The 114,310-nt window shown below is 63.9% G+C and carries 101 protein-coding genes, 3 tRNA genes and 3 pseudogenes (2 of these 107 running past the window's edge); 66 read left to right on the forward strand and 41 right to left on the reverse strand.

The genetic code is table 11. The features are described from left to right. The 7 genes from ACNJYB_RS19780 to ACNJYB_RS19810 all read left to right on the forward strand — a co-directional run. A protein-coding gene (locus ACNJYB_RS19780) for an efflux transporter outer membrane subunit (RefSeq protein ID WP_439375456.1) crosses the window boundary here: on the forward strand, positions 1–420 show its final stretch. The gene continues 1,065 nt to the left of window position 1, outside the view; only the last 420 of its 1,485 coding nucleotides appear in the window; its start codon lies off the left edge, out of view; the stop codon is at positions 418–420. Continuing rightward, positions 410–1,807, forward strand: a complete 1,398-nt coding sequence (locus ACNJYB_RS19785) for an efflux RND transporter periplasmic adaptor subunit (RefSeq protein WP_439375457.1) — start codon at positions 410–412, stop codon at positions 1,805–1,807. The genes ACNJYB_RS19780 and ACNJYB_RS19785 overlap by 11 nt, the downstream gene beginning before the upstream one ends. Before the next feature lie 36 nt (positions 1,808–1,843). Beyond that, complete coding sequence (locus ACNJYB_RS19790) at positions 1,844–4,993, forward strand: efflux RND transporter permease subunit (protein ID WP_439375458.1); 3,150 nt, start codon at positions 1,844–1,846, stop codon at positions 4,991–4,993. Beyond that, a complete protein-coding gene (locus ACNJYB_RS19795; RefSeq protein ID WP_439375459.1) occupies positions 4,993–8,100 on the forward strand; it encodes an efflux RND transporter permease subunit in 3,108 nt (1,035 codons plus the stop codon). The genes ACNJYB_RS19790 and ACNJYB_RS19795 overlap by 1 nt, the downstream gene beginning before the upstream one ends. A gap of 37 nt (positions 8,101–8,137) precedes the next feature. Further along, positions 8,138–8,875: a tRNA-uridine aminocarboxypropyltransferase gene (locus tag ACNJYB_RS19800; RefSeq protein WP_439367959.1), complete on the forward strand. Its 738-nt coding sequence runs from the start codon at positions 8,138–8,140 to the stop codon at positions 8,873–8,875. A 93-nt stretch (positions 8,876–8,968) separates the two neighbouring features. Continuing rightward, positions 8,969–9,042 (forward strand) — tRNA-Cys (locus ACNJYB_RS19805). Positions 9,043–9,241: 199 nt separating this feature from the next. Further along, positions 9,242–9,388, forward strand: coding sequence for a hypothetical protein (locus ACNJYB_RS19810; protein WP_439367960.1), 147 nt, complete (start codon positions 9,242–9,244; stop codon positions 9,386–9,388). Between the two features lie 83 nt (positions 9,389–9,471). Here the strand turns inward: ACNJYB_RS19810 and ACNJYB_RS19815 are convergent, their stop codons facing one another. Then, positions 9,472–9,678 carry a hypothetical protein gene (locus tag ACNJYB_RS19815; RefSeq protein ID WP_439367961.1) on the reverse strand — a complete coding sequence of 69 codons (207 nt, stop codon included), beginning with the start codon at positions 9,676–9,678 and terminating at the stop codon, positions 9,472–9,474. A 258-nt stretch (positions 9,679–9,936) separates the two neighbouring features. Between ACNJYB_RS19815 and ACNJYB_RS19820 the strand changes: the two genes are divergently transcribed. From ACNJYB_RS19820 to ACNJYB_RS19865, 10 genes and pseudogenes are all read left to right on the forward strand, one after another. Further along, positions 9,937–10,200 (forward strand): hypothetical protein, encoded by a 264-nt coding sequence (locus ACNJYB_RS19820; RefSeq protein WP_439367962.1) that lies wholly within the window; start codon positions 9,937–9,939, stop codon positions 10,198–10,200. A gap of 311 nt (positions 10,201–10,511) precedes the next feature. Next, positions 10,512–11,637 (forward strand): annotated as a pseudogene (locus ACNJYB_RS19825) (PspA/IM30 family protein). Positions 11,638–11,647: 10 nt separating this feature from the next. Then, positions 11,648–12,307 carry an OB-fold-containig protein gene (locus ACNJYB_RS19830; RefSeq protein ID WP_439367963.1) on the forward strand — a complete coding sequence of 220 codons (660 nt, stop codon included), beginning with the start codon at positions 11,648–11,650 and terminating at the stop codon, positions 12,305–12,307. Between the two features lie 23 nt (positions 12,308–12,330). Beyond that, on the forward strand, positions 12,331–13,974 hold the full coding sequence (locus ACNJYB_RS19835) for a flotillin family protein (protein ID WP_439367964.1): 1,644 nt from the start codon (positions 12,331–12,333) through the stop codon (positions 13,972–13,974). A gap of 254 nt (positions 13,975–14,228) precedes the next feature. Beyond that, a tRNA-Asn gene (locus ACNJYB_RS19840) sits at positions 14,229–14,303 on the forward strand. 213 nt (positions 14,304–14,516) lie between these two features. Beyond that, the gene (locus tag ACNJYB_RS19845; protein ID WP_439367965.1) at positions 14,517–14,696 is read left to right on the forward strand and encodes a hypothetical protein; all 180 of its coding nucleotides are present in this window, start codon (positions 14,517–14,519) and stop codon (positions 14,694–14,696) included. Between the two features lie 140 nt (positions 14,697–14,836). Beyond that, entirely contained in the window at positions 14,837–15,499 is a 663-nt protein-coding gene (locus tag ACNJYB_RS19850; protein WP_439367966.1) for a protein-L-isoaspartate O-methyltransferase family protein, read from the forward strand. Positions 15,500–15,707: 208 nt separating this feature from the next. Next, on the forward strand, positions 15,708–17,093 hold the full coding sequence (locus ACNJYB_RS19855) for a TolC family outer membrane protein (protein ID WP_439367967.1): 1,386 nt from the start codon (positions 15,708–15,710) through the stop codon (positions 17,091–17,093). Between the two features lie 306 nt (positions 17,094–17,399). Beyond that, entirely contained in the window at positions 17,400–18,176 is a 777-nt protein-coding gene (locus ACNJYB_RS19860; protein WP_439367968.1) for a PopZ family protein, read from the forward strand. A gap of 138 nt (positions 18,177–18,314) precedes the next feature. Next, a complete protein-coding gene (locus ACNJYB_RS19865; RefSeq protein WP_439367970.1) occupies positions 18,315–21,191 on the forward strand; it encodes a valine--tRNA ligase in 2,877 nt (958 codons plus the stop codon). A gap of 1 nt (position 21,192) precedes the next feature. Here ACNJYB_RS19865 and ACNJYB_RS19870 read toward each other — a convergent pair whose 3' ends face one another. Next, entirely contained in the window at positions 21,193–21,795 is a 603-nt protein-coding gene (locus ACNJYB_RS19870) for a DNA-3-methyladenine glycosylase (RefSeq protein WP_439367971.1), read from the reverse strand. A gap of 130 nt (positions 21,796–21,925) precedes the next feature. Here ACNJYB_RS19870 and lipA point away from each other — a divergent pair, with 130 nt between their 5' ends. Then, positions 21,926–22,882 carry a lipoyl synthase gene (lipA, locus tag ACNJYB_RS19875; protein ID WP_439367972.1) on the forward strand — a complete coding sequence of 319 codons (957 nt, stop codon included), beginning with the start codon at positions 21,926–21,928 and terminating at the stop codon, positions 22,880–22,882. Positions 22,883–22,888: 6 nt separating this feature from the next. Further along, positions 22,889–23,359 carry a type II toxin-antitoxin system RatA family toxin gene (locus tag ACNJYB_RS19880; RefSeq protein ID WP_439367973.1) on the forward strand — a complete coding sequence of 157 codons (471 nt, stop codon included), beginning with the start codon at positions 22,889–22,891 and terminating at the stop codon, positions 23,357–23,359. A gap of 142 nt (positions 23,360–23,501) precedes the next feature. On the opposite strand, the gene ACNJYB_RS19885 is transcribed toward ACNJYB_RS19880, so the two are convergent. Both ACNJYB_RS19885 and ACNJYB_RS19890 read right to left on the reverse strand, forming a co-directional pair. Further along, positions 23,502–24,317: a c-type cytochrome gene (locus ACNJYB_RS19885; RefSeq protein ID WP_439367975.1), complete on the reverse strand. Its 816-nt coding sequence runs from the start codon at positions 24,315–24,317 to the stop codon at positions 23,502–23,504. Next, a pseudogene (locus ACNJYB_RS19890) lies at positions 24,317–24,597 on the reverse strand (cytochrome C oxidase subunit I); the annotation flags it as partial. The pseudogene ACNJYB_RS19890 and the gene ACNJYB_RS19885, both read right to left, overlap by 1 nt. An 812-nt stretch (positions 24,598–25,409) precedes the next feature. On the opposite strand from ACNJYB_RS19890, the gene ACNJYB_RS19895 reads away from it, so the two are divergent. Continuing rightward, a complete protein-coding gene (locus ACNJYB_RS19895) occupies positions 25,410–25,589 on the forward strand; it encodes a hypothetical protein (protein WP_439367977.1) in 180 nt (59 codons plus the stop codon). 93 nt (positions 25,590–25,682) lie between these two features. Here the strand turns inward: ACNJYB_RS19895 and ACNJYB_RS19900 are convergent, their stop codons facing one another. Continuing rightward, positions 25,683–26,291, reverse strand: a complete 609-nt coding sequence (locus ACNJYB_RS19900; RefSeq protein ID WP_439367979.1) for a CinA family protein — start codon at positions 26,289–26,291, stop codon at positions 25,683–25,685. Between the two features lie 4 nt (positions 26,292–26,295). Continuing rightward, complete coding sequence (locus ACNJYB_RS19905) at positions 26,296–27,477, reverse strand: bifunctional 2-C-methyl-D-erythritol 4-phosphate cytidylyltransferase/2-C-methyl-D-erythritol 2,4-cyclodiphosphate synthase (protein WP_439367980.1); 1,182 nt, start codon at positions 27,475–27,477, stop codon at positions 26,296–26,298. Positions 27,478–27,754: 277 nt separating this feature from the next. Here ACNJYB_RS19905 and dusB point away from each other — a divergent pair, with 277 nt between their 5' ends. The 3 genes from dusB to ntrC are packed head-to-tail and all read left to right on the forward strand — an operon-like array spanning position 27,755 to position 31,380. Beyond that, positions 27,755–28,756, forward strand: coding sequence for a tRNA dihydrouridine synthase DusB (dusB, locus tag ACNJYB_RS19910; RefSeq protein ID WP_439375597.1), 1,002 nt, complete (start codon positions 27,755–27,757; stop codon positions 28,754–28,756). Further along, a complete protein-coding gene (locus tag ACNJYB_RS19915) occupies positions 28,753–29,928 on the forward strand; it encodes a two-component system sensor histidine kinase NtrB (protein ID WP_439367981.1) in 1,176 nt (391 codons plus the stop codon). The genes dusB and ACNJYB_RS19915 overlap by 4 nt, the downstream gene beginning before the upstream one ends. A gap of 9 nt (positions 29,929–29,937) precedes the next feature. After that, the gene (ntrC, locus tag ACNJYB_RS19920; protein ID WP_018641898.1) at positions 29,938–31,380 is read left to right on the forward strand and encodes a nitrogen regulation protein NR(I); all 1,443 of its coding nucleotides are present in this window, start codon (positions 29,938–29,940) and stop codon (positions 31,378–31,380) included. Between the two features lie 187 nt (positions 31,381–31,567). On the opposite strand, the gene ACNJYB_RS19925 is transcribed toward ntrC, so the two are convergent. Then, complete coding sequence (locus tag ACNJYB_RS19925; protein WP_439367982.1) at positions 31,568–31,714, reverse strand: hypothetical protein; 147 nt, start codon at positions 31,712–31,714, stop codon at positions 31,568–31,570. 265 nt (positions 31,715–31,979) lie between these two features. Here ACNJYB_RS19925 and ACNJYB_RS19930 point away from each other — a divergent pair, with 265 nt between their 5' ends. Both ACNJYB_RS19930 and ACNJYB_RS19935 read left to right on the forward strand, forming a co-directional pair. After that, positions 31,980–33,092, forward strand: a complete 1,113-nt coding sequence (locus ACNJYB_RS19930) for an AI-2E family transporter (RefSeq protein ID WP_439367983.1) — start codon at positions 31,980–31,982, stop codon at positions 33,090–33,092. A 26-nt stretch (positions 33,093–33,118) separates the two neighbouring features. Next, positions 33,119–33,571 (forward strand): potassium channel family protein, encoded by a 453-nt coding sequence (locus tag ACNJYB_RS19935; protein ID WP_439367984.1) that lies wholly within the window; start codon positions 33,119–33,121, stop codon positions 33,569–33,571. A gap of 9 nt (positions 33,572–33,580) precedes the next feature. Here ACNJYB_RS19935 and ACNJYB_RS19940 read toward each other — a convergent pair whose 3' ends face one another. Next, the gene (locus ACNJYB_RS19940; protein WP_439367986.1) at positions 33,581–34,264 is read right to left on the reverse strand and encodes a helix-turn-helix domain-containing protein; all 684 of its coding nucleotides are present in this window, start codon (positions 34,262–34,264) and stop codon (positions 33,581–33,583) included. A 304-nt stretch (positions 34,265–34,568) separates the two neighbouring features. Between ACNJYB_RS19940 and ACNJYB_RS19945 the strand changes: the two genes are divergently transcribed. Further along, the gene (locus ACNJYB_RS19945) at positions 34,569–35,192 is read left to right on the forward strand and encodes a response regulator transcription factor (protein WP_439375598.1); all 624 of its coding nucleotides are present in this window, start codon (positions 34,569–34,571) and stop codon (positions 35,190–35,192) included. 104 nt (positions 35,193–35,296) lie between these two features. Beyond that, complete coding sequence (locus tag ACNJYB_RS19950; protein WP_439367988.1) at positions 35,297–35,710, forward strand: response regulator transcription factor; 414 nt, start codon at positions 35,297–35,299, stop codon at positions 35,708–35,710. A gap of 14 nt (positions 35,711–35,724) precedes the next feature. Here the strand turns inward: ACNJYB_RS19950 and ACNJYB_RS19955 are convergent, their stop codons facing one another. From ACNJYB_RS19955 to ACNJYB_RS19965, 3 genes are read right to left on the reverse strand one after another with little or no spacing between them, the layout of a single operon-like run. Beyond that, positions 35,725–36,309 (reverse strand): invasion associated locus B family protein, encoded by a 585-nt coding sequence (locus ACNJYB_RS19955; RefSeq protein ID WP_439367989.1) that lies wholly within the window; start codon positions 36,307–36,309, stop codon positions 35,725–35,727. A gap of 21 nt (positions 36,310–36,330) precedes the next feature. After that, entirely contained in the window at positions 36,331–37,218 is an 888-nt protein-coding gene (locus ACNJYB_RS19960) for an alpha/beta hydrolase family protein (RefSeq protein ID WP_439367990.1), read from the reverse strand. 10 nt (positions 37,219–37,228) lie between these two features. Then, a complete protein-coding gene (locus ACNJYB_RS19965; RefSeq protein WP_439367992.1) occupies positions 37,229–38,917 on the reverse strand; it encodes an aspartate:alanine exchanger family transporter in 1,689 nt (562 codons plus the stop codon). A gap of 137 nt (positions 38,918–39,054) precedes the next feature. Between ACNJYB_RS19965 and ACNJYB_RS19970 the strand changes: the two genes are divergently transcribed. The 5 genes from ACNJYB_RS19970 to ACNJYB_RS19990 all read left to right on the forward strand — a co-directional run bounded on the left by ACNJYB_RS19970 (position 39,055) and on the right by ACNJYB_RS19990 (position 46,512). Next, complete coding sequence (locus ACNJYB_RS19970; protein WP_439367993.1) at positions 39,055–39,735, forward strand: YoaK family protein; 681 nt, start codon at positions 39,055–39,057, stop codon at positions 39,733–39,735. Next, positions 39,732–41,435, forward strand: coding sequence for a SulP family inorganic anion transporter (locus ACNJYB_RS19975; RefSeq protein WP_439367994.1), 1,704 nt, complete (start codon positions 39,732–39,734; stop codon positions 41,433–41,435). Before ACNJYB_RS19970 ends, ACNJYB_RS19975 begins: the two co-directional genes overlap by 4 nt. A 154-nt stretch (positions 41,436–41,589) precedes the next feature. Further along, positions 41,590–44,343: a decarboxylase gene (locus ACNJYB_RS19980; RefSeq protein ID WP_439367995.1), complete on the forward strand. Its 2,754-nt coding sequence runs from the start codon at positions 41,590–41,592 to the stop codon at positions 44,341–44,343. Positions 44,344–44,361: 18 nt separating this feature from the next. Continuing rightward, entirely contained in the window at positions 44,362–46,062 is a 1,701-nt protein-coding gene (locus tag ACNJYB_RS19985; protein ID WP_439367996.1) for an aspartate:alanine exchanger family transporter, read from the forward strand. A 15-nt stretch (positions 46,063–46,077) separates the two neighbouring features. Next, a complete protein-coding gene (locus tag ACNJYB_RS19990; RefSeq protein WP_439367997.1) occupies positions 46,078–46,512 on the forward strand; it encodes a hypothetical protein in 435 nt (144 codons plus the stop codon). A gap of 69 nt (positions 46,513–46,581) precedes the next feature. On the opposite strand, the gene ppk2 is transcribed toward ACNJYB_RS19990, so the two are convergent. After that, the gene (ppk2, locus tag ACNJYB_RS19995; protein ID WP_439367998.1) at positions 46,582–47,382 is read right to left on the reverse strand and encodes a polyphosphate kinase 2; all 801 of its coding nucleotides are present in this window, start codon (positions 47,380–47,382) and stop codon (positions 46,582–46,584) included. Between the two features lie 25 nt (positions 47,383–47,407). Continuing rightward, on the reverse strand, positions 47,408–47,863 hold the full coding sequence (locus ACNJYB_RS20000; RefSeq protein ID WP_439367999.1) for a hypothetical protein: 456 nt from the start codon (positions 47,861–47,863) through the stop codon (positions 47,408–47,410). Positions 47,864–48,026: 163 nt separating this feature from the next. On the opposite strand from ACNJYB_RS20000, the gene ACNJYB_RS20005 reads away from it, so the two are divergent. From ACNJYB_RS20005 to hflX, 12 genes are all read left to right on the forward strand, one after another. After that, positions 48,027–48,452, forward strand: coding sequence for a hypothetical protein (locus tag ACNJYB_RS20005; RefSeq protein WP_439375599.1), 426 nt, complete (start codon positions 48,027–48,029; stop codon positions 48,450–48,452). Then, positions 48,445–49,677 (forward strand): HlyD family secretion protein, encoded by a 1,233-nt coding sequence (locus ACNJYB_RS20010; RefSeq protein ID WP_439368000.1) that lies wholly within the window; start codon positions 48,445–48,447, stop codon positions 49,675–49,677. The genes ACNJYB_RS20005 and ACNJYB_RS20010 overlap by 8 nt, the downstream gene beginning before the upstream one ends. Positions 49,678–49,700: 23 nt before the next feature. Next, entirely contained in the window at positions 49,701–50,111 is a 411-nt protein-coding gene (locus ACNJYB_RS20015; RefSeq protein ID WP_439368001.1) for a hypothetical protein, read from the forward strand. Between the two features lie 199 nt (positions 50,112–50,310). Beyond that, positions 50,311–52,188, forward strand: a complete 1,878-nt coding sequence (locus tag ACNJYB_RS20020; RefSeq protein WP_439368002.1) for a sensor histidine kinase — start codon at positions 50,311–50,313, stop codon at positions 52,186–52,188. A 107-nt stretch (positions 52,189–52,295) separates the two neighbouring features. Then, on the forward strand, positions 52,296–53,291 hold the full coding sequence (locus tag ACNJYB_RS20025; RefSeq protein ID WP_439368003.1) for an ABC transporter substrate-binding protein: 996 nt from the start codon (positions 52,296–52,298) through the stop codon (positions 53,289–53,291). Positions 53,292–53,405: 114 nt separating this feature from the next. Next, entirely contained in the window at positions 53,406–55,145 is a 1,740-nt protein-coding gene (locus tag ACNJYB_RS20030) for a DUF3300 domain-containing protein (protein ID WP_439368005.1), read from the forward strand. Beyond that, complete coding sequence (locus tag ACNJYB_RS20035; RefSeq protein WP_439368006.1) at positions 55,142–56,062, forward strand: DUF2950 domain-containing protein; 921 nt, start codon at positions 55,142–55,144, stop codon at positions 56,060–56,062. Before ACNJYB_RS20030 ends, ACNJYB_RS20035 begins: the two co-directional genes overlap by 4 nt. Beyond that, positions 56,046–56,510, forward strand: a complete 465-nt coding sequence (locus ACNJYB_RS20040; protein ID WP_439368007.1) for a hypothetical protein — start codon at positions 56,046–56,048, stop codon at positions 56,508–56,510. The genes ACNJYB_RS20035 and ACNJYB_RS20040 overlap by 17 nt, the downstream gene beginning before the upstream one ends. Before the next feature lie 204 nt (positions 56,511–56,714). Continuing rightward, complete coding sequence (locus ACNJYB_RS20045; protein ID WP_439368008.1) at positions 56,715–59,123, forward strand: ATP-binding protein; 2,409 nt, start codon at positions 56,715–56,717, stop codon at positions 59,121–59,123. A gap of 17 nt (positions 59,124–59,140) precedes the next feature. Continuing rightward, entirely contained in the window at positions 59,141–60,511 is a 1,371-nt protein-coding gene (ntrX, locus tag ACNJYB_RS20050; RefSeq protein ID WP_211401803.1) for a nitrogen assimilation response regulator NtrX, read from the forward strand. 300 nt (positions 60,512–60,811) lie between these two features. Further along, entirely contained in the window at positions 60,812–61,060 is a 249-nt protein-coding gene (gene hfq / locus ACNJYB_RS20055) for an RNA chaperone Hfq (RefSeq protein ID WP_007591126.1), read from the forward strand. 11 nt (positions 61,061–61,071) lie between these two features. After that, positions 61,072–62,451, forward strand: coding sequence for a GTPase HflX (gene hflX / locus ACNJYB_RS20060; RefSeq protein ID WP_439368009.1), 1,380 nt, complete (start codon positions 61,072–61,074; stop codon positions 62,449–62,451). A 151-nt stretch (positions 62,452–62,602) separates the two neighbouring features. Here the strand turns inward: hflX and mazG are convergent, their stop codons facing one another. Then, the gene (mazG, locus tag ACNJYB_RS20065; protein ID WP_439368010.1) at positions 62,603–63,463 is read right to left on the reverse strand and encodes a nucleoside triphosphate pyrophosphohydrolase; all 861 of its coding nucleotides are present in this window, start codon (positions 63,461–63,463) and stop codon (positions 62,603–62,605) included. A gap of 125 nt (positions 63,464–63,588) precedes the next feature. Here mazG and queC point away from each other — a divergent pair, with 125 nt between their 5' ends. After that, entirely contained in the window at positions 63,589–64,302 is a 714-nt protein-coding gene (gene queC / locus ACNJYB_RS20070) for a 7-cyano-7-deazaguanine synthase QueC (RefSeq protein WP_439368011.1), read from the forward strand. A gap of 108 nt (positions 64,303–64,410) precedes the next feature. Here queC and ACNJYB_RS20075 read toward each other — a convergent pair whose 3' ends face one another. Genes ACNJYB_RS20075 through nthA form a run of 3 tightly spaced genes read right to left on the reverse strand, consistent with a single transcriptional unit; the run spans position 64,411 to position 66,070 of the window. Next, on the reverse strand, positions 64,411–64,788 hold the full coding sequence (locus ACNJYB_RS20075; RefSeq protein WP_439375600.1) for a nitrile hydratase accessory protein: 378 nt from the start codon (positions 64,786–64,788) through the stop codon (positions 64,411–64,413). Continuing rightward, positions 64,788–65,447, reverse strand: coding sequence for a nitrile hydratase subunit beta (gene nthB / locus ACNJYB_RS20080; RefSeq protein WP_439368013.1), 660 nt, complete (start codon positions 65,445–65,447; stop codon positions 64,788–64,790). The genes ACNJYB_RS20075 and nthB overlap by 1 nt, the downstream gene beginning before the upstream one ends. Further along, a complete protein-coding gene (gene nthA / locus ACNJYB_RS20085; RefSeq protein ID WP_439368015.1) occupies positions 65,444–66,070 on the reverse strand; it encodes a nitrile hydratase subunit alpha in 627 nt (208 codons plus the stop codon). Before nthA ends, nthB begins: the two co-directional genes overlap by 4 nt. A gap of 158 nt (positions 66,071–66,228) precedes the next feature. On the opposite strand from nthA, the gene ACNJYB_RS20090 reads away from it, so the two are divergent. The 5 genes from ACNJYB_RS20090 to ACNJYB_RS20110 all read left to right on the forward strand — a co-directional run bounded on the left by ACNJYB_RS20090 (position 66,229) and on the right by ACNJYB_RS20110 (position 70,928). Beyond that, positions 66,229–66,678, forward strand: a complete 450-nt coding sequence (locus ACNJYB_RS20090) for a hypothetical protein (RefSeq protein WP_439368016.1) — start codon at positions 66,229–66,231, stop codon at positions 66,676–66,678. Continuing rightward, on the forward strand, positions 66,627–68,099 hold the full coding sequence (locus ACNJYB_RS20095; RefSeq protein ID WP_439368017.1) for a DASS family sodium-coupled anion symporter: 1,473 nt from the start codon (positions 66,627–66,629) through the stop codon (positions 68,097–68,099). The genes ACNJYB_RS20090 and ACNJYB_RS20095 overlap by 52 nt, the downstream gene beginning before the upstream one ends. Before the next feature lie 246 nt (positions 68,100–68,345). Further along, entirely contained in the window at positions 68,346–69,470 is a 1,125-nt protein-coding gene (locus ACNJYB_RS20100; protein ID WP_439368018.1) for a methionine ABC transporter ATP-binding protein, read from the forward strand. After that, on the forward strand, positions 69,460–70,125 hold the full coding sequence (locus tag ACNJYB_RS20105) for a methionine ABC transporter permease (protein ID WP_439368019.1): 666 nt from the start codon (positions 69,460–69,462) through the stop codon (positions 70,123–70,125). The genes ACNJYB_RS20100 and ACNJYB_RS20105 overlap by 11 nt, the downstream gene beginning before the upstream one ends. A gap of 29 nt (positions 70,126–70,154) precedes the next feature. Beyond that, the gene (locus ACNJYB_RS20110) at positions 70,155–70,928 is read left to right on the forward strand and encodes a MetQ/NlpA family ABC transporter substrate-binding protein (RefSeq protein WP_439368020.1); all 774 of its coding nucleotides are present in this window, start codon (positions 70,155–70,157) and stop codon (positions 70,926–70,928) included. Between the two features lie 570 nt (positions 70,929–71,498). On the opposite strand, the gene ACNJYB_RS20115 is transcribed toward ACNJYB_RS20110, so the two are convergent. Beyond that, positions 71,499–72,908, reverse strand: coding sequence for an ISNCY family transposase (locus ACNJYB_RS20115; RefSeq protein ID WP_439368021.1), 1,410 nt, complete (start codon positions 72,906–72,908; stop codon positions 71,499–71,501). Positions 72,909–73,322: 414 nt separating this feature from the next. On the opposite strand from ACNJYB_RS20115, the gene ACNJYB_RS20120 reads away from it, so the two are divergent. From ACNJYB_RS20120 to ACNJYB_RS20130, 3 genes are read left to right on the forward strand one after another with little or no spacing between them, the layout of a single operon-like run. Beyond that, the gene (locus ACNJYB_RS20120) at positions 73,323–74,354 is read left to right on the forward strand and encodes a TRAP transporter substrate-binding protein (protein WP_439368022.1); all 1,032 of its coding nucleotides are present in this window, start codon (positions 73,323–73,325) and stop codon (positions 74,352–74,354) included. Positions 74,355–74,369: 15 nt separating this feature from the next. Continuing rightward, the gene (locus tag ACNJYB_RS20125) at positions 74,370–76,259 is read left to right on the forward strand and encodes a TRAP transporter large permease (protein ID WP_439368023.1); all 1,890 of its coding nucleotides are present in this window, start codon (positions 74,370–74,372) and stop codon (positions 76,257–76,259) included. A gap of 20 nt (positions 76,260–76,279) precedes the next feature. Next, positions 76,280–77,929 carry an acyl-CoA synthetase gene (locus ACNJYB_RS20130; RefSeq protein WP_439368024.1) on the forward strand — a complete coding sequence of 550 codons (1,650 nt, stop codon included), beginning with the start codon at positions 76,280–76,282 and terminating at the stop codon, positions 77,927–77,929. Between the two features lie 186 nt (positions 77,930–78,115). Here the strand turns inward: ACNJYB_RS20130 and ACNJYB_RS20135 are convergent, their stop codons facing one another. The 6 genes from ACNJYB_RS20135 to ACNJYB_RS20160 form a co-directional block, all read right to left on the reverse strand. After that, entirely contained in the window at positions 78,116–78,913 is a 798-nt protein-coding gene (locus tag ACNJYB_RS20135) for an MBL fold metallo-hydrolase (RefSeq protein WP_439368025.1), read from the reverse strand. Positions 78,914–78,926: 13 nt separating this feature from the next. Beyond that, the gene (locus ACNJYB_RS20140) at positions 78,927–79,703 is read right to left on the reverse strand and encodes a TatD family hydrolase (protein ID WP_439368026.1); all 777 of its coding nucleotides are present in this window, start codon (positions 79,701–79,703) and stop codon (positions 78,927–78,929) included. A 12-nt stretch (positions 79,704–79,715) separates the two neighbouring features. Then, positions 79,716–81,662 (reverse strand): methionine--tRNA ligase, encoded by a 1,947-nt coding sequence (gene metG / locus ACNJYB_RS20145; RefSeq protein WP_439368027.1) that lies wholly within the window; start codon positions 81,660–81,662, stop codon positions 79,716–79,718. A gap of 108 nt (positions 81,663–81,770) precedes the next feature. After that, positions 81,771–82,817, reverse strand: a complete 1,047-nt coding sequence (locus tag ACNJYB_RS20150) for a DNA polymerase III subunit delta' (protein WP_439368028.1) — start codon at positions 82,815–82,817, stop codon at positions 81,771–81,773. Beyond that, on the reverse strand, positions 82,814–83,500 hold the full coding sequence (tmk, locus tag ACNJYB_RS20155; RefSeq protein WP_439368029.1) for a dTMP kinase: 687 nt from the start codon (positions 83,498–83,500) through the stop codon (positions 82,814–82,816). Before tmk ends, ACNJYB_RS20150 begins: the two co-directional genes overlap by 4 nt. 2 nt (positions 83,501–83,502) lie before the next feature. Continuing rightward, on the reverse strand, positions 83,503–84,765 hold the full coding sequence (locus ACNJYB_RS20160; protein WP_439368030.1) for a D-alanyl-D-alanine carboxypeptidase family protein: 1,263 nt from the start codon (positions 84,763–84,765) through the stop codon (positions 83,503–83,505). Positions 84,766–84,917: 152 nt separating this feature from the next. Between ACNJYB_RS20160 and ACNJYB_RS20165 the strand changes: the two genes are divergently transcribed. Further along, on the forward strand, positions 84,918–85,874 hold the full coding sequence (locus ACNJYB_RS20165) for an alpha/beta fold hydrolase (RefSeq protein WP_439368031.1): 957 nt from the start codon (positions 84,918–84,920) through the stop codon (positions 85,872–85,874). A 233-nt stretch (positions 85,875–86,107) separates the two neighbouring features. Here ACNJYB_RS20165 and ACNJYB_RS20170 read toward each other — a convergent pair whose 3' ends face one another. After that, positions 86,108–87,043, reverse strand: coding sequence for a septal ring lytic transglycosylase RlpA family protein (locus ACNJYB_RS20170; protein ID WP_439368032.1), 936 nt, complete (start codon positions 87,041–87,043; stop codon positions 86,108–86,110). A gap of 804 nt (positions 87,044–87,847) precedes the next feature. Between ACNJYB_RS20170 and ACNJYB_RS20175 the strand changes: the two genes are divergently transcribed. Next, entirely contained in the window at positions 87,848–87,976 is a 129-nt protein-coding gene (locus tag ACNJYB_RS20175; protein ID WP_439368033.1) for a hypothetical protein, read from the forward strand. Positions 87,977–88,004: 28 nt separating this feature from the next. On the opposite strand, the gene ACNJYB_RS20180 is transcribed toward ACNJYB_RS20175, so the two are convergent. Next, a complete protein-coding gene (locus tag ACNJYB_RS20180; protein WP_439375601.1) occupies positions 88,005–88,235 on the reverse strand; it encodes a hypothetical protein in 231 nt (76 codons plus the stop codon). Between the two features lie 216 nt (positions 88,236–88,451). Between ACNJYB_RS20180 and ACNJYB_RS20185 the strand changes: the two genes are divergently transcribed. Both ACNJYB_RS20185 and ACNJYB_RS20190 read left to right on the forward strand, forming a co-directional pair. After that, the gene (locus ACNJYB_RS20185; protein ID WP_439368035.1) at positions 88,452–89,030 is read left to right on the forward strand and encodes a TIGR00645 family protein; all 579 of its coding nucleotides are present in this window, start codon (positions 88,452–88,454) and stop codon (positions 89,028–89,030) included. Positions 89,031–89,070: 40 nt separating this feature from the next. Continuing rightward, entirely contained in the window at positions 89,071–89,541 is a 471-nt protein-coding gene (locus ACNJYB_RS20190; RefSeq protein WP_439368036.1) for a GNAT family N-acetyltransferase, read from the forward strand. Between the two features lie 19 nt (positions 89,542–89,560). On the opposite strand, the gene ACNJYB_RS20195 is transcribed toward ACNJYB_RS20190, so the two are convergent. After that, entirely contained in the window at positions 89,561–89,878 is a 318-nt protein-coding gene (locus ACNJYB_RS20195; RefSeq protein WP_439368038.1) for a DUF1476 domain-containing protein, read from the reverse strand. Between the two features lie 250 nt (positions 89,879–90,128). Here ACNJYB_RS20195 and ACNJYB_RS20200 point away from each other — a divergent pair, with 250 nt between their 5' ends. Further along, positions 90,129–90,311, forward strand: coding sequence for a hypothetical protein (locus ACNJYB_RS20200; protein ID WP_439368040.1), 183 nt, complete (start codon positions 90,129–90,131; stop codon positions 90,309–90,311). Positions 90,312–90,359: 48 nt separating this feature from the next. On the opposite strand, the gene ACNJYB_RS20205 is transcribed toward ACNJYB_RS20200, so the two are convergent. Together ACNJYB_RS20205 and ACNJYB_RS20210 are read right to left on the reverse strand one after the other, a co-directional pair. Beyond that, positions 90,360–90,551 (reverse strand): hypothetical protein, encoded by a 192-nt coding sequence (locus tag ACNJYB_RS20205; RefSeq protein WP_439368041.1) that lies wholly within the window; start codon positions 90,549–90,551, stop codon positions 90,360–90,362. Positions 90,552–91,525: 974 nt separating this feature from the next. After that, positions 91,526–91,918 carry a hypothetical protein gene (locus tag ACNJYB_RS20210; protein ID WP_439368042.1) on the reverse strand — a complete coding sequence of 131 codons (393 nt, stop codon included), beginning with the start codon at positions 91,916–91,918 and terminating at the stop codon, positions 91,526–91,528. Positions 91,919–92,792: 874 nt separating this feature from the next. Between ACNJYB_RS20210 and ACNJYB_RS20215 the strand changes: the two genes are divergently transcribed. From ACNJYB_RS20215 to ACNJYB_RS20225, 3 genes are all read left to right on the forward strand, one after another. Continuing rightward, positions 92,793–92,879 (forward strand) — tRNA-Ser (locus tag ACNJYB_RS20215). Between the two features lie 170 nt (positions 92,880–93,049). Then, positions 93,050–93,583, forward strand: a complete 534-nt coding sequence (locus ACNJYB_RS20220; protein ID WP_439368043.1) for a tyrosine-type recombinase/integrase — start codon at positions 93,050–93,052, stop codon at positions 93,581–93,583. 795 nt (positions 93,584–94,378) lie between these two features. Beyond that, complete coding sequence (locus ACNJYB_RS20225) at positions 94,379–94,690, forward strand: hypothetical protein (protein WP_439368044.1); 312 nt, start codon at positions 94,379–94,381, stop codon at positions 94,688–94,690. A gap of 1,033 nt (positions 94,691–95,723) precedes the next feature. On the opposite strand, the pseudogene ACNJYB_RS20230 reads toward ACNJYB_RS20225, so the two are convergent. Then, positions 95,724–96,817 (reverse strand): annotated as a pseudogene (locus tag ACNJYB_RS20230) (IS3 family transposase); the annotation flags it as partial. A gap of 692 nt (positions 96,818–97,509) precedes the next feature. Here ACNJYB_RS20230 and ACNJYB_RS20235 point away from each other — a divergent pair. Further along, positions 97,510–98,687, forward strand: a protein-coding gene (locus ACNJYB_RS20235) for an IS3 family transposase (RefSeq protein ID WP_439368046.1) whose coding sequence is annotated in 2 segments (ribosomal slippage) — positions 97,510–97,807 and positions 97,807–98,687 — 1,179 coding nt in all. Because the reading frame shifts where the segments join, the coding sequence is not laid out codon by codon here. A gap of 526 nt (positions 98,688–99,213) precedes the next feature. On the opposite strand, the gene ACNJYB_RS20240 is transcribed toward ACNJYB_RS20235, so the two are convergent. Genes ACNJYB_RS20240 through ACNJYB_RS20250 form a run of 3 tightly spaced genes read right to left on the reverse strand, consistent with a single transcriptional unit; the run spans position 99,214 to position 102,542 of the window. Beyond that, the gene (locus ACNJYB_RS20240; protein WP_439368048.1) at positions 99,214–100,431 is read right to left on the reverse strand and encodes a class I SAM-dependent methyltransferase; all 1,218 of its coding nucleotides are present in this window, start codon (positions 100,429–100,431) and stop codon (positions 99,214–99,216) included. Between the two features lie 3 nt (positions 100,432–100,434). Next, complete coding sequence (locus tag ACNJYB_RS20245; RefSeq protein WP_439368049.1) at positions 100,435–101,223, reverse strand: DUF1365 domain-containing protein; 789 nt, start codon at positions 101,221–101,223, stop codon at positions 100,435–100,437. Between the two features lie 5 nt (positions 101,224–101,228). Beyond that, entirely contained in the window at positions 101,229–102,542 is a 1,314-nt protein-coding gene (locus ACNJYB_RS20250) for an NAD(P)/FAD-dependent oxidoreductase (protein ID WP_439368050.1), read from the reverse strand. A gap of 230 nt (positions 102,543–102,772) precedes the next feature. Between ACNJYB_RS20250 and ACNJYB_RS20255 the strand changes: the two genes are divergently transcribed. The 3 genes from ACNJYB_RS20255 (at position 102,773) to ACNJYB_RS20265 (ending at position 104,623) form a co-directional block, all read left to right on the forward strand. Then, positions 102,773–103,579, forward strand: a complete 807-nt coding sequence (locus ACNJYB_RS20255) for a DUF1295 domain-containing protein (protein WP_439375602.1) — start codon at positions 102,773–102,775, stop codon at positions 103,577–103,579. Positions 103,580–103,724: 145 nt separating this feature from the next. Beyond that, complete coding sequence (locus ACNJYB_RS20260; RefSeq protein ID WP_439368051.1) at positions 103,725–104,126, forward strand: DUF2177 family protein; 402 nt, start codon at positions 103,725–103,727, stop codon at positions 104,124–104,126. A gap of 26 nt (positions 104,127–104,152) precedes the next feature. Beyond that, complete coding sequence (locus tag ACNJYB_RS20265; protein WP_439368052.1) at positions 104,153–104,623, forward strand: TspO/MBR family protein; 471 nt, start codon at positions 104,153–104,155, stop codon at positions 104,621–104,623. Between the two features lie 52 nt (positions 104,624–104,675). On the opposite strand, the gene ACNJYB_RS20270 is transcribed toward ACNJYB_RS20265, so the two are convergent. The 4 genes from ACNJYB_RS20270 to ACNJYB_RS20285 form a co-directional block, all read right to left on the reverse strand. Next, on the reverse strand, positions 104,676–104,978 hold the full coding sequence (locus ACNJYB_RS20270; RefSeq protein WP_439368053.1) for a hypothetical protein: 303 nt from the start codon (positions 104,976–104,978) through the stop codon (positions 104,676–104,678). Between the two features lie 19 nt (positions 104,979–104,997). Further along, the gene (locus ACNJYB_RS20275) at positions 104,998–105,534 is read right to left on the reverse strand and encodes an RNA polymerase sigma factor (protein WP_439368054.1); all 537 of its coding nucleotides are present in this window, start codon (positions 105,532–105,534) and stop codon (positions 104,998–105,000) included. A 121-nt stretch (positions 105,535–105,655) separates the two neighbouring features. Beyond that, positions 105,656–106,306, reverse strand: a complete 651-nt coding sequence (locus ACNJYB_RS20280; protein ID WP_439368056.1) for a ChrR family anti-sigma-E factor — start codon at positions 106,304–106,306, stop codon at positions 105,656–105,658. Continuing rightward, positions 106,303–106,848, reverse strand: coding sequence for a sigma-70 family RNA polymerase sigma factor (locus tag ACNJYB_RS20285; RefSeq protein WP_439375603.1), 546 nt, complete (start codon positions 106,846–106,848; stop codon positions 106,303–106,305). Before ACNJYB_RS20285 ends, ACNJYB_RS20280 begins: the two co-directional genes overlap by 4 nt. A 603-nt stretch (positions 106,849–107,451) precedes the next feature. Here ACNJYB_RS20285 and ACNJYB_RS20290 point away from each other — a divergent pair. After that, positions 107,452–110,781, forward strand: coding sequence for an AAA family ATPase (locus ACNJYB_RS20290; RefSeq protein WP_439368057.1), 3,330 nt, complete (start codon positions 107,452–107,454; stop codon positions 110,779–110,781). Between the two features lie 42 nt (positions 110,782–110,823). Here ACNJYB_RS20290 and ACNJYB_RS20295 read toward each other — a convergent pair whose 3' ends face one another. The 4 genes from ACNJYB_RS20295 to ACNJYB_RS20310 all read right to left on the reverse strand — a co-directional run. Then, entirely contained in the window at positions 110,824–111,015 is a 192-nt protein-coding gene (locus ACNJYB_RS20295; protein ID WP_439368059.1) for a hypothetical protein, read from the reverse strand. A 161-nt stretch (positions 111,016–111,176) separates the two neighbouring features. Then, on the reverse strand, positions 111,177–112,790 hold the full coding sequence (locus tag ACNJYB_RS20300) for an NAD(P)-binding domain-containing protein (protein WP_439368060.1): 1,614 nt from the start codon (positions 112,788–112,790) through the stop codon (positions 111,177–111,179). Between the two features lie 346 nt (positions 112,791–113,136). Then, positions 113,137–113,565 (reverse strand): hypothetical protein, encoded by a 429-nt coding sequence (locus ACNJYB_RS20305; protein ID WP_439368061.1) that lies wholly within the window; start codon positions 113,563–113,565, stop codon positions 113,137–113,139. Between the two features lie 46 nt (positions 113,566–113,611). Further along, positions 113,612–114,310, reverse strand: partial view of a DUF3141 domain-containing protein gene (locus ACNJYB_RS20310; RefSeq protein ID WP_439368063.1) — the end only. Its footprint extends 1,572 nt past the window's final position; the window shows 699 of its 2,271 coding nt (coding positions 1,573–2,271); the start codon falls outside the window, past its right edge; it ends in the stop codon at positions 113,612–113,614.

Below are 114,310 nucleotides of genomic sequence, written 5' to 3' on the forward strand. Positions count from 1 at the left end.
TTCTTCCAGCTCGTCGGCAGCGCGACGCAGCCGATCTTCGACGGCGGCAAGATCCTCGGCAATTTCGAGTTCGCCAAGGCGCGGCAGGACGAATTGCTGCAGACCTACCGCAAGACCATCGTTCAGGCGTTCACCGACGTCGACAATGCGCTGTTCTCGATCAAGCAGACCACGATCAAACTGCAATTGCAGCGCGAGGTCGTCACGGCGTCGCGGCGCGCCTTCGATCTGTCGGAGCAGCAATTGCGCGCCGGCACCGCCGACATCGTGACCGTGCTCAACACCCAACTGACGCTGTTCACGGCGGAAGACGCACTGTCACAGGCGCAACTCGCACGGCTTCTCGCCATCGTCAGCCTGTATCAGGCGCTCGGCGGCGGCTGGGAGCCGCGGATGGAGAAACCGGTCAATGCTCTTTAAGCCGGACAGCAAGCAAGGCGTTAAGGAGGGCATGGCGACCAAGTCGCGCGGCCGCGGCTTTGTCATGACCCTGATCACGCTCGCGATCCTCGGCGGGCTCGGCTATTTCGGATGGACCGTCTGGCATCAGCAGCCACAGCAGGCGAACGGCCGTAACCAGCGGCCCGATCTGCCGGTGCCGGTGCTGGCCGCGACCCCGCGCATCCAGGATGTGCCGGTCTATCTCGACGGCGTCGGCGCGATCCGCGCGCTCAACACCGTGACCGTGCGCTCGCAGGTCGACGGCAAGCTGATCGCGGTCAACTTCACCGAAGGCCAGGACGTCAAGAAGGGGGACGTGCTCGGCGAGATCGATCCCGCGCTCTACCAGGCGACGTACGACCAAGCGGTCGCCAAGAAGGCGCAGGATCTGGCCCAGCTCGCCAACCAGCGCATCGACCTCGCGCGCTACGAGCAGCTCGCTGCGTCCAACGCCGGCTCCAAGCAGCAGGCCGACACCCAGCGCGCGCTGGTCGCCCAGACCGAGGCACTGGTCAAGGCCGACCAGGCCGCGATCGACAATGCAGCCGCGACGCTCAGCTACACCAAGATCGTGGCGCCGCTGTCGGGGCGCGCCGGCCTGCGCCAGGTCGACCAGGGCAACATCATCCACGCCTCCGACACCACCGGCCTCGTGGTGATCACGCAATTGCAACCGATCGCGGTGTGGTTCAGCCTTCCGCAGCAGCAGATCATGCGGGTCAATGCAGCCGCCGCAAAGGGCCCGCTCGCGGTCGACGTGTTCGGCAATGACGGCGTCACCGTGATCGACACCGGCAAGCTGACCGGCATCGACAACCAGGTCGACCAGACCACCGGCACGCTCAGGCTCAAGGCCGAATTCCCCAACGCCAATTACCAGCTCTGGCCCGGCCAGTTCGTCAATGTCCGTCTCAAGGTCGAGACCCTGACGCAGGCGCTGGTGGTGCCGACCTCTGCCGTGCAGCGTGGCCCGATCGGCACCTTCAGCTATGTCATCGGCGAGGACAATGTCGTCTCGGCCAAGCCCGTGACGGTGACGCAGCAGAACGAGCATGACGCCGTGATCGCCAGCGGCCTGTCGGCGAACGACAAGGTCGTCACCACGGGCTTTGCCAACCTCTCCGACGGCTCCAAGGTGATCGTCGGCCGCGACGACCAGACGCCGTCGGCCGATCTCGCCCCGCGCAAGCGCTCGCGCGGACCGGATGCCCAGAAGAAGGAGGGCGCCAAGGACGGCCAGAAGGATTCGCAAGGCAAGGACGGCGAGTTCCGCGCCAAGCGAAACAGCAGTGAAGGCGACCAGAAGGGACAGACCGGTCCGGCACCGGGGCCGGGGGCATCGGGATCTGGAGCCAGGCAGCCATGATCCCGACAACAGCCGCCTAGGCGGCAGGCGTATTCCATGGGAGTCTCCGAACCCTTCATCCGCCGGCCCATCGCGACCTCGCTGCTCGGCATCGCGCTCTTGATCGGCGGGCTGCTCGGCTATCTCGCGCTGCCGGTCTCGGCGCTGCCGCAGGTCGACTTCCCGACCGTGCAGGTGACGACGCAGCTGCCGGGCGCGAGCCCCGACGTGATCGCCTCGCTGATCACCGCGCCCCTGGAGCGGCAGCTCGGCCAGATCCCGTCGCTGTCGGCGATGAACTCGACGAGCTCGTTCGGCGTCAGCCAGATCTCTCTGCAGTTCGACCTCAACCGCGACATCGACGGTGCGACGCAGGACGTGCAGGCCGCAATCAACGCGGCCGCCGGCGTGCTGCCGAAGACGCTGCCTTATCCGCCGACCTACGCCAAGGTGAATCCTGCGGACGCGCCGGTCATGACACTGGCGCTGCGCTCCGACACGATCTCGCTGCGCGCGATGAGCGACATCGCCGATACGATTCTGGCGCAGCGCTTGAGCCAGATTTCAGGGGTGGGGCGCGTCTCCGTGCTCGGCGGGCTGAAGCCGGCCGTGCGCATCCAGGCGGATCTGGCGCGCCTTGCGGCCTATGGCATCGCCATGGAGGATCTGCGCACCGCGATCGCCAATGCCAACGTATCGGGACCTAAGGGCTCGCTCGACGGCGCGCAGCAATCCTACATCATCGCCGCCAACGACCAGATCGCCGCCGCCGAGGCCTACAAGCCCGTCATCATCGCCTATCGCAACGGCGCGCCTGTTACCATCGCCGACGTCGCGCAGATCGTCGACGGCCTCGAGAACGACCGGACCGGCGGCTGGTACCAGGGCACGCCGGCCGTCATCATCGACATCCAGCGCCAGCCCGGCGCCAACGTGATCGACGTCGTCAGCCAGATCCGCGCCGAAATCCCTAAAGTGCAGCGCGCCATTCCGGCCGGCGTCAACCTCACCATCGTGTCCGACCGCACCGTCACGATCCGCGCCTCGGTGCGCGACGTGCAGTTCACGCTGATCCTCAGCGTGGTCCTGGTGACATTGGTGGTGCTGCTGTTCCTGCGCTCGCTGCGGGCCACGCTGATCGCGGGCGTGGCACTGCCGCTGTCGCTGATCACGAGCTTCGGCATCATGTATTTTGCGGGCTTCAGTCTCGACAATCTGTCGCTGATGGCGCTGACGATCGGCACCGGTTTCGTCGTCGACGACGCCATCGTCATGATCGAGAACATCGTCCGCCACATGGAGAACGGCGACGGACCGATGGAAGCGTCGCTCAAGGGCGCCAGCGAAATCGGCTTCACGGTGATCTCGCTGACGGTGTCGCTGATCGCGGTGTTCATCCCGCTTCTGTTCATGTCGGGCCTCGTCGGGCGCATGTTCCGCGAATTCGCGCTGACGCTGACCATTGCGGTCGTGACCTCCGCCGTGGTGTCGCTGACACTGACGCCGATGATGTGCTCGCGGCTGCTCAAGCACGCGCACGAGGAACTGGCAGTGCCGGGCCTTGCCGCCATCAGCCGCTTCATCGACCGCACTGTCGAATTCTATCACCGGACGCTGCTCGTGGTTTTGCAGCACCAGCGCCTCACGCTGGTCGTGACCTTCGCGACCCTGATTGCGACCCTCGTTCTCTACGTCGTCGCGCCAAAGGGCTTCCTGCCGCTGCAGGATACTGCTTCGATCACGGCGGTGACGGAGGCGGGGCCCGACGTCTCGTTCGCGGAGATGCAGAAGCGGCAGGAGGAGGCGGCCGACACCATCAAGGCCGACCCTGATGTGGTCGGTGTCGTCTCGGTGATCGGCGCAGGCTCGGTCAACCCGACCACCAATGTCGGGCGTTTGGTCATGACGTTGAAGCCGCGCGGCGAGCGGCGCGACGATGTCGGCGTGGTCGTGACCCGGCTGAAGGAGCGGGTTTCCGGCATCCCCGGCATGACCGTCTATTTCCAGCCGGTGCAGGATGTGCAGATCTCGACCCAGTCGAGCCGCTCGCAGTACCAGTACACGCTGACCGGCACCGACGCGGCACTGGTCTCTGAATGGGCGCGCAAGCTCGTTGCGGAGATGCGGCGCGATCCTTTGTTCCGCGACGTCTCCTCGGAAGCGCAGGAGGGCGGCCTCCGGGCGCAGCTCGACGTCGACCGGACCCGGGCCGGCCAGCTCGGCGTCAGCCTCCAGGCCATCACCGACACGCTGAACGACGCCTTCGCGCAGCGGCAGATCTCGACCATCTATGGACAGGCCAACCAGTACCGCGTGGTGCTGGAGGCGCTGCCGATGTACCAGCGCGATCCCTCGATCCTGTCAAAGCTCTATCTGCCGGGTGCTGCGAGCTCGAGCGCCGGCGCGCCGAGCGCGCAGGTGCCGCTCTCGGCCGTGGCGACGCTGAAGCGGACCACGGCGCCGCTCGCGATCTCGCACCAGGCGCAATTCCCGTCGATCTCGCTCAGCTTCAACCTGGCGCCGGGCGCCGCGCTCGGCGATGCGGTCGAGGCGGTGAAGACCATCGAGACCCGGATTGGCATGCCCAACAGCATCGTCGGCGTCTACGCCGGCGACGCCGCCGAATTCGCCAAGGCGCTCGCTGGCCAGCCCTGGCTGCTGCTGGCCGCCGTGATCACGATCTACATCGTGCTGGGCGTGCTCTATGAGAGCTACATCCACCCGATCACGATCCTGTCGACGCTGCCCTCGGCCGGCGTCGGCGCCATCCTGGCGCTGGTGCTGTGCGGGCAGGATCTCTCGGTGATCGGCCTGATCGGCATCATCCTCTTGATGGGTATCGTCAAGAAGAACGCGATCATGATGATCGACTTCGCGCTCGAGGCCGAGCGCGGGCAGGGGATGTCGCCCAACGAGGCGATCGTGCAGGCGTGCCTGCTGCGTTTCCGCCCGATCATGATGACGACGCTGGCGGCGCTGTTCGGCGCGCTGCCGCTGGCGATCGAGAGCGGGACCGGCGCCGAGCTGCGCTTCCCGCTCGGCATCTCCATCATCGGCGGCCTGCTGCTGAGCCAGCTCCTGACGCTCTACACCACGCCCGTGATCTATCTCGCGCTCGATCGCATCAACCGCCGCCTCGAGCAGGCGCTGCCGCCGGCGCAATCCGGTGGCCCGCCGGTCGCGGGCGCGACCGAGGGGATGCAGTGATGGCATCGATCTCGGAGCCCTTCATCCGCCGCCCGGTTGCGACCACGCTGCTGTCGATCGGGCTGTTTCTGCTGGGTGTCGTCGCCTACGAGTTCCTCCCCGTCGCCTCGGTCCCCAACGTCGACTTCCCCGCCATCTTCGTGTCGGCCAGCCGGCCGGGCGCGGACCCGTCCGTGATGGCCGCGACGGTGGCCTCGCCGCTGGAGCGGCGCCTCGGCGAAATATCGGGCATCAACCAGATCACCTCGACCTCGTCGCTCGGCACGACCAACATCCAGCTCCAGTTCGATATCGGCCGCAACATCGACAAGGCCGCGCGCGACGTGCAGGCAGCCATCAACGCCTCGCTGGTTGACCTGCCGAGCGACCTTCCGACGCTGCCGAAGTTCAGGAAGGCGAACACGGCCGGCGCACCTGTCTTCGTGCTGGCGCTGACCTCGAAGACGCTGTCGGCGAGCGCGATCTACGACGTCGCCGATACCGTGCTGGCGCAGCGCATCTCCCAGGTGCCGGGCGTCGGCGACGTGACGGTGTCGGGCGCCGACCAGCCGGCCGTGCGGGTGCAGCTCAATCCGGTCGCACTCTCGAATGCCGGCATTGCCACCGACGACGTCCGGACCGCGATCATCAACGCCAATCCGCTCGGTCCGGTCGGCATCTTCAACGGCGAGCGCCAGAGCGAGACGCTGTCGCTGAACAGGCAGATGCGCACCGCGAAGGAGTTCCGCGACATCGTCATCAAGAGCTCGAACGGCAATTTCGTCCGGCTCTCCGACGTCGCTGACATCGAGGATTCCGTCCGCAACGCCCGCTCGATCGCCTGGTTCAACAAGCAGCCGGCGGTGCTGATCCAGATCACCAAGCAGGGCGATGCCAACGTCATCGACACCGTCGACCGGGTGAAGGCGCTGATCCCCGATCTGAAGCAGTGGATTCCGGCCGGCATCGAGATCTCGACCCTGGTCGATCGAACCGGGACGATCCGCGCCAGCGTGCTGGACATGCAATGGACGCTGCTTGCGACCGCATTCCTCGTGATGATCGTGGTGTTCGTGTTCCTGCGGCGGTCGACGCCGACGATCGCCGCCGGAATCTCGGTGCCGCTGGCGCTGGCCGGCACCTGCGCCGGCATGTGGGTCGCGGGCTTCTCGATCGACAATCTGTCGCTGATGGCGCTCGCCATCTCGGTGGGCTTCGTGGTCGACGACGCCATCGTCATGATCGAGAACATGTTCCGCAATCTCGAGCACGGCATGCGGCCGTTCCAGGCGGCACAGGAAGGGGCCAGGCAGATCGGCTTCACCGTCGTCTCGATCAGCCTGTCGCTGATCGCCGCCTTCACGCCGCTGATCTTCATGGACGGAATCGTCGGCCGTCTGCTGCGCGAATTTTCGCTGACGCTGACCTTCGCGATCCTGGTCTCGACGCTGGTGTCGCTGACGGTCACGCCGATGATCTGCGCCCATTACATCCGGCAGACGACCTCCGGTACCGCGACGCTGTTCGACCGGATCATCGAGGGCTCGCTGTCGCGCATCGTCGCCTTCTACGCTCGCACCTTACGGACGGTGCTGGAGTATCCGATGCTGACCTTGCTGGTGTTCTTCGCCACCATCGGCCTCACCGTGACGCTCTACATCAAGGTGCCCAAGGGCTACTTTCCGACCGACGATTCCGGATTCGTCATCGGCGCGACGCGCGCCTCGGCCGACATCTCGTTCCAGTCGATGCTCGACCTGCAGCAGCGGCTCGCCGACATCGTGATGCGGGATCCGGCCGTGGCCGGGATCGGCTCGACCGTCGGCAGCGGAGGCGGCGGGCCGGGCGCGGCAACCTCGAACCGTGGCACCATGTTCATCAGCCTGAAGCCGCCGGAGGAGCGCGACCACGTCTCCACGCAAGTGGTGATCGACCGCCTCCGGCGTGCGTTGTACCCGGTGCCCGGCATCCGCCTCTTCATGTTCGCCGCCCAGGACGTGCGCGCGGGCGGACGGCAGAGCGACTCCGACTACCAGTACACGCTCTCCTCGACCAACCTCGACCTGTTGCAGAAATGGGCACCGATCGTCGCCAAGCGCATGGAGAGTGTCGAAGGCATCACCGATATTTCCAGCGATCGCGATCCCGGCGGGCTGCAACTGACCTTGTCGATCGACCGCCAGAAGGCCTCGGCGCTTGGCGTCCGCGTCCAGGATATCGACAACGCGCTGAACAACGCGTTCTCGCAACGGCAGATCTCGATCATCTACACCCAGCGCAACCAGTACATGACCGTGCTGGAGATCGACCCGAAATTCCAGGTTGATCCCTCCAATCTCGACCGCATCTACGTCGCCGGCGCTGGCGACGTGCAGGTGCCGCTGTCGGCCGTGGTGCATGCGACGCGCGGGCTGGCCGCGCTCGCGGTCTATCATTCGCAATCGTTCCCTTCGACCACGGTGTCGTTCAACCTCTTGCCCGATGTGCCGCTCCAGGCTGCCACGCAGAACATCCAGCGCGCGGTCGAGGAGTTGCACATGCCCGAAGGCATCCGCGGCAGCTTTGACGGCAATGCCGGCGATTTCGCCAGGACCAGCGGGCGCCAGCCGCTGCTGATCCTCGGCGCGCTGGTGGCGATGTATATCGTGCTGGGGGTGCTCTACGAGAGCCTTGCCCATCCGCTCACGATCATCTCGACGTTGCCCTCGGCCGGCCTCGGCGCGCTGCTGGCCTTGCAGGTGACCAACACGCCGCTGACGGTCATCGCCTTCGTCGGGATCATCCTGTTGATCGGCATCGTCAAGAAGAACGGCATCATGATGGTCGACTTCGCGCTCGACGCCGAGCGCCAGCGCGGCCTGTCCTCGGCGGAGGCGATCTTCGAGGCCTGTCAGGCGCGCTTCCGGCCCATCCTGATGACGACCATGGCGGCGCTGTTCGCCGGTATCCCGCTGGTCATCGCAACCGGCCCGGGCACGGAGCTGCGCCGTCCGCTCGGCATCACCATCATCGGCGGCCTGTTCGTCTCGCAGATCCTGACGCTCTACACCACGCCCGTGATCTACCTCCTGATCGACCGCCTGCGGCGTCGCTCCGGGCGGCGTCCAGTGCCCGCGCCAGCGGAATAGGTTGTTGCAGGACTGCGCGAAGCGTATAGCGGCGACCATGTCGAATCCGTCCGAGAGCCCAGCCGCCGCGCCCGAGCCGATCCCCGAATGCCAGCACTGCCAGAAGCCCATGCCGTTCTGCATCTGCGACAGTGTTAGGCCGATCGAAAACAGGCTTTCGCTGCTGATCCTGCAGCATCCGCAGGAGCAGGACAGGGCGCTCGGCACCGCGCGGCTGCTGGCAAAGCATTTTGCAGATGCCACGGTGCGGGTCGGCCTGTCCTGGCCGAGCCTGTCGAAGGCGCTGGGCCGGCCGGTCGAGAACGCTGCGCGCTGGGGCGTGCTCTATCTCGGCTCGGCCCGCGCGGCCGATCTCGAGGCCGAGGCTGAGATCGTCGCGCTGAACCGCAAGGGCGAGGTCGCCGAGAACCAGCGCGTGATCCTGGGCAAGCTCGAAGGCATCGTGCTGCTCGACGGCACCTGGAGCCAGGCCAAGGCCTTGTGGTGGCGCAATCCGTGGATGCTGAAATGCCAGCGCGTGATCCTCAACCCGAAGAGCCCCTCGCGATACGGACGCCTGCGCAAGGAGCCGCGCCGCGACGGCCTCTCGACCATCGAAGCGGCCGCGACGATCCTGGCCGGCCTCGAACGGCGTCCCGACATCGCCCAGACGCTGCATGCCAGTTTCGAGCGGATGCTGGCCCGCTACCGCGAGGTCCAGGCCGAGATGCCGGAGCTGGCGCCAATGCCCGCCGCCAAGGGCCGCCGCGATTTCCGGCGCCGCAAGGGCGCCTGACTTGGGTCCTCATCGGAAGAGGCGATCGCCGCCAAAGTCGGACGAAGGCGGTTGCCTAAGCCATTGATCCCCTATATTGGTCCGCCCTTACGGGGCCACGTGGCGGAGTGGTTACGCAACGGTCTGCAAAACCGTGTACACCAGTTCAATTCTGGTCGTGGCCTCCATCACAAGTCTCTGATCCTTCAGCAAAAACTAAATCTCCGCCCGGCTTCCGCCGATCCTGCGCGCCGCAATCGCGCCAGCTGCGGCGGGACGCCGCCACCGGGTTTGCCCGGGGCTTGGGCGAACCCGCGATTCAGGCTCTCTGGCACAGACTTCGCATCTGCGAAGTGACGCATTCCCAAACCTGGAGCTGGAGAGCACGTGGGCGACGTCGTTCGATTTGTCCCGAAATCCGAGCTGGAGCGGGCGCGCCTCATTGCCGAGGCGCGCGCGATCTATGACAGCATCTTTCCGCCGGCTGCACCCGGCCGGGTGCCGCACGACGGCGAGGAGCGCGTCAAGAGTTGATCGGGGCTGGCGCCGGTCCTGGCGCGCGGTGATCCCGAACCGCCCGCGAGGGCGGGCGCATCAGGCCGCGGCAAAACGGGGCCTCAGCAGGCCGCGTACCAGCCGTCCGGAAACGGCAGCAGGGGCCAGGCGCCATCATTGTCGTTGGCGGCCTTCAGGGTTTCCTTGGGTGTTGCATCATACGACCACGAACGGGGCACGAATTCCTCCTCCGGCGCGGGCGCCAAATCTTCAACGATCATGGCGTCCCGGACGGCATCCAGCAGCAAGTTGAATTCGGCTTCGCTCATCACACCCTCGCAGAACGCGGATGGCGCAATGTCGCAAAGCCGGCTTGTTACCGGATTGAGCCGATCGTTCGCATTTTAACGATCCGGCGATCCGGTCCCGATTGGTTAGGGATTGAAAAAATCCCCCGGGAACCTAGGCGTCGCTGGCCCGCCGCCAGTGTGAAAGAGATCACATTCTCGGCGATTTATTTCTCCTACCCTTCGCGACGACCGGCCAACGGAGGCCGCGAGCAGGCGGACAGAACGGGAGACTTGGTCATGAAGACGAGGTTCTTGCGGTTTGCAGGCGTGAAGAGCCGGGCGCGTCGGGCCTCGACCGTCGGGCTTTTCCTGACGCTGTTTGCCTCCGCCGCTCACGCGCAGCAGGGAACACCCGAACAGCGCCGGGCCTGCACCCCCGACGTCTACCGGCTCTGCGCCGGCGAGATTCCCAATGTCCGCGCCATCACCGCGTGCCTGCGCCGTAAGCGGTCAAGCTTGAGCGAGGCTTGCCGCACCGTGTTCGATCAGGCCGGCGGCTGACATGCCAGCCCTGTGAGTTTGTGCGCAGCAAGTGGCTCGTGGGTTCTCGCGAATCCGGCATGGTCAGCCTGTGGATATGCTGCGGACAGCCTGTGGAATGCTGTGGATACCGACGGCAGATCTGATCGCCCGGCGTCTCGTGCTGCGAACAGTTTTTGTGCAGCCGCTTGCCCAAATCGCGGGCCGTGATCTAGGAGTGATCCGCCGCCTTGAACGCGCGGCCTGCCGGCAGCGACTAAAGTGCAGAGTGCATAGGGATCAGTGGAACGTGATCGCACGTCCCCTTTCGAAAGCACTAAAATGGTGCTTTAGTGCTTCTGATGAGCCAGTCACCCCGAAACGCGCCGTCCGCGCTGCGTTACAGGCTTGACATTCCAGGCCTATGACCGCATGATGGAGATCCTCGACGAGGTGGCCCGGACACATAATGTCGGTTCCAACGTCGTTCTGCTCCACGCCCACGCCTATGAGCCGATCCGGAAGGAGACCGCACTGCCGTCGCGGTTGGTGACGCTGGGCCTGCGCGACCGCACCGATTATCGCCTCGCGCAAGGGCGCCGCCTGCCGCTCGACGACAAGCTCGCCAGGATCAAGGGGCCCGCCACCATTTCGATTGCGACCGTGCAAGGGCGCTACAGCGTGTCCTTCGACTACGCCGGCTATGCCGAGGGCTGGGGCCAGAGCGTGCCCGCGCACCTCATCCGCACCGACGACGGTTTCGAAGTTCACTACGGCGTCACGCCGAACAGCCTGCCAGAGGAGGAGAACGCCATGGATACCATCGCTGCCGCCCCCGACAATTTCCTGTCCCGGGTCGGGCGTCTGATCGCCGGGATCGCCTATGACGCGATCGAGCGGGCGGAAGGCAAGAACAAGCTCAAGGTGGTCGGCCAGGCCATCCGCGAGATCGAGCGCGCCGAGAGCGAGGCGCGCGACGCGCTCGCGACCGCGCGCGCCGAGGAATACCGCCTTAACGCGCGCCGCACCGAGATCGAGCGCGAGATGAGCGATCTTGCCGCCAGGATCGAGGGCGCGATCGCCGATGGCCGCGACGATCTTGCCCGCGCCGGAATCGCGCGGCAGATGGACCTGGAGGCGCAGTTCGAGGTGCTCTCCCGCGCCATGGACGAGAACAACGAGAAGATCGAGCAATGCGTAACCTCGCTGCGCGCGGTGCTCTCGGCGCTCCAGGATGCCGAGCAGCGCCGCGCCGATCTCGAAAAGAGTGAGGCACATGCCAGCCACCAGGCCGCGACGTCGCCCCGGAAGTCCGATGGCACTCCTGCAGCCAAGGCGCTGCGCGCGGGCAGGGCGGTAGCTCGCGCGACCGGCGTGCCGCAGGGCATCCCGTATTCGAGCGACATCGATGAACTGAGCGCGCTTCATCGCGACAAGGAAATTGCGACGAGGCTCGCGCGGTTGAAGTCGCGCTCCTGAGTGCCGTGTCATGAGCGCCCTGCTCGAACACGTGATGTCGCCGGAGGTCAGGCCGTTCGCGATCGCGGCGGCGATGATCGTCATCGTCGGCACGCTCGAGGTGATCACGATGCTGATCGGGGCTTCCCTCAGCGAGATGCTCGGCACCAGCTTCGACTTCGGCCATCCCAGCGACAATGGCGTGCTCAACGCCATCTCCTGGATCAATGTCGGCGGCGTGCCGCTGCTGATCTTCCTGCTGCTGGCGCTCGGCGCCTTCTCCATCACCGGCTTCCTGATCCAGGACGTCGCGCGGATGGTGGCGGGCCCCTTGCCGGCGACGGTCGCCTCGATCGCAGCGGTTGCGGTGTCGGTTCCACTGGTCCGCGCCGCCAGCGGCGCCATCGCGCGGATCATTCCCAAGGACGAGAGCTATGTCGTCGGCCTCGGCGATCTCGTTGGCCGCGTCGGTGAGGTCGTCGTCGGTCCGCTTGACCAGGGGCCGCCTGGCCGCGTCAGCGTCGCCGACGTCCACGGCAACCGCCACTTCGTCCTGGCGGTCGCAGCACCCTCGTCGTCGCCCCTGCCGCAGGGAACCATGGTCCTGCTGGTCGATCGCGATGGCACCCGTTTCGTCGCGGTGAAGGCCGAGGATGAACTCAAGCCCTCCAAGCCCCCTCTAAGCAGCTAGTCGCCATTCATTGGAGAAAAGTCATGTTCGACATCGCAGTCCCGGCCATGATCGGCGTCGCGCTGATCGTCGTCCTGGGGATCGTTTTCACCATCCTCTACAAGCGCGCCACGCGCGACGAGGCCTTCGTGCGCACCGGCCTCGGCGGCAAGAAGGTCGTGCTCGATGGCGGCGCCATGATCCTGCCGATCTTCCACTCCTATGCCAGCGTCAACCTGAAGACGCTGCGGCTCACCGTCGAGCGCAAGGAGCGGGAATCGCTGATCACCAAGGACCGCCTGCGCGTCGACATCGTCGCCGAGTTCTACGTGCGCGTCCGCCCCGACGAGGAGAGCATCGCGCTGGCGAGCCAGACGCTGGGCGCGCTGACCAACGATGCCGAGGCGCTGCGCAACCAGGTCGAGGCGAAATTCGTCGACGGCCTTCGATCGGTCGCGGCCACCATGACCATCCTGGAGCTGCAGGAGAAGCGCTCGGATTTCGTCAAGCACGTGCAGTCCACGGTCGAGTCCGACGTCAAGTCGAACGGCCTCGAGCTGGAATCGGTGTCGTTGACCAAGCTCGACCAGACCGACGTGAAGTTCTTCAACCCGGAGAACTTCTTCGACGCCGAAGGTCTGACCCAGCTCAAGACGATCACCGAGACCCGCCGCCGCGACCGCAACGCCATTGTGCGCGATAACGAGGTCGCGATCGCGCAAAAGGACCTGGAGGCACGACAGCAGACCCTCGGCATCGAGCGGACCAAGAAAGAGGCCGAGTTGTCGCAGGAGCGCGACATCGCCAACAAGACCGCCAGCACCCGCGCCGAGGTCGCGACCGCGACCCAGACCGCGCGCCTGACCGAGGAGAACGCCCGTATCGACACCGACAGAGCGGTCGCCGAGATGGCGATCAACAAGCGCAAGACCGACGCCCAGCGCGAGATCCAGATCGCAACGCAGGAGAACGAGATCCAGATCGCGGCGAAGAGCAAGCAGACCTCGGAAGCCGTCGCCGAGGCCAAGACCGCCGAGGCGCTGGCCGTCTCCGCTGAGGAAAAGGTCGTGACCGCGCGCGCGGTCGAGGTCGCCGATCGTGCCCGTCTCACGCAGGTGCTCGCCGCACGCACCGAAGCCGAGCGCAAATCGACCGAGCTGATCGTTGCGGCCGAGGCCGAGAAGAAAGCCTCGCTCGACCGCGCCGAGGCGGTCAAGACGCTGGCGACCGCGGAGGCCGAGTCCAACAAGATCAAGGCGGTCGGTGTCCGGAACATCGGTGAAGCGGAAGCTGCCGTCATCACCATGAAGAACGAGGCGCAGAACAAGCTAGGCAGCAACGTCATCGATTTCGAGATCGCCAAGAAGCGGATCGAGACCATGCCCTCGGCGCTGGCCGAGATGGTGAAGCCGATCGCAAACCTCAAGGATGTCCGCATCCTGCATACCGGCGGTGCATTCGGCGGCAACGGTGTCGGTGGTGGCAACGTCGGTTTCGGTGAAGGGCTTGCCGGCGAGCTGCTCAAGGTGCACGCGCTGCGTCCGATGATCGACGAAATCCTGCGCCAGAGCGGCTTTGCGCCGGGCGACGATCCCGTGAAGGCGCTGGTTGGCGCCGTGACGGGCAAGAGCAACGGCGCCGCAGTGCCGGTGCCCGCGCCTGAGAAAACAAACAGCGCCGATCTATGAATGCCGTTACTGAGAATTCGAAACGTTAAGAACAGGCTCCTGGGCGTCTCGCGTCGCGCAGCATCCCGGAGTGCCGATCGATCGCGTATTGAATCCGTCGATCACACTTCGGACGACTGTCTTGAGGCAACGCCCGGAGGAGGGGCCGGCCCGAGCCCTTCCTCAGACGCGTTGCGGAAGATGACGAATTCGTCCTTTGCAAGCGCAACCGGCTTTGTTATACGCACCCGCGCGCGGACCACAGTTCGCCCTTTTCCTCGGTAGCTCAGCGGTAGAGCATCCGACTGTTAATCGGATGGTCGCTGGTTCGAATCCAGCCCGGGGAGCCAAATTCCGTCGTATATTCATTGGCTTGTGAGCGTTCGCTGATGCGACGCGCGATGCTGATCGAGTCATCTCTCAACACTTGGCGGCCCCGATCCGCCCAGAATCGCGTTCAAGCAGTTGTGTCCGGCAGCGCCATCGCGGCCGCCGGGGCGGCACCAAATCGACTTAATTCAAATCGAGCTTCGTGGAGCCGGACTTTTACGGAGCTGATTCCCATGCCCGACATCCAGATCGACCGCGCCCAACTGGCCCCCTCGATTCTGCCGGCCGACGTTCCCGAGCTCAGCGACGACGAATGCCTGGCCCGCCTTGCGCGTGCGGTCGAGACGCCCGATTCGGCGCGACTGGATGAGGTCGCCGCCCTGATCGGCCGGCTCGCGGTGACGATCGAATAATACGTCCTGTTCCCTGATGCAGGTGAGTTGCGGAGCCTTGGCCGGCCAAGGCCAACGGCCATGTTGCGTTTTCGCGGAGCATGTTCCAAAGATGCCGCCAACTTCCGTCCGCGGCATCGTCCGCATTTCAGGGTCCGCAAATGTCCGGTTTCTCGACCGCGCGCCTCAAAATGGTCGATGGCCAGGTGCGCACCAATGACGTCACCGATCGTCGTATTCTCGATGCCATGCTCACGGTTCCGCGCGAGGCCTTCGTGCCGGCGAGCCGGCAGGCCTTGGCCTATCTCGACCTGGATCTCGATGTGAGCGAGGGCGCCGCCAAGCGGTTCCTGATCAAGCCGCAGCTTACCGGCAAGCTGCTCCAGGCCGCCGAGATCGGCGAGGGCGACAGCGTCCTGGTCGTCGGCTGCGCCACCGGCTATCTCGCCGCGCTGGCGGCCAAGCTGGCGCGTCAGGTCACGGCGACGGAATGCGATTCGGCTCTGGCTGCAAAGGCCAAGGAGACCTTTGCCACCCTTGGGCTCGCCAATGTCACCTGCAAGGCCGCCCCCTGCACCGAGGGCGATCCGTCTGCCGCCCCCTATGATGTGATCATCCTCAACGGCGCCACCGAGGTGACACCGGAAGGGCTGTTCGGGCAGCTTAGGGAAGGCGGGCGTCTGGTCGGCGTGTCGGCCGAATCGCGGCCGCCCCGGGCGGTGATCGTGACCCGGACCCACGGCGAATTCGGCCATCGGGCCCTGTTCGATGCCACGGCTCCGGTCCTTCCCGGGCTGGAACGGGCCGCATCCTTCGTCTTCTGACGGCCAAAACCCCATTAAAATCCCGTTCTGAATCAGAAGTGTGGCCGGGATGCTGCACGTGAAGAGTTTCCACCGAGAACTACCTTGAGGTAGTTCCGTCGCGGCAATCCGCGTCCTATTGTTGCGACGGGGCAACGACTCCATTCTGTAGACGGTAACCCGGCTCGCGGGCACGAGCCGGGCGTTAAAATGAAACGGAAATTTTGGGATGCATGGGGTGAAGCTCTTCACCGGAGCTGCGGTTTCGGTCCTGCTGCTGGCGCTGGCCGGGCCGACGCCTGCCTTGGCGGACACGATCGAGGCCGCCTTGGTGCGCGCCTATCAGAACAATCCGCAGCTCAACGCGCAGCGCGCGCAGGTGCGCTCGACCGACGAGAACGTGCCGCAGGCTTTGTCCGGCTACCGGCCCAGGGTCGCGCTGACCGCGAGCGGCGGTTATCAATATCAGGATGTGCAGAGCAGCGTGGGGAGTACCGCATTCCACGGAACCACCGTACCTCGCAGCGTTGGCGTTACCGCTACGCAGACGCTCTACAATGGCAACCAGACCGCCAATAGAACGCGGGCGGCGGAGAGTCAGGTATCCGGTGCGCGCGAAGCGCTGCGCAGCCTCGATCAAACCGTGCTGCTCCAGGCGGCGACGACCTACATGGATTATCTGCGCGATGCGGCCACGCTGGAAGTCCAGCGCAGCAACGTGCGCGTGCTCGAGCAAACGCTGAAGCAGACGCGTGATCGTTTCAACGTCGGCGAAGTGACGCGCACCGACGTTGCGCAATCGGAAGCGCAACTGGCTGCCGGCAAGACGCAGGCGCTCACCGCGGAGGCGAACCTCACCACGACGCGGGCGAACTTCCGCCGCATCATCGGCAACGAGCCGACGAACCTCGCACCGGGCTCGCCGGTCGATCGGTTCCTGCCGCCAACGCTCGCTTCGGCCGTCGAGCTCGGCTTGATCGAGAATCCCAACGTCACCGCCGCAATGTATGGCATCGACGTCAATTTCTTGCAGGTCAAAGTCGCCGAAGGTGCGTTGCTGCCGACGGTTACGGTCCAGGCAGCGGCCACGCAGTCGAACGAACAGTCCTTGATCCAGCTGCGCTCCTTCAACGCGTCCGCGATCGCGCAGCTCTCGGTGCCGATTTATCAGGGCGGCGCAGAATATTCGCTGATCCGCCAGTCCAAGGAAAATCTGGCGCAGCAGCGTCTCAACCTCGAAACCACGCGTGACCAGGCCCGCGCGAACATCGTGCAGTTCTGGGGGACGTTGCAGGCCGGCAAGGCGCAGGTGCAGTCCGCGCAGGCGCAGGTGACGGCGTCCGAGATCGCACTCAACGGTGTGCGGGAGGAAGCCAAGGCCGGTCAGCGCACCACGCTGGACGTGCTCAACGCGCAGCAGGCGCTGGTCAATGCGCGCGTCGCGCTGGTGACCGCACAACACGACCGCGTCGTGGCATCGTATAACGTCCTCGCCGCCGTCGGCCGTCTGTCGCCGCAGGTGCTCGGCCTTGCGACCACGGTCTACGACGCCAGCGTTCACTACCATCAGGTCCGCGACAGCTGGGGCGGCGTGCGCACGCCTGACGGGCGCTAATTCCCGTAACTATCCGGTCGGCCTCGCAAACAATTGCGGGCCGACCGGTGCTTTGCTTGCAATCATCAAAATCCCTGACGTAGCCTTGTCAAGAAGATGCGGGTCGATTCGCTCCGCATTCGATATCGTATGCGTAAAGCTTGAGTGCCGAGGGCAGGGGCGCGCCGCCGCACGTTGAGCCGTGATCTGGGGACAAGTCGGGCTGCCGCGGTGAAAATGTCGGGGGGCTCGTCGCGGAACCGGCCAATCCTGTCGTGCTTGGTGTAAAACAACGCATGCGAAGGCGTTGATGATGTGGAGTCGGAGATGACGCAGCCTGCAAAGGTCACAGAACCCTCCATGGAGGAGATTCTGGCCTCCATCCGGCGCATCATTGCCGACGACGAGGCCAAGCCGCCGCCGGCCGAAGCTGCGAAGCCCGAGAAGGCTGCAGCGCCCGCCGCGCCGCCGAAGCCGATGAACGACATTCCGCCATCCAGGGTCGCTCCGCCCAAACCTGCCGCCGAGAAGCCAGCGCCAACTCCGGCTGCGAAGCCGGCTCCGGCACCGCCGCCAGCCGCGCCCGCCGTGGATGCCGGACCGAACAGCCAGGACGATATCGACGCGCTGCTGGCCGGGCTCGACGCGGCCACGCCTGCCCCCGAGGTCCGTGCTCCGGAGCCGGAGCCCGAGCCAGAACCCGACGTGCTCGAATTGACCGACGAGATGGCGATGGACCCGGCGCCGACGCCGGCGCCGCCGCCGCCAAGCTTCCGCAAGGTCGAGCCGCGCGACGATCTCGAATTCGCCGAATCGGCGCCGCCGCGTCCGGCGCCTCCGCCGTCCTACGCGCCGGTCGACTTCGACGCGCCGCCACTGCCGCCGCAGCAGCCGATCCTCGCGCAATCGACCGTCTCCGCAGTCGAATCCGCCTTCAACTCCCTGGCCCACACGGTACTGAGCAGCAATGCGCGGACGCTGGAGGATCTGGTCAAGGAGATGCTGCGTCCAATGCTGAAGTCCTGGCTCGACGACAATCTTCCGGGCCTGGTTGAACGCATCGTGAAGGCCGAAATCGAGCGGGTCTCGCGCGGCGGCCGTTGAGAGCAGCCCGAGGGCCCTCATAAAGCCCGGCTTGAGTGTCACATTCGGTCCCGGACCGGGCCGGAAAGCGCTGTGCCGACTCGCTTTCCGCTGACTTTTCGTTGACTTGGCCCCCGCGCGCGGCTTTCTAGCAGCCCCATGATCGAGAAAAATTACCAGCCCGCCGATATCGAAGCCCGCATGTCCGTCGTGTGGGAGGACAGCCTCGCCTTCAAGGCCGGGCGTCCCGACCGCCGCGACGCGGTGCCTTTTACCATCGTGATCCCGCCGCCGAACGTGACGGGCTCACTGCACATGGGACACGCCCTCAACAACACGCTCCAGGACATCCTGTGCCGGTTCGAGCGCATGCGCGGCCGCGACGTGCTCTGGCAGCCCGGCACCGACCATGCCGGTATCGCCACCCAGATGGTGGTCGAGCGGCAGCTGATGGAACGCCAGCAGCCCGGCCGTCGCGAGATGGGCCGCGAGAAGTTTCTCGAGCGGGTCTGGCAGTGGAAGGCCGAAAGCGGCGACACCATCATCAACCAGCTCAAGCGGCTCGGTGCGTCCTGCGACTGGTCGCGCGAGCGCTTCACCATGGACGAGGGCCTCTCGAAGGCCGTCGTCAAGGTGTTCGTCGAACTGCACCGCGAGGGCCTGATCTACAAGGACAAGCGGCTGGTGAACTGGGACACCAAGCTGCTCACCGCGATCTCCGATCTCGAAGTGCAGCAGACCGAGGTCAAGGGCAGCCTCTGGTATCTGCGCTATCCGATCGAAGGCAAGACCTTCAGCCCCGAGGATCCCTCGACCTTCATTGTCGTCGCGACCACGCGCCCCGAGACGATGCTCGGCGATACCGGCGTTGCCGTGCATCCCGAGGACGAGCGCTATCAGAAGCTGATCGGCAAGAACGTCGTCCTGCCGCTCGTCGGCCGCAAGATCAGGATCGTCGCCGACGAATATTCCGATCCCGAGAAGGGCTCGGGCGCGGTCAAGGTGACGCCGGCGCACGACTTCAACGACTTCGAGGTCGGCAATCGCCACGGCCTGCGGCGCATCAGCGTGCTCGACAAGGAAGGCTGCCTCGATCTCCTCGACAACGAGGATTACCTGCGCGACCTGCCGGAAGGCGCCGCGCAATTCGCCGACGAATTCAACAAGGTCGACCGCTTCGTGGCGCGCAAGCGCATCGTCGAGCGGCTGGAAGCCTTCGGCTTCGTCGAGCGGATCGAGCCGCACACCCACATGGTGCCGCATGGCGATCGCTCCAACAGCGTGATCGAGCCGTATCTGACCGACCAGTGGTACGTCGACGCCAAGACGCTGGCGAAGCCGGCGATCGCCGCGGTGCGTTCGGGCGAAACCTCGTTCGTGCCGAAGAACTGGGAAAAGACCTATTTCGAGTGGATGGAGAACATCCAGCCCTGGTGCATCTCGCGCCAGCTCTGGTGGGGCCATCAGATCCCGGCCTGGTACGGGCCTGACGGAAAGGTGTTCGTCGCCGAGACCGAGGAGGAGGCGATCAGCCACGCGCTCGGCTATTACGTCGAGCAGGAGGTCATCACGGTCGAGCAGGGCCGCGAGATGGCGCTCGACCGCAACAAGCGCGAAGGCTTCATCACGCGCGACGAGGACGTGCTCGACACCTGGTTCTCCTCGGCGCTGTGGCCGTTCTCGACGCTCGGCTGGCCCGACGACACGCCCGAGGTGCAGCGCTATTACCCGACCAATGCGCTGGTCACCGGCTTCGACATCATCTTTTTCTGGGTCGCCCGCATGATGATGATGGGCATGCACTTCATGAAGGAGATCCCGTTCTCGACGATCTACATCCACGCCCTCGTCCGGGACGAGAAGGGCGCCAAGATGTCGAAGTCGAAGGGCAACGTCATCGATCCGCTCAAACTGATCGACGAGTATGGCGCGGACGCGCTGCGCTTCACGCTGGCCGCGATGGCGGCGCAGGGCCGCGATATCAAGCTTGCCACCAGCCGGGTCGAGGGCTACCGCAATTTCGCGACCAAGCTCTGGAACGCCTGCCGCTTCGCGGAGATGAACCAGTGCGTCGTGCCCGACGGCTTCGAGCCGGCGAAGACCAAGGAGACACTGAGCCGCTGGATCGCGCATGAGACCGCGCACACCGCGCGCGAGGTGACCGAGGCGATCGAGGCCTATCGCTTCAACGACGCCGCCGGCGCCATCTATCGCTTCGTCTGGAACGTCTATTGCGACTGGTACGTCGAGCTGGCCAAGCCCGTGCTGCTCGGCCCGGATAGCCCCGCCAAGGACGAAACCCGCGCCATGGTGGCCTGGGCGCGCGACGAGATCCTGAAGCTGCTGCACCCCTTCATGCCCTTCATCACCGAAGAGCTGTGGGAGGTGACGGCCAAGCGCGACGGCTTGCTCGCGCTGGCGCCGTGGCCGCTGAAGCCGTCCGGGCCTTCGCCGGAGCAGCTCGCGATGCTCGCCGTGGCTGCCGGGCCGATCGATCCGCTGATCTCGCCGGCCCTGGTCTTGCCCATCTTCGACCATGCCGATTTCACCGATCCCGAGGCGGAAGCCGAGATCGGCTGGGTCATCGACCTCGTGACGCAGATCCGCTCGGTGCGCGCCGAGATGAACATTCCGCCGGCGACGCTGACGGCGCTGGTGCTCGCGGGCACCTCGACTGAAACGAAGGAGCGTGCGCCGCGCTGGACCGACGTCATCAAGCGCATGGCGCGGCTGTCCGACATCTCCTTCGCCGACCGTGCGCCTGACGGTGCCGTTCAGTTGCTTGTGCGCGGCGAAATAGCCGCGCTGCCGCTGAAGGGCGTGATCGACGTCGCTGCCGAGCGTACGCGTCTCGACAAGGAGATCGGCAAGGCCGACGCCGACATCAAGCGCGCCGAGTCCAAGCTCGCGAACGAAAAGTTCGTGGCCAACGCGGCCGAGGAGGTCGTCGAGGAGGAGCGTGAAAAGCGCGAGGCGGCGCTGGCCCGCAAGGCCAAGCTGCTGGAGGCGCTGGAGCGGCTGAAGCAGGCATCGTAGTCTACTTCGGAAACCGCTTGCTCAAGAACTTCGAGCCCCTGATGCCATAGCGCCAGGGCAGCTCGACGGCCTTGGTGATGCCGATCCGGATGCCGGTTGCGACCTCCAAGTCTTCCGTCCGCGCGTGCAGCGCGATCGGCGGCCGGTCCAAGGGGAGCGCGTTGTGCGCTATGGTGATGCCGAGCGCCTCCGTCAGCTTGCCCGGACCCGAGCACAGCGCGTGCAGATCGTGGAGATGGCGGCGGCGCCGCATCGCGGCCAAGCCATGCGTCGGCTCCAGCGCGCGGATCAGCACGGCGCTGGCGGAACCCTCCTCCTCGCAGACGAAGTTCACGCACCAGTGGATGCCGTAGGAACGGTAGACATAGGCGTAGCCGGGCGGGCCGAACATCACCTGGTTCCGTAGCGTCGGGCCATTGTAGGAGTGCGCCGCCGGCTCGGTATGGTGATAGGCCTCGACCTCGACGATGATCCCGCCAACGCCGTCGACCAGCAGGGTCGCCCCGATCAGGTCGTGGGCGACCTCGCGCACATCGCGGGCGAAAAAGGAACGCTTCAGGGGCTTGCCAAGCCGGGGGGTGGAAGGTTTCGAGACTGGAGCCATTCGAGATGAGAATCGCCTGAGAACAGAGCAGGATATTGCCCATATCTGCCATGTTCCCTGAAGTGGTGCGAGCCGGGTTGCGATGCCGGGCCAGACCGACTAGGTAGGACCTGAACAGGCCGGATACCCTATGGTCGTTATTGTCGACACCATCTCGAACCCGCTGCGCCCGCGCCACCCCGAAAAGGTGAATCGCCCCGATTCCGCTTCCCCGCCGAAGCCGGACTGGATCCGCGTGCGCGCGCCCAATACCCGCGGCTATGCCGACACCCGCACCATCGTGCGCGCCAACGGGCTGCACACGGTGTGCGAGGAGGCAGGCTGCCCGAATATCGGCGAGTGCTGGGACAAGAAGCACGCGACCTTCATGATCATGGGTGACACCTGCACCCGGGCCTGCGCCTTCTGCAACGTCAAGACCGGCCTGCCGAATGCGCTGGATGCGGCCGAGCCGCAGAACGTCGCCGAGGCCGTGGCCAAGCTGGGTCTCGCCCACGTCGTCATCACCTCGGTCGACCGCGACGACCTCACCGACGGCGGCGCCGAGCATTTCGCCCAGACCATCCGCGCCATCCGCGCCGCGTGCCCCTCGACCACGATCGAGATCCTGACGCCGGACTTCCTGCGCAAGGAAGGCGCGCTCGAGGTCGTCGTCGCCGCAAGACCCGACGTCTTCAACCACAATCTCGAGACGGTGCCGTCGCGCTACCTGACGGTGCGGCCGGGCGCGCGCTATTTCCACTCGATCCGCCTGCTGCAGCGGGCCAAGGAGCTCGACCCCACCATCTTCACCAAGTCCGGCATCATGGTCGGGCTCGGCGAGGAGCGCCACGAGGTGCAGCAGGTGATGGACGATCTGCGCTCGGCCGACGTCGACTTTCTGACCATCGGGCAATATCTGCAGCCGACCCGAAAGCATCATGCGGTGATGCGCTACGTGCCGCCGGACGAGTTCTCGTCCTATGAAAAGGTCGCCTACACCAAGGGCTTCCTGATGGTGTCGGCGAGCCCGCTCACCCGTTCCTCGCATCATGCCGGCGAGGATTTTGCGAGACTGAAAGCCGCGCGGGCAGCTAGGGCCGGCTGAATCGATATGCCCCGTTTTTCGAGCAAGCGCCGTGTCAATCACAGCGCATCCGAGATGTTCGATCTGGTCGCCGACGTCGAGCGCTACCCGGAATTCGTGCCGCTGTGCAGCGCGCTCAAGGTGCGCCAGCGCATGGCGAAGCCCGACGGCACCGAGGTGCTGGTCGCCGACATGACGGTGTCGTTCAAGCTGGTCAAGGAGTCCTTCACCAGCCGCGTGACGCTCGATCGCGCCAATCTGAAGATCCTGGTCGAATATCTGCAAGGTCCCTTCAGCAATCTCGAAAACCGCTGGACGTTCGAGCCCCAAGGTGAGGGCGTCTGCGACGTCGGTTTCTTCCTGTCTTACGAATTCAAGAGCCGCATGCTGGCGATGCTGATGGGCTCGATGTTCGACGCGGCCTTCGCGCGGTTCGCGACGGCGTTCGAGAAGCGGGCGGATGCGATCTATGGCCGGCCGAAGCTGGCGCCGACGTAGGCCTTACGATCAGGGGCACGCTCCCTCCGCCGTCATTGCGAGGAGCTCTTGCGACGAAGCAATCCAGAATACCTCCGCCGAGACCGTCTGGATTGCTTCCCTGCGCTCGCAATGACGATGGGGAGGCAGGCGCGCCCAACGCTCAATCCACCGCCTTCACCACATCCTGGGGCTGCGAGGCGTAATACGCCGCGGCCTGCTCGATCTCCTGCGGTGTCATCGCGCGTGCGATGTTGCGCATCTGCTGGCTGATGTCGTTGCGGCGCTCGCCGGAAGCGAAGGCCTGGAGCTGGGCCTTCATATAGGCTTCCGACTGGCCTTCCAGCCACGGGCTGCCGGTCTTGTTGTCGAGACTGCCGTGACAGGAGCCACAGGGCGCGATGCCGCGCATCGGCGCGCCGTAGATGACGATGCTGGGCTTCGGCAGTTGCGGCGTCGGATGGTACGCCGGCAGCCGCGGCAGGTAGGCGTAGTAGAGCGAGAGATCGGCGATCTCCTGATCGGTCAGATTGACGGTGAACGGCGACATCACGGCATTGGTGCGCGCGCCTGAGCGGAAATCGTGCAGCTCCTTGTAGATCACCGCCGCATATTGTCCGGCGAGGTTCGGCGAGTCGGCCCGGCTGATCCCCGTCGGGCCGTGACAGATCGCGCAGCGCTGCGCCAGCGTCGCACCACGGCCGATCGCCTCCTGGCTCGGGCGCGACAGCGTGTTCGACGTGAGTACGACCTCCGACAGGCGCTTCGCCTGTTCAGGCGCTGTGACGTTCGTCGCGCGCTGCGGCACGCCGGCGGCGCTGCAGATCGCGTCCCAAACATTGGCGAACTGGACCCAGGGCTGGGCGAAGGGCGGCACGATGAAGCCGGCAATCGCCGTCACGATCAGAATCGCAGCGGTAATGCCGACGCCCCGCGTGAAATGCGGATTGCTGAAGGTGAAGAGGTCGCGCGCACTCATCACTGCGCCCCCACATAGACGGCCGGCACCGACGTGCCCTCGGTCATCGCCAGCGTCAGGATCGGGTAGCCGTAATTGGTGAGGGTCAGCGCGATCATCAGCGCCACCCAGAGCGCGTGGGTGTTGAGCGCAACCGCACGGTCGCGGGCTGGTTTACGGCCAGTGCAAAGCGATAGGGGCCGGCCTCGACCCCAGGCGCGCGCATGCCTCGGGCGAGGATGACCAGGAACAGGATGCCCGAGGTCAGCAGGATGAAGCCGCCGATCGCGGAGAAGGTGACTTTTGGAAAACAGACATGACGCTTTAATCTCGCGACGCGTTTTGTCCGAGCTTTGCTTCGTCGTATCGCGCTCTCTGGTCGAGGGCGCAGGGAAGGCCGGGCGCCGGCCGGGCACCCACTATCCACTGCGCGAAGGTTGCGCTACAAGAGGCTGCACAGCGGCATACAGGTGAAGCCCAACACACGGCCTTCCCTGCGCAGGGGTTTGACGGCGTATGCCGTGCTCTCCCCGGGGAGCGTTGCACTATTGCCCCCCGTCGCCTCGCAGATGGCTGATGCGCGTACCCGGTCGGGCCGGCCTCATCACTGCAAGATTTGGCGCACAGACCCCGGCGCCAGGACGACACGGTTTGCCGTACGCAAACCACACCGGTCGTGTGCGCGATGGTGCCCGCTCACGGTTGCCCGCCCTGCGAAGCCTTCTCGGGCCGATGTGACTAGCGTCCACCGCCGCTCACCCCGCGTTCGTGACGATCGCGATGTGATCGGGATGAGGGGACGGATGAATACGCGAAAGCCGAAATTCGGTAAAGGGGAATATTAATGCGCGCGAGATTGACCCGTCGGCTGAGTGTTTTGCCCGACGGACAGCACAAGGGCTTGTAGCGCCGGAAGGGCCCTGCAAGCCGCCCCACAATCAAGGACTCAGAGTTCCGGCGACCACCCGTGGCAAGTGCAATTTGTGCCAAAACGAAGGGGCCGCGACAGAACACCCCTTGCCGGGAGCGGCGCACCTGCAACGGATGTATTTCCTGTCAAATTCAACTAAAATCTGAGTCGGATGCAGAGGCTCGTGGACCGGGACTGGAGACATGGCGCGCTGGAAGAAATCGTGGAGCGAGGACGACCTCAACCGGCTCAGAAGGCTCGCAGGCACCAAGCCGATGACGACGATCGCGAAAGAGCTCGGACGGACCATGGGAACGGTGCTCGCGAAGGCGATCGAGCAAAAGCTTCCCGTGATCTGTCGGACCGAGCGAACGGCGCAATGACAGTAGCGATATGCAGGGGCTTGGGATGTCCCGGCTTCCTCCTTCGCTCGTTGAGTTACGGCGGACAAGTCACTCACCCGGGGCGACGGGGCGTCAGCCCCGCGGCGAGCGCGGCGGCCGGCGCTTGACCGCATGCCGGCGCGGCGAGCGGGTGACGCGCGGGCGCAGGCGGCTGGCGGCGGTGCGCTGCGGCTTGGCCTGAACTTGCGGGCCGCGGGCGAGATCCATCAGCATGCGCAGCGCCTCGACGACCGAGCGGGCGCGCACCGCGCTGCGGCCGATCGCGCCAAAACGGTGCTCGCGGTGAATGATGCGGCCGTCGCGCGCGGCAGCGGCGAGGTGCACGAGACCAACCGGCTTGCCGGGCGTGGCGCCGCCGGGTCCGGCAATGCCGGTGATGGCGACAGCGAGATCGACATCCGCACGCTCCAGCGCGCCGATCGCCATGGCGGTTGCGGTCTCCTTGCTCACCGCGCCGAAATTCGTCAGCGTGCTGGCTTCGACGCCCAGCATCGCGCGCTTGGCCTCGTTGGAATAGGTGACGAAGCCGCGGTCGATCACATCGGACGAGCCGGGGATGTCGGTCAGTGCGCCGGCGACGAGGCCGCCGGTGCAGGACTCCGCCGTCGCGATCGTCAGCTTGCGCATCCGGCACAAATCCAGCAGCGAGCGGGAGAGGGCGCGTGCGTCGCTGCCGCCCATGGCCTTACAGGCTCCAGGGCAGGCGGATGGTGGCGCTCGCGGTGGCCGCGATGCCTTCCTCACGGCCGGTGAAGCCGAGCCGCTCGCTGGTCGTCGCCTTCACCGCAACGCGGGAGATGTCGACCCCGGAGATCTCGGCGATGCGCGCGCGCATGGTGTCGCGCAAGGGACCGATCTTCGGACGCTCGCAGATCAGCGTCACCTCGAGATTGGCGACGCGGCCGCCGCGCTGGGCGACGCGCTCCATTGCGTATTTCAGGAACTGGTCGGAGGAGGCGCCCTTCCACTTGGCGTCGCTCGGCGGGAAGTGCGAGCCGATGTCGCCGTCAGCGAGCGCGCCCAGGATGGCATCGACCAGCGCATGCAGGCCGACATCGCCGTCGGAATGCGCCAGGAAACCTTTCGTGTGCGGCACGCGCAGGCCGCAGATCATGACGTGGTCGCCTTCGCCGAACGCATGCACGTCGTAGCCGGTGCCGGTCCTGATGTCGCCGAGCTGGGCAGCCAGGCGCGCTTCCTCGCGCACGAAATCCTCGGGGGTGGTGAGCTTCATATTGGCAACATCGCCTTCAAAGGTTGCAACCGTCAATCCCGCCCATTCGGCAATCGCGGCATCGTCGGTGAAATCGGAACGCCCGTCCTTCGCTGCGCGACGATGCGCCTCGAGGATGACGTCGAAACGAAAGGATTGCGGCGTCTGCGCGATTCTGAGGCGCGACCGGTCCGGCGTGTCCTCGACATTGCCGCTCGCGCCGGTGACCTTGATGGTGTCGGTGACGGGAACAACGGGGATCGCAGCGCCGGTGCGGTGCGCTGCCTCGATCGCGCGCGAGATCACGCCTTCAGAGACGAAGGGCCGCGCGGCGTCGTGGATCAGGACGATGTCCGGCTCGTGCTTGGCGAGCGCCTCGAGGCCGGCGAGCACCGAAGCCTGACGGGAGGCGCCGCCATTGGCCGGCGCCTCGTGTTTCAATCCCGCGACCGCTGCCGTGAACATGGCGCTATCGTCGGGATTCACGACCGGCTGCACTGCGAACACATCAGGATGGCGGCTGAAGGCTTCCATGGCGCGATGGATCACCGGCACGCCGCCGATCTCGCGATATTGCTTCGGACCGCCGGCGCCGGCCCGCAGGCCGCGTCCGGCCGCCACGAGCACGACAGCGGTGCGTTGTGATTTCGCCATAGGACTCAGATACTCAGTTGCTAATGAAAGAGCAGGGGGTGATTTGCCGGCATGCCTCTAGCACGGCAGGCCCGCAAAAAAAGGGGGTTTCCCCGGATTGTGGGAAACAGCATTTTGCTGCACTGCACTTGAAAGACTCTGCAGAACTGTCTAAACTGTAGGCATGACGCTTGACTGCACAAGAATTGTGCGCAAGATAGTCATGGCCAGCGCGATGAGGCGCTGCTGAGTTGACGAGACCCCTGTGACCGGCCCGGCAGTATCCGGCTCTAAGCCGTTGAAAATAGGCGATATTGAAGTCGCCACCCCGGTCTTCCTGGCGCCGATGTCGGGGGTGACTGACTCGCCCGTTCGGCGGCTCGTGGCCGAGCTCGGGGCCGGTCTAGTCGTCTCCGAGATGACGGCGAGCGATGAGCTTGCCAACGGCCATCGGATGTCGCGGTTGCGTTGCGAAGCGACCGGAATTGGCCCGCATGTGGTCCAGCTCGCCGGCTGCGAGGCGCACTGGATGGCCGAGGGCGCCCGCATCGCGGAAGCCGAAGGCGCCGACATCATCGACATCAACATGGGCTGTCCGGCCCGCCATGTCACAGGCGGCCAGTCCGGCTCCGCCTTGATGCGCGATCTCGACCACGCCGTCAGCCTGATCGATGCGACGATCGCGGCGGTGAAGGTTCCGGTGACGCTGAAGATGCGGCTCGGCTGGGACGACCGCAGCCGCAATGCGCCGGAACTCGCGCGGCGCGCCGCAGCCGCCGGCATCAAGCTCGTCACCGTTCACGGCCGCACCCGCTGCCAGTTCTACAAGGGCGAGTCCGATTGGGACGCGATCCGCGCCGTGCGCGAGGCGATCTCTATCCCGCTCGTCGTCAATGGCGACATCACCTCATATGAGAAAGCGCTCGCCGCGCTCGAGGCCTCCGGCGCCGATGCCGTGATGATCGGCCGCGGCGCGCAAGGCCAGCCCTGGCTGCCCGGCCAGATCGGCCGGCGCCTCAAGGGCGGGGCAGTGGAAGCCATGCCGTCACTGCAGACGCAGCTGCATTATGTCCGCACGCTCTATGAGGGCGTCTGCGCGCTCTATGGCCTGCGCGTCGGCCTCAGGCATGCGCGCAAGCATCTGGGCTGGGCACTCGACGTCGCGGCAGATGCGAGCCGCGCGCCGGCCGAGAAGCTGAAATGCTGGCGCCAGAAGATCCTCACCTCCGAGGATCCGCGCCTCGTTCACAGTTCACTACAAGATGCCTTCGACGACTTCGCATGGAGCGCTGCTGCATGAGCTCAGCCGCTGAACATCGTCGGTCGCTTCTGTCCGACAGCGATGCGATCCTGGATGCGCTTCCCAATCCCGTGCTGATGATCGGGCCTGACGGCAAGATCGTCGCCGCCAACATCGCAACCGAAGCCTTTTTCGAGATCTCGACGCAGTTTTTGAAGCGGCAGTCGCTGAAAGAGCTGGTGCCGTTCGGCAGCCCCTTGCTGGCGCTGATCGACCAGGTGCGCTCCTCGAACTCACCGGTCAATGAATACAAGGTCGATCTGGGCACGCCGCGCATGGGTGGCGACCGTCAGGTCGATCTGCACGTGGCCCCGCTCACCGAGCGGCCCGGTCATATCGTGGTGATGCTGCAGGAGCGCACCATTGCCGACAAGATGGATCGGCAGCTTACCCATCGCAGCGCAGCGCGCTCGGTGATAGCGCTAGCAGCGATGCTCGCGCACGAGATCAAGAATCCGCTTTCGGGCATCCGCGGTGCGGCGCAGCTTTTGGAGCAGCAGGCCTCGTCCGAAGACCGCATGCTGACGCGGCTGATCTGCGACGAGGCCGACCGGATCGTGACGCTGGTCGACCGTATGGAGGTGTTCGGCGACGAACGTCCCGTGGTGCGCGGCCCCGTCAACATCCATTCGGTGCTCGACCACGTGAAGCGGCTGGCGCAGTCCGGCTTTGCCCGCAACATCCGCTTCATCGAGGATTACGATCCCTCCCTGCCGCCGGTTCTGGCGAACCAGGATCAGCTGATCCAGGTGTTCCTCAATCTCGTGAAGAATGCCGCCGAAGCGCTGATCGACGTGCCCGACGCCGAGATCCAGCTCACCACCGCGTTCCGCCCCGGCGTGCGCCTGTCAGTCCCCGGTCAAAAATCCCGGGTATCCCTGCCGCTCGAATTCTGCGTGAGGGACAACGGACCGGGCGTGCCCGACGATCTTCTGCCCAACCTGTTCGATCCCTTCGTGACCACCAAGCAGACCGGTTCAGGTCTGGGTCTGGCGCTGGTCGCAAAAATCGTCGGCGATCACGGGGGCATCATCGAATGCGAATCTCAGCCGCGCAAGACCACCTTCCGCGTGCTGATGCCGATGTATTCCACATCGGCGAAACATGCCGATCAAAGCAGTCGCGACGGCTCTGCCGGGAAGTCGTCGTCTGCGTCACAGGGGGCAACATGAGGATTAACGATGCCCGCAGGTAGCATTCTCGTCGCTGATGACGACACCGCCATCCGCACGGTTCTCAATCAGGCACTTTCCCGCGCCGGCTATGAGGTCAGGCTCACCGGCAACGCCGCAACGCTGTGGCGCTGGGTCAGCCAGGGGGAGGGCGATCTCGTCATCACCGACGTGGTGATGCCGGACGAGAACGCCTTCGACCTGTTGCCGCGGATCAAGAAGATGCGGCCGAATCTGCCCGTCATCGTCATGAGCGCGCAGAACACCTTCATGACGGCGATCCGCGCCTCCGAGCGCGGGGCGTATGAATATCTGCCAAAGCCCTTTGACCTGAAGGAGCTGATCGCCATCGTCGGCCGCGCGCTGGCCGAGCCCAAGGAACGGGTCTCGACGCCGGACGAGGACGCCGAGATGGAGGCGATCCCGCTGGTCGGCCGCTCGCCGGCGATGCAGGAAATCTACCGCGTGCTGGCGCGCCTGATGCAGACCGATCTCACCGTGATGATCACGGGCGAGTCCGGCACCGGCAAGGAGCTGGTGGCGCGCGCGCTGCACGATTACGGCAAGCGGCGCAACGGCCCGTTCGTCGCCGTCAACATGGCGGCGATCCCGCGCGACCTCATCGAATCAGAATTGTTCGGCCATGAGCGCGGTGCCTTCACCGGGGCCAACACCCGCGCCTCGGGCCGGTTCGAGCAGGCCGAGGGCGGCACGCTGTTCCTCGACGAGATCGGCGACATGCCGATGGAGGCCCAGACCCGCCTGCTGCGCGTCCTGCAGCAGGGCGAATACACCACCGTCGGCGGCCGCACCCCGATCAAGACCGACGTGCGGATCGTCGCCGCCTCCAACAAGGATCTCCGCGTCCTGATCCAGCAGGGCCTGTTCCGCGAAGATCTGTTCTTCCGCCTCAACGTGGTGCCGCTGCGCCTGCCCCCCTTGCGCGAGCGTATCGAGGACCTGCCCGATCTCGTGCGTCACTTCTTCTCGCTGGCCGAGAAGGACGGTCTGCCGCCGAAGAAGCTCGACACGCTGGCGCTGGAGCGGCTGAAGCAGCACCGCTGGCCCGGCAACGTCCGCGAGCTCGAGAACCTCGCCCGGCGCCTTGCCGCGCTCTATCCGCAGGACGTGATCACGGCCTCCGTTATCGACGGCGAGCTGGCGCCGCCCTCGGTCAGCCCGGGCGCCGCGGTCCAGCAGGGTGTCGACAATCTCGGCGGCGCGGTGGAGGCCTATCTGTCCTCGCACTTCCAGGGCTTTCCGAACGGCATGCCGCCGCCAGGCCTCTATCACCGCATCCTCAAGGAGATCGAGGTGCCGCTGCTCACGGCCGCGCTCGCCGCCACCCGCGGCAACCAGATCCGCGCAGCCGACCTGCTCGGCCTCAACCGGAACACGCTGCGGAAGAAGATCCGGGATCTCGATATCCAGGTCTATCGGAGCGGGGGCTAGTTTACGGGACAAACGCTGGACGCGTTTGCGCGGCGGTGGCTCAGCTCCCCTACCACAGCGGAGCTGAGCCTGTCCGGATCGCGCTTGCCGTTGTGGCTGACGCGGTGAGCAGAAGTCCGGATGGGGCCGAAAGGTTCCGAGGGAACCCCCAAATTAGTCATTTCGCCACAAGGCGAGGCGGCGCAACCTATCTGACCAGGCGCACATGCACCGGCACCACGTTGGCAAGTTGCGCCGGCGGCGGCTGCAGGCCGACGCCGTTGACCAAGAGGTCCGCGGCCACGATCAGCAGCAGCACGGCCGAAACCATCGTCGCAAGAAAGACTCTATCCATCCCGGTCAATCCGGAGATGAGGCAATCCGTTCCCGCCGGCGAGTGCGGATCAGCTTTGCCCTTGTGTATTTCGCCATCCGCGCGGCATCGCAATTACCGTAACTGTTGCAGAGGCTTATAAAGTCCGTTTACCGCTCGCCCGGCCTGCCCCGGACCGGGGACGAGGGACGCGTGTCCGCGGCCGCTTGATTTGGATCAAGAATGCCGGGCGGCGGAGGCGGCTACGTCCATCGGGTATCCGCATTCCCGGAAGGACGGCGTCGTCTTGACCACACTTCGCAAGCTTCTCTCCGCGGAGCAGATTGTCCAGCTCGTGATCCGTCTTGGATTGCTGGGGCTCCTGATCGCATGGACGTTTCTGATCATCCGCCCGTTCGTGCCGATCCTGACCTGGAGCGCGGTGCTCGCGGTCGCCTTCTATCCAGCCTTCAGCTGGCTGGCCAAACGCCTCGGCGGCCGGCCTCGAACGGCAGCGGCCATCCTCACGCTGATGATGCTTGGCATCGTCATCGGTCCGGCGGCATGGCTCGGGCTCAGCGCGGTCGAAGGCATCAAGGACCTCGCGACCCAGATCGGCGAGGGCGATCTCGTGCTCCAGGCCGCGCCGGAATGGCTCAAGGACTGGCCGCTGATCGGCCAGCAGCTGTTCGATCTCTGGACGCTGGCTTATACCAACATCCGCGCCGTTCTGCGCGATGTCGCGCCGTATCTGAAACCGGTGGCGGGGGTGATGCTGTCGTTCGCCGGCAGTGCCGGCGTCGGCACGCTGCAGTTCCTGGTCTCGGTACTCGTCGCCGGCTTCCTGTTTCCTTATGGACCGCAGCTCGTTGGCGCGGTCCGTGGTTTCCTGTTCCGCATCGTGCCGGAGCAGAGCGAGCATTTTCTCGAACTGGCGGGGGCGACGATCCGGGCGGTGTCGCAAGGCGTGATCGGCGTCGCAATCATCCAGGCGCTGCTGGCCGGCATCGGCCTCAAGCTTGCGGGCATCCCGAGCGCAGGCTTGCTTGCCATCGTCGTTCTGCTGCTCTCGATCGTGCAGATCGGTGCCGCGATCGTTCTCGTGCCCGCGGTGATCTGGATCTGGATGGACAAGGACGTCGCGACGGCGGTGCCTCTGACGATCTTCCTTGTCGTCGTCGGCCTGCTCGACAATATCCTCAAACCGTTGGTCATGGGGCGCGGCCTGAGCACCCCGACGCTCGTCATCCTGATCGGGGTCATCGGCGGCACATTGGCGCACGGCATCATCGGTCTCTTCATCGGCCCGATCATCCTGGCGGTCGCCTGGGAGCTCGCAGCGGCCTGGATCCAGATCGATCGTTCCGCAGCGCTAGGGGAGCAGGAGCAGTCCGGGATTTCCACCGCCGTCCGAAGATGAGTTCATGATCGCATGGGCAAGCCCTGATGTTGCTTCAAGTCCTGGTCGGCGCGCTGGTCAGCGCGATCAATATCGGGATCCACGCACTCGCGACGGTCGTCGCCGTGTCGATCGCCCGAACCGCCGGCCTGCGACACACCGAGGGTCCGCGGCTCCATCTGATGGGGGTGATGGTCGCAACGGCCGCAGCGCTGAACGTCGCGCACACCCTGGAGGTGCTGGCCTGGGTCTGCGTGTATTGGCTCGTCCAGGTGGCGCCGGCGGGAAGCGACCTGCTGTATTTCGCCTTCGTGAACTACACCACGCTCGGCTATGGCGACATCACGCCAGTGCCCGAATGGCGGCTGATGGGGCCGTTGGCGGCGATGAACGGCGTCCTGCTGTTCGGCTGGTCGGCGGCCATCCTGTTCGAGGTCCTGCGCAAGACGATCGAGCATCTCGAAGCGATCACGCGCCTCCCGGGCAGGAAGGGACAATGAGCCTGTCGCTCAGGGTTGAAGATCGAGGCTCGCGAGCTGGTTTCGGTCCAGCAGCACGATCTGGCGCTGGGTGTTGCCGACGAAGCCGAGGATGCCGAGCTCGTGCAGCCGGGAGAGGGCGCGCGAGACGGTTTCCAGCGTCAGGCCGAGATAGTCGGCGATATCGCGCCGCGACATTGGCAGCGCCAGGACGCCCGCAGCGGTCAGCCTCTTGTCCATTTCCAGCAGGAAAGCGGCGACCCGCTCCAGCGAGGTCTTGCGGCCGAGCAGCAGCATGTGATCTTCCGCATGCTGAAGATTGTTCGTGGTCATGCTGAGCAGGTTCTTCGCGACCACCGCATCGCTCTCGGCCACCATCTCGAGGCTCTCCCGCCTCACGAGGCGCACCGTGGTGTCGACGATCGCCTCCGTGGTGAAGCGGTGCTCGTTTCCGTTCTCCAACCCGAAAATGTCGCTGGTCAGGTGAAATGCGCCGATCTGCCTGCGGCCGTCCGACAGCAGCTTGTAGCTCCGCACCGCGCCAGACTTGACCTGGTAGACGTATTCGGCAGGTTCCTTCTCGCCATAGATCTCGGTGCCCTTCTTGTAGGAAAACTCGATTAAACTGACGAGCGCATTTGAATCGCTTGTCATGCCGAGGTCGCGAAGGGAATTGGGGCGAAGCGCGGAATCAGTGGTGATGCGAACGAACATGGGCCAGCTCCTCAGCTTGCCGTCGAATTGGACTTTGAGACAAAAACCTCTCGCAGCGGAAATTCGCCGCGCAATCGCACTCCCGCCGAGGTTGATTTACGACTAACGAGGTATTCCAATCCATTGTCCCAAGGGTCAATGTCCCAAGGGACAGCGGGAGGCGTTCGCTGCGCGGATTGAGAAAGACCTCCATGGAGGCTGAAAAGTATTCTGTTGCGAAGCAAATGTTTCGGTTTTTGAACCGTTGGCAACCACAGGGTCTCGGTTAAAAGATTGCTTTAATGAATTTTATGCGAGGTAAATGGTGCCCGGCCTTGTCCACGTGGTCGATGACGATGCATCGTTCCGAACGGCGATCGAGCGCCGGCTGAAGCTTGCCGGCTATGACGTCAAAACCTACGCATCGGCGCAGGATCTCCTGGACGCGGCGCCGGACGACGAGCAGCCGGGATGCATCCTGCTCGACGTGCGCATACCGGGCTTGAGCGGTCCGGAACTGCAAAATCGCCTGATCGCCGCGGGTTCGACGTTGCCGATCGTATTCCTCACGGGTCACGCCGACACGCCGACGACCGTGCTGGCCATCAAGGCGGGAGCGGAAGACTTCCTGACCAAACCGGTTTCATCGGAGCTGCTGCTCGATGCGATCGCGCGTGCACTGGCGAGGCAAGATGCCGCGCGCAGCCAACGCGGCAAGCTCGAAGCATTTCGGGTCCACCTTGCGACGCTGACCCAGCGCGAACGGCAGGTGTTCGATCTCATCGTCCGCGGCAAGATCAACAAGCAGATCGCGTACGAGCTCGGGACGACCGAGCGGACCGTGAAAGCACATCGCCATCAGGTGATGGAGAAGATGCAGGTTCATTCGCTCGCCGAGCTCGTTTCGATCGCGGAGCGGCTTGGAATGCTGGATTCGAATGGCGGTTAGCCATTCCGTCGCGTCGAATCCAGTTCCTCCCATGTCACTGCCCCAAAGGACAATATGAAGCGCATCAACGTAGTGCTGCCATGCGGTTGCGGCACGCGGATTGATTGCAGCTCACGCATCACCATCGTGCCGGCTCCGAATGTCGCTTCTTGCCGATGCGCGAATCAGTCTTCATCGTCGACGACGATACCTCCATGCGAGTCAGCATGAACCGGCTGCTGCGCGCACACGGATACGCCGTGACGCTGTTCGATTCCGCGGCGGCCCTGCTTGATCACGGCGGGTTCGACGAGGCGATCTGCATCGTCCTCGACATCGATCTCCACGGCAAGTCCGGCCTCGAGCTGCGCCGCAAGCTGGCGGAGGAGGGCGTCACGGCGCCGGTGATCTACATTACCGGCAATGACAGCCCGGTGAACCGTAGTGCCGCGGTTGCGTCTGGTTGCTTCGCCTATCTGACAAAGCCGTTCACGGCGCAGGCATTGATCGAATCAGTCACGCGTGCGGCGGCGGCTTAGCGCGGGAAGACCGATCATTCGTCGACATACTGCTCCAGCATCTTCGTGGGCGCACCTTTGTGGACCGTGCCGAACTGTGCCAACGGCACCGATGTCGTCAGCGCCAGCAGGTTCGAATCGACGACCTCGAGCGCCATTGTCTTTGCCGACTCCATTTCCTCGACGATCTCGGATGGGACGACGTCAGCCGCGATGCAGATATTGGTCAGGCACCAGTTGTAGGGCACGCTGAAGCTGCTGCCGGGGTCGACGGACAGCTTGGGCGGCCGCTGCAGGTACATGCCGACCGGCACAAAGAGCTGCAGCCGGGCCGTCGGGGTGCCCTCGCGTTCGATCAGGTCGACGCGTACAGCCACCTGGCCGGTCGGGAATGTCCCGGTGATGGTCGTCCGGCACAGCATCGGCGCGCCGCCGGCCTTGAAGCAGAACTTTTGCCAATCACCGTAGCTGATGTCCTTTGCTTCGCGCTGACCGCGCGTGGCCACCTCGGGAGGCTTATCGGCCCCTGCGGCTTGCGGCGAAGCGATAGCAGGATAGGTCGCAAGCCCGACGACGGCGCCAGCCAGGACGCCACAGATATGATCACGGATGGTGAACATGGTTGCGCCTCCAGGGCAGATCTATTTCTGTGCCTCGAGAAACTTCGTAACCAGCGGCGACCAGAGCGGGATCGCATCGGGCGAGCCGATGAAGAAGTGCCCCTCGTTGCCGAACGGCGGCATCAGATGATATTCGGCGCGGCCGCCGGCCGCGGTGAAGGCTTGATGCATCCGCTTCGACAGGTCGGGCCCGAAGAACGTGTCGTTCTCGATGTAGATCCACAGCATCGGCACCCGCGAGGTGCGGCCGAAGTCCGCTGTGGCCTCGACCAGCCTGTCGGGCGCGCAGTTGTTGTTGGGCTTGCCGCCGACCCGGCCGCCGCGGCCGGCGGCGAAGGTGATGATGGCCTTCACCTGTGCGGGATTAACGCTCGACAGGGCGATGGATGCCCAGCCGCCGGCGGACTGTCCGACCACGATCACGTCCTTTGGAACGATGCGCTTCTCGGCCGCCAGATACTCGATGATCCAGAGATCGACCTGCGCGACCGCAAGGCCGGCATCATGGAAGTTCGGATTGGTGCACTTGCCGACCTTGGAGAAGAACGGCCCATAGAGCGCACGCTCGGGAATATCGATGGCGGCTGCGCCATACCCGCTGCCGACCGGCGCGACCACGAGATAGCCGCGCCTGGCAAACCATTTCGCGGCGTCGCGGAATTCCACCAGCGGAAAGAAGCTCCGGTCCGTGGGATTGAGCGAGACGCCGTGGTTCATGATCACCAGCGGGAAGGGGCCGTCGCCGGCGGGCCGCACCAGATAGGCGAACATCGGCAGTGGCAGGGGCAGCGCCCAGATTTCCTCCTGGATGCGGATTTCGTCCCCGGCGCGCGCCGACGCCACGGCGCCGGCGAGAAGGAGCAGGACGGTTGCAAGGAGGCGACGGATTGCGGGGAGATCAAAGCACATCACGGCCTCCTCAACCCATGAACGTGGCGGCCACCACGATCGGGCCGAGCACGGTGAGGACGACATTGCCGACCGCATAGGGGACGGCGACGCCGAGCACCGGGGTCTGGCTCTGGGCCACGTCGCAGGCACCGGTGACGGCGGCATCGACCGTCATCGCGCCGGCGAGCGCACCGCAGGTCACGACCGGGTTCATGCGCAGCAAATGATAGGCAACGAGCGTTCCGACCGTCATTGGAACCAGCGTGACGACGATGCCCATGCCGACCAGCAGGAGACCCTGCGTCTGGATTGCCGACCAGGCGGCAAGCCCGTTGCCGAGGCCGACGGCCGCGATGAAGCCGCCGAGCCCGAGATCGCTCAGCGTCTGCTGTGCGGCCGGCGGCATCGCACCGATGCCGGGCCTGCGCGTCCGCAGCCAGCCGCACACGAGCCCTGCGATCAGCGCGCCGCCACCGCCGCCGAGCGTCAGCGCGACAGTGCCGACCTTGAAGCTGGCGAGACCGGCCAGAAGACCGGCAGCGATGCCGACCGCAAGGAAGGCGATGTCGGTCCGATCGCTCGTATTGAGGGCATGTCCGACCCGCGCCGTTGCCCGCGCGATATTGCCGGTGCTGCCGACCAGCGTCATGACGTCGCCGATATAGACCCGTGTATCGGGACCGAGCGGCACCTCGCGGCCCATGCGGGTGAGCGCCCGCAGGAATACGCCGCGCGCATTGTCACCCAGCCGCTCGACGATGTCTCGGAGCGAGCGGCCGTGCAGCTCGCGGTTCTCGACCAGCACCTCGATCACGTTGCCGGGCAGGTTGCGCAGCAGTTCTCCCGCATCGATCTCGGCCCCGAGGATCGGCTTGGCCGCGACGATCGCGGCGGTGGGACCAGCAATGACGATGTCGTCGCCAGCCTCGAGCATGAGGTCGTGCAGCGGCTTGATGTCGGCTCCACCGCGCACGATCCGTTCCACCACCGTACGGCTGCCGATCTCGGCCTCGATCGCCGCGACGGTGCGGCCTGCGCCGGCGGACACGCGATAGGCACGGGCCTGGAATTTGCGATAGGACAGGTTTTCTGTCTTGGGCGGCGCGCCGCCGGCAAGCTCGGCTTCGAGCTTCTTTGCCTCCGCCTTGAGATCGATACGCATCAGCCGCGGCGCCGCGAACGGCACGAAGAGGAGCGTGAGGATGTAGCCGAGCACGTAGGTCACGGCATAGCCGGCCGCGATATTGGCCTCCTGCTGCTTCAGCACGTCGCTCGGAAGCCCAAGCTGCGCCAGCGCACCCGACGCCGTTCCGATCACGGAGGACTGGGTCAGCGCGCCGGCAGTCAGCCCCGCCGCGGTGCCCGCATCAAGCTTGAATGCAGAGGCGAAGACGAGCACCAGGACGAGCCCGGTGGCTCCGATCACCAGCGCCAGCGCAACCTGCGTCAGGGTTCGAAAGCTCAAGGACGCGAAGAATTCCGGCCCCGAGCGATAGCCGATGGTGAAAACGAACAGGCTGAACAGGATCGCCCGCAGGATCGGCGGGAACGTGAACTGCCCGAGTTGTCCGATCAGCACCGCGACGATCAGGATGCAGGCTGTGGTCCCGATCGAGAAGCCACGGATCTTGATGCGGCCGAGCAGGGTGCCGAGCGCCATCGCCAGCAACAGGAAGATTTCCGGTGCGGTGGTGATGATCCACCTGACGGTATCCATGGTCGCATTTCCCCCGGCATATTGCGGCGGATTTGATTAGGCGCGCGGGATTGTTGCTTGATCCAGATCAAGCCTTGCCGGGAGCAGGCCGCCGCCAATGCCGCGATGAAGAGTTCGCGACAGCGGCTATTGCCGACATGAGTACTCTGGACGTCGCAGCCGGCGCGATCCGCCGCGATGAGACGGTCGAAATCGTGCTGCTGCTTGCTTTCGCCGGCGGCTATATCGACGCCTATACCTGGATCATCCATGGCGTGATGGCCAATGCCCAGACCGCCAATGTGATCTTCCTCTGGGTCTACGCGATGGCCGGCGATTGGATGAAGGCCCTGCACTTCGTGCCGCCGATCCTGGCCTTCACCGCCGGCATCGTGATCGCCGCCTGGCTGCGCCGTGCTGCCGGCGAACGCGCCGGCGCACTCAGTATCCTCGTCGAGATCGTGTTCTTGATCACGATCGGCATCCTGCACAACCGGCTGCCAGACCTTGCCGGAACGCTCGGTATTTCCATGGTTGCGGCGATCCAGGCGGCGATGTTCGTGAAGGTCGAAGGCTCCGTGTGCAGCACGGTGATGATCACCGGCAACATGCGTCAGTCCGTCGAAACCATTTTTGCGGTCGTCTACGGAGGGGCGCCGCTCGGCACCCTGCGCAAGTCGGCCATCTTCTTCGCACTGTGCGCGGTGTTCGGCTGCGGCGCGGCCGCCGGGGCCTTCGCCACCAAGGCCTTTCCCGATCTTGCGCTCGGCATTCCCGTGGTTGCGCTGCTGATTGTCCTGTTGCGCTGCGAAGCGACACCACGTGAGGTGATGAGATGAACGCGCCGCCTGACGCGAACTGGTTGCGGTTCTTTCCGCCGGCCGGCTGGCTTGCTGCCTACCGGAGCGAATGGCTCCCCTCCGACGCCGTCGCGGGCATCACGCTCGCCGCTTACGCGATCCCGGTCTCGCTGGCCTATGCGGCGCTCGCCGGCCTGCCGCCGCAGGTCGGCGTCTACGGCTATATGCTCGGCGGCCTCGGCTACGCCTTGCTCGGCTCGTCCCGGCAGCTTGCGATCGGCCCGACCTCGGCGATCTCGCTGATGATCGCCGGCACCGTCGGCGCGCTCGCGGGCGGCGACGCGGCGCGCTATGCGCAGATCGCGAGCCTCGCGGCGTTTGCAGTGGCGGTGCTGTGCTTCATCGCCTGGCTGTTCAAGCTCAGCGTGCTGGTCCGCCTCGTCAGCGACAGCATCTTGGTCGGCTTCAAGGCCGGGGCAGGGCTCACCATCATCATGAGCCAGTTGCCGAGCCTGCTCGGCGTCGCCGGAGGCGGTCATAATTTCTTCGACCGGGCCATCAAGCTGATCGGGCAGTTCGGCCAGATCCATCCGCTGGTGTTGACGATCGGGGCGGTCGCGCTGCTGCTCCTGCTGCTCGGAGAACGGCGGCTGCCGGGCAAGCCGGTCGGCATCACCATCGTGGCGCTGGCGATCCTGGTCGCGACGATCTTCGGCTTTGCGGCGATGGGTGTGCCAGTTACCGGGAAGATACCGGAGGGGCTGCCGGCGGTGGAGCTGCCGACCTTCGGCCTTCTGGAGTTCGACGACCTGTTTCCGCTCGCCGCCGGCTGCGTGCTGCTGGCCTATATCGAAGGTGTCTCGGCCGCGCGCAGCTTTGCCGCCAAGCACGGCTATGCGCTCGACGTGCGCCAGGAATTTCTGGGGCTGGGCGCCGCGAACCTGGCTGCGGCCTTCGGCCACGGCTATCCGGTCGCCGGCGGCCTGTCGCAATCCGCCGTCAATGACAGCGCCGGCGCGCGAACGCCGCTGGCGCTGGTGATCTGCTCGGTGACCCTCGGGCTCTGTCTGCTGTTCTTTACAGGACTATTGACCAATTTGCCCAAGGCGGTGCTCGCAGCCGTCGTCTTTGCCGCGGTCTACAAGCTCGTGGATATCGGCGCGCTCAAGCGGATGTGGCAGGTCAGCCGGATCGACTTCCTTGCCGCGTCCATCGCGCTGGTCGCGGTGCTGCTGCTCGGCATTCTGCAGGGCGTCCTCTTGGCATCGATTGCCTCGATCTTCCTGCTCCTGGCGCGGGCCTCGCAGCCGAACGTGGCGTTTCTCGGCCGGCTGCCGGGCAGCGGCCGCTATTCCGATAGCGCCAGGCATGACGACGTCGAGCCGCTGGTCGGCGTCATCGCGTTCCGGCCCGAAGCCTCGCTGCTCTACATCAACGCCGAGACGATCCGCGATGCTGCGCTGGTCGCGCTGCGGGGCTCCCCCGGCATCAGACTGGTCGCCTGCGACCTTTCGGCATCGCCCTATATCGATCTCGCCGGCGCGCGGATGCTGCGCGATCTGAGCGATGAGCTTGCCGCGCGCCGGATCGGCTTCTGCATTGTCGGCGCGCACGCGCAGCTGCGCGATCTGCTGCGCGCCGAGGGATTGGCGGAAAGGACCGACAGCAGCCAGTGGCTGCGCTCGCTCGACAGCGTCCTCGGCGAGGATCATGCCGGGACGATGCAACGCACCGCCTGACCGGGCGTGCTGCGTTGCAAAGAACAACGGCTGCGGAACGCGGTTCCTCATAACGCGCGATCGTTGACTTGGATCAATGGAGCTCGAGGCGCCGCGCTCACGATCGGCCATCACCATTCACCACCCAATGGCCGGCACCAATCGGGAGAGAGCCATGTCCAAAGACACCAAGCCCGCACAGAAGCGCATCGACCAGTTCTTCTCCGGCCCTGGTGCACGGGCGGACGACTGGCGCGACCTGGTGGAGGCCGCGAAGGTCTGGGCTCGCGTCGGCAATCGCGCGGCCTACGACGCGGCCTTGGCCGAGCTTTCGGTCACGGAGGAGTATCACGGCTATCCCGGTCCGCAACTGATGGCGGCGCTGCGGGAAGCAGCAGTCGCCGGCGACGGCGCGACATCGTTCGCCCTTGCGACAAGAATTTCCCAGGCGCTGGCGACGCGATCCTTTCGTCAGCATGCCAGCGACTGGAGCGCAAAGGATGACGGCAATGGCGATGCGCCCGAGCTGGCACCACCGAGCTTCGGCGCGCATGCGGCGCGCCGGCCATATTTCGAAACCCTGATCGTCACCGGCGTATCATCCGGCCAGTGGCCGGCACTCGCCGCAGAATGGCGCAAGCTGCGGCGGCCGGTCGACGGCTTCGTCTATGAGCCCGTCATCGTCGGCAGCCTGGAGGATGCCTTCTGCGCCACGATGCTCAATCCGAACATCGGGGCGGTCATCATCAACGAGGGCTTTGGGTTGCGTTCGCGGCACAATGCGCCGGTGCTCCGCTCGATCATGGCCGCGGCCGGCCTCAACGATGAAACCGACGCATCCGCGCTGCGGCTCGCGCAGATCATCAAGCGGGTCAGGCCCGAGCTCGATCTCTACATGATTTCGAACCGCGACGTGGAGGAGCTCGCCGGCAATCCCGAGGCCAGCGTCGTCCGCCGCATCTTCTATTCGGTCGAGGAGCTGTTGGAGCTGCATCTGTCGATCCTCGAAGGCATCCAGGATCGTTACGACACGCCGTTCTTCGACAATCTCAAGAAATACGCCCAGCGTCCAATCGGCACCTTCCATGCGCTGCCGATCGCCCGCGGCAAGTCGATCTTCAAGTCCGACTGGATCCGCGACATGGGCGAGTTCTACGGGCCGAACCTGTTCCTCGCCGAGAGCAGCGCCACCACCGGCGGCCTCGACAGCATGCTGGAACCGACAGGCAACATCAAGAAGGCGCAGGATAAGGCGGCGAGGGCCCTCGGCGCCGATCGCGTGTTCTTCGTCACCAACGGCACCTCGACGTCCAACAAGATGGCGGTGCAGGCGCTGCTCGCGCCCGGCGACATCGCGATCGTCGATCGCAACTGCCACAAGTCGCATCACTACGGCATGGTACTGGCCGGCGCGCAGCCGCTCTATGTCGAAGCCTTCCCGATGACGGAATATTCGATGTACGGCGCGGTGCCGCTGAAGACGATCAAGCAGGCGCTCCTGAACGCCAAGGCCGACGGCCGGCTCGACCGCGTCAAGATGATCGACCTGACCAACTGCACCTTCGACGGCCACATCTACAACACCCGCCGGGTGATGGAGGAATGCCTCGCCATCAAGCCCGACCTGATCTTCCTCTGGGACGAGGCCTGGTTCGGCTTCGCGCGCTTTTCTCCATTCCTGCGTCGCCGCACTGGCCTCGGCGCGGCCAACGAGATCGAGGCGTGGATGCGCGATCCCAAGTCGGTCGCCGCCTATGAGAAGCAGCAGGCCGAGCTGGGCAAGAACCCGTCGGACGAGCTGCTGCTCAAGACCCGGCTGATCCCCGACCCCAGGCAGATTCGCTTGCGCGTCTACCAGACCAACTCGACCCACAAGTCGATGTCGGCGATCCGCCAGGGCTCGATGCTTTCGGTGAAGGACGTGGAATTCCACACCGTCGAGCAGCAGTTCAAGGAAGCGGTGTTCACCCATGCCTCGACCAGCCCGAACCAGCAGCTGATCGCCAGCCTCGATATCTCGCGGCGGCAGATGGAGCTCGAGGGCTATGGCCTCGTCGCCAATGCGATCGAGATCGCGTTCGCGATCCGCCAGGCGGTCAACAACAATCCGCTGATTTCGAAATATTTCCGCATCCTCGGTGCCGATGCCATGGTGCCGGCGCAATATCGCCAGAGCGGCTTCACCGATTTTCTCGCCCCCGGCGTCAACTGGGCGAATACGCTCAAGAGCCTGGACGAGGACGAGTTCTGCCTCGATCCGACCCGCATGACGCTGGTGTGCGGTACCGCGGGGTTCGACGGCACCCAGTTCAAGGGCATTCTCGCCAACGAGTACGACATCCAGGTCAACAAGACCTCGCGCAACTCGGTACTGGTCCAATCCAACATCAACAACACCCGCAGCGACGTTGCGCATCTGATCCGCGTGCTCGCCGAGATCGCCGGCGAGATCGACCGCGGCCTCGCCCAGGGCGGCGCCAATGCCAGGAAGACCTTCGAGGCGCGGGTGACGAGCCTCATGAAGGACGTGCCCGATCTGCCGAACTTCTCGCATTTCCACCCGAGCTTCCGCGGCGATGCCGGCGACAAGACCAACGAAGGCGACATCCGCAGCGGCTTCTACGCCGCCTATGACGTCGCCGGCTGCGAGCACATCCGCCTCAACGATCCCGAGATCGACCGCCGCCTGAAGGCCGGACCGGAGCTGGTCTCGGCCAATTTCGTGATCCCGTATCCGCCGGGCTTCCCGATCATGGTGCCCGGCCAGGTCATCACCCAGGAAACCATCGACTTCATGCGCAAGCTAGATGTCAAGGAGATCCATGGCTACGACGCCAAGGAGGGACTGAAGCTCGTGCGCACGGAAGCCCTGGCAAAACTCGGCCGGCCGAAGCCCGGTGCTCAGCCGAAGCTGAAGGCCGCGTCATAAGGCTTGGAGGGGACGAACATGCAGGCGTTCTTCACATTCCTGCAGCAGAACCCGTATCTGCTGCTGTTCTTCGTCGTTGGGCTCGCCGTCTATATCGGGCGGGCCAGCATCAAGGGCTATGGCCTCGGCATGGTCGCCGGCGCCATCGTGGTCGGCGCCGGTCTGTCGGTGTGGGCCTCCACCTATGGTGTGAAGCTCGAGCTGAACAATTTTGCCAAGAGCCTGTTCTACTATCTCTTCATGTACGGCGTGGGCTTGCGCGTCGGTCCGTCCTTCGTCAACAGCCTGAAGGGCGACGGCCTCAAATTCTGTCTGCTGGCCGTGGTGTCGAGTGTCGTCGGCCTTTCGCTCGTCGTGCTCGGCGCCAAGATGTTTTCGCTGCCGCCCGGCGCGGCCGGCGGCATGCTGGCGGGGTCGCAGACCATGTCGGCGGCGATCGGTTCGGCCGAGCAGGCCATCAGCTCCGGCGTCGTCAAGCTGCCCGAGGGGATGAAGCCCGAGCAAGCCTCGGGCATGATCGCGCTGTCCTACGGCATCACCTACATCTGGGGCACCGTTGGCATCATCCTGATCTGCAAATATCTGCCGCGCTGGTGGGGCGTCGATGCCAAGGCCGCCGCCAAGCAGTATGAGCAGGAGTTCGGCGTCAAGGACCTCGAGGGCGGCGGCCTGACCGGCTATCGCCAGTTCGGTCTGCGTGCCTACCGGCTGGAAAATCCGGCGACCGTCGGCATGAGCATCGCGAAATTCCGCGCGATCAATCCGGAATACCGCATCGTCAATGTGGGACGGAACGGCGTGCCGCAAGGGGCCGATCCCGAACTCGTGCTGCAGAAGGGCGACATCGTCGCACTCGGCGGCTCGACCGAGCATCTCACCGAGAAGATGGGCCTGATCGGCCCGGAGGTCGCCGATGCCAAGACGCTCGGCATTCCCATGGACCAGGCGGAGATCCTCATCACCAACAAGGAGGTGGTGGGCCGCACCTTCGAGTCCTTCCGGGATACCGCGATTGCCGGCCAGCTCCAGGTCACCAAGGTCGAGCGCGGCGGCGTGCAGATTCCCGCCGGTCTCAAGACCAAGCTGGAGCGCATGGACATCGTCTCGGTAGTCGGCCTCAAGTCCGCCGTCAACGAGCTCGGCGAGATGTGGGGCCGCATTGCGCGGTCCAACACCTCGACCGATCTGTTGACGCTGGCTGTCGGAATGATCATCGGCTTCCTGATCGGCATGATCGAGTTCCCGGCGTTCGGCGCCAAGATCGGCCTCGGCAACGCCGGCGGCCTCCTGCTGTCGGGCGTGATCGTGTCCTCGGTCGTGTCGCGGCTGCGCTTCTTCGGCAACACGCCGAATGCGGCGCGCAACGTGCTGGAGGATCTCGGCCTCGTCGTCTTCGTCGCCATCGTCGGCGTCAATGCCGGCGCGGGACTGCTGGCACAGCTCACCGGCGCGGTCGCCTTGAAGATCTTCCTGGTCGGCTTCATCGCCTGCACGATCCCGCCCTTCATCGTCTGGGCGATCGGCTACCACGTCTTCAAGATCAATCCTGCCGTGCTGATGGGCGGCGTCGCCGGCGCCCGATCGCATTCAGGACCGTGCCGCGAGGCGGCGGTCGAAATCCAGAGCTCGGTACCCTGGATCGGATTTCCGGTCGGTTATGCCGTCTCGGGCATCCTGCTTACCGTGTTTGGCTACTTCGCCATGATCCTGGCTCAATAGGAGGAAGAAATCGTCATGAGAAAGTTCACCATCGGCGCCGTCCTGGTCGCCTCGCTCGCAGCCGTTACCGGTTTCAGCACGCCGTTGCGTGCCGAGACCGGCGACGTTGCGGTGGTCTTCACCAAGGGCGGATTCGTGGTCGGCGTCGGCGGCGGGGAGGGCGTGCTGCTCCTGAGGGGGAAGAGATATCCCTTTACGGTCTCCGGCATGAGCGTCGGCTTCACCATCGGCGCATCGACCAGCAAGTTCGTGGGCAAGGCCCTCAATCTGAGGGGACCCGCGTCGATCGAAGGGTCCTATGCGGTAGGCGGAGCCGGCGGTGCGGTCGCAGCGGGCGCCGGTGCCGTCCAGTTGCAGAACGCCAATGGCGTGATTCTTCAGCTCACCGGTCCCCGGGTCGGCGCGGAAGTGTCGGCCGCGGTCGGCGGCGTCACGATCCGCCTGAAATAGGCCGGACCAGAGCCTCAAGGCAAACGGGCTGCGTCATCGCAGCCCGTTTCGCTTTCAATATCGCGCGGTTCAGTATCGCTCTTCGACGAATTTCAATCCACGCAGGCTTGCCTGGTCGTTGTAGCGTCCCTTGTGCGACCGCGACGGCAGCTTGACCTTGTCGCGCTTGACCTTCTTGTAAGGGATTGTCCGCAGGATATGCGAGATGACGTTGAGGCGCGCGCGCCGCTTGTCGTCGGAGCGGATCAGTCGCCACGGCGCATGTTTGGTATCGGTCGCCTCGAACATCATGTCGCGCGCGCGCGAATAATCGTACCAGCGCCCGAACGACTCGGTATCCATCGGGCTCAGCTTCCACTGTCGCAGCGGATCCTCGATACGCGCCATGAAGCGGCGTTCCTGCTCCTCCATGCCGACCTCGAGCCAGAGCTTGATCAGGATGATGCCGCCTTCGACGGCGAATTTCTCGACCTGCGGACACAATTCCAGGAAACGCTTGTGCTCGGCCGGCGAGCAGAAGCCCATCACATATTCGACGCCGGCGCGGTTGTACCAGCTACGGTCGAAGATCACGATTTCGCCACCCGCCGGGAACTGCTCGATATAGCGCTGCAGGAACAGCTGGGATTTCTGCCGGTCGGAGGGGGTGGGCAGGGCGCAGACACGGAAGACGCGCGGGCTGACCTTTTCGGTCAAGGCTTTGATGGTGCCGCCCTTGCCGGCGGCGTCGCGCCCCTCGAAGATGATGATCACCTTCAGCTTCTCGGCCCTGACCCAGTCCTGGAGATGGCACAGCTCGACCTGGAGCTTTTCCAGCTCCTTCTCATAGTCCTTGCGCTTCATCCGCCCGGCAGAATCGTCCTTGGCCATGCCCCGTCCTTCCGCTGCTACCGCACTACTCGTCGCCCCACGAAAGGGTCACGCCGATGTCGCCGGGCACGCCGCCTGGAAACTCGATGACCTGATAGGCGATCCGATAGCCGCGCGGCTTCAGATAGTCGGTCCAGAGTTGGAAGATCTCCTTGGGGATGCCGGTCAGCGTATTCTCCCAGCCCTTTTCCATTTGGTTGATGGCGCGTCCCTTGTCGGTGCAGAGCGTATTGGGGAAACGATACACCATGACCTCGGTGAGCCCGTTTCGCACCGCACGCTGGATGATGGTCGAGGCGAGCTTGATCTTCTCCTCCTCGGTCTTGCCGGAAGGCTTGCCCAGCCGCTCGATCAGGGCCAGCTTCTCGGCCTCGGCGGCCGCGGCGAGGCGGACATATTCCTCCGCCTTCTCGGCCTCCTTGAGTGCGGCCTCTTTGCGGATCTGCGTGGCGCTGGGAATGAGTTCGTCGAGGCCGGGCATGGCAGCGGCTCCCCTGGATTGTGCATTCAGCTTCCGGGACGCTATGTCCGGCAATGGGCGTTCCCTTGATTCAAATCAAGCAAATCGGGACGCGGCCCGAACACAGTACCGCAAGTGCACGTTGGCTGACCGGGAGAGACGTTTGAGCGATCAACTTCATCCGATGGCTCCGCACCATCTGCCATTCTATCTCGCCCCAGGAAGCGGCACCGATCCGCTCATGGTGGTGATGGGCTTATTCCTGATCGGCACCCTGCTCTGGCTCGGCACGCTCTATTGGAAGCTGCACAGCCTGCCGGAACGGATGGCGCACAAGTCGCAGAAGCTGCAATTCGAGTTCGTCGCCGTGCTCGGCCTGATCTCGTTGTTCACCCATATGCACATTTTCTGGATCGCGGGCCTGCTGCTTGCGATGATCGATATCCCGGATTTCGGTACGCCACTGCGCAGCATCGCCGATTCCGTCGAGAAGATTGCCGAAGTGACGCCTGCAGCCGACAGCGAGGGAATGCCGGCTGAGGCCGCGGCGGCGGCGCCTCCTGCAGACAAGCCGGCAGCGGCGAGGGAGAAGGAGCACAGCCATGTTTGAGCTGATGTTCTGTTCACTGCTGACGATCCTGCCCGACTACCTCTACCGCCGTTACGTCCAGGGCAAGCGTTTCGGCAAGGAGATCACCTTTTTCTCGGTCTGGTACGAGCTGCGCTGGGGCATCACCGCCTGCCTGATGCTAACGGTGTCGCTGATCACCATGATCTTCTACTTCCATCCGTCGACGTCGTCGGCGACCCTGTATTTCCGAACGGTGCCGATCCTTCCCGAAGGTTCGGGCCGTGTTGCCGAGGTCAAGGTCGGCTTCAGCGCACCGGTCAAGAAGGGCGATGTGCTGTTCACACTGGACAGCTCGAAGCAGCAGGCTGCATTCGAGACGGCCAAGCGAAAAGTCGCCGAGGTCGATGCCGCCATGCAGACGGCACAGGCCGATGTGGTCAAGGCCGAGGCGCAGATCGGGGAGGCGAAAGCCAATTACCAGCAGGCCAAGGACGAGCTCGACGTCAAGACAGAGCTCCAGCGCCGCAACCCCGGCATCGTGCCGCAGCGTGACATCGAGAAGCTTCAGGTCCTGGTCGATCAGCGCCAGTCCGGTGTAGATGCCGCGACGGCCGCGAAGCAATCCGCCTCCTTGCAGATATCAACGCTGCTGCCGGCGCAGAAGGCCAGCGCCGAGGCCGCGCTCGACCAAGCCCAGGTCGATCTCGACAAGACAATCGTCCGCGCCGGTGTCGACGGGCGGGTCGAGCAGTTCCTGGTTCGCCCTGGCGACGTCGTCAACCAGCTGATGCGCCCGGCCGGCGTCCTCATTCCGGAAGAAGCCGGCCGAAAGATTCTCCAGGCCGGCTTCGGCCAGATCGAGGCGCAGGTGATGCAGACCGGCATGGTGGCGGAGGCGACCTGCGTATCCAGACCCTGGGTGATTATCCCGATGGTGATCACGACCGTGCAGGACTACATCGCAGCCGGGCAATTCCGGTCCGGCGAGCAATTGCTGGAAGCGCAGAATGCCGTTCGTCCCGGCACGATCCTCGTGTTCCTCGAGCCGCTCTACAAAGGCGGGCTCGAGGGCGTGACGCCGGGCTCGAGCTGCGTCGTCAATGCCTACACCAGCAACCACGAGGAAATTTCGGCCAAGGACACGCCGACCAGCCGGAAGATCGCGCTGCACGTCGTGGACGGCGTCGGCCTCGTGCACGCATTGCTGCTACGCATCCAGGCGCTGTTGCTGCCGATCCAGACACTCGTGCTGAGCGGCCATTGAACGTTGAGAAAAGAACACATCAGATGGCTTCACGGAAACTGATCACGCTCGGCGCAACGTTGATCTCGCTGGTCGTTGCCGCCGCCAGCGCCAGGGCCCTCGATCTCAACGGCGCGTGGGCGGGCGATGCCGATAATTGCAGCAAGGTGTTTGCGCGGAAAGGCGCGCAGTTCGGCTTCACCGACATGTCGGATGTCTATGGCGGCGGCTTCATCGTCGACGGAGATCAGATCGTCGGAAAATTCGCCCGCTGCCGGATCAAGGCAAGGAAGGACAACGGCCCGAACGTCAATCTGATTGCGGCCTGCGCGACCGACATAATGCTCTCCAGCATTCAGTTGAGCCTGAAGGAGCTGGATGCAAACAGCATCGTCCGGCTATTTCCGGGCATGGAGGATATGGAAATCCGCTATTTCCGCTGCCCCGCTTCCTAGCGACAGATTGTGCCTTTGCCGCGGGATTGTCCTGCAATGGCACGCCTCGCCTCGGCTTCCTTGCGAAGGCGCAGGTGCGGTCGCGCCATCACCCGCTGCTGAGGCGTGTTCTCACGGGCTGTCCGTGCGCGACAATTGCCGCTAGAATTGTCCGGAAAGCAGCCGCCGGAAGCTGCGGGAATTGGAGCTGAGCGGACGCATGTCCTCTGATCCGGTCAGGTCGTGGCCTGCCGTGCTGTTCTGCCTGGGCCTGTTCGTCGCCGGGTGCATGTCGCCGGATAAGGCAAGTGGCGTCGAGCGGAACCTGCGCGGCGAGCTCAAGCGCGTGCTGGTGCTGCATTCCTTTGGCCGCGAGTTTCGGCCGTGGAGCGAATACGCACGCGACATCAAGGCCGAGCTTGAGCGGAAATCGCCATGGCCGCTCGACATCCAGGAGCATGCGCTGCTCACGGCGAGGTTCAACAATCCCGGTCCCGAGGCGCCCTTCGTCGAATATCTGCAATCGCTCTATCAGGGGGCGCTGCCCGATATTGTGCTCACGATTGGCGCGCCGGCCGCCCGGTTTGCCCAGAGATACCGCGCGAGACTTTTTCCCGACACGCCGTTGATTCTTTCCGCGGTCGAATACCGGCTGATCGACCGCTCCGATCTCACCGACAATGACGTCGTCGTGGCGATCCGCAACGACTTCACGGCTGCATTCGCCAACATCCTTCAGCTGCTGCCGGACACGAAGGCGGTCGCGATGGTGATCGGTGCTTCGCCGCTGGAGAAGTTCTGGATGGAGGAGGTGAAGCGCGAGCTGAAGCCGATGCGCGAGCGGTTGGAGCTGATCTGGTATTCGGACCTGTCATTCGAGGAGATCCTTAAACGAGCATCCAGTCTCCCACCGCACACCGTCCTGTTCTGGGGCCTGATGTCGGTCGACGCAGCCGGGATGGTCCACGAGAGCGACATCGCCCTGCGCAGCCTGCACGCGGTTGCGAATGCACCGATCTTTTCCTACCAGGACCCCTTCTTCGGCGGCAGCACCGTCGGCGGCCCCATGCATTCGGCTGCCGAAACGAGTTCGAGGACCGTCAGCGTCGCCCTCCGCGTTCTCGGAGGCACAAAACCTTCGAGCATCACCTATGAGCCGCTCGGCTTCGCGGCGCCGAGATATGATTGGCGGGAATTGCAGCGCTGGGGCATCAGCGAGAGCCGGTTGCCTCCCGGCAGCGAAATCCTGTTTCGAGAACCGAACATCTGGGAGCGCTATCGCTGGCAGATGCTGATGATCTCGGCGGTATTCCTGGTCCAGGCCGCGCTCATCAGCGGGCTGCTGCACGAGCGTCGCCGCCGCCGGCTCGCCGAGGTGGAATCGCGCCAGCGGCTGGCGGAACTTGCGCACGTGAACCGGTACTCGGCCGTTGGCGAGCTGACCACTTCGATCGCGCACGAATTGAACCAGCCGCTCGGATCCATTCTGACCAACGCCGAGACGGCGGAGCTCATGCTCAGCGCCGCTCCGCCCGATATCGAGGAGATCCGGCAGATCCTCGCCGACATCAGACGGGACGACCAGCGGGCGAGCGAGGTGATCCGCCGGCTGCGCAGCGTCCTGAAGAAGACCCCGTTCGAGGTCAGGGATATCGAGCTGAACGACACGGTACGGGAAGCGATCGGACTGGTGAGCGCCGTCGCCGATGGCCGCCGCATCGCGCTGACCTACATGCCCGTGCCCGCGGGTCTGCACGTCAAGGGCGATCCCGTGCAGCTTCAGCAGGTCGTGCTCAATTTGATCATCAATGCGATGGATGCAGTCTCGGATGCCGACATGAAAAAGCGCGACATCGCCGTGTCGACCATGCGGACCGGCAGCCAGGCCGAGATCAGGATTTCCGATACCGGGCCAGGCATCGCCCCCGCGGATCTCGCAAACGTCTTCAATCCGTTCTTCACGACCAAGCCGCAAGGAATGGGAATGGGGCTTGCGATCGTGAAGACCATCATCGAGGCCCATCACGGCACGATCGCCGCTGAGAACCAGCCCTGGGGCGGTGCCCAGTTCACGATCAGGCTGCCGCTCATTCGCTGACAGCGGTATCTTGATCTCGATCAAACCTTGAGCCCGCCGAGGCCGTTTCCTTTCGCCGTTTCGTCACGGCCGGGCTGGACGCGGGCAATTGGGGTGGTGGTTTGATCATGAGACGCCGCGAGTTGATGGCTCTGCTTGGCGCTGCGGCTGTGTTTCCGGTCGCCGCGCGAGCGCAGGAGAGGGCCCCCTGGCAGTCGATGCCTTCGGTGGGCGTGTTGACCGGCAATGTTGCGGGCGATCCCGGAGCCCAGATGCGGGTCGATGCGTTCCAGCAGGGGCTGGCCGATCGCGGCTGGATCGCCAACCAGAACTATCGGCTCGAAATACGCTGGCCGGGTCCCAATCCGGCACGGCAGAAACTGGAGGCGCTCGAGCTCGTCGCGACCATGCCGGACGTCCTGTTCGCGACCAGCACGGGCACGACCCGGGCATTGCGCGATGCCACCCAGCGAATTCCGATCGTCTTCGTCGGGCTCTCTGATCCGGTCGGGACCGGTCTGGTTGCCAATCTGGCGCGACCGACCGGAAATCTGACCGGCTTCTCACTCTACGAGCACTCGATGAGCGGGAAGTGGCTCAGCCTGCTCAAGGACATGGTGCCGGGCATGACTCACGCCGCGGTTCTGTTCAATCCGGACTCGGCACCTTATGCGCCATTCTACATCGATGCCGCGCACCAGATGGAAGGCCGTCTCGGCATGAAGATCACCGGTGCGAGCGTTCGAAGCGGAGCCGACATCGCGGGGGTGATCGAGGCGGCGGCGCGCAATGGAGCCGGCCTTGTCGTGTTGCCGGACGGCGGCTTCTTCAGCGCACAGAGCGCGATGACGATTCCCTTGCTGGCACAGCGCCGCGTGCCGGCCATTTTCGCTGTCCGCTTCTACGCCGCCAATGGCGGCCTGATGTCATATGGTGCCGATCTGACCCAGCAGTTTCGCGATGGTGCCGGCTATGTCGATCGCATCATGCGAGGCGCGGACATCCGCACGCTTCCGGTGCAATTCGCCAGCAAGTTCGAGCTCGTCATCAACATGAAAGCCGCCAATGCGCTTGGGTTGACGGTACCGAGCCGGCTGCTGATGGAGGCCGAGCTGATCGAGTGAAGCATTCGCTCTCGCGTTGCAACAGAAACGGCCGCTTCCGTTTCGTTGATCTCGATCAACGAGCGCCCATGCCGCGGCCCCGATCTTCGGTCGGAAAGTTGGATGGAGGTTGGAATGTCTCGCTGCCGCAGGACCCTGATGGCAATTGCGCTGATGCTGGCGATGCCGGTCGCGGCAATTGCGCAGACGGCCGACAAGCCGGCGACGCCGAGCACGCAGGCGCAGCCTGCAACCGCGCAAGCACCGGCTGCCGAGCTGTTGAAGCCGGAACAGCTCGAAGCCCTGGTTGCACCGATCGCGCTCTATCCCGACGAACTGCTCGCCAACGTCTTGGCCGCTTCCACCTATCCGCTCGAAGTGGTACAGGCCGACCGCTGGCTGAAGGAACGCAAGACGCTGAAGGGCGATGCGCTGAAGACCGAGGTCGACAAGCAGGGCTGGGACGACAGCGTCAAGGCGCTCGCGAGCACAGCCGAAGTTCTTTCCATGATGAGCGACAAGCTCGACTGGACCCAGAAGCTGGGCGACGCCTTTCTCGCCCAGCAGCCCGACGTGATGGACGCGATCCAGCGTCTGCGCAACAAGGCCTATGACAACAAGAAGCTGGTCACCACCAAGCAGCAGAAGGTCAGCGTCCAGTCGCAGGAAGGCAAGCAGGTCGTCGTCATCCAGCAGGCCAATCCTGCGGAGATGTACGTGCCGTATTACGACCCGGCGACGGTCTACGGCACCTGGCCGTACGCGGAGTATCCGCCGTATTACTGGGGCTATCCCTCCTATATCGGCGCGGGCATGGTTGCCGCCGGGCTCGCCTTCGGCACGGCCTGGGCGATCGGACGCTGGGGCAATTACTGGGGCGGCGGCTGCAACTGGGGCAACCGCAACGTCTACGTCAACCATCGCACCACCAACATCGGCAACGGCTGGCAGCACAATCCGGCCCATCGCCAGGGCGTGCGCTACAACAACACCAATGTTCAGCAGCGCTTCGGCAACAACAATCTGAAGGCCGGCGTATCGGACCGGATGGATTTCCGCGGCCGCGACGGCAACCAGGTGCTGCGTCCGAACCAAGGCGCTGGAGACCGCGCCGGCGATCGTGCAGGTGATCGTGCAGGTGATCGTGGCGATCGCGCAGGTGATCGCGGTGATCGTGGCGGCCCCGGTGATCGCGCCGGCAATCGCGGCGATCGTCCGGGTGCCGGGGATCGCCCCAGTGCAGGGACGCGCGACCGGCCGGGCGGCGGCGATCGTGCCGGTGCCGGTGACCGCGCCAAGGGCGGCGGAGATCGCGCCAAGGGTGGCGGAGATCGTGCAAAGGCTGCGAACCGTGCCGGTGGCGGCGCGGGCAACCGTGGCGGCGGTGGCAATCGCGGCGGCGCGATGAACGTCTCCTCCGGCCGGGCGGCGGCCGCGGCATCAGCGCGGGGACGGGCCAGTATGGCCAGCATGCCGCGCGGCGGTGGCGGACCGAGCTTTGCAGGTCGCGGTGGCGGTGGCGGAATGGCGATGCGTGGTGGTGGAGGCGGCGGCTTCCGCGGAGGAGGCGGAGGAGGTGGTTTCCGCGGCGGCGGTGGCGGTGGCCGGCGCTCGGATATCGCACTGAAGCACGACATCACGCTGCTCGGCCATCTCGGCAACGGCCTCGGCTATTACCGCTTCAGCTATATCGGCAGCGACAAGGCCTATGTCGGCGTCATGGCGCAGGAGGTCGAATACGTGATGCCCGATGCGGTGACCCGTGGCAGCGACGGCTATCTGCGCGTCCACTATGAAAAGCTTGGTCTGAAATTCCGCACCTACAGCGATTGGCTCGCCGCTGGCGCGAAGATTCCTGCGGAGGCCGCGCCATGATCGGCCTGATGTCGCTTTATCGCGCGGTACTGCCGGGCATCATGGCGCTGGCGCTTCTGGGATCAGTGTCACAGGCGCAGGAATCCTACAAGACGCCGGAGGACGCGGCCGCCGCACTCGCTGCTGCAGCCAAGAGCGGTCCGCGCGACCTCTTGAAGGTGCTGGGCAGGGCGGCGGACGACATCGTCTCGTCCGGCGACGAGGTCGCCGACGCCGACATCCGCGCGCGGTTCGTCTCGATGTACGACGCCAGGCATGCGATCAAGGCCGAGGGCAACAAGAAGGCCACGCTGCTGCTCGGGCCCGACGACTTCCCGTTCCCGATTCCGCTGGTCAACACCAGGAACGGCTGGGAGTTCGATACCGACGAAGGCCGCATCGAGGTGCTTCGCCGCCGCATCGGCCGCAACGAGCTCGACGCGATCCAGACCGCGCTCGCCTATGTCGACGCGCAGAACGAATATGCCGGGAAGGATCGCGGCGAGGGTGCGGGCGTCTACGCACAGCGCTTCGTCTCCACGGCCGGCAAGAAGGACGGCCTGTTCTGGCGCGACGACAACGACCCGAGCCCGCTCGGCGCCCTGGTCGCGGAGGCTTCGGCGGAGGGCTACAAGCAAGGTGCAGGCGACGAGCCGGCGCCCTATCACGGTTACTACTTCCACATTCTGAAGGGCCAGGGGCCCAACGCGCCCGGCGGAGCGCTCAACTATGTCGTCAAGGGCAAGATGATCGGCGGCTTCGCGCTGATCGCATGGCCCGCGGAATACGGCAATTCCGGCGTGATGACCTTTCTGGTCAACCATGACGGCACCGTCTACCAGAAGGATCTCGGCACGCGGACCAGCTTCATCGCGCGGCGCACGACGCAGTTCGATCCCGACCAGACGTGGAAGAAGGTCGATGCCGAGAAGCCCTAGACTGAAAGGCGTCCTGCGCGCCGTCGCAACCGGCCTCGTGGCGCTGGTGCTCGTCCTGCTCGCGATGCCCGCGACGCCATCCTTCGCACAAGCGACCGGGCAAGTCCGCGTCAAGTTCGTCAAGGCCGGCCTTCTGGTCGGCGGCGGCGCAGGCCGCGGCGTGTTGAGCTATCGCGGCCGGACATATCCGTTCACCGTCGGCGGCCTGAGCCTGGGCATCACCGCTGGGGCGACCGTCGGCCGGTTCGAGGGACGAGCGTCGGGAATCCGCGACGTCGCCGACTTTGCCGGGACATACAGTTCCGTCGGCGGCGGCTTCGCTTTGGTCGGCGGCATCAATGGCGTTCAGCTGCGCAACGAAAAGGGCGTGACCCTCGTCCTGCAGGGTCCAAAGGCGGGCCTGGAGCTCGCGGCCAACCTCAGCCAGATCACGATTTCACTGAAGTGAGAAGGCCGCGGAGCTTCGCCGAGCAGCCGGCGGCCATCGAATCCCGTCGTCCTCGAATTGGTAAATCGTGGCCAAAAGAAGAAGTTGAATTCCGTAAACTACTGAGATCACGTGCTAATTGACACTGTAGTGTCTCGGCAACAATGTGGTACGAATACATCAGTCTCCGCCCGCCGCGGACCCGTTTTCAGCACCATTGTCGGAATGACCAGCGCAGATACCTCGGCCGCATCCTTTGACACGGCCCCAGCCGAAGAGCCGCGGCGCTGGTCGCCGCGACGCTGGCTGGCGCCCTTTGCCGTGGCGCTGGCGCTGCTGTCGGGCCTTTTGACCTTCCTGGTCCTGACCGGCCTGACGCGGATCGATCCGACGCCGGAGGTGGTCCGCTCGTTCTACCTGATCAATGCCGGCACGATCCTGCTGCTGGTCGGGATCATCACCCGCGAGCTCTGGCAGCTGATCCTGGCGCGGCGGCGGGGCAGGGCGGCGGCGCGCCTGCATGTCCAGATCGTCAGCCTGTTCTCGATCGTTGCGCTGCTGCCGGCGGTGCTGGTCTCCGTGGTCGCAAACGTCACCCTCGAGCGCGGCCTCGACCGGCTGTTCTCCGGGCCGACCAAGGAGGTCATCCAGAACTCGCTGAACATCGCGCGCGCCTACATGCAGGACCATGCGCAGCTGATCCGCGGCGACATTCTCGGCATGGCCAACGACATCGCCCACGCAAGGCCGCTCTACGACCAGGACCGCCGCTCGTTTCGCGAGATGCTGACTGCCAGCGCCAGCTCCCGCAATTTGCCGGGCGCGATGATCATCGACAAGAACACCAACATCCTGGAATCCGCCGACACCGGCATGCGGCTGGCCTATTCGCCGCCGGCGCCGGACTTCCTCAGCAACGTCAACGAGAACGAGCCCGAGATCGCGGTGCTGCCGGATGCGAGCTACGTCGCCGCGGTGATCCGCCTGCGCGCCTTCAACGACACGTTCCTGTACGTCGCGCGGCCGCTTGATCCCAACGTGGTCAACCAACTCAAGCAGACCGAGGTCAGCGTCGCCGAATATGCCCAGATCGAGTCGCGGCGGCTCGGCATCCAGGTCGCCTTCGCGCTGATGTTCGCGGTGATCGCGCTGACCATCCTGATGGCCTCGGTGCTGATCGGGCTGAACTTCGCCAACTCGCTGGTGGCGCCGATCCGGCGCCTGATGAACGCGGCCCATACGGTGTCGACCGGCGATCTCCATGTGAAGGTGCCGGTACACCAGTCGGAAGGCGATCTCGCCCAGCTGGGCGAGACCTTCAACAAGATGACGCAGGAATTGCGCAGCCAGCGCGACGAGCTCGTCAACGCCAGCGACCTCATCGACAGCCGCCGCCGCTTCATCGAGGCCGTGCTGTCCTCGGCGAGCGCCGGCATCATCGGCGTCGATACCTCGGGCAGTGTCGGCATCCTCAATCGCTCCGCCGAGAAGCTGATCGGGCACTCCGAAGCCGAGACGCTCGGCCATCCGCTCTCGGACGTTCTGCCCGAGCTCGACGAGATGATGAAGACGGCGCGGGAAGGAACCCAGCGCCTGGTGCAGGGCCAGATCACGATCACCCGCGACGGCACCGAGCGCAACCTGTCGGTCCGCGTCAGCGCCGAGAAGAACCAGCCGCACGACAGCTACATCATCACGCTCGACGACATCACCGAGCTGGTCTCGGCCCAGCGTACCTCGGCCTGGGGCGACGTGGCGCGCCGCATCGCTCACGAGATCAAGAATCCGCTGACGCCGATTCAGCTCTCCGCCGAGCGCATCCGCCGCAAGTTCGGCAAGGACATCACCGAGGCCAAGGACAAGCAGATCTTCGACCAGTGCACCGACACCATCGTGCGCCAGGTCGACGACATCAGGCGCATGGTCGACGAGTTCTCGCGCTTTGCGCGGATGCCGAAGCCCGTGATGGAGGGCGAGGATGTCGCCGACACGGTGCGGCAGGCGGTGTTCCTGATGAAGGTCGCCCATCCCGAGCTCGACATCGAAGCCGAGTTCAAGGAGGATCCGCTCCGCGCCCAGTTCGACCGGCGGCTGATCTCGCAGGCGGTCACCAACATCGTCAAGAACGCCACCGAGGCGATCGAGCAGGTCCCGCCGGAGGAGCTCGGCAAAGGCCGCATCGACGTCGTGGTGTCGCGCGAGGGCGATGACGTGCTGATCGACGTGATCGACAACGGCATCGGCCTGCCCAAGGTCGCGCGCTCGCGGTTGCTCGAGCCCTATGTGACCACGCGCGCCAAGGGCACCGGCCTTGGCCTTGCGATCGTCGGCCGCGTGCTGGAAGACCATGGCGGGCGCATCGAGCTGAAGGATGCCGGCGACTTCCGCGAAGGCCAGCGCGGCGCCTGGATGCGCATGCGCTTTGCGGTTTCCGGCCAGGCCAAGAAGGCCGAGGGAACCGAGCAGGCGCCGGCCGCCAAGCAAAGGGCGAAGGACGCGACCGTCCCGGATATCAAGGAAACGCCTGCGGATTCCATCAAGGCGCAGGAAACAAAAGAGCCGGCGGCCGGAACCAAAGAGCCGGACGAGAAGACCAATGATTCAACGAAAATCGAAGCCTCAACAGGCAGCTGACAAGACAGGCGCGACCCATGGCTAGTGAAATTCTGATTGTCGATGACGAAGCCGATATTCGGGATCTCGTCGCGGGCATTCTCGAAGACGAGGGGTTCGTCACACGGACCGCACGCGACAGCGACTCGGCGCTCGCCGAGATCGCCAATCGCAGGCCGCATTTGGTGTTCCTCGACATCTGGCTGCAGGGCTCCAAGCTCGACGGGCTGCAGCTCCTGGAGCAGGTCAAGAAGGACAATGCCGATCTGCCGGTCGTGATGATCTCCGGCCACGGCAACATCGAGACCGCGGTCGCCGCGATCAAGCGCGGCGCCTACGACTTCATCGAGAAGCCGTTCAAGGCCGACCGATTGATCCTGGTCGCCAATCGCGCGCTGGAGAACTCGCGGCTGAAGCGGGAGGTCAAGGAGCTGAAGCAGCTCGCGCCGAGCGCAAGCCAGCTGGTCGGCCGCTCGCCCAGCATGAACCAGTTGCGCCAGACCATCGAACGCGCGGCCAAGGCCAACAGCCGCATCCTGATCGTCGGCCCCGCCGGCGCCGGCAAGGAGCTGACCGCGCGCACGCTGCATGCGGCCTCGGGCCGGGCCGACGGTCCCTTCGTCGTGATCAACGCCGCCGCGATCACGCCCGAGCGCATGGAGCACGAGCTGTTCGGCATCGAGCAGTCCAACGGCGAGCAGCCGCGCAAGCCCGGCGCGCTCGAAGAGGCGCATGGCGGCACGCTCTTCATCGACGAGATCGCGGACATGCCGCGCGAGACCCAGAACAAGATCCTGCGCGTCCTGGTCGAGCAGTCGTTCCAGCGCGTCGGCGGCACCGCCAAGGTGCAGGTCGACGTGCGCATCATCTCCTCGACCGCGCGCAACCTCGAGGAGGAGATCGCGGCCGGGCATTTCCGCGAGGACCTCTACCACCGGCTCTCGGTGGTGCCGATCCGCGTGCCGGCGCTGTCGGAGCGGCGCGAGGACATTCCGGAGCTGATCGATTACTTCATGGAGCAGATCTCGGCTGGCAGCGGCCTGCCCAAGCGCCAGATCGGTCAGGACGCGATGGCGGTGCTGCAATCGCACGTCTGGCCGGGCAATGTGCGCCAACTCCGCAACAACGTTGAACGAGTCATGATTCTGGCCGCCGGCGGCCCGGAGGTGATCATCACCGCCGACATGCTGCCGCAGGACGTCGGCTCGATGGTGCCGGCGATGCCGACCAGCAACAATGGCGAGCACATCATGGGCCTGCCGTTGCGCGAAGCACGCGAAGTGTTCGAGCGCGACTATTTGATCGCACAGATCAGCCGTTTTTCAGGAAATATTTCTCGTACGGCCGAGTTCGTTGGCATGGAACGGTCGGCTCTGCACCGGAAGCTGAAAGCACTCGGCGTCGGTTAAAGCGCTGCGAGCGAGGTGGATACCGGCCCGCATACAGGAGACAAGAGGCCAGCAGCGCGACATCGCGGCGGCCCGCCAGGGTTAAACGAGGAAAACCATCGATTTCCGTAGTTTTTCGGGGCAATAGAGCATGGGCTGCCGCGCGAAGCGGCTTGCCTAATAACCCGACCTGTCTTCTAATCGAACCGCCGTTCCTCCGAGGGGGATCTCATGAGGAGCGGCAACCGGAAGAGGCCCCGAATCTCACAAAGAGGGCCGCATCCGGCGCAATAAAAAGAAACTCAAAGCGAGAAAAAAACAATGGCGGCAGACCGCGCACAAAACCTGCAGGACACCTTCCTTAATCACGTTCGCAAAACCAAGACGCCACTGACGATCTTTCTGGTCAACGGAGTGAAGCTCCAGGGCATCGTGACCTGGTTCGACAATTTCTGTTTGCTGCTCCGTCGCGACGGTCACTCGCAGCTGGTGTACAAGCATGCGATCTCGACCATCATGCCGGGCGCGCCCATCCAGTTGTTCGAAGGCGGCGAGGATCAGCCGGCTTGAGAGTGATCTGATTGGAACCCCGGAATTTCGACGGGGAGGCCGACCGTCCGCGGTCGGCAGGGGCTAAGCAGACGGGGCGGGTGCTTGTCATCGGTCCCTATTTACGAGTGCGCGCGGGAAGTGCCGACGCGCAATCGGAAGGTCATGTCCAACGTGACGCCGAGGCGCGGCTCGATGAAGCCGCAGGCCTCGCGCGCGCGATCGACCTCGTCATTGCCGATGCGATCATCGCGCCGATCAGCCAGATCCGGCCCGCCACCTATATCGGCAAGGGCAAGGTCGAGGAGATCGCCGCGCTGGCCAAGAGCCTCGACGTCGAGCTCGTGGTGATGGATTGCGCGCTGGCGCCGATCCAGCAGCGCAATCTCGAGAAGGAGCTGCACGCCAAGGTGCTCGACCGCACCGGTCTCATCCTGGAAATCTTCGGCCGCCGCGCCAAGACCAAGGAGGGGGCGCTCCAGGTCGAGCTCGCGCATCTCAACTACCAGCGCTCGCGCCTGGTGCGATCCTGGACCCATCTCGAACGCCAGCGCGGCGGTTTCGGATTCATGGGCGGTCCCGGCGAGACCCAGATCGAGGCCGACCGCCGCCTGATCCAGGAACGCATCACCAAGCTCGAGAGCGAGCTGAAGAAGGTGCAGGCCACGCGTCGGCTGCATCGCGCCGGCCGCCAGCGCGTGCCGTACCGCGTCGTGGCGCTGGTCGGCTACACCAACGCCGGCAAATCGACGCTGTTCAACCGGCTGACCCGTGCAGACGTGCAGGCCGCCGACATGCTGTTCGCAACCCTCGACCCCACCTTGCGCGCGCTCAACCTGCCGCATGGCGGCAAGGCGATGCTGTCCGACACCGTCGGCTTCATCTCCAACCTGCCGACGCAGCTCGTCGCCGCCTTCCGCGCCACGCTGGAGGAGGTGCTGGAGGCCGACGTCATCCTGCATGTGCGCGATATCTCGCACGAGGATGCCGAGGCGCAGCAGAGCGACGTCGACGCGGTGCTGCGCCAGCTCGGCATCAATCCCGATGACAGCGGCCGCATCATCGAGGTCTGGAACAAGATCGACCGCTACGACGCCCAGCAGCGCGAAGAGCTCTTGAACATCGCCGCGCGCCGGCCGGAGGACCATCCGGCGATGCTGGTGTCCGCCGTGTCGGGCGAGGGCATCGACGCGCTGCTTGCCGCGATCGAGGAGCGCTTAGCCGCCAAGCGCACCACGCTCGATCTCTCCATCGACGCGTCGGACGGCGCCGGCATCTCCTGGCTGCATCGCAATTCCGAGGTGCTGGCCAAGGAGCTGCACGATGGCCGCTTCGACATGACCGTGCGGGTGGATGAGACCAAGCGGGATATCGTGGTGAACAGGTTCGACGCCGTGCCGCGCGTGGCTTGATCTATGAGTTTAGTCGGCCCGGCGAAGGCCGGGACCCATCCCGCACGATCTGTCGAGATCGCACGGTCTTCGTACCAACCAACACATAACTCCGAGCGTTCGCCAAATTGCCTCCTGTTGGGTCCCGGCCTTCGCCGGGACGACGGCGGAGTTAGCGGCGGGCTCGATTGGTTCTCCCGCCTGTCGCAAGTTGTTGCTCGTCACTCTTTGCCGCATTCCAAAGCGCGTCCATCTCTTCCAGCGAGGCCTGCTCCAGCGTGCGGCCCTGCGCCTGCAGCGCGCGCTCGATGAACGCAAAGCGCCGCTCGAACTTCGCGTTGGTCGCGCGCAACGCGGCTTCCGGATCGGCATCGACATGGCGGGCGAGGTTGACGAGTGCGAACATCAGGTCGCCGGTCTCTTCGGCAATCTCCTGCTTGTCGCTTCGGTCCAATGCCGCCTCGATCTCGTCGACCTCCTCGCGAATCTTGTGCAGCACCGCGCGGGGGTCGTTCCAGTCGAAGCCGACGGTCGAGGCCTTGCGCTGCAGCTCCATCGCGCGCGTCAGCGCCGGCTGGCCGGCCTTGACGCCGGACAGCAGCGACTTATGGGCCGATGTCTCCTCCGGCGGCCGGCGGGCGGCGCGCTCGGCCTTCTCCTCGGCCTTGATGCGGTCCCAGACTTCCTTGACGTGGTGCGGGGCGAGATTGCCGTCCTTGTCGGCGAAGACGTGAGGATGGCGCCGGATCATCTTGCGGGTGATGGCCTCGACCACGTCGCCGAAGGAAAAGGCGTTCTGCTCCTCAGCCATCTGGGCGTGGAACACGACCTGGAGCAGCAGGTCGCCGAGTTCTTCGCGGAGGTCGTCGAGATCGCCGCGGGTGATCGCGTCGACCACCTCATAGGCTTCCTCGATCGTGTAGGGCGCGATGGTCGCAAAATCCTGCTCGAGGTCCCAGGGGCAGCCGGTCACCGGCGTGCGCAGCGCCGCCATGATCTCGATCAGGCGGGAAATGTCGCGGGAAGGGGTCATTGCGGGCCGTTCTCCTGGGTCCAAAGCCTTATGCCAAAAGCGGGCAGCCGTTCCCAGCGGCGTGCGCCGGAACAGGCCGATTTCCACCGATTGGCGGGCGAGGTGCGCAGTGCTAAAGCGCGGCCATGAGTGACGCATTTTCCTCCGAAACCGCACTGGTGCTGTTCTCCGGCGGTCAGGATTCTACCACCTGCCTCGCCTGGGCGCTGAGCCGCTTTGCCCGCGTGGAGACGCTGGGGTTCGAGTACGGCCAGCGCCACGCCATTGAGCTCGCTTGCCGCGACCGCCTGTTCGACGGCATCAAGGGCCTGCGCGCCGATTGGGCCGCAAAGCTCGGCGACAGCCACACGCTGTCCATTCCGACGCTGGCCGCCGTGTCCGAGACGGCACTGACGCGCGACGTTGCCATCGCGATGGGCGCCGATGGCCTGCCCAACACCTTCGTGCCGGGCCGCAACCTCGTGTTCCTGACCTTTGCCGCGGCGCTGGCCTACCGGCGCGGCATCACCCACATCGTCGGCGGCATGTGCGAGACCGACTATTCCGGCTACCCCGATTGCCGCGACGAGACCATCCGCGCCATGCAGGCCGCGCTCTCGCTCGGCATGGCGAGGCCGGTCGAGCTGCATACGCCGCTGATGTGGATCGACAAGGCCGCGACGTGGAAGCTGGCGCATGATCTCGGCGGCGACGGCCTGGTCGACCTCATTCGCGAGCAGTCCCACACCTGCTATCTCGGCGAACGCGGCGCGCAGCATGACTGGGGTTATGGCTGCGGCGAGTGCCCGGCGTGCAGTTTGCGGGCGAAGGGGTGGCGGGAGTTTGTGGCGGGGCGCTGAGGACGCCGCGTCATTGCGAGGAGCCCTTGCGACGAAGCAATCCAGACCGCCGCCGCGGAGGGGTTCTGGATTGCTTCGCTGCGCTCGCAATGACGAACTCAGCGACGGCTAGCCAAAATCTTCCGGCCGCAGCTCGATCGGCTTGCCGTGCGGCGTGCGATCCGCCGCGTGATCCCAGGCGTCGCGGTAGCGGTGCAGCGTTTCCATCGAAGCAACGCCCTTGCGCGCGACGAGGCCTTCCAGCGTGGCAAGCCAGTGCAGATAGTAGGTCTTGCCCGTGTCGGGATCGCCGGCGGCCTGCGCGCGCTTGATCTCGTCGGCGAGCGCCGCGGCCCATTCGGGCCAAGTGAATACGCCGCGCTCGTGCAGCGTCAAGGCCATTGCGAACGCATGCGCCTCCCAGGGCGCGCGAAACACCGGGCCGTCGTCATCGCGGGGAATGCTCGGGATCGCCGCCGTCGCGGCAGCAGCAACCGTGCTGCTCATCATGCCGGATCCAGGTACGGCTCGAACGCGTCGATCGACACTTTCAGCGTCGGATCGCCGTCCTCGCCCCAGAGATCACGTCCCTCGAACACGACGGTGTAGAGCCATTGCGGATCCTCGCCGCGCTCCATCGCCGCCGAGTCAGGAAACACGTGGCAGCCATGGTTGAGCTCGACGACGCCGACGTGGCCGCGGACATAGCGCGGCAGCCGCGTATGCGTCGCCGGATGAATGTTCTTGGCACGCACGCGATCGCCGATGTTGAATTTCGCCGGCGCCGGGGCAGGGCGGGCGAACTTGCCGCGCACCATCACACGCTCGACATTGGAGAGGTCGAACTTGCCGTGCTTGAGCGCCTTGCCGGGCTTCATCGCGTGTCCGGCAGCGACTTCCTCGCGGGTAAGGTAGCCCTTCTCGATCAGCATCTCCTCGAGCCCGAGGAACCATTTCTTGTAGTACGAGCTCGAGAGATACACATGCGGCGGCAGCGTCTCGCGATAGAAACGCGAGGTGTCGATGTTGAAGGCGCCAGCCGCGCCCATGGCGCGCACCATGGCCAGCACGCGCGACTCCCATTCCTCATGAAACATCGGTTCGTTCGGCTCGGGCTCGACCTTGCCGAACCCGTCCATGCCGCCCATGTCGTGCACACCGTTCATGACGGCGCTCCCGGCGTCCTCGGAAAGCCGGTGCCGATCATGGAATCGCGCGTGACGAGCTCGGCGAGTTGCTCCTCGCTCCAGCCTTCGGTGCCCGCGGGGCGCATCGGCAGCACCAGGAAGCGGGTCTCCGCAGTCGAGTCCCAGACCCGGATCTCCATGTCCTTCGGCAGGGTCACGTCGAAATCGGCGAGCACGCCGCGCGGATCCTTCACTGCGCGCGAACGATAGGGCGCAGCCTTGTACCAGACCGGCGGCAGCCCCAACATTTCCCAGGGGTAGCAGGAGCACAGCGTGCACACGACCATGTTGTGCCGCGTCGGTGTGTTCTCGACCACGACGAGATGGTCGCCGACGCGGCTGACGTGACCGAGCGTGCCGATCGCCTTGGAGCCGTCCTCCAGCAACGCCTGCTTGAAGGCCGGATCGGTCCAGGCCTTGGCGACGACGCGTGCCCCGTTATGCGGGCCGATTTTGGTCTCGTAGGCCTGGATGATGGCATCGAGCGCGGCCGGCTCGACATAGCCTTTTTCGGTCAGGATCGTCTCGAGCGCGCGCACGCGCAGCTCGGTCTCCGACAGCTCCGAATGGTCGTGATCGTGGCCGTGATGATGCTCGCTCATGGCGCGAAGATAGTCCCAGAATCCGGGCCTTGTCGAGGCGAAGACCCTGCTGACATCCGGCTATGGGCTTGGCTGGACGAGCCGGAATAACCGCCGCAATTGCGGCTCTTGTCGCAGTTGCGGCACGGGATGCGCGCGCCGCGAATGGCGCCTATGCGGTGGATGCCGCCGACATCTCCGAGGTCGGCTCCTGCAAGGTCGAAAGCTGGATCTCGGCGGCTTCGAACGGCGACTTCTCGGCGGTCGCCAATCCCTCCGGCGTGCGTTACCGGCTAAACGAGATATTCTCCGTCGACGTAATCTACTGCCGCAACATCACCGGCGAGAACGCCAACTGGATCACCATCGGTACCACCATCCGCTTTCCGGTGTCCACGGCAGTGAGCCGGAGCACCGGCGCACCGGGCATTTGTGAGCCTCCGGAAAATCGGGGCGCGGAGCGACAGAACCCGAGTCTGGCCATTGATCGCGCTGCGGACAGTTCGTATACGCCGAACTGCGACAAGAACGGCCCGCCAACGGGCGCACGATGTGACGGCAATCGAGGGGAGGGCTTATGGCCGCTAGTTCACAGGCGCCTGAAGCAAAAGGGTTTCGCTGGAAGCTGATCGCGCCGCTCGTGGTGTGGCTGGCGATCTATCTGTGGCCCGTGCCGTCGGGGCTCAACGTCAATCAGTGGCACTATTTTGCCGTTTTCGCGGCCGTCATCACCGGGCTCATCCTGGAATCGATGCCGGTCGGCGCTGTCGGCCTCATTGGCCTGACGGTCGCAGGCGTCGCCGGCTATATCGACCCGGATCCTGGCAAATCGCTGCGCTGGATGCTGGCGGGCTTCGCCGAGAGCACGGTGTGGCTGATCGTCGGCGCCTTCGTGTTCTCGATCGGCTACCGCAAGAGCCAGCTCGGCCGGCGCATCGCGCTGGTGCTGGTGCAGCGGCTCGGCCGCAACACGCTCGGCCTCGGCTATGCGGTCGCCATGTCGGATTTCCTGCTGGCGCCGGCAACGCCCTCAAATACGGCGCGCAGCGGCGGCATCGTCTATCCCATCATCAGCAACATTCCGCGCATCTACGGCTCGGAGCCCGGACCGACCGCCGGCAAGATCGGCACCTATGTGATGTGGACGGCTTTCGCCGCGACCGCGATCACCAGCTCGCTGTTCTTCACCGCGCTGGCGCCCAACGCGGCGGCGCTGGCGATCGCCAAGAAGACCGTCGGGGTCGAGGTGAGCTGGGGGCAATGGTTCATCGGCTTCGCGCCGCTCGGCATCCTGCTGATGGTGCTGGTGCCGCTGCTCAGCTACGTCGTGTGCCGCCCGGAGGTGAAGCGCAGTCCGGAGATCTCCGAATGGGCGGCGAAGGAATTGTCGGCCATGGGGCCGATGTCACGCAACGAATGGATCATGCTGGTGCTGATCGTGCTCGCGATGTTCCTGTGGATCGCGGGATCGAGCCCCGACATCCGCGTGCCCGTGCTCGGCTCGAACTTCGTCAACGCCACCACCGTCGTGTTCATCGTGATCTCCCTGATGCTCGTCACCGGCGTGATCGAATTCGCCGACATCGTCAGCGAGAAGAGCGCCTGGGAGGTGTTCTTCTATTTCACCTCGCTGCTGACGCTGGCCTCCGGCCTCAACGAGATCGGCTTCATCAAATGGTTCGCGACCGAATACGCAAAACCGCTCGCGGGGCTGCCGCCCTCGACCGCGATGCTCCTGCTGGTCGCGCTGTTCTTCTGGATCCACTATTTCTTCTCGAGCATCACCTCGCACGCCGCTGCCGTGCTGCCGGTGGTGCTGGCGGTCGGCTCCGGCATCGCCGACCTGCCGGTCACGACGCTGGCCATGCTCTGCATGTATTCGCTCGGCCTGATGGGCGTGATCTCGCCTTATGCAACCGGACCGGCGCCGATGTATTTCGGCAGCGGCTATATCGGAAAGGGCCAGTTCTGGGGATTTGGGCTGATCTTCGGGCTGCTCTATTTCGCAGGGCTCTTGCTGATCGTGCTGCCCTGGCTGAGGGTCTCCTGAGCCGGGCGCGAGGCCGATACCCCCGCGGAGGAATATTCTTCTCCGGGGAAGGAATGGGAAATCTTCGTCCAACTCCTGCCAAATATCTGAAATTGCAAGAAAGACCGGAAAAGGCGATGGTGCCTGCTGCGGTGCAGCGCGTTCCTTCGGGGCCTCACCGCTGCTCCCCGTCGCTCGATGCGACCTGGTTCCCATGCGCCCCCCGGGGCGCGGGAACGCGAACTATTGTGCATGAAGGCCTCCTCCATGAACGCCCACCAATCGCTCGCGACCGGACAACCGATCGAAACGCTTGAACCGATCTCACCCGCTGCAGTCGAGCCGGGCGCGATGGTCCATTTCGAAGGCATCTCCAAGACCTACCCGGCCTATCGCGGCAAGCCCGGCGTCAACGCGCTCGAGAATATCGACTTCGCGATTCCCCGTGGTTCCATCACCGGCGTGATCGGCCGATCCGGCGCCGGCAAGTCCAGCCTGGTGCGCCTGATCAACGGGCTGGAGAAGCCGACCACGGGCCGCGTCATCGTCGACGACAGGGACATCTCGGCGCTCGCCGGCCGCGAGCTGCGGCTGGCGCAGCGCTCGATCGGCATGATCTTCCAGCACTTCAACCTGCTGTCCTCGCGCACGGCCGCCGACAACATCGCGCTGCCGCTCGAGATTGCCGGCTGGACCAAGGCCGACATCAAGGCCCGTGTGACCGAGCTGCTCGCGCTGGTCGGCATCGCCGACAAGCATGACCGGTATCCTTCGGAACTCTCCGGCGGCCAGAAGCAGCGCGTCGGCATCGCGCGAGCCCTCGCGACGCGGCCGAGCGTGCTGCTGTCGGACGAGGCGACCTCGGCGCTCGATCCGCAGACCACGCGCGCGATCCTCGACCTGCTCGCCAACATCAACAGCGAGCTTGGGGTCACCATCGTGCTGATCACCCACGAAATGTCCGTGGTGCGCCAGCTCGCCAAGGAAGTGGTGGTGCTGGACGCCGGACACGTCGTCGAGAGCGGCCATGTCGCCGACATCTTCACCCATCCCAAGCATCCGATCACGCAGTCCTTCCTCGCCGAAGTGATTGGCGACAGCCTGCCGGTCTCGCTGGCGAGCCGGATCGCTCCGGAGCGACCTGCCGGCGGGCAGGCCGTGATCCGCGTCCAGGTGCGCGGGGCGGGGGCCGGTGACACCGTGGTGGCGCGGCTCGCGCGCGAGCTCGGGCTCGACGTGGCGCTGCTGTCGGCCCGCATCGACGAGATCGGCGGCCAGCATGTCGGCTCGCTCGTTCTCGGTGTACCCGGCGGCGAGGACGCGCAGGCGCGGGTTCTCGCCTGGCTCTCTCAATATCAATTCTCGGCGGAGCATCTCGGCCATGTCGCCTGAACTCATCAACCTCATCATCCAGGCCACGGGCGAGAGCCTGTACATGGTCGGCATCGCCGCGCTGCTCGGCACCGCCTTCGGCCTGCCGCTCGGCGTCTTCCTCGCCACGAGCCGGAAGGGCGAGCTGTTCGCGGCCCCGCTCGTCAATCGCGTGCTCGGCATGGTCGTCAATGCGACGCGGTCGACGCCCTTCATTATCCTCGTCGTGGCCATCATCCCGTTCACCCGGCTCATTGCCGGCACCTCGATCGGCTCGACCGCCGCGATCGTGCCCCTGACCATCGCCTCCGCGCCGTTCATCGCGCGCCTCGTGGAAGCTGCGATCCGCGAGGTCGATGGCGGGCTGATCGAGACCGCGTCCTCGTTCGGGGCTTCGCCAATCCAGATCGTGCTCAAGGTGCTGATCCCCGAGGCGCTGCCGGGCCTCTTGCTGGCGCTGACGCTCGCCGTGGTCAGCCTGCTCGGCTACTCCGCCATGGTCGGCGCGGTCGGCGGCGGCGGCCTCGGCGATCTTGGCATCCGCTACGGCTACCAGCGTTTCATGCCGGAGATGATGCTCGCCGTCGTGGTCGTGCTGATCGCGCTGGTGCAGCTCGTACAGAGCGCGGGCGACTACCTCGCGCGCCGGGTCAACCGCCGGCTGCGGCACCGCTGAACCAAACTTTTTCGAAACTGGAGACTTCAATGCGTTTTCTCGCAACCCTTGCAGCTGCAGCCTTGCTAGCGACCACTGCCCAGGCCGAAACGATCCGCGTCGGCGTCACGGCCGGTCCCCATGCCGAGATCCTCGATGTCGTGAAGAAGGTCGGTGCCGAACGCGGCCTCGACATCAAGGTGGTCGAGTTCACCGACTACGTGATCCCGAACCAGGCGCTGGCGCTGAAGGACCTTGAAGCCAATTCGTTCCAGCACGAGCCATACCTGAAGAACCAGATCTCCAAGACCGGCTGGAAGATCGTCAAGGTCGCCAACACGATCGGCTCGCCGCAGGGCGTCTACTCGCAGAAATACAAGAAGCTCGCCGATCTGCCCGAAGGCGCGCGCGTCGCGATCGCCAACGATCCCTCCAACGGCGCCCGCGGCCTGATGATTTTGGCGCTGCATGGCGCGATCAAGCTGAAGGACCCGAACAACGTCTCCTCGACCATCGCCGACATCACCGACAACCCGAAGAAGCTCCGCTTCGTCGAACTCGATGCAGCCCAGCTTCCGCGCGCGCTGCAGGACGTCGACGTCGTCTCGATCAACAACAATTACGCGGTGCAGGCCGGCCTCAACCCGGCAACCGATGCGATCGCCCGCGAAAACCCCGATGGTCCCTGGGTCAACATCCTGGCCGTCCGCGAAGAGGACAAGGACAAGCCCTGGGTGAAGCCGCTGATCGAGGCCTATCACTCCGAGCCCGTCAAGGCGTTCCTGGAGGCGCGCTTCAAGGGCACGTACCTGCCGACCTGGTAGGGCCGCAGCCGCGTCAGGCCGCCGGCCTGGCGGCGCGAGTTCTCGGAGGGCAGCTCAAACCAGGAGGCCCTCTGAACTCTCGTTCCGGCAGCGGTTGTTCTTAAGCGACGTTGCTCAGTGCCGGGACCCGCCGGAATGCACGCCCAAGCTTTGCTCGACGCTTTGAAGGATGCCCAACGACACGCATCCCGGTTTGGGCTCGGGACTAACGTTGGCCGTCGACAGGCTGCATCAAGCCGCCGGGAGCAGGGTGGTGATCGACCCTCGAGGGCACCTCGACCTGGTCCGACGGACCCTTCCGCTTGGTTCGCCACGCCGCCGGCGGGCCGCCCCAGGACGTGCACCGTCGGGTGACGACGCCACGCACGCCACTGAACGGTGGCCCATTTTCGCGACAAGTTCGCCGGCCGTGTTCCGCACGCGCAGCGCTCGCGCTTGCCGAAAGGAGGGGTGCAGGCTCAGATCCAGCGCGAACGACTCAGATCCAACCCATATCGACACCCAGCGGGGACCGCCATGTCCGTTGTTGCAACCAAGTTGAAATGTCTCTGGCTCCGCAAAGTTGGAATGTCACTCGGCGGCTTCTGACGGAGCCTGGCCCGACGCTGCGGAGACTCCCATATCGCAGCGGCGGCGGGCCAGGCGGGCGGGTTTCTGCGACTTCTCGATCTGAGCGAGGCGGTCGGCGCGGTCCTTCAGGAGACCGCCTTTCTGGCTCGATCGTCTTGGACCGACCAGATCGCCGCGAGGAGGGGGCGCTCCATCCTGCTGTTCCTTGATCCAGGCCAGGACCTCGCCGAGACGCTTGTTCTCGACGATCGCGGCATGGCTGACCCGCTGCAGCTTGTCGAACGCGGAATAGGGCAGTGGCAAGCCTTTCCAGCGCAGTTCAAGTCGGCCGTCGGGGAAGTCGTAGACATCGATCGACTTGCCCGCGAGAGAGGCGGTTGTTGTATTGGGCCGTAGCATCAGCTTCATGCGGTTGTAGTTCACCACAAGCTGGCGCGAAACATGGCGCTGCTCCCGCCAACACAGAATGTCGTCGAGCCAATCGATGCCGCCCATCGGCCGGTGCAGATCACGCTCGCTCGCCGGGGCCTTGGCAAAGCGGCGATTGTAGTCGGCCATGAACGCCGGCAGGAACGTGTTGGCGGCTTCGATGCTCGATATCCCGGCCAACCGCAGCTCCTTCACCAGCCGATCCTGGAGCGTCTGATGTGCTCGCTCCACACGGCCTTTGGCTTGGCTGCTATTGGCGCACAGAATCTCGATATTGAGCTCCGACAGGGCCCGGCCAAACTGCGTCATGCCGTCGCCGCCCGCCGCATCCTCGTTGGAAACCCGAAAGATCGAATGCTTGTCGGAATAGAACGCCACGGGCTTGCCGTGCTGCAGCAGATAGCTCTTCAGCGTCTCAAAATATGCAAACGTGCTCTCGGAGGCGACGAACCGGAGTTCCATCAGGGTGCTGGTAGCGTCATCGATGAATACCAGAAGCGTGCAGGGCGGCGCACGATCCTCGAACCAGCGATGCTCCGAACCGTCGATCTGGATCAACTCGCCGAGGTGCTCGCGGCGATGGCGGGGCTGCTGAAACCGTTTGCGCTCGGCGCGTGGCAGCCAGATCCCGGCCTGCCGCATCCAGCCGCGCAGCGTCTCCCGGGACACATATAACTCGTGTCGTTCGGCCAACTTCTCAGCGGCAAGCGTCGGTCCGAAATCCGGATAATGCTCACGAACCAACGCGATCGCATGGTCGCGCACGGCATCCGGCAGACGGTTGTTTGAAGGTTGGCCGCGCCGTTGGTTGGCGATGGACGGGGCGCCGTCGTGGCGGTAGCGCTTGAGCAGCCGATAGGTCTGCCGGAGTGTGAGGCGCATCAGATCGGCTGCAGCCAAGGGCGTCAACTTGCCGCCATCCAGTCGCGCCAGCACCTCGAGGCGGTTCAGTTCTCGCTTGCTCATCAACACTAAACCCATCGGTTCCGCAGCCCCCAAACTCCGTCACAAGGAGGTCGAAGACTGACATTCCAACTTTGTTCAGTGCTGACATTTTAGCTTTGCGCCTACATCCGTAATTCGCATAAGGTATATTATGGAATATATTTATATACAATTGGATCAAATATTTAGGCGGAATTCCTGACACCACACGTTCGCTCTCGCGCCTTTTCCGACCGCGGCGCTCGACCGTCGTCCCGACCCTTGACGGCTACTGTGCATGGGGTCGTTTTCGTACTTTTCTGTCACGCCCATGTGCCAAAAGCCGATATTGCCGTGACGTTGTCCGGCTGCAATAAGCGAGCTTCACGAGATCGCAGATGACCTTCTGACGTGACGTCCGTATAGGTTTGCATCTCAGAACAAAAACAATCCTTCCGAGGAAGCAGACCCATGGTCTTTTCAACGCGATTTTCCCGACGCACGCTTCTCAAGGCCTCCGCCGCGACCGCGGTCCTGGGCGGCCTCAGTGCGCCCCATGTGGCCCGCGCCGAGAGCGCCGAGTTCACCTACAAATACGCCAACAACCTGCCGGACACCCATCCGCTGAACGTGCGCGCCAAGGAGATGGCGGCGGCGATCAAGAGCGAGACCAACGGCAAGTTCGACCTCCAGATATTCCCGAACAACCAGCTCGGCTCCGACACCGACATGCTGAGCCAGATCCGCTCCGGCGGCGTCGAGTTCTTCACGCTGTCGGGCCTGATCCTGTCGACCCTGGTGCCGGCGGCCTCCATCAACGGCATCGGCTTTGCGTTCCCCGACTACGACATGGTCTGGAAGGCCATGGACGGCGACCTCGGCGCCCATGTCCGCGGCGAGATCAAGAAGGCCGGCCTCGAGGTCATGGACAAGATCTGGGACAACGGCTTCCGCCAGACCACGTCCTCGACCAAGCCGATCACCGGTCCCGACGACCTCAAGGGCTTCAAGATCCGCGTCCCGGTGTCGCCGCTGTGGACCTCGATGTTCAAGGCGTTCGACGCCGCACCCGCCTCGATCAATTTCAGCGAGGTCTATTCGGCGCTCCAGACCAAGATCGTCGAGGGCCAGGAGAACCCGCTGGCGATCATCTCGACCGCCAAACTGTACGAGGTGCAGAAGTACTGCTCGCTGACCAACCACATGTGGGATGGCTTCTGGTTCCTGGCCAACCGCCGCGCCTGGAGCGCGCTGCCGGAGGACGTGCGCACCATCGTCGCCAAGAACATCAATGCCGCGGCCGTCAAGGAGCGCGAAGACACCGCCAAGCTCAATGCCAATCTGCAGCAGGAGCTCGCGGGCAAGGGCCTGACCTTCAACCAGCCCGCCGTCGCGCCGTTCCGCGACAAGCTGCGCTCCGCCGGCTTCTACGCCGAGTGGAAGGGTAAATATGGTGACCAGGCCTGGGACCTCCTGGAGAAGGCCGTCGGCAAGCTCTCATAACGCGTTGGGGCCGTCATGGCTCATGTCGAGGTTCAGGTGACCGAAGTGGCGGGCGAGGCGGCTGTTCAGTCCCCTCGCCGATCCTCTCTGCTGGCCTCGACGGAGCGCCTCCTCGGCCTCCTGGTCGACATTCCGGTGGCCATTCTGGTGGTCGCCGAGATCGTGATCCTGTTCGCCGGCGTGGTCGCGCGCTACGGCCTGCACCGGCCGCTGATCTGGTCGGACGAGCTCGCCTCGATCCTGTTCCTGTGGCTCGCCATGCTGGGCGCGGCGGTCGCGTTCCGCCGCTCCGAGCACATGCGCATGACCGCCGTGGTCGCGAGCGCCGGACCGGCGATGCGGGTCTATCTCGATTTGGTCGCAACCTCTGCGGCGCTGGCGTTCCTGGCGTTGATCGTGTGGCCGTCCTGGGACTACGCCTACGAGGAAAGCTTCATCACCACGCCGGCGCTGCAGATCTCGAACATGTGGCGCGCCGCGGCGCTGCCGGCCGGCATCTGCCTGATGGCGGCGTTCGCGCTGCTGCGGCTGCTGCGGGCCGCCGACTACCGGATGGTGCTTGCGGCCGTGATCTCGGTTGCCGTCGTCGTCGGTCTGTTCTGGCTGGCGCAGCCATATTTGCGGCCGCTCGGCAACCTCAACCTGGTCATCTTCTTCGTCGGCGTGGCCGGTTTCTGCGTCTTTGCCGGCGTTCCCATTGCGTTCGGCTTTGGGCTTGCGATCTTCGGTTATCTGGCGCTGACCACGCGGACGCCCGTGATGGTGCTGGTCGGGCGGATGGACGAGGGCATGAGCCACCTCATCCTGCTCTCGGTGCCGCTGTTCGTGTTCCTGGGGTTGCTGATCGAGATGACCGGCATGGCGCGGGCCATGGTGGCCTTCCTGGCAAGCCTGCTCGGCCATGTCCGCGGCGGCCTGCACTACGTCCTCGTCGGCGCCATGTACCTGGTCTCGGGCATATCAGGCGCCAAGGCTGCCGACATGGCCGCTGTCGCGCCCGTGCTGTTCCCGGAGATGAAGCAGCGCGGCGCCAAGCCCGGCGATCTCGTCGCGCTGCTGGCGGCAACCGGCGCCCAGACCGAAACCATTCCACCCAGCCTCGTGCTGATTACCATCGGCTCGGTCACCGGCGTCTCGATCGCGGCGCTGTTCACCGGCGGCCTGCTGCCCGGCGTCGTGCTCGCCATCACGCTCTGCATGCTGGTGTGGTGGCGTTACCGCCACGAGGACATGAGCCATGTCCGCCGCGCCACGGCATCCGAGATCGGCAAGACCTTCATCATCGCCCTGCCCGCACTCGCGCTGCCCTTCGTGATCCGCTATGCCGTGGTCGAGGGCATCGCGACTGCGACCGAGGTCTCCACTATCGGCATCGTCTACGGCGCCCTGGTCGGCCTGCTCGTCTACCGCCGCTTCGACTGGCGGCGGTTGTTTCCGATGCTGGTCGAGACCGCGGCGCTGTCGGGAGCGATCCTGCTGATCATCGGCACGGCCACCGGCATGGCCTGGGGCCTGACGCAATCCGGCTTCTCGCGCTCGCTGGCGGCCGCCATGACGGGATTGCCGGGCGGGGCGGCGACCTTCATCGCCGTGTCCATCCTGGCATTCACCATCCTGGGCAGCGTGCTCGAGGGCATTCCGGCGATCGTGCTGTTCGGGCCGCTCTTGTTTCCGATCGCCCGCGCTGTCGGCGTGCACGAGGTCCACTATGCCATGGTGATCATTCTCGCCATGGGTATCGGACTATTCGCTCCGCCCTTCGGCGTCGGCTATTATGCCGCCTGCGCCATCGGACGCGTCGATCCGGCCGAAGGCATCAGGCCGATCTGGGGCTATCTGCTGGCGCTGCTCGCGGGATTGATCATCGTTGCGATCTTCCCCTGGATCTCGATCGGATTTCTTTGACGCGTTTGAGGAGGGTGTCGATGAGTGAGCGCCAGAACCCGTACAATATCGGCCTCGACAAGACCCCGGCGAATTACGTGCCGCTGAGTCCGCTCAGCTTCCTGGCGCGCAGCGCAGCGGTCTATCCCGACCACGTCAGCACCGTCTATGAAGGCCGCAGCTTCACCTGGGCGCAGACCTATGAGCGGTGTCGGCGATTTGCATCGTATCTCGCCGGCAAGGGCATCGGCGTCGGCGACACCGTGGCGGCGATGCTGCCGAACATCCCCGCCATGAACGAGGCGCACTTCGCGGTGCCGATGACCGGCGCCGTGCTCAACGCGCTCAACATCCGGCTCGATGCGCCCTCCATCGCCTTCCAGCTCGATCATGGCGGGGCGAAGATCCTCCTGGTCGATCCCGAATTTTCGGGCGTCATCACCGATGCGCTGGCGCGGATGAGCGGGCCCAAGCCGTTCGTGATCGACGTCGACGATGCCGGCTTCAAGGGAGGAATGCGCATCGGCCAGATCGAGTATGAGGCCGCCGTCGCGCAAGGCGATCCCGACTTCGCCGTGATCACGCCGCAGGACGAATGGGACGCGATCGCGCTGAGCTACACCTCGGGCACGACGGGAAATCCCAAGGGCGTCGTCACCCATCATCGCGGCGCGTATCTGAACGCCGTCAGCAACATCCTCGCCGGCAATCTCGGCCAGCACCCTGTCTATCTCTGGACGCTGCCGATGTTTCATTGCAACGGCTGGTGCTTCCCCTGGACCATCGCGGCCGCCGCCGGCGTCAACGTCTGCCTGCGCAAGGTCGAACCAACAAAGATCTTCGAGCTGATCAGGCAGCAAGGCGTCACGCATATGTGCGGTGCGCCGATCGTCTACAACACGCTGATCAACGCGCCCGACGCGCCGAAAGGCAGCGCCGCACGCCGCGTCGTCGGCCTGATCGCCGGCGCCGCACCGCCGGTCGCGGTACTGGAAGGCGCCGAGAGCATCGGCATCAAGCTGACCCACGTCTATGGCCTGACCGAGGTCTACGGCCCCGCTTCCGTCTGCGCCGAGCAGCCCGGCTGGGACAACCTCCCCGCCGCCGAACGCGCGCGCATGAAGCGGCGGCAGGGCGTGCCCTATCCGCTCGAGGAAGCCGTCACCGTCATCAATCCGCAAACGATGCAGGAGGTGCCGCACGACGGCGAGACCGTCGGCGAGGTCATGTTCCGCGGCAACATCGTGATGAAAGGTTACCTGAAGAACGAGAAGGCGACGACGGAAGCCTTCGCGGGCGGCTGGTTTCACACCGGCGATCTCGGCGTGCTCGATGAGCACGGCTACGTCATCATCAAGGACCGCTCCAAGGACATCATCATTTCCGGCGGCGAGAACATTTCGTCAGTCGAGGTCGAGGACGTCCTTTACAAGCACCCGGCCGTGCTTTTCGCAGCCGTCGTGGCCAAGCCCGATCCGAAATGGGGCGAGGTGCCTTGCGCCTTCGTCGAGCTGAAGGACGGAGCCAGCGCGACCGAGGCCGAGATCATCGCCTTCTGCCGTTCGCACATGAGCGGCTTCAAGACGCCGAAGGCGGTCGTGTTCGGACCGATCCCGAAGACGTCCACCGGCAAGATCCAGAAATTCCTGCTGCGCAACGAGGTGGGCTCGGTGAAGGCGATCTCGACCTGAGCTGATTCAATGGACGCATTGAGGCGTTCTTGTCCGGCACGTCCCGGTGATCCGTGGAAGTTACTCCCCTCTCCGACCTTGACTGGTTGCAGGTCTGCAACCGCTCCCTCCAATAGGGCGCCACACGAGGACGCTGCCGATTGGTTCGCGAGGCCGTGCTGCGCTACGCTCGGTGACCCCGCCCCATCAGTGCGTCTCCAGCTGCAGGCCGTCATAGGCGGGCACCACGCCAGCAGGCAGCGATTGCCTGATCACCTCATAATCGACATCGGCGGTCATGTTGGTGATGACCGCGTGCTTCGGCTTGAAGCGCTCGATCCAGGACAGCGCATCATTGATGCTGAAATGGCTGACATGGCTGGTGTAGCGCAGGCCGTCGACGATCCACAGGTCGAGATTTTCCAGCGCGCCCCAGCTCTCGCGCGGGATGTCATTGAGGTCGGGCGTGTAGGCGGCATCCCCGATGCGATAGCCGAGCGCGGGAATGGCGCCGTGCTGTACCAGGAAGGCTGTCATCGTCACGGCGCCGCCCTTCCCCAGAATGGTCTGGCTCTCGCCCGCTTCGATCGAATGCCGGGTCAGGATCGGCGGGTAGTCGCTGCCCTCAGGCGAAATGAAGCAGTAGGAGAACCGCGCCATGATGTCCTTGGCGGTCGACAGGTTGAAATAGGTCGGGATACGGCGGCGCATGTGCATGACGACCGAACGCAGGTCGTCCATGCCGTGGGTCTGGTCCGCGTGCTCGTGGGTCAGGAACACCGCGTCGATGTGGTCGACATTGGTCGAGAGCAGTTGCTCGCGCAGGTCCGGCGAGGTATCGATCACGATCCGCGTGGTGCCGTGCTCGGACTTCCGTTCGACCAGCAGCGAGCAGCGGCGGCGGCGGTTCTTCGGATTGCTGGGGTCGCAGGCGCCCCAACCGAGGGCCGGGCGCGGCACGCCGGCGGAAGAGCCACAGCCCAGGATCGTCAGCGTCAGCGTCATGCGGCTTCCACTCTCAAGCTTTCACCTTGGAGAACAGGCGGAAGAAGTTTTCGCTCGTTTGGCGTGATATCTCATCGAATGACACGCCGCGCGTCTCGGCGAGCACTTTGGCGACCTCGACCACATAGGCCGGCTCGTTGCGCTTGCCCCGGAACTTGCCCGGCGCAAGATAGGGCGAGTCTGTTTCGACCAGAATACGGTCCGGCGGCAGCTCGGCCGCGAGCGCGCGCAGGGCCTCTGACTTCTTGAAAGTCAGGATGCCCGTGAAGCCGATATAGAGCCCGAGCGACACCGCCTTCAGCGCGAGCTCGCGCCCGCCGGTGTAACAATGCAGCACGGCGCGAAACGATCCGCGTGCCGCCTCCTCTTCCAGGATGCGGGCGCAATCCGCGTCGGCCTCGCGGGTGTGGATCACGAGCGGCAGGCCGGTTGAGCGCGCCGCGGCGATATGGGCACGAAAGCCCCTCGCCTGCGCTTCCGGCGAGCCGTTGTCGTAGAAATAGTCGAGCCCGGCCTCGCCGAGCGCGACGACCTTGGGATGCCCGGTGAGCGCGATCAGTTCGTCCGGCGTGATGCCGTCCTCCTCATCCGCATGATGCGGATGGGTGCCGACCGAGCAGTAGACGTCCTCGTAGCGCTCGGCGATGGGCAGAAGCTGGTTCAGCTTACGCACACGCGTCGAGATCGTGACCATGCGGGTGATGCCGGCCGCTCGAGCGCGCGACACGATCCCGTCGAGATCTTCCGTAAAGTCGGGAAAATCCAGATGGCAGTGACTGTCGACCAGCATCGTCGAAACGCCTCAGGCCGCCGGCTCGATGTAGCGCGGGAATGCCGGCGTCGGCGCCGGCAGCGTCGAGCCCGGCGCGATCCGCTTCGCACCGCCGAGCATGGCGAAATTGCGCTCGCCTTCGGGGATACCGAGGCTGTCGAGCAGCTTGCCCGATGCAGTCGGCATCGCCGGCTGGGCCAGGATCGCGATCTGGCGCACCACCTCGGCGGTGACATAGAGCACCGTCTTCTGTCTGGCAGGATCGGTCTTGGCCAGCGCCCACGGCGCCTCGCCCGCGAAATAGCGGTTGGCCTCCGCGACCACGGCCCACACGGCGTTGAGCCACTGATGGATCTGCTGCGTCGCCATCGCCTCACGCGATGCGGCAATCATGCCATCGGCCATCGCCAGGATCGCCTTGTCGTTTTCGCTGAACTCGCCGGGCTCGGGCAGCACGCCGCCGAGCTGTTTGGCGATCATCGACAGCGAGCGCTGCGCGAGATTGCCGAGATCGTTGGCGAGGTCGGCATTGATGCGCGCGACGATGGCCTCGTGGTTGTAGTTGCCGTCCTGCCCGAACGGCACCTCGCGCAGGAAGAAATAGCGCATCTGGTCGACGCCGTACTGCTCGGCGAGGTTGAAGGGGTCCACGACGTTGCCGACCGACTTGGACATTTTCTCGCCCCGGTTGAACAGGAAGCCGTGGGCATAGACCCGCTTCGGCACGGGAATGCCGGCCGAGATCAGGAACGCGGGCCAGTACACCGCGTGGAAACGGATGATGTCCTTGCCGATGATGTGCACGTCGGCCGGCCAGTAGCGCCAGTTGCCGTCGCTCTCGTCGGGAAAGCCGACCCCGGTGATGTAGTTGGTGAGCGCGTCGACCCAGACGTACATCACGTGCTCCTCGTCGCCAGGCACCTTGACGCCCCAGTCGAACGTGGTGCGCGAGATCGAGAGATCGCGCAAGCCACCCCTGACGAAGCTTACCACCTCGTTGCGGCGCGAATCCGGACCGATGAAATCGGGATTGTCCGTGTACAGCTTCAGGAGCTTGTCCTGATAGGCCGACAGGCGAAAGAAGTAGCTCTTCTCCTCCACCCACTCGACCGGCGTGCCCTGCGGCCCGAGGCGCACGCCGTCGTCGTTCAGGCGCGTCTCGTCCTCGGCGTAATACGCCTCATCGCGTACCGAGTACCAGCCGGAATAGATATCGGCATAGACGTCGCCGTTCGCCTCCATGCGGCGCCAGATCTCCTGGGTCGAGCGATGGTGCTGCTCCTCGGTGGTGCGGATGAAGCGGTCGAACGACACGTTCAGACGCTCATCCATCTCCTTGAAGCGGCCGGCATTGCGGGCCGCGAGCGCGGCCGGCGTCAGGCCTTCGTTCTGTGCGGTCTGGACCATCTTCAGACCGTGCTCGTCGGTGCCGGTCAGGAAGAACACGTCCTTGCCGTCGAGCCGCGCAAAGCGCGCCAGCGCGTCGGTTGCGATCGCCTCATAGGCGTGGCCGATATGGGGGCTGCCATTGGGATAGGCGATCGCGGTCGTGATGTAGAAGACGTTGTCGCGCGCGGGCGCAGCAACGGAAGCCGTGGCTTGCGGAGCTGCGGCGGGCTTCGTCGCAGGCGGAGTCTTCGGTGTCGAAGACTTGGGCTTCGATACCTTGGGCTTCGACACCTTGGGGTTCTTAACCTTCGGCGGCGTGGCGACAGGAGCCGGAACGGCGACCACGGCAGTCGCAGCCGGCTTCTTCGCGACCTTCTTCGCGGGAGCCTTGGGCGGCTTTTTGGCAGCGCTGTTCTTCGACGCCTTGTTCTTCGTCACGGCCTTCTTTGCAGCGGCTTTCTTGGCCTTCTTCGCGGTCTTGGACGCACGCGCCTTCACGGCCTTCTTCGCGGCTTTCTTTTCGGCCTTCTTGGCAGCCTTTTTCCTGCTGCTCTTGCCCTTGACGGTTTTCTTAGCTCGCGTTGCCACGACGAATTCCTTTACCGGCTTCTCGAAATTTGGAAACGAACCTGCGTTAGGTCATTGTTTTGAGCATGATCGTTTCGGAAAACGCTCCACACTTTTCCGGATCATGCTCTAGCGCATTGCGTCCGCCAGCCAGCCGAACACCGAGAAAACCAAGGGCTTTCGCTCCAGATTGTAGATTTCGGTGTCGCGCGCGGCGCGGACGATCTTTTCCCATACCTCAGCTAGGCGCGCAAGGCGCGGCAGGTTCTGGTTGGCATTGGCTTCGTCCGCATGCAGACGCTCCGCGATCCAGCGGTCGATGCCATCGATGAAGGCCGCGAGCGCGACGCGGTCGCTGGTGCCAAGCGAATCCCCGAGCATGTGCAGTTCGCGCGGGTCGACCTGCGGCAAACGCGCCAGCAGCGCCGCCGTGCGCTGCTGCAGTTTCAGGGCGTCTCCACCAAGCAACGTCAGGGCGCGCGCGACGCTACCCTCGGAGGCCTCCGCGGCCTCGCGCAGCGCCAGATCGGTCGGCGCAAGGTCGGCGGCTGCAGCTGCTGCACCGATCACCTCGTCCGTCGCGAGCGGCCGCAGGCGCAACTTGCGGCAACGCGACTGGATCGTGGCGAGCACGCGCGCGGGCGCGTGGCTCACCAGCAGGAACAGCGATTGCTGCGGCGGTTCCTCAAGGATCTTCAGAAGCGCGTTGGCCGCATTCGGATTGAGCTCGTCGACGGTGTCGACGATGCAGACCCGCCAGCCTTCAGCAGCCGCCGTCGAGCCGAAGAAGCCGATCGTCTCGCGCGTCTCATCGACGGTGATGACGGTGCGCATCACACCGCGGTCGTTGGCAGTGCGCTCCAGTGTCAGCAGCCCCCCATGCGAGCCGGCCGCGACCTGCCGCGGCACGGCGTCATCGGGATCAATCGCGAGGTTTTCGGCGCTCTGCACGGTCGGCGAAAGCGGCTGGCCGTGCGCCAGCACGAAGCGCGCCATGCGATAGGCGAGCGTCGCCTTGCCGATGCCTTGCGGTCCCCCGATCAGCCAGGCGTGCGGAATCCGGCCGCTGCGATAGGCCGTCAGCAGCGCCGTCTCGGCCTCGCGATGGCCGAACAGAAGGCTCGTCTCGCGCGGATGGGGGATGGCGGTCTCACGCTCGGCCTGACGCGGGCTCATGCTGAGATCACCGAGGCGGTCGTGGGAAGAAGACGCTCGCGCAACGCGGTCCAGACGCGGTCTGCGACCGTATCAGGATCGGAGTTGGCGTCGATCAGCACGCAGCGCGCAGGCTCTTCCGCCGCGATCTTGCGATAGGCTTCGCGCAGACCCTGATGAAAGCTGAGCTGCTCGCTCTCGAACCGGTCGGGCGTGCCAGCGCCGCGGCGCACCGCGGCACGCTGCAAGCCGATCTCGACCGGCAGGTCGAGGATGATGGTGAGATCCGGCTTGAGATCGCCGATGGTGACGCGCTGCATCGCGTTGATCAGACCGATCGGGACGCGGCCGAGGCTGCCCTGATACGCCAGCGTCGAGTCCGCAAAGCGATCACAGAGGACCCACGCGCCCTGGTTCAGAGCGGGCTGGATCACGGTGCGGACATGATCGTCGCGCGCGGCGGCAAACAGCAGCGTCTCGGCCTCGGGCCCGAGCAGCTTGCCCATCCCTGACAGCACCAGGTGACGCATGATCTCGGCGCCCGGCGAGCCCCCCGGCTCGCGAGTGACGAGGATGCGCATCCGTGCCGCCTTGAGGCGGTCGGCGAGCTTCTTGATCTGGGTCGACTTGCCCGTCCCCTCGCCGCCTTCAAAGGTGATGAAGCGTCCGCGTCCGGACGGTCGTTGTACCGCGCTCTCACTCATGATCAGAGCTTCTCGGCGCCCGCGCGGAACATGCCGATCACAAGCTCGCTGGCACCGTCGATCGCGCGCCGCATGGTCGAGCCGGTGCCGATCGCTTCACCTGCATAGACCGGCGTCTCCACCGCGATGTTGCCGCCACGCCAGACCTTGACCACGCCGACCTGCTGACCGGCCTCGACCGGCGCCCGTACCGGACCTTTATAGACGACGCGCGCAATCAGCTTGTCGCTGCCGTTCTTGTGTACCATCACCTTCACGGGCGTCTTGGCGACGAGCTTCACCGAGCGACTTTCACCACCGAAGACTTTTGCGTAGCCGACCGGCTGGTCGGCCGCGATCAGGGTGCGGGTCTCGAAGTTGCGAAAACCCCATTCCAGCATTTTCTTGGCTTCGGTGGCGCGATCCTCGGGGTCTTCCAGCCCGTTGACGACGACGATCAGCCGGGTGCCGTTCTGCACCGCAGACCCGACCATGCCGTAGCCACCTTCCTTGGTGTAGCCGGTCTTGAGGCCGTCAGCGCCTTCCATCGAATTCAGCAGCGGATTGCGGTTGGGCTGACGGATCTTGTTCCAGGTGTACTCCTTCTCGCCGAACAGTTTGTAGAACTCCGGAAAGTCCAGGATGATGTGCCGGGCGAGGATGCCGAGCTCCCGCACTGTCATCTTGTTGCCGGGATCGGGCAGACCGTTGGAATTGGCGAAGGTCGATTTGGTGAGGCCGAGCTCGCGGGCCCGCTTGGTCATGAAGTCGGCGGCGAAGATCCGCTCGTTGCCCGCCATGGCTTCGGCGAGCGCAATGCAGGCGTCATTGCCGCTCTGGATGATCGCGCCATGCAGGAGATCGTCGACCGACACCTTGCTGTTGATGGCGGCGAACATGGTCGAGCCGCCGGAGGGCGCCCCGCCCCTGCGCCAAGCGTTCTCGCTGATCCGGTACTCGTCGGTGAGCTTGATGTCGCCTTTCTTTATGGCGTTGAACACGACTTCCGCCGTCATCAGCTTCATCATGCTGGACGGCGCGCGCAGCTCGTCGGCATTCTTCTCGAACAGCACACTGCCGCTGGACGCCTCGATCAGGATCGCGGTGGGCGCATCGCCGTCGAACCCCGCATCTTCCGTCTTCTTGGCGCCCTGGACGCTCTGGTTGGCCGCATAGAGCGCCCCGCCCCAACCGATCCCCGCCACCAGAATGGCAGCGATCAGCCCGCGCGCCATCCCTCCGGCGGTGAGCCGGCTGCGGCGGAGCGAACAAAGACGAAATGCCATGGCCAACCCCTGAGAGCGGCGTTCTAACAGCTGGATCCGGTGCGAACAACACGAGGCTGGCGCCGGCGGCGGAGTTTGCATGATTCTCGTCACGACCCTATCGTGACACCTTATATTTATCGACCAAACCCCTGAAACAAGGCGGAAAAGCGATGTCCTCCACTCGCACCATCAAGGCCAACGGGATCGATCTGTACATCCGCGAAGCCGGCCAGGGTCCGCTGGTCGTGCTCTGCCACGGCTGGCCGGAACTGTCCTACTCCTGGCGCCACCAGATCCCGGCGCTGGCGGATGCCGGGTTTCACGTCGTCGCTCCCGACATGCGCGGCTATGGCCAGAGCGTGGCGCCGGCCGAGGTGAACGCCTACTCGATCTTCGACACCGTCGGTGACGTCGTTGGTCTCGTCCAGGCGGTCGGCGAAACCAAGGCCATGGTGGTTGGCCACGATTGGGGTGCGCCGGTGGCCTGGCATGCGGCGCTGTTTCGGCCCGACATCTTCACGGCGGTGGCGGGCCTGAGCGTGCCGCCGCCATTCCGCGGCCGCGGCAGGCCGCTCGACCTGCTGCGCGAGGGCGGCGTGACCAACTTCTACTGGCAGTATTTCCAGGCGCCGGGCGTCGCGGAGGCGGAGCTCGAGCGAGACGTCGCCCGCACCATGCGCATCGTGCTCGGCGGACGTGGCCTCGCCGATCCCACCGCCGCCATGTTCGTGCAGGAGGGCAAGGGCTTTCTCGGCCACGCGACCGCTGCAGAACCGCTGCCCGCCTGGCTCAGCGAGGCCGACCTCGCCTATTTCACCGACGCCTTCCGCAAGTCGGGCTTCCGCGGCGGGCTGAACTGGTATCGCAACCTCGACCGCAACTGGGAGCTGACGGCGCCTTGGCAGGATGCACAGATCCACCAGCCATCCCTCTTCATTGCCGGTTCGAAAGACGCCGTCATCACCGGGCTGATCGGAGCCAAGCGCGTCAAGGAACTCGAGCGCGTGCTGCCCAATCTAACGCAGAAGCTGATCATCGAGGGCGCTGGCCATTGGGTGCAGCAGGAGCGGCCCGAGGAAGTCAATGCGGCGCTGGCGGACTTCCTGCGTGGGGCGGCGACGCGCTAAAGCAGGACGAGATTTGGATCACTCGTCATCACGTTTGGGTTTGCGCATGATCTTGCGGAGAACCCCGTCGCACTTTCCCGGATCATGCATTAGGCAGCGAGATCCTTCCGCATCGCGACGTGTGCGGCGCCCACCGGACCGGGATCGGCAAATCCTTGCCGGCGGTAAAACCGCGGCCGGCCTGGTTGCCTGCCAGCGCCGTCAGCGTCAGCGCCGAGACGCCCCTTCCGGGTTCAGTAAAGACCGCGCCCGCTGAGGATGCTGCGGGCTTCGGCGGCGCCGTCCGAGGCATAGGCGGCAGACGGAGCGCTCTCGGTGCTATAGCGACCGCCATCGTCATAGGACACGGCGCGCGCGTTCTGGAGCGCCCGGCCCCGGCTGCGGCTCGAAGCCGACATCTCCGAGGTCGCATTGAGCGAGGCCATGTCGGCGGCGGTGTTGCCGAGATTGTAGGGCCGCCCCTCCGGCATCGGAACCTCGCCGCGAATGGCGCCGCGGGTCGATGAAGGCAGCTCCGGCACGAAGGGCTTCGCCGCAGCGACCCGGACCATCGAGGGCGACGGCGCCGGGATGCCGGTGCGCAGTGTCGCCATCAGCTGACGGTCGTCGGAGCCCTCGAGCGGCGCCCGGCCGACGTATTCGACGCGCACCCTGGCGACGCCGTTTCCTTTGAATTCAAGTAGTTCGGCGGCCTTGTTCGAGACGTCGATGAGCCGGTTGCCGTGATAGGGCCCGCGGTCATTGACGCGGACGATCAGCGACTTGCCGTTCGACACGTTGGTCACCCGCGCATAGGACGGCATCGGCAGGGTCGGATGCGCCGCGGTCAGTGAGCCCATATCGAACACTTCGCCATTGGCAGTCAGACGGCCGTGGAAGTCATCGCCATACCAGGACGCCAGGCCCTCGGCGCGATAGTTGACGTCCTCCTCCGGCACGTAGGTCCTGCCGGCCACCACATAGGGCTTGCCGACGCGGTAGGTGCCGCCGCCCTTCGGGACCGGATCACCCCAGGCCACGACCCGGGGACTCGAGGACACGCCGTATTTCGGATCGACGCGGCTGGCGAATTTGTTGGACGACGCGCAATTGGCGAGCGCGAGGCAGGTCGCGGCCGCCGCAATCCCGCGCGCGGCCCGCAAAACCGAATCTGACCGTCGGATCCCCATTCGCCCCAAATACCATTCTGCCGGAGGCGTACCCAGCCCGCTTGGGTGACGGGCACGCGCTGTCCGGTCCTTTGCTCCGAGGCGGCCCACCACCGCATCGGATGCGGTAACGATAACGCAACCCGAACACGGCGGAAATGGGGAGCCCGCGGCGATCACGCCGGGATGGTAAACACGCCGTTCGTTTGTCCCCGTTGATCTACGGAGCGCAGGCCCCCTGCTCTGTGCCACTCCCGGACATTCTGTTGCGCCAAATCCTCACCCCACCCCCATTGTCACGCCGCTCACTGGAATTCTTTTGACTGTGCAAGGCCGCACGCGTTCTCTCGCATGCAACGGCGGGATCTGGAATTTAACGATGATCGAGACGGTTTCGGCACTGATGGGTCTGGTTAGCGCGGGGATTTTCCTGGCCCATGCGTTCGAAGGTTACCGGACGAGGGCCTGAAGGCACTCGCACGGACGGCAAGCATCACCTCTTTCAGGGCGGCACGTTCGGACGGTTTTGATCGATCCGAGCGGGCATCGAAGACGAGAGCGACAGGTGTCCCATGCGCAATCATGACCTCGTATCCGATGGCTTCCTGGTATTGACCGCAGGCGGTCTGGTGCTGTTGTGCTCGAGCCTGGTGGCACTGGCCTTCGCCTGAGCATCACCACGCCTTTCCTGACCTCTGGCACAGCTACACCGCGACGCAGCGTGCCATCCGTTCTGGATTGCCCTGCTCTCTTTTAGTTGATTGAATTTCTGCGTTTGGCGCCTCGACCTATTTCAAGAGGCCATCACCAACGAAGGTGACGCAAATGCTTGCTGAGAAATTTTTTCTGGTTCTGGAATCGCTGATCCGCGGCGATCGCACCTATCCCGATGGAAGCCCTCGTACCATCAGCACCTCCCCCCACGTGCCGGTGAAGCTGCCGGGTCAGAAATAACCGGCGCTCTGGAGCGCCAGTCACTTGCTCAGCGCAGGCCGAGCAGCGACCGGCGATAGAGGCCCTCGCGGGCTTCGCTGAGGCAGACGAAGCTGCCATCAAAACCCTGGCCGTAGCGCTTCTGGCCCCTGGCGTAGTAGACGCCCTTCCTGAAATCCAGCCAGACCACCTGGTCATGCGGACAATGGCGCTGGGCCTGCGCCTCGTAGCGAAACGGCGTCAGCGGCGTCGCCGACACCCCGCGGGCACCGAGCATCATGGCCACAACAAGCGCGATTCTCCCAAGCACGCCGCCAAAGCTGTTCGGCACGTCACTCCTCCTTGATTCTGGCCGTCGCCCGACGGCCGCGTCCACGCTAGCATGAAACGGCGCGATCGCCGCCAAGCCTTGCCAAGCGCACGCACGTCTTCCGCCGGCCATCTTGTCGGGGTACAGAAAAGCGAAATCGTCTCTGCTCGCGAGGATGCTGCCTGAATGTCGGTTGAGCCTGAGCCAAGGACCGGACCCCGCCTGACCTCGCCGCGGCTCGGCGTGCTGCCGATGATCATCTTCGGCTCGCGCTGGCTGCAGCTGCCGCTCTATCTCGGGCTGATCGTGGCGCAATGCGTGTACATCGCGCTGTTCCTGAAGGAGCTCTGGCATCTCTCCTGGCACGCCCTCGATCTCACCGAACAGCAGATCATGATGAGCGTGCTGGCGCTGATCGACGTCGTGATGATCTCCAACCTGCTGGTGATGGTCATCGTCGGCGGCTACGAGACGTTCGTCTCGCGGCTCGACCTCCAGGGCCACCCGGACGAGCCGGAATGGCTCGGCCACGTCAATGCGAGCGTGCTGAAGATCAAGCTCGCCATGGCCATCATCGGCATCTCCTCGATCGCGCTGCTGCGCACCTTCATCGAGGCCGGCAATCTCGGCTCGAGCCGCGCCGGCTTCACCGAGACCGGCGTGATGTGGCAGGTGCTGATCCACATCACCTTCATCGTCTCGGCGCTCGGAATTGCCTATGTCGACAAGCTCAGCGATTCCGGAATGCGCGGACACGCCGAGTGAGGCGTTCGATTGGCGATGCACGGTCTGATCCGGAGTCCCCATGCCCGCTGACGATATCTGCTTCAGGCCCGCCCGCCTGGACGACGCGGAGACCGTGTTTGAGATCACCAAGGCCTCGATCGCGGGTCTTTCGCGCGGATGCTATTCACCGGCGCAGGTCGAGAACTGGATGGGGGACCGGACGCCCCGGTTCTACGAAGAGCTCATCGCCAAGGGGCGAATGAGCGTCTGTGTTCGCAACGACGTCGTCATCGGCTTCGTCGATGCCGAGCCCGGCGAGGTCACCCGATTGTTCGTGCTGCCCGCGGCGGCGGGCTCCGGCGTGGGGCAGCGGCTGCTCGACATCGGCGTGGCCCAGGCGCGGCTCGGCCACAGCGGGCCGATCCGCCTCGAAGCCACGATCAACGCCGAATCCTTCTACCGACGTTACGGTTTCAGAAGCATGGGTCGGGGACAGTTCTCTCACGGCCTCGGCGGCGAGCCTATCGAGATCATCCACATGGCGCTGTGAGCGCCATGCCGCGCGGCGCTCACTCCTTTGCTTCGAGTTGCTTCATGGCCTGATGCAGGCATTCCTGGAGCTTCTCGGCGACCTGCTCGCGCGCCACCCCCTTGCCGGCAAGATCGCCCGACACCTTGTCCAGGACCTCGTCGAGCGCCCGGCTCTCCAGATGGTCCGTCACCAGCGCCGCCGCGTAGTTGGCTGCGGCATCGCCGCTAAGGCCGAGTTGGCTGGCGGCCCACAGTCCAAGCAGCTTGTTGGACCGGGCCGTCACCTTGAACATGAGCTCCTCGTCGTGGGCGAATTTGGCCTCGAAGCCCTGCTCGCGCTTGTCGAACGTGGTCATGGTCGGCTCCATTGCGTTGTCACTGAAGGGGATCGGATTGCCGGAAGCGAACGTCTCCGTATTTCGCGTGACTTGAGGATCATTTGAAGCTTCCGGCGGAACGCAAACGCCGTCAAGCCTGCCGCATGCAACAGGCGCGTGTGTTCAGCGCCGCCGCCAGCTCCGTGTCAGCCAGATCAGCTACTGGAGGATGTTAAGCACTTATTAAGTAGACTCAGCCCGCATCGCCGGGGGCATCGAGATCTGACGCATGAACAGAGAACTGCGCGAGTTTCGGCGGCTTGAACGCCTCTGCCTGGAGCAGGCCGCCCTTTCCACCATAGACCTGGCACGAAGCGGGTTGCTCAAGGTCGCGAACGATTGCCGGATTGCGTCCGAAGCCACCCGTGCATTCGCTGGCCCTGAACGAGAAGGGCTCTCCAAGCGGCACTAGGCGTCGGCGACCGACCCGGGCGATATCGGCGGGCTGCGACCGGTGCGTTCAGCCCTTCGCGGCGGCAGCTTCACGTGCGAGCCGCTCGGCCTTCAGCCGTTCCTTGTTGGCGTAAAACGCCTTCTGCGCCGCTTCGTGGTCGCGCATGGCCTTGTCGGCCTCGATCCGGCGAGCCGCATCGCGCGCCTGGCGCTGTTCGGGGGTCAGGGGTTTGCGTCGGAAGGAAAGGTCTTCAGTCATGGCGAGACAACGCGGAGGTGAGGAATGAGTTCCGCGTGCCGCATCCCGCGTGTGGCAGCGCAAGCCGAAATGCCTGCCTTTTCAAGGTTTTCTGGGCAGAATCTCGCGCCCACACCGGCCGGCCGCCGAAAGCGGAATCGCCAGCGAGGCAAGGCCGTGGCGAGGAACTGCCAGACGAGATCCGATAACGGTCCGGTGAAGGAAACAACTTGCCTCCCGGCTCGAAGCATCCCGGAAACAGAACGCCCCTAGTTTTCACCGCAGGAGTTTGAGGGGAGACCGACGATGATTGCTCTTAAGGTGATTGTTCTTACGCTCGGTGCTGGAATTGCTTTGTGGATGTACTCAGGCGAACTCGGCGCCGATGTCGTGCTTGCCATCCTGGCCTGCCTCGCATGATGAGAAAGAACCTTTGGTAAGGCCCGGGGATTTTTCGGCGAGGTGATTCGGGATCGCCGCGCCGGCCCGACTCTCCTCTCGATGTTCGCGAAACCATCAGTGATCGGCGACCTGCGCCGCAACCGGACTGACGTGCTCCGCAGTCACAAACGATCCCATCATAAAACGGCCCCGCTCTCTCCGGGCAGAGAAAGCGAGGCCGTGCATTCCCGATATGCGGCCGATAGGGGCTTGCAATGGACACCGGCCGCACAGTGGAGCTTACATGATTCCCGACCGGAAACTGCCAGTTTTTCCCGATCACCGGCTCATCAGGAACCTTGCCAGCGCACTCGAATTCACACGCGATGAAGCGTATGGTTTTCGGGCTTGCGGCGCTTTGCGGCACGCTGCTTTTGGCGCTGGTCTGGCTGGGCCAGCACGAACGCGAGGCAGCCATTGAGCGACTGGAGAGGTACGAGTTCTCGCCTCGCTGACACGCAAACAGCGCCCCTTGGTGTCGGAGCACTGTGACGGCAGTGACGGTCGATGCGGTATGGCAGGAGCCACGCACCGCTAACGCACGAAGCGTCGTTCTATGGTCTTCCCCTTTTTTGCCCCGGATTGTTGATGGCGGCGTGCGCGGAAGCCAAGGCGTCGACACGCGAACTGAGCGCCCCCAGCTGATCGGACAACAGCTTCCGCTCGCCGCCTTGCGATGCCACTCTGCGTTGCAGATCCGCGACCTCGTCGGCGAGCTTCTGCTGGCTCGCTTGATTGTCCCTCACCGTGTCCTCAAGGCGGCCAAGAGTCTGCCGTGCCCGAGCCACGTCATTGGCGGGTTGAGACATCCCCTGGGCAACTGATGCAGCTTGCAGCGCATTGATCTTTCGATCGAGCGAAAAGTAAACGCCGCCGGCCAGGACAACAGCCATCACGACGACAAGCCACGGCAAGTACGATCGACTTGTACCCGCTTCCTCAGACATCCGCCGTTCCCTTGAATTGCCACGCCGACCAACACACGAGATCCAACTTGGTTGCGCCGGCCGTGTTGCTGACCTGCCCCTCTGCCCGCGGAATCTCCCGCATTGGTGCGCTCAGCCACAGGGCCATGTGCCCTCCGGTGGCAGATCACCGACAGATCGACAAATTGTGGCGCACCTGGGTTGCCGCTGTGATCGACCCGTTCGCCACCGCACGTCCGCCAACGAGATCGAGCGCGCTTCCTCCGCCCGGCTGCCGCACCCGCGGTGCGTGAGGTCGTGCCGGATTTCGCGAGCGACAGGCGCCCGCAGTCCGCGAGGTCGCGCGCACATTGGCGTCCAGGACTGAACCACCCTGTACCTAAGGGCAGGTTCGCTTGCAGGTTGATATTTGATAATGCGGGAACTTTCGGCAATTAGGTGCATTGCCTTTGCTGCTGATGTCGTCATCTCTCCGGTCTGAGGAACTGCCGGTGAACCGGGAATTAAAGGAATTCCTCAGGCTCGAACGCACTTGCAGAGAGCACGCGGCCATTGCTTCCTTCGAGCTCGAGCGCGAGGGCCTCCTCAAGGTGGCAGAGTATTATCGGAAAGCTATCGAAGCCCTGGAACGCCGCCCCACCGCCGACAGCCCCCGTAAATTTCCCCTGCCAACGCGGCGCGGCCGCCCCTTGTGAATAAGCGGAAGGCGCGCCCAAATCGGCGACCAGGCGCAAGCCCAACAAGGACGCCGAGGCGCCCCATTGCCCGGTTTCACCGCGCTTGCGGTGGGCTTTCTCAGGCCGTAAGAGACGTCTATCCGTAACATGTCCAGAATCGCGGACTGTTCGCATCGTGCTCGACGGGATCAGCCCTGAATGGTTGAAACTATTGCACTGGAAGGGTGGCCGAGCGGTTTAAGGCACCGGTCTTGAAAACCGGCGTGCCCGCAAGGGTACCGTGGGTTCGAATCCCACCCCTTCCGCTCCCTGCTAGTCCTAATCCGTCCTAATCCGTCTTTCCGTGTCGAACATGTACTTGATCTAAAAGCGCTTTTCGAACATTTCTGTTCGATGACGTCCGACGCTGCAAGACCATAGCCACGCTATGGCCGTGGGTTGGGATGTGGGTTTAGGGGGACACCCGGAGTGGTAGATGCACCAAATCCTGAAAGCGAAAGAGGTCAAAAACGCAAAACCGGGCGACCGTCTGTCTGACGGCGACGGACTTCGCCTGGACCTCGACAAGAACGGGAAGGCAAGCTGGATCTTCCGTTTCAAGTCACCCAAAACCAGCAAGGAAAGGCTCATGGGGCTCGGTCCTCTGAGGGACGTGAGCTTGGCACAGGCGCGCGAAGGCGCCAGCGCCGCTCGGGCTCTGGTCCGAAACAACAAAGATCCGATCGAACATCGCAAGGAGGATCGAGCCAAGGCGAAGGCAGAAGCAGCGGGAACGATCACCTTCGAGGCTTACGCCAAGCGGTACATCAGCGGCAAGGAGACCGCTTGGAAAAACGAAAAGCACCGGCAGCAATGGTCAAACAGCCTCGGTGATTATGCTTATCCGACTATCGGTCACATTGCTGTTCCAGCCCTCGATACCGAGCTGGTCCTGAGGGTTCTAAGCCCGATCTGGAACATCAAGAAAGAAACCGCACGTCGCGTCCGCGAAACGGCGCTCGCGGCGTAACTGGAATTTCCGCATTGTTGAACCAAAGGATCCGCGGCAAGCGCCGCCCCGTTGAGAAGCCGATGCCGGCGCCGCTCGAGAAGTCGCTTGGAATCGACCAGTTCAGGAAAACACCGTGAATCTGCAACAGCTCAAAGCAGAGCGCGCCGCGGCCGGCGCAGCCTACCTCGAACCGCTCGCCTTTTCGCGAGGCGTGGGCTCGTCTGGCTGCGATTGATCGCACCTTGGCAAACCAAGACGTCGCGCAGGGTGAGGCGATCCGGTCCTGGCGCGCTTCGCTTCGCGCAAAGGACCCAACGATGGACTGCGGGCACTCCAGCACAGCCCGTCCATGCACAGTAAGCGCCGAACCAGCTAGGCTTATCGCGGGCGTGTTGGTGGTGATAGCTCACTGACGGTTGGCCGAGATCAGCAATTTTTTGGCGCGCCCTCGCAAGAAAGCCGCGCGCTGACCGCTTACCGTGCCTCCATGAGACGGCCTCGTACCGGTAGCAGCTGTAGCCGCGCTCGCGCTTATCGCGTGGGGCTGGCAAGCGATGCCAAAAGCGTCCTCCTTAGCCGTGCTAGGGTACCCCGATAACGCGTGTCGCTGCCAAGGGTGCGGCTGTAAGGGCGGATCGGGTTGGCGCTCAACATGGGGCCAATGCGTATCTCGCGCTAATGTGACCAAAATCTGCGGCTCGCCACCGGGCACGAAATGCACTTATGAGGGCGCGCAACAGGTGTGCCCCCGACCAGGCCATTGATCTGACAGCCAAGCTCACTGGAACCCAGTCGGGAAAAGTGGCAAGTTGCTTGGCTTTCTTTTTGAATGAGAGAGCATTGCTGGAGGCCTCGGCGCACCCCGCTACATCGCCGGTAGCTGAAAGCATTGCTGGGGGCCAGGAAATGATGCCAATCTTAGTCGCGTTCGGCCTAGCGATGCTCACCATCGGTTCTTATCAGGCGTTCTCCATGTTCCGAGATGGCTCATTTCGAGCTCGCGGCAACCGCCTGATCAGGCGCGCAGCGCATCCCCTAACATGGTGGATGAACTTCACTGGCTTGCTGCTCTTTAATTGCATCGGATTGGCATTGATTTGTTGGGCGTTGCTCCCCGATTCGTAAAATGCAGGTGAACGCTTATGTTCCGTCCCATGCTGCATGGCGTACGAGGCTCTGCCTGGCTACAGTCGGCAAGCAGGTCCCCGACCGGACACGCCTCGCCGTCCCGACAGGAAAGGCGGCCCGCCTCATAGTCGGGTCCCAACGAAGGCGACCGATGGATTTCATCGAAGTCTCCACCGCAATGCGACGACCCGGCACACTGCCCCCGCCGAAACGTGTGCCGGGCCTAGCCAGTCCGCCCGCTGGTCGAATCTGACCGGCTAGCGACGATCTTGGGGCGTAATTGCGACTTTGAAAATTGCTCGACTGCAACACTCGATAGCTTTTTGCGAGAAGCAGCCGCTGCGGAATTGTGCCATGCATCGGCCGCCAGCAGGCCAGAATCGCAACTGCAATTAAGCGCGTCTAGGATGCGGTCGGTTTCCGCGCTGGTTCGATCGAAGTCCGAGACTCCCGCTCCATCGCTAAATCAGCCCCCAGCCCCAGCGATGGAGCGGGGCAGGATTCGGAAATCGTCACAACACAGGAACTCTCGGCTCGGTTTGCTCCGCCGTCCCGGGACTGCACCAGATCAGCGAGTCTGGCTTTCGCTCGATCTATTCTGCGAAGCATTTCTGCCTGCCGCATGCAGAAGGCGGTTATGGTGAGGTCACGCCGCGCGGCCTGGACCTCGTGCAACGCATGATCGATGGACGCCGTAACATTGCAATCAATCACTGAATGCCCCTCGCTAGAGGAAAAGTGTGGGGCGGTTTTCCGAAAAGATCATGCTCAAACAATGACCCAAAGCGCGGTGGTGATTCAATCTAATTGAAGTGGACCCCATGCTGAGGACCACTGGGTCCGGTTTTTTAAGTGGAGCTGCTGCCGTTCGTTCTTCCCAGTAACTTTACGCTACTCTTGCCTGCTGCTGTTGTGGCTGTGGGGATGTGGGTAACGCGTAGCGTTGTCCAAGCTTCTCGCTTGCGAGAAGCGTCATATCCACAGCCTGTTCGCCGAATGCGCCGGTGGCACCGGCCCGCCAGACCGCCATCGGCGCGCGGTTTTCCAGCGCCTGATGAGGGCGCTGGAAATTGTAAAATTCGATCCATCGGGCGATTCCGGCTTTGGCCTTGTGGCCATCCGAATAACCCTTGAGATAGATGTCCTCGTATTTGAGCGAGCGCCACAGCCGCTCGATGAACACGTTGTCCATCCAGCGCCCACGACCGTCCATCGAGATCCTGACGCCGGTGGCGGCCAGCGTGCCGGTGAAGGCGGCGCTGGTGAACTGGCTACCCTGGTCGGTATTGAAGATCTCAGGCGGGCCGAAGCGCGCCAAGGCCTCTTCGAGCGCAGACACGCAGAACGATGTGTCCATCGTGTTCGACAGGCGCCAGGCCAGCACCGCACGGCTCGCCCAATCGATGATCGCCACCAGATATAGAAAGCCCTGGCCGATCGGCACATAGGTGATGTCGGCAGCCCACACTTGATTCGGTCGGTCGATCACCATATGGCGCAGGAGATACGGGAAGATCTTGTGTCCCGGCGCCGGCTTTGTGGTTCTGGGCTTTGGTCCCAGCGCCGCGATGCCCATCTTGCGCATCAACCGCTGCACGCGCTTGCGATTGATGCGACAGCCTTCGCCATTGAGGATCGCCGTCATCCGCCGCGAGCCCAGGAACGGCCAGGCCGTGAACAGCTCGTCGATCCGCCGCATCAGCTCAAGGTCGTTGTCATTGGCCGGCAGCGGCGACCGATACACGCTCGATCGCGCAACGCTCAGCAATTGGCATTGCCGGCGGATCGATAGACTCGCATGATCGCGCTGAAGCAATCCTCGGCGATCCGGCGCGCTCATCTTCCGGACCTCCTGGCTAAGAAATCCCGCTCAACCGTCAACTGTCCGATCTTGGCGTGGAGCTTCTCGACCTCCAGTTCGTGGGCTGCCTCGCCATCCCGACCAGCGCCCGCGTCGAACGCCCGAACCGCTTGATCCTGAAGCTGTTTCTTCCAGGCATAAATCTGATTCACATGCACCTGGTAGCGCTGTGCCAGATCCGTCACCGTTGATTGTTCTCGCAGCGCCTCCAAGGCGATCTTTGCCTTCAGCGCCGCATCGATTGTCCGTCTCGTCTTCTTCATGGTCCGCTCCGTTTATCAAAACGGAACGGCATCCGCACCACCTAAGCCGCCGGTCCAAAATCCGGGGTCCACCTCAAATCTCATCGCGCTGGACCTGGCGCATCCGGTTATGCCCCCGGCCACCAGACGCCGTCCAATGGACTAGCGCTGCGCTGAGGGCCCGGCATCCTTCTCTAGCTGATGCGATCCTTGTTCGGGACCGGGAGCTGCTTCACAATCCTGTGGCGAAGCTCCATCTTCCGGTGAAGAGGTTCGGATCAAGTGAACCCCACGCCTCTTCAGGGCAATCACGGCAAATCCCCACGCAAGGATCCAGCAAATGGACCACAGCAGAAAACCGTAACCCTTTCCGGCCACCAAGCCAGCTACAAACGAACACGCGTATGAGAAGAATGGCCATTTGCGGGGCCCTCCCACGGAGAGAACCGCTCCAAGCGAGACCAGAAACGGGGCGAAAGAGACGGCTATGACCCCAATCGTTTCGAGCGTGTCCATGGTGTGAGGCCACCCTACCAAGGAGTTTTCCTCAGCATAGTATTGAGCGGGACATGAACGAAGCTGGATCGATAGTTAACCTTGATAGGCGCAATGCAATCTATCTCAGTGCCTTTGAGCCAAGCCGGTACATACAAGTGAACCTCCTCCGAATTGATGGACACCCGTAGTAGGCTCGAAGAGCCAGGAGGTGTCGGATGGAAGGACGTCAACGTCGCTCGTTTACCGATGACTACAAGCGGCAAGCGGTTGATCTCGTAGCGTCTAGCGGTCGCTCGATCGGCTCGGTTGCCAAGGAACTTGGCTTGCGTGATTCCGTGCTACGGCGGTGGGTGGAGCAGCGAGGGGCCCGGCTGGAGCCGACGGCGGCGGCGCGGCGCCCCGCAACGCAGGCGACGCTGCCGTCGGCGGACCACGCGGCGGAGATCGCTCGTCTGCAGCGCGAGAACGACCGGCTGCGCATGGAGCGCGATATTTTAAAAAAGTCCATTGCGATCTTTGCTGGAGTTCAGAAATGAGATTTCGCTTCATCGAAGATCGCCGCGCCGACTATCCAGTGACGATCATGTGCGACGTGCTTGGCGTCTCGCCTGCTGGATATTACGCCTGGCGAGCGCGCCCTGAGAGCCAGCAGGCCATTGCCAACCGTGAGCTCGTCGACGACATCAAGCGGGTTCATCGCGACACAAACGGCCGCTACGGCAGCCCGCGCATCCATGCCGAGCTGAGAGCCCAAGGCCGTGGAGCGAGCCGTGGTCGCATCGAGCGGTTGATGCGTCGTCACGGTATCAGAGCCATCATGGCGAGGCCGCGACGGGTGCGCACCACCGACAGCCGTCACGATTTCCCGATCGCGGCGAACTTGCTCGAGCGCAACTTCGTCGCCGCCGCGCCGAACCGCATCTGGCTCGCCGACATCACCTATGTCCAGACTGATCAGGGCTGGCTCTATCTGGCCACGGTCATGGACCTCTACAGCCGCAAGATCGTCGGCTGGGCGATGGCGGATCATTTGCGCGCCGAGCTGCCTCTGGCGGCGTTGCGGATGGCAATCGCGGCGCAGCGGCCAAATGCCGGCCTGATCCACCATTCCGATCGCGGCGTTCAATATGCCTCGGCGGATTATCGCAAGCTGATGCAAGCCACCGGCCTCAGAGCCTCGATGAGCCGCAAGGGCGACTGCTATGACAATGCCCCGATGGAGAGCTTCTTTCACACGCTCAAGACGGAGCTCGTTCACCACCGGCACTATGAAACGCGGGCAGAAGCCACACGGGATCTCTTTGCCTATATCGAGGGCTTCTACAATCGAGTTCGCCGTCACTCCGCCATCGGCTTTATCAGCCCGATCGAGATGGAGCTAAAAGCAGCTTAACCCTGTCCATTTTTTCGGTGGAGGATCACAAGCTGAAGTAAACGCACGGCGGGCGAATGCCGCCGTTTGAACGGCGGCATTCTGTTGGTTGCAACATGACACACGAGCCTATCGCACAACGCTCGCTGACCTCGCGGCGCGAATTGCGGCAGTCCAGTCGACGTACCTGCGCGGCTTCGCCCTCTGGCGAAGGAAAGACATGTACTCGGTTATTCCGGAGCGAGTCCGCTACGGTCGAACCAAACCGCGACGATCCTTGTTGTGCACATAGGTTCTTTCGACGCTCACGACAGCGCGCTATTCCCGCGAGCGTAAGCAGGTCTCAGCACAAATCCAAGTCGTCGGATCTGCTTACCGCGATGAGCTGGAAACTGCGCTTCAGAGAAGAGCGAGAAGTGCTGCGCCAGAAGCGCAAACAAATTCAACCTATCTCTCCTTCGAGTGATGATCCGCCAGCGCTAAAGACTGCCCTGCAAAGTGAACCAAGACTATCGCCAAGAACAGCTATCAACCCGCCCATGAGGTTCTAACCTCGACGCGCAAAGACCACTTGGCGGACGTCGATCTTTCCGGCCTTAAACCCCGCCTCACAGTAAGCCAAATAATATTCCCAAAGTCGCCGGAATTGCTCGTCAAACCCAAGCGAGGTCAGGTCAGCCCACGCCTGACCGAAATTTGCTCGCCAGATTGCGATAGTCTTTGCATAATCTTGTCCAAAGACGCGCTCACGCATCATGGGAATCTCGAAACGCTCGCCGAGCGAGCGCAGGATAGCGGCCGAAGGCAGCATGCCGCCGGGAAAAATGTACCGCTGTATGAAGTCCACTCGGCGCCGGTAGCTGTCGAAGAGTTCGTCCTGGACGGTGATGGTCTGGATACCCGCCAGCCCGCCCGGCTTGAGCCTTTGATGCAGCTGATCAAAGTATGCGGGCCAGAACTGCTCGCCAACGGCTTCGAACATTTCAATCGAGGCAATGCGATCGAATTGACCTGTTTGATCGCGATAATCCTGCAGCCGGACTTCGACCATTTCGGCGAGCCCGGCTTCGTGAATCCGCCGGCGCGCGAATTCGTGCTGCTCTTTGCTGATGGTAAGTGCCAATATGCTGACGCCGCACGTTTTCGCGGCAAATTCGGCGAAGCCTCCCCAACCGCATCCGATCTCGAGGACGGTCTGGCCCTGCTGCAAATCGATGTCCTTCGCTAGTTGCTCGTATTTGTTCCGTTGCGCAGCGGCAAGGTCGGCGGTCCCGGATGAGAACAGAGCCGACGAGTAGGTCATGCTTCGATCCAGCCATGCCGCGAAGAACTCATTGCCGAGATCATAATGCGCATGGATATTTTGCCGTGACCCTCCTCGCGTGTTGCGGCGTAGCCCGTGAAGCATCCGGCGGCAGAGCCGGATCAGCATGTTCCCGGTAAAGGCGCTGTCGACGAGGTCGTCGTTGAGACAGAACACGTAGAGAAGCTGCGTGAGATCGGGCGTCGTCCAGTCGCCCCTGACATAGGCTTCAGCCATGCCGATGTCGCCGCCCATGATCAGACTGCGGGCGAACCTATAATTGTTGAGCTGAATCGTGGCCGACGGGCCTGATTCCACCCCTCGCAAGACCGTGGTCCTGTGGTCCGGAAGGCGCACGTGCACGCTGCCGAACCTGAGTCGCGATGCAAGCCGCAGCGCGAGCCGGGCGAGGAACGGCACATCGTCGAATCGCGCGGTCTGGTGATCGGCTATGACGTCCATGATCTAAATTCCGCCCTGTTTCATCCGGGCCACATAGGGAACGCCTTTGATCCAAAGCCGTAGCGCCTCCCAATGGATGGCGGTCATCACCTTAAGGGTGACAAAGGGCAGACTAAAGAATGCCGCAACAAGTCGAGGGCCGGTCAGCCGGCGCCGTCGTCCGACAAAGGCGGCCGCAAACATCGCACCCTGTTCGTTCCTCTGCTGGATTCTGACCCGCACATGACGCGCCGGCGGAGAGATGCTGAAGCGGTAATGCGTCCTCATCTCCATGAAAGGCGAGACGTAGAACTCCTTAGCCTGGGTTTGCCGGATCACCCGCTCACGGGCCGCCTCTAGCACCGGCAGGACGTAGGAATGCATCTCTCCGAAGGTGTTTCGCACCTCATAGATCAACAGCACGAGCTCGCCGGAGGCGCTATAGCAGAAGTAAATCGAGAGGGGGTTGAACACGTAGCCCAGGAGCCGCGGATAACACAGAAGAAGAACCCGGCCACCCGACAGGTCGATGCCGCGCTCGACCGCCAATTTCCGCGCGTATTGGCCCAGTTTTGCCCCCGCACGGTTTCCATGGTCGCGCTCGTGGAAGCTGAAGATTGCTGCTCGATTGACTCCGAACAAGCGCGACTGTCGATCTGCATCGTCTAGTCGGTCCAAGTCGATGAGAAGGCTCATCACCTCGTATGAGAATCTGTGCTGCACCGGCCGCCATCGCGCATGCATCACCTTTCCCCGATAGAGCACGACCGGCGCGACCGGCTCATTCCCTCTGGGCAGCCTCGATCCGAACATCGCAACTACTCGGCTGCTTGCGCCGGCAATGAGGTGGACTGACGCCAAGGCGGCGCACAGCCCATGGCCTCCGCGACTTGAATGCCGGACCTCAGACCGTCTTCATGGAAGCCGTAGCCCGTCCACGCACCACAGAACCATGTTCGGCGACGACCTTGAATCGCAGGAAGCCGCCGCTGGGCTGCGAATGCGGCCATATCGTAGAGGGGGTGAGCGAAATTAAATTTTGCAAATGTCTGGTTGGGGGCTGGCTCGCGCGGCGGGTTGAGGCTGACAAATAGAGGCTTGCGCTCGTCGATGCCCTGCAGCCGGTTCATCCAATAGGTCACGGCCGCGTCGTTCTCGACCGGTGTTTGTCGCCGCCATTGCAGAAAGTTCCACGACGCCCATGCTTGACGGCGCTTGGGCATCAGACTGCGATCGCGATGCAGATAGACAGCATTCGGACTGTAGCGGATGGCGCCTAGAATGGACTTCTCCTGCGCGTCGGCGTCCAACAGCGCCGCCAGAGCCTGGTCGCTGTGGCAGGCCATCACAACGGCATCGTAGCTCTCCATCCCGCCACGGCTGTCGCGAATGGTCACGCCGTGTTCCGTTCGGGTTACGGAGGTGACTGCGCAGCCTAGCCGAATATGGTCCTTGAACTTAGCGGCGAGCTGGTCGACATAGCGCCGGCTGCCGCCTTCGACGGTGCGCCAGCGCGGGCGATCCAGGTGCAGGAGCCTGTGATTGTCGAAAAAAGTAACGAAGTTCTCCGCCGGAAAGGACAGAATATCCGCCGCCGAGGACGACCAGATGGCTGCCCCCATCGGTCCGAGATAACTATGGAACAGACGAACCCCAAATGACCCCCTTTGCAGATATTCGCCGAGCGTCATCTTGTCGAGCCGGCCGGCGCGCAAGTCGGCCACGCTCTCCTTGTTGAATCGCAGGATGTCGGCCAGCATTCGAAGGTATGACGGCGACGCCAGATTGCTCGGTTGAGCGAACAGACCGCAGGCAGTTTGCACAACGCCTTCGCCGCCCCCACGCCATTCAAAGCGGCCGTGATCGGCCGACATCGCAAAGCTCATGCACGTCTCGACGGTCTTCACCCCCAGATGCGTGAATAGGGATGATAGTTCGGGGTAGTTCAGCTCATTGAACACGATGAAGCCGACGTCAACGTCAATGGCTTCGCCATCATAGTCGATCCGAACGGTATGACTGTGCCCACCAGGCCGCAGCTCGCGCTCGTACACAGTCACGGCGTAGCGCTTCGACAGGAGCCAGGCCGCAGCATTGCCCGCAATCCCCGTCCCGATCACTGCTAAGCGCATCTTTCAACTGCCCCCATTGCGATACTGCCGGCCACCGGCCACGAGAAATGTCCAATTCCGAGGTCAAAGCCATTCCGCCAGGCTCGGATGCCACCGATTCGCATTCCTTTTGCGGGCAGCACATAGGAACGCTCGCCAACGCAGCCTGGATCACCTCGCGCATCCGAGCTTGGCATACTGAAACCGGCGCATACGGCGGCCGTACCGATGAAAACAGCTCCGGTGAATGGATGCTTTTCCTGAATCTGCAGGCAATGGCCGGCATTGCGCTGGCTCTTTCCGCGTTGATGGCGCTCGCTTGGGTGGTTCAACAGCGCACCGGCAATTCCGGCTGGGTTGACGCAATCTGGTGCTATTCGGTCGGGTTCGTTGGCTCTGTCGCGGCCCTATGGCCTCTCGAAGACGGTTCGTCGGCTCGCCGGGCTCTCGTGGCGGGGCTGGTGCTTTGCTGGTCGGCAAGACTTGGAACACACATTGCGCGTCGCGCCGCCGCAGGTGTCGACGATCCGCGTTATGCGAACTATGCACGCGAATGGGGCTGCGACGCTCCCCGCCGGATGTTCTTTTTCCTGCAGTCGCAGGGGTTGGCGTCGATCCCGCTGCCGTTTTCGATCTTTCTCGCCGCACACGCTCCGGACCCCGGCCTGAGACTGCAGGACTATGCCGGCGCGGTCTTCATGCTTGCGGCGGTCACCGGCGAGGCGATCGCTGACGAGCAATTGCGGCGCTTCACGCTCTCGCACTCCAAGCACAGCCTCGTTTGCGATACGGGAATGTGGCACTGGTCGCGCCACCCGAATTACTTCTTCGAATGGCTCGCATGGTTGGCCTATCCAATCATCGCGCTGTCGCCGCAATACCTGTGGGGCTGGGCCAGCCTCGCGGCGCCAGCCATCATGTACTGGATACTCGTGAAGGTGACTGGCATACCCCCGCTCGAGGAGCAGATGCTGCGATCGCGTGGCGAACGGTATCGAGAGTATCAGGCGAGAACCAACGCATTCTTTCCGTGGCCGCCCAAACAGCCGCTGCAATGATCGGGCGCCCCTACGCGCCGCGATTTGGCCCTACGTAGCGGGCGCAAACGCGCATGAGCATGCGGATGTGATCCGATGCGGCTCTCGGCTCGTTAATCTTCCGTCCAGGTCTTAACGCTGGACACAGGCGGAAGGGAAAGCGCACATGAACATCGTCTTCACGTATCTCAGTGTCGCGGTGACCTTCGTTGGGCTCGACATGATCTGGCTCAAGAGCATGGCGGAAAGGCTCTATCGACCGGTGTTGGGCGATATGTTGCGGTCCGAGCCCAATTTAGCCGCCGCCGCGCTGTTCTATCTGGCATATCCCGCCGGGTTGATCTGGTTCGCGGTGCTACCTGCGCAGCAGGAAGGCGCTGCGTTGCGCGCATTTGCCTCGGGTGCGCTGCTCGGATGCTTCACCTATTCGACCTACGATCTGACCAATCAAGCAACGCTCCGAAACTGGTCTACCGGGTTGTCCGTGGCGGACATCTGCTGGGGATCGTTTCTCGCCGGTGTGAGCGCCTGGACCGGCTTTCTCGTCGCTCAACGAATGGCTCCCTGATCATGCGCGTTGGAACCGAACTGCCGATGGACCAACGCCGCAAGAGCTGGAAATGGTATCGCGGCGGCGCGTTCCTCTGTCTCGTTCCCGCCGCGGGTTTTCTGATCGGCGTGCTAAACCGGCCCGGGGCTTGGTATACCGGCCTGAACAAGCCGTCCTTCAATCCGCCGGATGCGGTCTTCGCTCCGGTTTGGACTGTTCTATTCCTCCTCATTGCCGCAGCTGGATATCGCACCTTCGAGGCGGAACCGAACGGCGCCGCGATGAAGTTGTGGACCGTTCAGATGGTCCTCAACTTCGCCTGGTCGCCCATTTTCTTTTCGCTTCATCGCATGGACGTTGCACTCGGCGTGATCGTAGCTCTATTCATCGCAATCGCCGCATTCGTCTGGCGGCAGTGGACCGCAGACCGGCTGGCGGCGGCGCTTTTCCTGCCGTATGCCGGCTGGGTCGTGTTTGCGATGTCGCTGAATATCTCGTTGCTTCTGCTCAACTAGCATTGCAGCGGGATTGCAGATACCCTCGCCGACGGGCGCGTCGCGGATCGAGTCAGGGATGCGTGCGTTTACCAAGCTCAACCAATGCTTCTCTGGTTTCCGCGATCTTGATGGACAATGACGTGAATGCGGACTGAATTCGGCCGTTTGCATCGTCGTCCAGCAACAGCGATGATGAGTCGACCAGCCCGTCTCCCAGGCGCTCCATTACAGCCAGGAGGCAATGCAGACCATCCGCAGGCTGCGCGACCGCAATACGTTCGACCTCTCGCACGATCTCTTCGAGCCTGATGACCGCAAGCACCAGGCGATCCTCGTGCCTGCGCATGGGAAATTCCACGATATCGGCGGTCAAGGCCGGTGCTCCCTCGCGTTCAGGTCGTGCCAGATGCGGCCAGGCAGTCCTTGCGCACGGTCAGGAGAGCCCGGTGCAGCCAGGTCTTTATCGTTCCTACGGGCACGCCAAAGCGTCGGGACAGACTCGCTCGGCTCTCGCCCTCGAGATAGGCGAGCGCCACCAGCTTGCGGCGATCTTCCGGCAACCGCGCCAATGCGCTAAAAGCAATGGGTTCGGCGCAGGCATAATCGAGGTCGTCGATCGGGTCTTCGCTTGCCGCAATCGATAGCGCCTCGTCGAATTCGTCAGTCGCCAGTCTTTTGACCCGCAGATGATCGATTGCGGTATTGCGGACGATCGCAGACATCCATGCCATCGCTGGAGCGCGATGGACCTCGAACCGGCAGGCGTTGCGCCAGATCTTCAGATAGGTCTCTTGCAGGATGTCTTCGATATCGTGAGACGGTGCTCCAACGGCGAGCGCCGTCCTGCGCAACCTGCCTCGTGTCAGCGTGTGCAGCGTCGAAAAAGCTCGTGCGTCGCCGCGTGACACCCGCGCGAGCAGTTCGGGCAATCCGTCGCTCTGTCCCTGTTTTGCCGGACGTGAGCAGCCCATGTCCCGTCTCCCTTGCGTTTGGCATTGAAACGCTCCGGGCTCACGTTCGGATCACCGGGCGGAGAGGCAGTGGAGTGGATTAAAGCCGCACGAAGGGCCCGATCAGCCGGCCAAGCAGACCGTTCATACGCAGATCACCGGTCATCGCAACCAGGCAGAGACATGGGCCTTCGTCGCCAACGATCGGACGATGATCGACCTCGTCATCACCATAGTCGAAATCGCCGGGGCCGAAACGACCGCCTTCGTGGCTGAAGCTGCCTTCGAGCACGAGGGTCAACTCGGTGCCGGTGTGAGTGTGTTCCAGCATGCGCGTGCCCGGCGCCGACCGTAGCAAGAAGGCCCGCGCCTTGCCCGAGCCGGAAAGCTCGATCGGCTGCATGCTGAGACCTGGCGCAACGCGCCTGGATTTGCCGACCCGGTAGCCTCGCAGCGCCGATGGAACATCTCGCACCATCCCGAACGTGGTGGTTGAGGACGGCGCAGCTCTCGGTCGAGGCGCAACGTCGATCCGGGCCAACACGCGCTCGAACGCATCCGTTGCCATCGGCACCGGCTCGACATCCTCGAGTGCCAAGGCCGCGAGCTGCTCTATCGCGCGCACGAACCGGGCGCACCGGGCGCATTCTGCCACATGCACCCCCACGACCAGATGATGGGCCTCTTCCAACCTGCCGGCGGCAAAGTCGGCCAGAAGATCTTCCGGCGGATGATGATGGATGATGGTCATGCTTCTTCGTCCAATAGCTCTCTCAGGCGGTTCATCGCCAGTCTGATCCGCGACTTCACTGTTCCGAGTGGAATGCCCAGCAGGCTTGCGATTTCCGGATGCGGCCTTTCCTCGATGAACGAAAGCGTCACGACCCTGGATTGCTGGGCCGACAGCTTCTCGATGGCTGACGTGATCCGAGCGGCGTCTTGAACGCGTGAAATGACAACATCGACCGGTTCGGCGAGATCCGGCGTATCCGGCAGCTCGGTCCCACCCCGCACGCGGTCTGCCCGCGCCTTGCTGCGGAACATATCGATCCGCAGGTTACGCGCGATCGTGAATATCCAGGCCGCGGCCCCGACCGTCGACGGATCGAACTGGCTTGCCTTCCGCCACACGGCGATCAGGGTGCTTTGAGCGATCTCATCGGCCTCGTCGGAACTGCACCCGGCCTTCAACATCAATCCCTTGATGCGAGGCGCGAAATGCTCGAAGAGGCGCTTGAATGCCTCTCTGTCACCAGAAGAGGCGACGCGTCCGATCAAATCAGCCCAGTTCACCTTCGCCTTTGGCCCTTTGCTCACACCGGTCGACAGCCGCGCGACACCCCCGCGAGGCACACGGGCCTTGGCCGGGATTGGCACAGTTAAAACTCGGATAGCAGCGACCATAGTTGCTCGACAAGCGGCTTCTCGCATTTAGAACGTATGACGGAGAGCCGCGGATCACTCCTTTCCGCTATCTGCTCGTCCCCAAATGGGCTACCTTGTGCACCTGGTTTGGCGGGTAAACCGAGGAGTTGGCGAAGTTGATCCCCTTCAACGGGGCTCCGCTGGTAAGGCTGCTTTGGGGCCAATCTAGCTACCCGTCTTCACAGCGACGATAGAGCTGAAGCCGACGGCGCCAGTTCCTTGCGTAAAAGGCACTTGCCGGGTTTCGCTGGTATTTTGATCGGATTGCGACGCTGTTCACATATCCAGCGCCGAGAGCATGCTACCGTGGGCGCACTACGGTCACTTGAAGCAGTCTATGAATGAAACAGGATTGGGTTGTCCCGAACAAACATCAGGCGCTGAGATGCTGAATCTTCTGCTGCGCACAAGGGTCCTGCCATGGAAATCAGGACTTGGCTGAGAGGGTTGGGACTGGGACGGTATGAGTCCTTGTTCATCGCGAACGCCATAGATTGCGATGTGCTGCCACAATTAACGGAACTCGACTTCGAAAAGATCGGTATCCCGCTCGGCGACCGGAAGCGCCTCATGAGCGGACTAAGTGCCCTACCGCCCAGCACTGCCTCCCCGGTCGGGAGCGCTGCAGTTGCGCCGTACGCCGAACGCCGCCATCTCACGGTGATGATCTGCGACTTGGTCGATTCGACCGCCTTGGCGGCGCGGCTTGACCCGGAAGATATGGGCGCTGTCATCGATGCCTATCACGCCGCTTGTGCTCGTATAACGCGCTCCTATGACGGCTTTCTCGCGGACTTTCGTGGGGACGGCATCCTTGCGTATTTCGGCTATCCCATTGCACACGAGGACGATCCCGAACGCACGGTCAGGGCGGCACTAGATATCATTGCTGCTGTCGCCCGGCTTGAAACGCGCGCAGGAGAACCGCTTGCCGTGCGCATCGGCATCGCCACCGGAATGGTGGTCGTCGGCGACCTCGGCGGCGAGGGCAAACTTCGGGAGCATTCCGTGGTTGGAGGAGCTCCTAATGTCGCGGCTCGCGTGCAAGCCTTGGTCGAGCCGAATACGGTGGTCGTCGCGGACTCGACGCGCCGTCTTCTTAAGGTCATCTTTGATCTTCGCGATTTGGGCGCCCACCAGCTCAAGGGCATCAGCGCGCCCGTAAGGGCGTGGGTCGTTCAGGGCCTCTTGGCGTCCAAGAGCCGCTTTGAGGCGGTGCGTCCGGCAGAGCTCAGCTATCTCATTGGCCGAGATTCTGAGTTGGAGTTCTTGTTGGAACGTCGGGATTTGGCTTGGGCCGGCGAAGGCCAGATCGTCCTCATCTCCGGCGAGCCGGGTATAGGCAAATCGCGGCTTGCGACGGCTCTAACCGAACGTGCCGGCAAGCATCAAACGCACCTGCAATTTCGTTATCAATGTTCTCCTTATCACGCCAACAGTGCACTTCATCCGGTGGTCGAGCAGTTGGAGAGGAGCGCAGGGCTTAAGGCGGAGGATACAGCCGAGAAGCGGCTTGATAAGCTGGAATCGCTGCTCGCTTTGCGAGGACCAGATGTTGAAACCGTCGCACCACTATTTGCCGCGTTGCTTTCGATCCCATTCGAAGGCCGTTATCCGGCACTGCAGCTAAGTCCCGCACAACAACGTCGACGCACCCTTGCCGCGCTGCTCGATCACTTCGAGATCCGTTCGCGCAAACAGCCGATCCTCTTGCTCATTGAGGATGTCCACTGGGCCGACGACACTACGCTCGAACTGCTCGACCTCATCGTAGAGCGAGCCCGTCTGCTGCCTATGCTTGTGCTGGTAACCTTTCGACCAGAGTTTGAGCCTCCTTGGACGGGTCTTTCAAATGTCAGAAGCTTGACATTAGGAAGGCTCAACCCCGAAGACGTTAAAGATGTGGCCACTCAGGTGGCCAATGGCCGCGCGCTTCCGACCGACGTGATGAAACAGATCATAACAAAGACGGACGGCAATCCGCTTTTTGTAGAGGAGCTCACAAAGGCTGTTCTCGAAGCAGGCATTCTGGTTGAAGATCAAGACCGCTACCAACTCGGGAGTCCGTTACCGCCTTTCGCGATCCCAGAAACCCTTCACGATTCGCTCATGGCTCGGCTCGACCGCCTGCACTCAGTGAAAGAGATCGCCCAAATCGGCGCCACCATCGGTCGTGATTTTTCCTACTGCTTGATACGAGCTGTGGTCGCTCGTGAGGAAACACGTTTGCAGCAGTCCCTCTCTGAACTCGAGCAGGCAGGGCTCATTTTCCGCCAAGGTGACTTGCCGGATGCGGTGTACACGTTCAAGCACGCATTGGTGCGAGACGCAGCTTATCAAAGTTTGCTGAAAAGACGGCGGCGGCAGCTCCATGCTCAGATAGCGCACGTCATCGAGCAAGACTTCCAAATAGCCGCCGTGAACGCCCCTGAAATCCTTGCACACCATTTCACTGAAGCTGGCCTGTTTGAACAGGCCACGGATTATTGGCTCAAGGCCGGAAAGCGTGCGCTCGGCCGGTCCTCCAACGCGGAGGCGGTAAAGCATCTGGCGCAAGGGCTGGAGTTGATCCAACAGCTGCGGAGCTCGCCACAACGCGATCGCAAGGAACTTGATTTCTATCTGGCTCTTGGGCCTGCAGTCGCTGCGACTGAGGGCGACGCCGCGCCTGAGACGTCGCGGGTCTTCTCGCGGGCTCGCGCGTTACTTGGCGAAAGTGCCACTCTAGAAGAGCGAATGACGATCCTGTGGGGCAACTACCTCGCCCACAGCATTCGCGCCGAGTACAGCACGGCCCTCGAGGACGCCCGCCACTGCCTTGCGTTGGCCGCAGAGTATGATCATCCTGGCGTCTCCGTCCTAGCCACACGCTTCATTGGACAGACGCTGCATTGCACAGGCGCGTTCGCCGACTCGCGCAACCACTTGGAGCGAGCCCTCTCGTTGTGTTCAACCAATCCAACAACGTTATCGACCTATCGCCGCTTCGGAGTCGATGACGCGGTGAACAGCCTAGCGTGGCTCTCCTCGACTCTATTGGTGCTTGGCTATCCTGAGCAGTCTGCGGCGATGGTCGAGCAGACTGAAACTCTTGCTCGAACGAGGCAACAAAGCTTCACGACCGCCCTGGCTCTGGGAAATATAGTCATATTGGGAATAATCGGGGGCGACGCACAGCGTGCCTTGGCGCACGCCGACGAGGCGATATCACTTAGCGTTGAGCATGAATTCGCGGCGATCGAACGAAGAGCACGTTTCTTCCGCGGGGCGCTATTAGCCCAAGCAGGAGACCTTCAAGCCGGGATCGACCTGATGCGCAGCGCCTTGGCAGCAACTTACCGCAATTCCGAACGTGGCCGCCGCACTCTCTACTTGGGCCAACTCGCTCTTGCCCATGCCAAGGTCGGAGAGCCGGAAGTCGGACTTCGCCTGCTGGACGAAGGCGTTCAGCTCGCCCAAGCAACAGGTGAGAGGTTCTTTGAGGCTGAGCTGTACCGTCTCCGGGGCACCATCAATCTAGGACTCGGCAGGAGGGACCAGGCAGAGGCCGAGTTGCAGCGATCCGTGGCGATTGCGCGGCAACAGCAAGCCCGCTGGTGGGAGTTGCGTGCCTCCATTTGTCTCGCGCGGCACTGGATCAACGAAGGAAGATACTTCGAGGCCAGGTCCCTGATCAGCCCAGTATACACGTGGTTCACCGAAGGTCGGGATACGCCAGATCTGGAAGACGCCAGAACCCTGGTTGAGGAGTTGAGCTCAGTTTCGGGATTGGAGGGGGAGCCAGTCCACCGCAACTGCTAGCCAACGCCGCAACATTCGCGCGTCGCGCAAACCTGGACAGCGTCAACGCCTGCCCTTCGCGGTCTTTCGCTTTCGCGGCTTACTACGTTCGAGCTTACTAAGGGCGGTCTCGACATCCCTTATTGCCTTCTTGAGCTGCTTCTCGCGATTCCCGAGAATGCTCTTGAGCTTTTTTCGCTGTTCATCCGTCAATGTGGTAAAATCGATCACCTTCGTAAATGCGATGAAGGCCATTACCTACCTCCCGATGGCGTGGTCGTCAGGCGGGGCTCACTACGTGCAAGGAAATATGATATTGTCCGCTATCACCCGCCTATAGTCAAACTGCATTTCTTCCTGTCCGCGGAGCGGACTGGACACGGCAGCGCTGCAAATTGGTATTAAGATCGTAAAGCTCACCGCCGCTTTTTCTTCTTGAGCTGCGACGGCCGCAGGGTGCGTTTCGTGCGCGCTAGCCGACTGGACGTCGCCGACGCCGAGTCATGCTGGGACATTGATCGCGGCAATGAGCCACCGAGCGTTGCAATCCGGTGTTGATCGAGCTGATTGGCGAGGCTGTCGGCAATAAGAGCATCACGGCCAAGCTGGCTCAACCAAACAAATGCACTGTCAAGGGTGCGCAGTTCAGGCGTCTGGTATGATAGCAGATCTCGGTAATATGCAGCCGCCCCTTCGCAGAACAATTCCCGCGCGATACAGTTTACGAGCCGCCGCACTCCGTACTTTATACCGGTGATGGCGGCTCCCGAAATACCATGGCTTAGCATGGCTCCGAAGGTAAAGTTGTGCAATCCGCGCAGGAACGGAGCTGCGCCGGGGCGTCGCTCCACGAATTCAAAGGCCTTGCCCAAATAAGGATAGCGCGCGAGCGACTCGCTTTCCTCGCCGGGTGGAGGCTTGAAGCGGTCGCGCCAAAGAGCAATCTCTTCACAAAAGAGGGCGAGCTCCGGACGTGCCGAGAGATCCGTCTCGACACCAGTCGCAAAAATAATGAAATCGAAATCAAAGCTGCGATCTCCACTTCGGGCTCTTGCGATACCGCCTGCTTCGTCGACGACACTCCATCCGCAGTCGGAGTGCCAGGCAAAATTCTCAAACCTGCGACATCGCCAGTAGGAATCCTGTGTGGGCGGGACTGGGAGTTCCTCGAGAATGTGGCGCATAAATCGCCAACGATCCAAGTCCTCCAGTTCGCCGAAGTGGCCCAACATACCAGAAAAGTTCATCCAGGTGAGTGGATTGACGCGAGGCATCTCCGAACGGCGGAAGCATAGATCTACTTGGGCGGCACCGGCCTCAAGCGCGAGGGCTGCGTTGTCGAAGGCCGACGCACCGGCACCGAGAATGCCGATGCGCTTTCCCGCAAGCTTACGAAAATCGATATCATCGGCTGAATGCGCATAAAGATCTGCCGACAAATGAGCAACAAGTGACTTAGGAGCCCGCCAGCTGCCGCTCCCCTCAAAGCCCGTTGCTAGAACGATCTTTCTTGCATGCACCCGCTCGATCCGGTCAGTATGACGGAGATGGACAAGGAAGATATCATCCACGGGCTCAATCAGCATCAACTCTACCTCGTTTTCGACCGGCAGAGCCAAGACGTCGCGGTACCAATCCAGATAGGATCGCCATACTTCCTGATGGAGCGTATCTATCCGCCCCCATGCTTGCCTCCCAAATTTTTCCTCGTACCAAGCCCGCACCGTTAGACTTGGAATGCCGAAATCCATGCCAGTCACCTCTTTCGGCGTGCGCAGCTGTTTCATCCGAGCGAAACGTCGCCAGGGGCCTTCAAAACCACGCCGGCGACGATCAATGATCCTGAAGTTTGTTATACGCTCAAGCCTCAAGCCGAAGGCAATTCCCAAGCCGCTCTGTCCGCCGCCGACAATCAGCACGTCGAGAACTGGCGCGCCGTCCTTGAATCGCGGGACGGTCCACTCCCGAGCGGGGTAGTCCAAATAGGTTAGCTCGCGCCGAACGCGCTTCGTGAGTTGGGAGACGCTCATGGGACGCCCTGCCCTGCGATCTCGCTAGACGAGATCTTGCCCTTCGATTTCGTTCTGTCCCATTATCATAGGTCTAAGTTCGGACAAATCGACGCTCGGCTCCCACCGTGCAGGTTCTTGGCCCTGCGAAACGACGGCGACACAGCAGAGCTGGTCGGACTGCCCGCAGCTATTACGTATTTGCCCGATTCAGTCGCCGTTGGCGCGCCCGACCCTTGATTTGGGGCGCGCAACAAACCCGATCACGGCAGCCTCGTGATCGTCCACATCCCTCGACGCAGTGAGGACCATATGATCACTGCGGTCTACAGGGCGAATGGTTCCTCCGATTCCGGTCCCCCGCCGCTCAAGGCCGCAGCTCGGCTCGACAGCATTCCGCAAATTCGCGGAGCACGTCGGATTTGCGGTCGAATTCGGGCCTCGTCTTGGTATCAAGTCCGGGCGAGTAGTAGGTCGCGATTATCCGGTCCATCACCCGCTCGGCGGCTTCAATCGTCCGAATGGACGCAAACAGCCGCAGCTTTCCCATGGTCGCGTAAAGAGGCATGACGTGCTTGGCATCGCCGATGGAAGTTTGCTGCAATGCGTCCACGAAGGCTTTGGAGGACAGGTCGATGAATTCGACGAAGACGCGCTCGCGGCGGGCGTTCTGCTGGGCCCGTCGCCTGGTCTCATCCTGGTGATGCTGGGTCAGCCAGGTCGTTGCCAACGAAGCAAACGCACCGATCAGTGAGCCGAAAAGCGCTGAAAGCGCCGAGATGTAGGCCGGAGTCATGGCATCCTTTCCACCGCCCCGACTCCGGTGCGATCGATCGAGCCGCTCATTCCGCGGCCACCTCCCGTCCGACCTCGTCTTCCGCACCTAACAGCTCCAGAACTTTACCGAGGCGCCGTCGACCCTCCACGTTGAGTTCTCCCATCACCGGCAGTGCCTTCTGGACCAGGGCCGAGAACTCCCGGCGCGCATCGGCCCCCGGCGGCAGCAGCCGCGGCAACGCCGCGATCGCGGCCGGCTCATCCACGGCCAGGATCGCCCACTGCTCGCGCACGGCGGCCTTGAACTCGGTTTCCGTGACATCCGGATACGCCAGAAGCAGCTTGCGAAGGGCATCGAATGTACTCTTTTCGATGCGACGCTGGGCCTTTCCGACGTAGACCAGCACACGAGCGGCTGCATCCATCGTGGTCCCATCGCCAATCTTTCCCCTGAGCCGCGACCGCTCCCGTTCGGCAGCCATCAGGACGGAAGGCGATAATCCTGGTCGAGGGCGCGGTGGTCCGTCGTTTTGCGAAATGCCGCACGTTGCCTGAACCAGAGGCGAACCATAGATGGCGTGGAAGCTGCGCTCGACATGCTCATCACGCACATCACGCAGCAAGTTCAGAGCCTGTACCATTGCTGACGAAAACTGCCGCTGCACGGTAAACAGCGGATTGTCCGCCGAGGCGGGGCTGCGCTCCACCTTGACTTGCTCGGCTATCGGCGCAACGAGCCGCATCATGAAGTTCTTGTCCGAGAA

This window comes from Bradyrhizobium sp. SMVTL-02 (assembly GCF_051853005.1).
GTDB lineage: Bacteria > Pseudomonadota > Alphaproteobacteria > Rhizobiales > Xanthobacteraceae > Bradyrhizobium.

Coding starts and splice junctions, on each gene's coding strand:
- ACNJYB_RS19785 (WP_439375457.1), top strand. CDS start 410: ATGCTCTTTAAGCCGGACAGCAAGCAAGGCGTTAAGGAGGGCATGGCG.
- ACNJYB_RS19790 (WP_439375458.1), top strand. CDS start 1,844: ATGGGAGTCTCCGAACCCTTCATCCGCCGGCCCATCGCGACCTCGCTG.
- ACNJYB_RS19795 (WP_439375459.1), top strand. CDS start 4,993: ATGGCATCGATCTCGGAGCCCTTCATCCGCCGCCCGGTTGCGACCACG.
- ACNJYB_RS19800 (WP_439367959.1), top strand. CDS start 8,138: ATGTCGAATCCGTCCGAGAGCCCAGCCGCCGCGCCCGAGCCGATCCCC.
- ACNJYB_RS19815 (WP_439367961.1), bottom strand. CDS start 9,678: ATGAGCGAAGCCGAATTCAACTTGCTGCTGGATGCCGTCCGGGACGCC.
- ACNJYB_RS19820 (WP_439367962.1), top strand. CDS start 9,937: ATGAAGACGAGGTTCTTGCGGTTTGCAGGCGTGAAGAGCCGGGCGCGT.
- ACNJYB_RS19830 (WP_439367963.1), top strand. CDS start 11,648: ATGAGCGCCCTGCTCGAACACGTGATGTCGCCGGAGGTCAGGCCGTTC.
- ACNJYB_RS19835 (WP_439367964.1), top strand. CDS start 12,331: ATGTTCGACATCGCAGTCCCGGCCATGATCGGCGTCGCGCTGATCGTC.
- ACNJYB_RS19845 (WP_439367965.1), top strand. CDS start 14,517: ATGCCCGACATCCAGATCGACCGCGCCCAACTGGCCCCCTCGATTCTG.
- ACNJYB_RS19850 (WP_439367966.1), top strand. CDS start 14,837: ATGTCCGGTTTCTCGACCGCGCGCCTCAAAATGGTCGATGGCCAGGTG.
- ACNJYB_RS19855 (WP_439367967.1), top strand. CDS start 15,708: ATGCATGGGGTGAAGCTCTTCACCGGAGCTGCGGTTTCGGTCCTGCTG.
- ACNJYB_RS19860 (WP_439367968.1), top strand. CDS start 17,400: ATGACGCAGCCTGCAAAGGTCACAGAACCCTCCATGGAGGAGATTCTG.
- ACNJYB_RS19865 (WP_439367970.1), top strand. CDS start 18,315: ATGATCGAGAAAAATTACCAGCCCGCCGATATCGAAGCCCGCATGTCC.
- ACNJYB_RS19870 (WP_439367971.1), bottom strand. CDS start 21,795: ATGGCTCCAGTCTCGAAACCTTCCACCCCCCGGCTTGGCAAGCCCCTG.
- lipA (WP_439367972.1), top strand. CDS start 21,926: ATGGTCGTTATTGTCGACACCATCTCGAACCCGCTGCGCCCGCGCCAC.
- ACNJYB_RS19880 (WP_439367973.1), top strand. CDS start 22,889: ATGCCCCGTTTTTCGAGCAAGCGCCGTGTCAATCACAGCGCATCCGAG.
- ACNJYB_RS19885 (WP_439367975.1), bottom strand. CDS start 24,317: ATGAGTGCGCGCGACCTCTTCACCTTCAGCAATCCGCATTTCACGCGG.
- ACNJYB_RS19895 (WP_439367977.1), top strand. CDS start 25,410: ATGGCGCGCTGGAAGAAATCGTGGAGCGAGGACGACCTCAACCGGCTC.
- ACNJYB_RS19900 (WP_439367979.1), bottom strand. CDS start 26,291: ATGGGCGGCAGCGACGCACGCGCCCTCTCCCGCTCGCTGCTGGATTTG.
- ACNJYB_RS19905 (WP_439367980.1), bottom strand. CDS start 27,477: ATGGCGAAATCACAACGCACCGCTGTCGTGCTCGTGGCGGCCGGACGC.
- ACNJYB_RS19915 (WP_439367981.1), top strand. CDS start 28,753: ATGAGCTCAGCCGCTGAACATCGTCGGTCGCTTCTGTCCGACAGCGAT.
- ntrC (WP_018641898.1), top strand. CDS start 29,938: ATGCCCGCAGGTAGCATTCTCGTCGCTGATGACGACACCGCCATCCGC.
- ACNJYB_RS19925 (WP_439367982.1), bottom strand. CDS start 31,714: ATGGATAGAGTCTTTCTTGCGACGATGGTTTCGGCCGTGCTGCTGCTG.
- ACNJYB_RS19935 (WP_439367984.1), top strand. CDS start 33,119: ATGTTGCTTCAAGTCCTGGTCGGCGCGCTGGTCAGCGCGATCAATATC.
- ACNJYB_RS19940 (WP_439367986.1), bottom strand. CDS start 34,264: ATGTTCGTTCGCATCACCACTGATTCCGCGCTTCGCCCCAATTCCCTT.
- ACNJYB_RS19955 (WP_439367989.1), bottom strand. CDS start 36,309: ATGTTCACCATCCGTGATCATATCTGTGGCGTCCTGGCTGGCGCCGTC.
- ACNJYB_RS19960 (WP_439367990.1), bottom strand. CDS start 37,218: ATGTGCTTTGATCTCCCCGCAATCCGTCGCCTCCTTGCAACCGTCCTG.
- ACNJYB_RS19965 (WP_439367992.1), bottom strand. CDS start 38,917: ATGGATACCGTCAGGTGGATCATCACCACCGCACCGGAAATCTTCCTG.
- ACNJYB_RS19970 (WP_439367993.1), top strand. CDS start 39,055: ATGAGTACTCTGGACGTCGCAGCCGGCGCGATCCGCCGCGATGAGACG.
- ACNJYB_RS19975 (WP_439367994.1), top strand. CDS start 39,732: ATGAACGCGCCGCCTGACGCGAACTGGTTGCGGTTCTTTCCGCCGGCC.
- ACNJYB_RS19980 (WP_439367995.1), top strand. CDS start 41,590: ATGTCCAAAGACACCAAGCCCGCACAGAAGCGCATCGACCAGTTCTTC.
- ACNJYB_RS19985 (WP_439367996.1), top strand. CDS start 44,362: ATGCAGGCGTTCTTCACATTCCTGCAGCAGAACCCGTATCTGCTGCTG.
- ACNJYB_RS19990 (WP_439367997.1), top strand. CDS start 46,078: ATGAGAAAGTTCACCATCGGCGCCGTCCTGGTCGCCTCGCTCGCAGCC.
- ppk2 (WP_439367998.1), bottom strand. CDS start 47,382: ATGGCCAAGGACGATTCTGCCGGGCGGATGAAGCGCAAGGACTATGAG.
- ACNJYB_RS20000 (WP_439367999.1), bottom strand. CDS start 47,863: ATGCCCGGCCTCGACGAACTCATTCCCAGCGCCACGCAGATCCGCAAA.
- ACNJYB_RS20005 (WP_439375599.1), top strand. CDS start 48,027: ATGGCTCCGCACCATCTGCCATTCTATCTCGCCCCAGGAAGCGGCACC.
- ACNJYB_RS20010 (WP_439368000.1), top strand. CDS start 48,445: ATGTTTGAGCTGATGTTCTGTTCACTGCTGACGATCCTGCCCGACTAC.
- ACNJYB_RS20015 (WP_439368001.1), top strand. CDS start 49,701: ATGGCTTCACGGAAACTGATCACGCTCGGCGCAACGTTGATCTCGCTG.
- ACNJYB_RS20020 (WP_439368002.1), top strand. CDS start 50,311: ATGTCCTCTGATCCGGTCAGGTCGTGGCCTGCCGTGCTGTTCTGCCTG.
- ACNJYB_RS20025 (WP_439368003.1), top strand. CDS start 52,296: ATGAGACGCCGCGAGTTGATGGCTCTGCTTGGCGCTGCGGCTGTGTTT.
- ACNJYB_RS20030 (WP_439368005.1), top strand. CDS start 53,406: ATGTCTCGCTGCCGCAGGACCCTGATGGCAATTGCGCTGATGCTGGCG.
- ACNJYB_RS20035 (WP_439368006.1), top strand. CDS start 55,142: ATGATCGGCCTGATGTCGCTTTATCGCGCGGTACTGCCGGGCATCATG.
- ACNJYB_RS20040 (WP_439368007.1), top strand. CDS start 56,046: ATGCCGAGAAGCCCTAGACTGAAAGGCGTCCTGCGCGCCGTCGCAACC.
- ACNJYB_RS20045 (WP_439368008.1), top strand. CDS start 56,715: ATGACCAGCGCAGATACCTCGGCCGCATCCTTTGACACGGCCCCAGCC.
- ntrX (WP_211401803.1), top strand. CDS start 59,141: ATGGCTAGTGAAATTCTGATTGTCGATGACGAAGCCGATATTCGGGAT.
- hfq (WP_007591126.1), top strand. CDS start 60,812: ATGGCGGCAGACCGCGCACAAAACCTGCAGGACACCTTCCTTAATCAC.
- mazG (WP_439368010.1), bottom strand. CDS start 63,463: ATGACCCCTTCCCGCGACATTTCCCGCCTGATCGAGATCATGGCGGCG.
- queC (WP_439368011.1), top strand. CDS start 63,589: ATGAGTGACGCATTTTCCTCCGAAACCGCACTGGTGCTGTTCTCCGGC.
- ACNJYB_RS20075 (WP_439375600.1), bottom strand. CDS start 64,788: ATGAGCAGCACGGTTGCTGCTGCCGCGACGGCGGCGATCCCGAGCATT.
- nthB (WP_439368013.1), bottom strand. CDS start 65,447: ATGAACGGTGTGCACGACATGGGCGGCATGGACGGGTTCGGCAAGGTC.
- nthA (WP_439368015.1), bottom strand. CDS start 66,070: ATGAGCGAGCATCATCACGGCCACGATCACGACCATTCGGAGCTGTCG.
- ACNJYB_RS20095 (WP_439368017.1), top strand. CDS start 66,627: ATGGCCGCTAGTTCACAGGCGCCTGAAGCAAAAGGGTTTCGCTGGAAG.
- ACNJYB_RS20100 (WP_439368018.1), top strand. CDS start 68,346: ATGAACGCCCACCAATCGCTCGCGACCGGACAACCGATCGAAACGCTT.
- ACNJYB_RS20105 (WP_439368019.1), top strand. CDS start 69,460: ATGTCGCCTGAACTCATCAACCTCATCATCCAGGCCACGGGCGAGAGC.
- ACNJYB_RS20110 (WP_439368020.1), top strand. CDS start 70,155: ATGCGTTTTCTCGCAACCCTTGCAGCTGCAGCCTTGCTAGCGACCACT.
- ACNJYB_RS20115 (WP_439368021.1), bottom strand. CDS start 72,908: ATGGGTTTAGTGTTGATGAGCAAGCGAGAACTGAACCGCCTCGAGGTG.
- ACNJYB_RS20120 (WP_439368022.1), top strand. CDS start 73,323: ATGGTCTTTTCAACGCGATTTTCCCGACGCACGCTTCTCAAGGCCTCC.
- ACNJYB_RS20125 (WP_439368023.1), top strand. CDS start 74,370: ATGGCTCATGTCGAGGTTCAGGTGACCGAAGTGGCGGGCGAGGCGGCT.
- ACNJYB_RS20130 (WP_439368024.1), top strand. CDS start 76,280: ATGAGTGAGCGCCAGAACCCGTACAATATCGGCCTCGACAAGACCCCG.
- ACNJYB_RS20135 (WP_439368025.1), bottom strand. CDS start 78,913: ATGACGCTGACGCTGACGATCCTGGGCTGTGGCTCTTCCGCCGGCGTG.
- ACNJYB_RS20140 (WP_439368026.1), bottom strand. CDS start 79,703: ATGCTGGTCGACAGTCACTGCCATCTGGATTTTCCCGACTTTACGGAA.
- ACNJYB_RS20150 (WP_439368028.1), bottom strand. CDS start 82,817: ATGAGCCCGCGTCAGGCCGAGCGTGAGACCGCCATCCCCCATCCGCGC.
- tmk (WP_439368029.1), bottom strand. CDS start 83,500: ATGAGTGAGAGCGCGGTACAACGACCGTCCGGACGCGGACGCTTCATC.
- ACNJYB_RS20160 (WP_439368030.1), bottom strand. CDS start 84,765: ATGGCATTTCGTCTTTGTTCGCTCCGCCGCAGCCGGCTCACCGCCGGA.
- ACNJYB_RS20165 (WP_439368031.1), top strand. CDS start 84,918: ATGTCCTCCACTCGCACCATCAAGGCCAACGGGATCGATCTGTACATC.
- ACNJYB_RS20170 (WP_439368032.1), bottom strand. CDS start 87,043: ATGGGGATCCGACGGTCAGATTCGGTTTTGCGGGCCGCGCGCGGGATT.
- ACNJYB_RS20175 (WP_439368033.1), top strand. CDS start 87,848: ATGCTTGCTGAGAAATTTTTTCTGGTTCTGGAATCGCTGATCCGCGGC.
- ACNJYB_RS20180 (WP_439375601.1), bottom strand. CDS start 88,235: ATGATGCTCGGTGCCCGCGGGGTGTCGGCGACGCCGCTGACGCCGTTT.
- ACNJYB_RS20185 (WP_439368035.1), top strand. CDS start 88,452: ATGTCGGTTGAGCCTGAGCCAAGGACCGGACCCCGCCTGACCTCGCCG.
- ACNJYB_RS20190 (WP_439368036.1), top strand. CDS start 89,071: ATGCCCGCTGACGATATCTGCTTCAGGCCCGCCCGCCTGGACGACGCG.
- ACNJYB_RS20195 (WP_439368038.1), bottom strand. CDS start 89,878: ATGACCACGTTCGACAAGCGCGAGCAGGGCTTCGAGGCCAAATTCGCC.
- ACNJYB_RS20200 (WP_439368040.1), top strand. CDS start 90,129: ATGAACAGAGAACTGCGCGAGTTTCGGCGGCTTGAACGCCTCTGCCTG.
- ACNJYB_RS20205 (WP_439368041.1), bottom strand. CDS start 90,551: ATGACTGAAGACCTTTCCTTCCGACGCAAACCCCTGACCCCCGAACAG.
- ACNJYB_RS20210 (WP_439368042.1), bottom strand. CDS start 91,918: ATGTCTGAGGAAGCGGGTACAAGTCGATCGTACTTGCCGTGGCTTGTC.
- ACNJYB_RS20220 (WP_439368043.1), top strand. CDS start 93,050: ATGCACCAAATCCTGAAAGCGAAAGAGGTCAAAAACGCAAAACCGGGC.
- ACNJYB_RS20240 (WP_439368048.1), bottom strand. CDS start 100,431: ATGGACGTCATAGCCGATCACCAGACCGCGCGATTCGACGATGTGCCG.
- ACNJYB_RS20245 (WP_439368049.1), bottom strand. CDS start 101,223: ATGTTCGGATCGAGGCTGCCCAGAGGGAATGAGCCGGTCGCGCCGGTC.
- ACNJYB_RS20250 (WP_439368050.1), bottom strand. CDS start 102,542: ATGCGCTTAGCAGTGATCGGGACGGGGATTGCGGGCAATGCTGCGGCC.
- ACNJYB_RS20255 (WP_439375602.1), top strand. CDS start 102,773: ATGCTTTTCCTGAATCTGCAGGCAATGGCCGGCATTGCGCTGGCTCTT.
- ACNJYB_RS20260 (WP_439368051.1), top strand. CDS start 103,725: ATGAACATCGTCTTCACGTATCTCAGTGTCGCGGTGACCTTCGTTGGG.
- ACNJYB_RS20265 (WP_439368052.1), top strand. CDS start 104,153: ATGGACCAACGCCGCAAGAGCTGGAAATGGTATCGCGGCGGCGCGTTC.
- ACNJYB_RS20280 (WP_439368056.1), bottom strand. CDS start 106,306: ATGACCATCATCCATCATCATCCGCCGGAAGATCTTCTGGCCGACTTT.
- ACNJYB_RS20295 (WP_439368059.1), bottom strand. CDS start 111,015: ATGGCCTTCATCGCATTTACGAAGGTGATCGATTTTACCACATTGACG.
- ACNJYB_RS20300 (WP_439368060.1), bottom strand. CDS start 112,790: ATGAGCGTCTCCCAACTCACGAAGCGCGTTCGGCGCGAGCTAACCTAT.
- ACNJYB_RS20305 (WP_439368061.1), bottom strand. CDS start 113,565: ATGACTCCGGCCTACATCTCGGCGCTTTCAGCGCTTTTCGGCTCACTG.